This window comes from Streptomyces sp. A01, assembly GCF_059026195.1.
Genome location: NZ_JBWLKN010000003.1, coordinates 1 through 112,866, shown reverse-complemented (window position 1 = coordinate 112,866; position 112,866 = coordinate 1). Strand labels below are relative to the sequence as shown.

Sequence of the window (112,866 nt, the reverse complement as noted above, 5' to 3'; positions counted from 1 at the left end):
GACGGACCGACGTTTCATGGCAACCAACGCCATTGACCAGACCCGGCGGATGCTGTCCCTGGTGACGTATCTGCGCGAACGCCCCGGGGCGCGCGTCAGCGATGTCGCCCGCGCGTTCGGCATCACCGAGGACGAACTGATCGCCGACCTCGACGTGCTGCCGATGTGCGGCACCAGTTTCCGGGGCGGTGACCTGCTCGACATAGACACCGACGGCGACCGCATCTGGTGGCACAACCCGGACAGCGCCGGGACGGAGCCGCTGCGGCTGGCCGCGGACGAGGCGACCGCGCTGCTGGTCGCCGCCCGCGCCGTGGCGACCCTGCCGGGGCTGCGCGAGGGCGACCGGCAGGCGCTGGTGCGGGCGACCGCCAAGCTGGAGGCGGCGGCCGGGGAAGCGGCGGGCGCCAGCTCCCGGCTGTCGGTGACCTTCGAATCAGAGGGCGGGGTCTTCGCCGATGTGGACCGCGCCATCGCCGAGCGGCGGCGGCTGTGGCTGCGCTACTACTCACCCGCGCGGGACGAGCTGACCGAGCGGGAGGTCGACCCGATCCGGCTGTTCGTGCTCGGCCACACGTACGTGGAGGCGTGGTGCCGGCTGTCCGAGGCGCGCCGCACCTTCCGGCTCGACAGGGTCGCGGAGATCAAGCTCCTCGACGAGGCGGCCGACCCGCCGCCGGTCGAGCTGCGCGATCTGTCGGAGGGGCTGGTGCAGCCCGCGGCGGAGGACCCCGAGGTGGTGATCGACGTCGCCCCGGGCGGCCGCTGGGTCGCCGAGTACTACCCGCACGACAGCGCCGAGGAGCTGCCGGACGGCGGGCTGCGGATCACCCTGCGGACGCCTGAGCCCGGCTCGTTGCGCCGCCTGGCGCTGCGGCTCGGCAGGGATGGCCGGATTGTCGCGCCGCAGGAGCTGGCGGACAGTGCCAGGGACGCGGCTCAGCGGGCGCTGGCCGCGTACGGCGAGTGAGTACGCGGGTGCGGTGAACGTACGGCGAGTGGGAGGGCACAGATGACGGCACCGGCGACGCGGCGGGCCACCCCGGTGATCTTCAAGGCTGCCTGCCCCCAGTGCCGGGGCAGCTTCGAGCTGACGGCGGAGGCCCTGCGGCTGGTGGTCGGGGGGACGAGTCGCACCACGTTCTACTCCTTCACCTGCCCGGACTGCGGCAGCGCGGTCCGCAAGCCCGCGGGGGAGCGAATAGTGGAACTGCTGACCACCGGCGGGGTCAGCACGCTGCGGCTGCACTCCACGCTCTGAGCCAACACGGCTGACGCGTCCGCGCCGCGGCGCAGGCAGCCGTGCCGGGCCTCCGGCGGGCGGTTGCCGGGCCGCGGGCCCCGCCCGATAGGTTGCTCCCCATGCTGTGGCCGATGCTTGCTCTCGCTCTCGCCTTCTGCGGGATCGCCGTTCTCGCTGTTCTCGCCGTGCGCGTCTACCGCGAGGTGCGGCGGCTGGCTCGGCAGGTGGGAGAGAGCTCACAGCGGATCACGCGGGCCGCCGAGGATCTGGAGCGGGCCACCGGGCCGCTGGCCGCGCATGTGGACGGGCTGCGGCGGGAGTGACGGCGCCGTAGGGCGGGACACGGGTGCGGATCAGGCCGCCTTGTCAAGGCACTCTGCTCAGAGGAACACGTGAGCGGTACGCTGAGGGCGCGGCCCTGGTAGCGAGGCCTGGGACCGCAACCGGGAGGACGCCCGGGGATTGCCACCCGTTTACTCCCGCGCGTTACGATCGCTGCCAGCACGGCTGCCGGACTCCCCCGTCCGTACGGTCGGACAGCCACCCCAGCCGCCTCGGTGAGAAGGTAATACTTATGTTCGGTGGAAAGATCGGCACGGGCGAGATCATCCTCATCCTCGTCGTCATCATCCTGCTGTTTGGCGCGAAGAAGCTTCCGGACATGGCGCGTTCCCTCGGCAAGTCCGCTCGCATCCTCAAGAGCGAGGCCAAGGCGATGAAGTCGGACACCAAGCAGAGCGCCCCCGCCGACCCGCCGCACGAGGACACCGCCGACCAGGCCGGCCAGCGTACGATCCAGGCCGCTCCCGGCGACGTGAGCAGCTCCCGTCCGGTGAACGAGCCGAGCGACCGTACGACGAAGCGCTGACCCAGGGCCGACTGAGGCGGTGGCCGGTGGCCGCCGTCTGACGCACGAGATGAGGACGTGGGTTGCTCAAGCCTGCCCGCAAGAAGGAGAAGGACCCCGAGGGTCGCATGCCCCTCGCGGAGCACCTGCGTGAGCTGCGCAACAGGCTGCTGAAAGCGGTCCTCGCGATCTGCCTCATCACGGCTGTCGCGTTGTTCTACTACAAGGACATCGTCGACTTCCTCATGAAGCCGGTACTGGACTCGGTCGGATGCGGCGGCGTCTCGGTGTCCGAGCTGGAGGGCAACAAGGCCGGTGAGAAGTGCGCCTACTTCACCGTCAACGGTCTGCTCTCGCCGTTCACGATCATGCTCAAGGTCTCCTTCATGACGGGCCTGGTGCTGTCCACGCCGATCTGGCTGTACCAGCTGTGGGCGTTCCTCGCGCCCGGTCTGCACCGGGACGAGAAGAAGTACTCGGTCGCCTTCGTCGCCGCGGGTGTGCCGCTCTTCGTGGGTGGCGGCTTCTTCGCGTACGCGATCCTGCCGACGACCGCCAAGGTGCTCCTCGACTTCACTCCGGACGGCGCGAACAACCTGCTGCCGCTGGATGACTTCATCGACCTGCTGACCCGCATGGTCGTCGTGTTCGGCCTCGCCTTCGAGCTGCCGCTGGTGCTGGTCCTGCTGAACTTCGGCGGTGTGGTCTCCGGTCGCCGGATGCTCGGCTGGTGGCGCGGAATGATCATGGGCATCACCGTCTTCGGCGCGCTGGCCACCCCGTCGACCGACCCGGTGGGCATGTTCGCCCTGGCGGGTCCCGTCACCCTGCTCTACTTCTGCGCGGTCGGCGTCTCGATGCTCAATGACCGGCGCCGGGCGAAGGTGCGTGCCGCCGACCCCGACTTCGGCCTCGATGACGACGAGGCGTCCAGCCTGGAGCACACGCCGGAAGAGGTGGGGGACATCGAGCCGGTCTCGGCGAGCGGTGCCCCGGCCGAACTCGGGGCGGACGAGCGCGGGGCTCCCGGGCCGACCCGGCGAAGCGGCTACGACGACATCACCTGACCAGGTAGATTCCGTGCGTGACCAGCGACATCACTCTCTTCGTCAATCCCACGGCGGGCCGGGGCCGGGGTGCGCACGCCGCTCAGCCCGCCGCCCGGGTGCTGCGGGCGGCTGGATTCACCGTACGGACGGTCCTCGGCGCTGACGCGGGGGACGCGCTGGACCGGGCGCGGGACGCGGTGGCCGGTGGCACGGGGGCGCTGATCGCCGTCGGCGGGGACGGCATGACGTCGCTGGCGCTCCAGGCGGTCGCGGGGACGGGCACCCCGCTGGGGGTGGTGTCCGTCGGCACCGGCAATGACTTCGCGCAGGCCACGGGCCTGCCGGTGCGGAACCCCGCGGGCGCAGCCCGCCTGATCGCCGAGTCGTTGAAGTCGGACGGCGGCCGCCCCATCGACCTCGGCAGGGCCGGGGGCACCTGGTTCGGGACCGTGCTGGCCTCCGGGTTCGACTCCCGGGTCAATGACCGGGGCAACCGGATGCGCTGGCCGTCGGGGCGCTTCCGCTACGACATGGCGATGCTCGCCGAGCTGGCGGGCCTGCGGCCCCTCTCCTACCGGATGCGGCTCGACGACGGGCCCGAGCAGGAGATCGAGGCGACGCTGATAGCCGTCGGCAACGGCTCCTCGTACGGCGGGGGGATGCGCATCTGCGCCGACGCGCGGATGGACGACGGCCTCTTCGACGTCACGGTCGTCGGCCGGTGCAGCCGCGGCACGCTGCTTCGGGTCTTTCCGCGGGTCTACCGGGGAACGCATCTGAGCCATCCAGCGGTCACCGTGCACCGGGTGGCGAGGATAGCGCTGGCCGCTGAGGGACTGACCGGCTACGCGGACGGGGAGCCGCTGGGGCCGCTGCCGCTGACGGCGGTCACCGTGCCCGGCGCGGTCCGGCTGCTGGGCGGCTGCGCCGCGCGGCGGCCCCGGTTCCGCTTTCCTGGCGGCGGCCGCCGGGCCGGGTCCGAATGTGGCGCCCGGTGAGTGATAAAGATCGGGTCGTTGTCGGAGGTGGCCGGTAGGCTCGTAGACACGATGACCGAAGAGCTATCTCCCGCCGAGCGATATTCCGCGGCCCGCCTGCGGGCGGCCGACCAGGCAACGGCTCTCGCCCCGTTCCGCGAGATGTACGAGTTCGATCTGGACCCGTTCCAGACCGACGCATGCAAGGCACTCGAAGCAGGCAAGGGCGTGCTGGTCGCCGCCCCCACCGGCTCCGGGAAGACCATCGTGGGCGAGTTCGCCGTCCATCTGGCCCTGACCCAGGGCCGCAAATGCTTCTACACCACGCCCATCAAGGCCCTGTCGAACCAGAAGTACTCCGACCTCGTCAAGCGCTACGGCGCGGACAAGGTCGGCCTGCTGACCGGCGACAACAGCGTCAACTCCGAGGCGCCCGTGGTCGTGATGACCACCGAGGTGCTGCGCAACATGCTCTACGCGGGCTCCCGGTCGCTGACCGGCCTTGGCTACGTGGTGATGGACGAGGTGCACTACCTCTCCGACCGGTTCCGTGGCGCCGTGTGGGAGGAGGTCATCATCCACCTCCCGGAGTCGGTGACGCTGGTGTCGCTCTCGGCGACCGTCTCCAACGCCGAGGAATTCGGCGACTGGCTCGACACCGTGCGCGGCGACACCGAGGTGATCGTCTCCGAGCACCGCCCCGTGCCGCTGTGGCAGCACGTGCTGGCCGGGCGCCGGATGTACGACCTCTTCGAGGAGCGGAGCACCCCCGAGGGCACGCCGGGCGGCGGCCGCCGTGAGGTCAACCCGGACCTGGAGCGGCTGGCCCGGATGGAGAACAGCCGCCCGAACTCCGGTCGCGACAAGCGCGGGCGGGCCACCATGCGGGAGGCCGACCGGGAGCGCGAGCGCCGCCAGCGCAGCCGCATCTGGACTCCGACCAGGCCCGAGGTCATCGACCGGCTCGACTCGGAGGGCCTGCTTCCGGCGATCACGTTCATCTTCAGCCGCGCGGGTTGCGAGGCGGCCGTGCAGCAGTGCCTGTTCGCCGGGCTGCGGCTGAACGACGACGCGGCGCGGGCCAGGGTGCGCACCATCGTGGAGGAGCGCACGGCGTCCATTCCCGACGAGGACCTGCATGTGCTGGGGTACTTCGAGTGGCTTGAGGGCCTGGAGCGGGGCATCGCCGCGCACCACGCGGGCATGCTGCCGACCTTCAAGGAGGTCGTCGAGGAGCTGTTCGTCAAGGGCCTGGTCAAGGCGGTCTTCGCCACCGAGACGCTGGCACTCGGCATCAACATGCCCGCACGTTCGGTGGTCCTGGAGAAGCTGGTCAAGTGGAACGGTGAGCAGCACGCCGACATCACCCCCGGCGAGTACACGCAGCTGACCGGCCGCGCCGGGCGGCGCGGCATCGACATCGAGGGCCACGCGGTCGTGCTGTGGCAGCGGGCCATGGACCCGACGGCGCTGGCGGGTCTCGCCGGCACCCGGACGTATCCGCTGCGCTCCTCGTTCAAGCCCTCGTACAACATGGCGGTCAACCTCGTCTCCCAGTTCGGGCGGCATCGCTCCCGCGAGCTGCTGGAGACCTCCTTCGCGCAGTTCCAGGCCGACAAGGCGGTCGTCGGGATCTCCCGGCAGGTGCAGCGCAACGAGGAGGGCATGGCGGGCTACCGCGCCTCGATGACCTGCCACCTGGGCGACTTCGAGGAGTACGCGCGGCTGCGCCGTCACCTCAGCGACCGGGAGACGGAGCTGGCCAAGCAGGGCGCGCTCCAGCGGCGCGCCGCCGCGGCGGCCTCCCTGGAGAAGCTCAAGCCCGGCGACGTCATCCACGTCCCCGCGGGCAAGTACGCGGGACTGGCACTGGTGCTCGACCCGGGGCTGCCCGCGGGGCGGACCAACGGCCACCGCGGCTTCGAGTACCACGACGGGCCGCGGCCCCTGGTGCTCACCGCCGAGCGGCAGGTCAAGCGGCTCGCCTCCATCGACTTCCCGGTGGCCGTGGAGCCGCTGGAGCGGATGCGCGTCCCCAAGTCGTTCAACGCGCGCAGCCCGCAGTCGCGGCGCGACCTGGCCTCCGCGCTGCGCACGAAGGCGGGGCACCACGCGCCGGGGCGGCGCCGCAAGGAGCGGTCGGCCGCCGTCGACGACAGCCAGATCACCCGGCTGCGCGCCGAAATCCGTGCGCATCCCTGCCACGGCTGCGCGGAGCGTGAGGACCACGCCCGCTGGGCCGAGCGCTACTACCGGCTGCGGCGGGACAACAGCCAGCTGGAGCGGCGCATTGAGGGCCGTACGAACACGATCGCGCGCACCTTCGACCGGATCTGCGCGCTCCTGACCGGCATGGGGTATCTGCGGGGCGACGAGGTCACTGACGACGGGCGGCGGCTGGCCCGGCTGTACGGCGAGCTGGACCTGCTGGCGAGCGAGTGCCTGCGCGAGGGCGTGTGGGAAGGGCTGAAGCCCGCCGAGCTGGCGGCGTGCGCGTCGGCGCTCGTCTACGAGTCGCGGTCGGCGGACGACCCGACGGCGCCGAAGGTACCGACGGGCCCCTCGAAGGAGGCGCTGGCCGAGATGGTCCGCATCTGGGGACGGCTCGACGCTCTGGAGGAGGATCACAAGATCAGCCAGACGGAGGGCGTCGGGCAGCGCGAGCCGGATCTGGGCTTCGCCTGGGCGGCGTACCGCTGGGCGTCCGGGCACGGTCTGGACGATGTGCTGCGGGAGGTCGAGATGCCCGCCGGTGACTTCGTGCGCTGGTGCAAGCAGCTGATCGACGTGCTCGGGCAGATCGCCGTGGCCGCCCCGCCGGGCGGCACCGTCGCGCGCAGCGCGCGCAAGGCGGTCGACGAGCTGCTGCGCGGGGTCGTAGCGTACTCGTCGGTGGGCTGAGCGGCGACGGGCGCCCGCCGCGGACGCCCGCTGAACGACGACGGTGCCCCGCCGGGTGAGCCCGGCGGGGCACCGTGTCGTCCGGGTGTCAGGCGCTGACCGGCGCGGACTGGCCGCCGCGCTCCTGCTCCGCCTCGACCTGCTCGTTCCACTCGCGCTTCGACGCCTGCCAGCCGTCCTCGTTGTGGCCGCGCCGCCAGTAGCCGGAGATCGACAGCCGCTCGCGGGGGACCTGACGCTCCACGCGCAGCAGACGCCGCAGTTCCTTCACGAACCCGGCCTCGCCGTGTACGAAGGCGTCGACGTCACCGGCGGGGAAGTCCAGCGCCCGGACGGCCGCCGTCAGCTTCTCGCCGACCGGGGCGCCGTCGCGGTGCAGCCAGTGGACGACCGCGCCGGGCACGTCGGTCAGCGGCTGCCGTTCGTTCTCGTCGGCGACCTCGATGAAGGCGTGCACCGGCACGTCCGGCTTGGCTTCGGCGGCGAGCCGGTCGAGGGCGGCGGCGATGGCGGGCAGCGCGCTCTCGTCACCGGCCAGCAGGCGCCATCCGGCGTCCGGGGAGGGGGCCCAGGCGCCGCCGGGGCCCAGGAACTTGATCTCCTCGCCCGGCTTGACGCCGGCGGCCCACGGTCCGGCCAGGCCCTCGTCGCCGTGTACGACGAAGTCGACCGCGAGTTCCCGGGTGGCCGGGTCCCAGCTCCGCACCGTGTAGGTGCGGGTGACCGGCCACTGGTCGCGGGGGAAGTCGGCGCGGATCTGCTGCATGTCGAACGGCTCGGGATACGCCACGCCGTCGATGGGGAACAGCAGCTTGATGTAGTGGTCGGTCCATTCGCCCGCTACGAAGTCAGCCAGCCCTTCGCCGCCGAGCACCACGCGCACCATGTGCGGCGTGAGCTGCTCGGTACGCGTCACCCGCCCCTGGTGGAGCTGCGGCTTCTTACGGGCCGGACGCTCTGTCACGGTGCCTCCCTGACGAGGTGGAAGTTAGGATTACCTAACTTAACAGCTATCGCGGCAGTGTGGAGAGCAAGCGGTGCAGTGAGCCGCCCAGGCCCCAGCGTTCGGCCAGTGCCTCCAGGGTCTCGGGGTGGCGCGGCTCGCCCGGCAGCGCCGGGTCGAAGTCGGGCAGCGCGACATCGGTGGCGACGCGCACCACGCGCGGGGCGACCGCCAGGTAGTCGCGCGCCTCGATGATCCGCTTGCGCTGCGCGGGGGTCAGCTTCGCTGCCGGGTCGTGCGCGGCGGCCACGATCCCGGCCAGGTCGCCGTACGCGGCCAGGAGTTTGGCCGCCGTCTTCTCGCCGATGCCGGGCACCCCCGGCAGTCCGTCGCTCGGGTCGCCGCGCAGCGTCGCGAGGTCGGCGTATCCGGAGCCGTCGACGCCGTACTTCTCCCGCAGCAGCTCCTCGTCCACGGTCTGCAACGTGCCGACGCCCTTGAGCGGGTAGAGGACGCGCGCCGCGCGCGCGTCGCTGACCAGCTGGTACAGGTCGCGGTCGCCGGTGACGATGTCGACGGGCCCGCTCGCCCGGGTCGCCAGGGTGCCGATGACGTCGTCCGCCTCGTATCCGGGCGCGCCGACCCGGGCGATGCCGATGGCGTCCAGCACGGCTTCGATGACCGGGACCTGGGGGGAGAGGGTGTCGGGGATCTCCTCCTCGTAGTCGCCGGAGTGCGGGACGTGCTCCTCGGCGGGCCCGGCGGCCGGTGTCTCCCCGGCTACCCGGTGCGCCTTGTACGAGGGGATCAGCTCGACCCGCCACTGGGGCCGCCAGTCGGCGTCCATGCAGGCGACCAGGTCGTCGGGGTGGTGGTCCTGGACGAGGCGGGCGATGAAGTCGAGCAGCCCGCGCACGGCGTTGACGGGCGTGCCGTCGGGGGCCCTGACCGAGTCCGGCACCCCGAAGTAGGCGCGGAAGTAGAGGGAGGCGGTATCGAGGAGCATCAGGCGTCGCGTCACGCCCCGATCATGCCGCACCGCGCAAACACCGGGGGACTGTGAGGTAAGGCACTTATGTGTTTGGTCCTGGCGAACCGGGGCAGGCGCGAGCCCGGAGCGGACCATGTCGCACGTTCAACTATTGCAATGGACACATAGGCAGGCGGGCAGAATCCGCCCGCTCCACGACCTCTTTCCGCCCCCGGCGGAACAGCCCCTCGCGGGCGCGGGTCGTATCTGAGTTCGACCCGAGAGGTGTATGTGTCCAGGCTTCAGGCTGAGCACTTGTACAAGGTCTTCGGCCGCCGGCCCGATGCGGCGGTCGCGGCCCTCGAAGGCGGCGCCAGCCGCGACGACCTGCGCGCCAAGGGGACCACGGCGGCCGTCGTCGACGCGTCGTTCTCCGTCGAGGCGGGCGAGATATTCGTCGTCATGGGGCTCTCCGGTTCGGGGAAGTCCACGCTGCTGCGCATGCTCAACGGGCTGCTGGAGCCGACCGCGGGCAAGGTGCTCTTCGACGGTCAGGACCTGACCGCCCTGAGCCCCCGCGAGATGCGCCAGGTGCGCTCGCGCAAGATCAGCATGGTCTTCCAGCACTTCGCGCTCTTCCCGCACCGCAGCGTGCTGGAGAACGCCGCCTACGGCCTTGAGGTGCAGGGGCTGCCGCGCGTCGAGCGCGAGGAGCGGGCCACCGAGGCCCTGGAACTCGCCGGGCTCGCGGGCTGGGAGAACTCCTGGCCCGACGAGCTGTCCGGCGGCATGCAGCAGCGCGTGGGCCTGGCCCGCGCGCTCGCCACCGACGCCGACCTGCTGCTGATGGACGAGTCGTTCAGCGCGCTCGACCCGCTGATCCGCCGCGACATGCAGGACCAGCTCCTCGAACTCCAGAAGCGGCTGAAGAAGACCATCGTCTTCATCACCCACGACCTGAACGAGGCCATGCGGCTCGGCGACCAGATCGCCGTCATGCGTGACGGCCGCATCGTCCAGATCGGCAACGCCCAGGACATCCTGGTCACCCCGGCCAACGACTACGTCGCCTCCTTCACCCAGGACGTGGACCGCTCCCGGGTGCTCACGGCCGGAGCCATCATGGCCGACCCCGCGACCGCCCTTGAGGCCCCGGCCGGGGGCAAGCCCCGTACCGCCGAGGACGTGCTCGCCCAGGCGCCCGCCACCGTCACGGCGGACACCCCCATCTTCGAGCTGTTCACGCCCTGCGCGGGCAGCGCGGCCCCGGTCGCCGTCGTCGACGGGGACGGCGCCCTCATCGGCGTCGTGCCCGCCTCGCGGCTGCTGGCGGTGCTCGGCGAACCGACCCGTACGACGGAGGCCCCGGGCGCCTCCGCCACGGCCGACGGCGACGGCATGGAAGCGTCCGCTCCGGCGGACGGCACGGCTCAGGGCAAGGTGACCGCGGGTGCCTAGGATCAACATCGGCCAGTGGATCGACTCGGGCGTCACCTACCTGAGAGAGCACTTCGACTGGCTGTTCGAGTTCATCTCCACCGTCGTGGACGGCATGTACGAGGGCGTGCACGACGTGCTCTCCGCGCCCGACCCGCTGCTGTTCGCGGGCATTCTGGCGGTCATCGCCTGGTGGCTGCGCGGACTCGCGCCCGCCGTGGTGGCGTTCGTCGGCTTCGCGCTCATCGACTCCATCGAGCAATGGGGCGAGGCGATGGAGACGCTGTCCCTGGTGCTCGTCGCGGGCGTCATCATCATCGCGATGGCGGTGCCCCTGGGCATCCTGGCGGCGCGCAACCGCACCGTGAGCGCCCTGCTGCGGCCGGTGCTGGACTTCATGCAGACGATGCCCGCCTTCGTCTACCTGATCCCCGGCATCTTCTTCTTCGGCGTCGGCGTGGTCCCCGGGGCCATCGCCACGATCGTCTTCTCGATGCCGCCGTGCGTGCGCATGACCGAGCTGGGCATCCGGCAGGTCGACGCGGAACTGGTCGAGGCGTCGGAGGCGTTCGGCACCAGTCCGCGCCGCACCCTGACCGGCGTCCAGTTGCCCCTCGCCCTGCCCACCATCATGGCGGGCATCAACCAGGCGATCATGCTGGCGCTGTCGATGGTCGTCATCTCCGGCATGGTCGGCGGCGGCGGTCTGGGCTCCTCCGTCTTCGAGGCGATCAGCTCGGTGGACGTGGCGCTCGGGTTCGAGGGCGGCCTCGCCGTGGTCATCCTGGCCATGTACCTGGACCGCATGACGAGCGCGCTCAACCAGCGCGTCTCTCCGCTCGGCCGCCGCGCGCTCGCCAAGCGCCAGGCCAGTGCCACCAGCGGGCTGAAGGTGCTGGAATGGCGGCCCGCGACCTCGGTCGCGATGGTCGGCGTCGTCGTCCTCGCGCTGGTCGCCGGCGGTCTGAACGTCTTCGGCCCCGACGACGAGCAGCGCGAGGTCACCTACGACGTCGGCCACGGCCGCTCGGTCGACATCGGCTACATCAACTGGGACGAGGGCGTCGCCTCCACCTACCTGTGGAAGGAAGTCCTCGAACAGCGCGGGTTCAAGCCGAAGACCCAGTCGTACGAGGTCGGCGCGCTGTACACCGGCATGGCCGCGGGCGATATCGACGTCCAGACCAACTCCTGGCTGCCCACCACCCACGCCTCGTACTGGAAGCAGTACAACAAGCAGCTGGAAGACCTCGGCTCCTGGTACGACAAGACCTCCCTGGAGATCGCCGTCCCCTCGTACGTCAAGGGCGTGAAGACCCTCGACGACCTCAAGGGCAAGGCGGGCACCTTCAAGGGCAAGATCATCGGCATTGAGCCCGGCGCGGGCGAGATGAGGCTGCTGCGGGACAAGGTGCTGCCCGCGTACGGGCTCGACAAGGACTACAAGCTCGTCCAGGGCTCCACCGCCGGGATGCTCTCCCAGCTGGAGCGCTCGTACGCCAAGAAGGAACCCGTCGCGGTTGTGCTGTGGTCCCCGCACTGGGCGTACAACGAGTACGACCTCACCAAGCTCAAGGACACCAAGGGCGAGTTCGGCTCCGGTGACGGCATCCACACCCTCGCGCGCAAGGGCTTCTCGAAGAAGGAGCCGCAGGTCGCGCAGTGGATGAAGGACTTCAAGCTGGACGAGAAGCAGCTCACCAGCCTGGAGGCGGAGATCCAGCGGGCGGGCAAGGGCCACCAGCAGGAGGGCGTGCGCGCCTGGCTGAAGAAGAACCCCGGCCTCGTGGACAGGATCGCCCCGGTCGCCGGTGCCGAACGCGAGGGCAAGCAGGCGGGCGCGGCGCCCCGCATCGGGTACTTCCCGTGGGACGAGGACATCGCCACCACGTACCTGTGGAAGGCCGTCCTCCAGCGGCGCGGCTACAAGCCGAAGATCAAGCAGTACGACATCGGCTCGATGTTCACCGGCATGGCCGCCGGGCAGATCGACGTCGAGTTCGACGCCTGGCTGCCGGTCGCGCAGAAGCAGTACTGGGACAAGTACAAGAAGGACCTGGTCGACATCGGGGCCTGGTACGACAAGACCTCCCTGGAGATCGCCGTCCCGTCCTACGTGAAGGACGTGAAGTCCCTCGCCGACCTCAAGGGCAAGTCCAGCACGTTCAAGGGCAAGATCATCGGAATCGAGCCGGGCACCGGTGAGATGAAGCTGCTCAAGAGCAAGGTGCTCCCCGCGTACGGGCTCGACAAGGAGTACGAGGTCACCAGCTCCGGGTCCCCCGCGATGCTCGCCGAGCTGGAGCGGGCGTACGCGAAGAAGGAGCCGATCGCCGTCGTGCTCTGGACCCCGCACTGGGCGTACAGCAAGTACGACCTCACCAAGCTCGCCGACCCGCACAAGGCGTTCGGCGACAACAACGAGATCCGCTCGCTCGGCCACAAGTCCTTCCCGAAGAAGTACCCCGAGTTCAACGGGTGGCTGAAGAACTGGCACATGACCGAGAAGGAGCTCGCGAGCCTTGAGGCGTCCATCCAGGACGCGGGCAAGGGCAACGTCGAGGAGGGCGTCGAGAAGTGGATGGACGCCCATCCGGGGATCGTGGACAAGATGGCGCCCGTGGCGCCGTGACCCGTTGGCCCCGCCGGGGCCGTGCGGCCGGCCCGGCGGGATCATGCCGGGAGGGGGAGTCCCTGTCCGTGCGTCGCGGACCGCGGGTGCGTCGTGGCTGGTCGCGCAGTTCCCCGCGCCCCTGAGGGCAAGCCCCTTCGCTGTGCTGTGGCTGCTTCTGCGGGCCTGGCGGCCTGAGGAGGGTCCATGCGCGGCCCGATGCCGGGCACCCGTGAACCGCCGGACACCCGCTGAACGGCCGCCGTGGCCCGGATCTCCCCGATCCGGGCCACGGCGGCCTTCGCGGTTCCGGGCACGCCTACGGTTGAGGGCATGAGTCCCTCAGCCGTACGGCGTGTCGTGTCCCTGGTGCCCTCGCTGACCGAGGCGGTGGCCGAGACCGCCCCCGGGCTGCTCGTCGGTGCCACCGACTGGTGCAGCCACCCGGCGGACCTGGCGGCCGAGCGCATCGGCGGCACCAAGAACCCCGATACCGAGCGGATCATCGCCCTCAAGCCCAGCCTGGTGATCGCCAACGAGGAGGAGAACCGGGAGCCCGACCTGGTGGCGCTGCGGGCCGCCGGGCTTGAGGTGCTGGTCACCGAGGTGCGGAACCTGGAGCAGGCGTTCAGCGAGCTGCGCCGGGCGCTGGTCGACGGCTGCGGCCTCCCCGAGCCGGGCTGGCTGCCGGAGGCCGAGGCGGCCTGGCGGAAGGCGGCGCGCACGCGCGGGGCCAGGGCGCGGCGGGCCGTGGTGCCGGTGTGGCGGCGGCCGTGGATGGTCCTGGGGAGGGCCACCTTCGCGGGAGACCTGCTGGCCAGGCTCGGCGTCAGCCAGGTCTACGCGGACCACGCCGAGCGCTATCCGCGCGTGGACATCGCCGCGCTGAACGCCAGCGGCGCCGATCTGGTGGTGCTGCCCGACGAGCCGTACCGCTTCACCGCCGACGACGGCCCCGAGGCGTTCCCCGGGCTGCCCGCCGCGCTTGTCAGCGGCCGGCACCTCACCTGGTACGGCCCGTCGCTCGCGGAAGCCCCCGCCGTCCTCGGTGAGGCGCTGGCACAGGCGGGCTGACCCGCGCGGGCCGGGCAGCCCGGGCGGCGGGTCCGGCTACGTGGCCGGGTCCGGGTCCGGGTCCGGGGCGACCGCGCGCGGCGGCGTGAGCAGCGTGCCGCGCGTCAGCCCGAGGGCGGTCCGTACCCCCGCCACCGCCCATGCCGCCACCAGCAGCACGTACAGCCCCGCTGCCAGCCAGTGCAGCGCGTCGAGACCGGTGTGCCGGGCCAGCCCCGCGGCGCCCGTGACGCAGGTCCCGACCGGGAAGGTGAACGCCCACCAGGTCAGCGCGAAGGGCATGCCCCGCCGGACGGCGCGCACCACCAGCGCCCCGGCCAGCGCCAGCCACAGCAGCGCGAACCCGAGGACTGGCACGCCGTACAGCACGGCGAACCAGCCGAGCGCGTGCGCGTACGGGGCGGGCACCGCGCCCGGCGCGACGTCGGCCAGCTGCCCCACCGCCGTCGTGGACTGGCCCAGCGGCCCCAGGACGAGGAAGAGCGTGGGCGTCAGGACGAGCGGTGGCGGCCCGTACTGGAGCAGAGCGCCGAAGACGAGGGGCAGCAGCAGCATCGTCGCCAGCAGGCTGAGCCCGAACAGCCCGTAGCAGCTGAGCAGCATCGCCTCCCGCCACTGCCCGGCGGGCAGCCGGGGGATCAGCGGGGGACCGAGCGCGGCGGACACCATGGGAGCGACCACCGGCAGCAGCCAGCCGGGCGTCGCGCCGCCCGGCTCGATCCGGTGCCGGGTGATCATGAGATACGGGATTCCCGCGGCGGCCGCGAGAGCGGCCAGCGTGCCCGTCACCCACAGCGTGGCGTCCACGGCGACGGCGGCCCGTACGCCGATGACGTCGGCGCCCACCGTGAGCGTGCCGCCGCCGACCGCGAGCAGCGCCATCGCCAGGCAGCCGTAGAACGGGGCGACCGCCGGGTCCAGCAGGTGCGCGCGGGCCTGGTCGCCATGGCGGAGCCAGTGCAGGCCGCGCGCGGCGAGCAGCACCCCGAGCAGGACGGCCGACAGCGCCCAGAAGCCCATGAGGACGGCGCGCGCGCCGGGGACGTCCAGCGGCAGTGCGGCTCCGGCGCTCGCCACGATCGCGGTGCCCATCACGGTGGAGTACCAGTTCGGCCCGAGATACCGCACGGACGCGCGGACGCGGCGCTCCGCCGGGGGCTCCGCCTCGGTGGCGTGACGGGGCGCGGCGCGAGCGGGAACGTACGAGGTGAGGACCATGAGCCCACGGTGCGCGGCTTCGGCGGCACGGACCAGGAGTGATGTCCCTATGGGGGCATAAACTCAGCTTATGAGCGGTGAGGTGGATGAGGGACGCGCGGAGGGCAGGGCCACCGGGAGCGGAGCCGCCGGGCACGGCGGGGCGGCGGACGCGGACGGGGCGCGGGGCGGGCGACCGGACCAGGGCGCGCCGATAGCGCACCGGGTGCCCGACCTCGGCGCGCTGGAACTGCTGCTCGCCGTCGCGCGGCTGGGCAGCCTGGGCCGCGCCGCCCGCGAACTCGGCATCAGCCAGCCCGCCGCGAGCAGCCGTGTCCGCTCCATGGAACGGCAGCTGGGTGTCGCCCTGGTGGACCGCTCACCGCGCGGCTCCCGGCTCACCGACGCCGGGACGCTGGTCACGGACTGGGCGCGGCGGATCGTGGAGGCGGCTGAGGCGTTCGACGTGGGAGTCCGCGCCCTGCGCGGCCGCCGTGACTCGCGGCTGCGCGTCGCGGCCAGCATGACCATCGCCGAGTACCTGCTGCCCGGCTGGCTGATCGCGCTGCGCGCGAGCCGCCCGGACACGGCGGTGTCCCTGTTCGCGGGGAACTCGGCCGTGGTCGCCCGGCAGCTCCATGACGGGACGGCGGACCTGGGCTTCGTGGAGGGCACGGACGCGCCACCGGGTCTCGACGGCACGGTCATCGGCCACGACCGGCTCCTCGTCGTGACCGCCCCCGTCCACCCGTGGGCCCGGCGGCGCGGTGCGGTGAGCGCCGGTGAACTCGCCGCCACCCCGCTCATCCTGCGCGAGCGCGGCTCGGGCACCCGTCAGGTCCTTGACGCCGCCCTGCGCGCGCACGGCGGCCTGGCCGAGCCGCTGCTCGAACTCGCCTCGACCACGGCGGTGAAGTCCGCCGCCGTGAGCGGCGCCGGGCCCGCCGTGCTCAGCGAACTCGCCGTCGGCGAGGAGCTGGCGGCACGCCGCCTGGTCGCCGTGCCGGTCGAGGGCGTACGGCTGCGCCGTGACCTGCGCGCGGTCTGGCCGACGGGGCACCGCCCCACGGGCCCGGCGCGCGACCTGCTGGGGCTGACGCGGGGAACGTAGCCGCGGCCCCTCAGCCGGTGGCCGCCGCCACCAGTGCGCGGAGCAGGCGGGGGTCCTCGCCCGCCTCCGGGTGCCACTGGACGGCCAGGGCGAAGGCGCGCGGCCCGGTGAACTCCAGCGCCTCCACCGTGCCGTCGTCCGCGTGGGCGCAGGCCACCAGGCCGTCACCCAGCCGGTCCACCGCCTGGTGGTGGTACGTGGGGACCTCGACCGTCTCCGGCAGCACACTGGCCAGCAGCGAGCCCGCCACCGGCTTCACCGTGTGCTGGGCGAACCGGCCCGGCGGGCCGCTGTGCCCGGTGTGGCCGACCGTCTCCGGGAGGTGCTGGACCAGCGTGCCGCCCTGGACGACGTTGAGCAGTTGCAGGCCGCGGCAGATGGCCAGCAGCGGCAGCCCGCGCCGCACCGCCGCCTCGATCAGGGCCAGTTCCCACGCGTCGCGGGCGCGGGCGGGCGGCCCGGTCCGCGGATGCGGCTCGGCCCCGTACCGTACGGGCTCCACATCGGGCCCGCCCGCGATGACCAGGCCGTCGAGCCGGGCGACGGCCATCTCGGCGGCGCCCGCCGTGTCGTCCGGCGGGAGCAGTGCGGCAAGCCCACCGGCCCGCTGGACCAGCTGGTGGTATCCGGCGGGTAGGACGGCGGCGGGCAGCTGCCACACCCCCCAGCTGACCGACGCCTCCAGATACGTGCTGACGCCGATGAGCGGCTTGGACATGGACTCCTCCGGTCGGAACGGCAGGCCAGTGGGCCGGGCGGGAAGCGGGAGCGGGGTCAGTCGCGGGCGAGCTCGGCCTCGGCGGCGGCCAGTGCGGCGAACTCCTCCTCGGGCGCCGCGGCGACGAGCCGATGGCGGCTGTAGAGGGCGAAGTAGGCCAGGGCCACACCGTAGACGCCGAGGGCGATGAACGCCGCGTCCTTGTCCACCAGGAACGTCGCCACCAGCGCGGAGCACGCCAGCACGAACGCCACCGAGGAGGTGAGGATGCCGCCGGGGGTGCGGTAGGGCCGGTGCAGCCCTGGCTCGCGGCGGCGCAGCACGATGTGGGAGAGCGCCATCAGCGCGTAGGAGATGGTGGCGCCGAAGACCGCGACGTTGAGCATCCGCGCCCCGTCACCGGACGCGGCCGCCAGCGCGAAACCCAGCGCGCCCGGGACGAGCAGCCCCAGGTAGGGGGACTTGCGGCGGTTGGTCAGCGACAGGTAGCGCGGCAGGTAACCGGCCCGGGAGAGCGCGAACAGCTGGCGCGACCCGGCGTAGATCAGGGAGAAGAAGGAGGCGACGAGCCCGGCGAGACCGGCGTAGTTGACGACGCGGCTGACGGTGGTCGGCTCGCCGTCCGGTTGCAGCGCCTGCACCAGCGGGTCGCCGACTCCGGCGATCGCCGCCGAGCCGCGCGCCCCGGTCGCCAGGACGAAGGTGACCAGCGCGAGCAGCAGCAGAATGCCCATCGACCAGGCCATCGCCTTCGGCAGCGTACGGGCCGGGTCGCGGGTCTCCTCGGCGGCGAGCGGCACGCCTTCCACGCCCAGGAAGAACCACATGCCGAACGGGAAGGCCGCCCAGATGCCGAGCAGCCCGAACGGCAGCCAGGAACTGGCTCCGAAGGCGTCCTTGTCGGCGGGTATGTCGTTGAGGGAGCCGGTGCTGAACTCGGTGGCGGCGGCCAGCGCGAAGATGACCAGCGCGGCGACGGCGATGGCGGTCACCACCAGGCTGAAGCGCAGCGCCTCGCCCACCCCCCACAGGTGGATGCCGATGAACAGGACGAAGCAGGCGAGGTAGACCGGCCAGCCCGACTCAAGACCGAACAGGCCGAGGGACTCCACGTACTCGCCGATGAACAGGGAGATCGCGGCGGGCGCCAGGACGTACTCGATGAGGATGGCCGTGCCGGTGAGGAACCCGCCCCAGGTGCCCAGGGCGCGGCGCGCGAAGCCGTAGCCGCCGCCCGCCGTCGGCAGGATCGCGGCGAGCTCGGCCAGCGCGAAGACCAGACAGGTGTACATCAGGCCCATCAGCACGGCGGCGATGGCGAGTCCGCCGAAGCCGCCCTCGGCCAGGCCCGCGTTCCAGCCGGAGAAGTCGCCGGAGACGACGTAGGCGACCCCGAGGCCGGTGAGCAGCAGGGGACCCGCGCTGCCCCGGCGCAGGGTGCGTCGCTCCAGGTAGTCCCCGGTGGTCGGGTCGTGGCCGGGGGTGGGGGCGGGCGCGTCGCCGTGCGGGCGGCCGGGGGCGGGATCGTCGCCGGGTGGGGAGGTGGTCAGCTCAGGTCCGTCGGCCATGGGGGAGCTCCTGCTCGCCGGGGCAATGGTGTGGAGGCATACCTTTGCCCTCCGCTGGGCCCGTACGCAAGACCCTTGCGTAAAAGGCGGGTAACGAACGGGCGGCGGACGCGGCGGCGCGGCGGGCGCGCGGCGATTCCTGCGGTCCACCCTGCCGGCCGTGCCCGGCCACGCCCGCGCCCGCGCGTGCCCCTCAGGCCAGGAACCCGCGCAGCAGCGCCGCCGTGCCCCCGCAGTGTTCGCGCATCACCTCGCGCGCCCCGTCGGCGTCGCCGTCGAGCACCGCCTCCACCAGCGCCGTGTGCTGGTGCTGGGAGTGCTCCAGGTTGCGGACGAGCAGCGGGATGCAGTCCAGCAGGTCGTTCACGCGCGCGCGTACGGCCGCGTACTGGGCGGCGAGCGAGGGGGAGCCGGAGAGCTCGGCGAGGGTGAGGTGGAACATCGTGTCCAGGCGGCGGTAGTCGTCCAGGGCCGCGTCCCGGGTGCCGTCCAGGGCGGCCCGCAGCCGGTCCGCCTGCGCCGCGGTGAGCTTGTGCGCGGCGCACAGGCCCGCCGAGCCCACTTCGAGCACCTCGCGGAAGCGCAGCGTGTCCTCCACGTCCACGCCCGCGACCCGGCGCCGCAGTTCGCCCTGCGCGTCCTCGGCCGGGGCGGTGGCCCTGGCGCGGACGAACGTGCCGCCGTACCGGCCGCGCCTGCTCTCCACCAGGCCCTGGTCCTGGAGGACCTTCAGGACCTCGCGCAGCGTGACCCGGCTGATCCGCAGCCGGTCGGCCAGCTCACGCTCGGCCGGGAGGCGTTCGCCGTCGGGCACCAGGCCCAGCCGCAGCACCTGGAGTATCTGCTCCAGCGCCTCCTCGAAGCCGTTCCCCGCCCGGACCGGGCGCAGCACCGGGGCGAGCCGGTCCACCGGCGTTCCGCTGTCCTCGACGTTCATGAATCCCACTCTCCGGGCTGAACCACTTCCCAATCAATGGTCTGCGTGCCTACCTTATGACCTCCGGCCGCACGACAGGAGGCACGACCGTGGCAGACCGCACGCCCCCGCTCTCGGTTGACGAGCTGAGAAGGCTCGTCGGCGCAGGGGAGATCGACACCGTCGTCCTCGCCTTCACCGATATGCAAGGAAGACTCCAGGGAAAGCGGTTCGCCGCCGGTTTCTTCCTCGACGACGTGCTGGACCACGGCACCGAGGGCTGCAACTACCTGCTCGCCGTGGACGCCGACATGAACACCGTCGACGGCTACGCCATGTCCTCCTGGGACCACGGCTACGGCGACTTCGCCATGCGCGGCGACCCCGGCACCCTGCGCCGCCTCCCGTGGAACCCCGGCACCGCCATGCTCACCGCCGACCTCAGCTGGCACGACGGCAGCCCGGTGGTCGCCTCGCCCCGCCAGGTGCTGCGCCGCCAGCTCGACCGGCTCGCCGAACGCGGCTGGACCGCCTACGCGGGCACCGAGCTGGAGTTCATCGTCTTCAAGGACACCTACGAGCAGGCGTGGGACGCGGGCTACCGCGGGCTGACCCCGGCCAACCAGTACAACACCGACTACTCCGTCCTCGGCACCGGCCGGGTCGAGCCGCTGCTGCGCCGCATCCGCAACGAGATGGGCGCGGCCGGGATGACCGTCGAGTCGGCGAAGGGCGAGTGCAACCTCGGCCAGCACGAGATCGCCTTCCGCTACGACGAGGCCCTGACCACCTGCGACCAGCACTCGGTGTACAAGACCGGAGCCAAGGAGATCGCCGCCCAGGAGGGCATGGCGCTCACCTTCATGGCCAAGTACAACGAGCGCGAAGGCAACTCCTGCCACATCCACCTCTCCCTGCGCGACGAGCAGGGGCGCCCCGTGTTCGCCGATGACGACGGCCCGTACGGCATGTCGCGCACCATGCGGCACTTCCTCGCCGGGCAGCTCGCCGCGCTCCGCGAACTGACCCTGCTGTACGCGCCGAACATCAACTCCTACAAGCGGTTCAGGCCCGGCTCGTTCGCGCCCACCGCCGTCGCCTGGGGCCCCGACAACCGCTCCTGCGCGCTGCGCGTCATCGGCCGCGGCCTCGCCCACCGGATGGAGAACCGCCTCCCCGGCGGAGACGTCAACCCCTACCTCGCGGTCGCCGGAATGATCGCGGCCGGGCTGCACGGCGTCGAGAACGCACTCGAACTCCCCGAAGCGTGTACCGGCAACGCCTACGCCGGCGACGCCGAACACGTGCCCGCCACCCTCCGCGACGCCGCCGACCTGTGGCAGGCCAGCCCCATAGCGCGGGCCGCCTTCGGCGACGAGGTGGTCGAGCACTATCTGCGCATGGCCCGCGTCGAACAAGAGGCGTACGACGCCGCCGTCACGGACTGGGAGCGTTTCCGCTCCTTCGAGCGCATGTGAGGACACACGACATGCACGAGCACCACATTCTCAACCCGGCGACGGAGGAAGTCGTCGCCACCGTCCCCGCCACCACGCGCGAAGCCGCCGACGCCGCCGTCGGGCGGGCCGCCGTCGCCCAGCGGGTCTGGGCGGCGCTGGCACCGGGCGACCGGGCGCGGCTGCTGCGCCGGTTCGCCACCGCCGTCGACGACCATCTCGAAGAGCTCGCCCAGCTGGAGGTCCGCGAGGCGGGGCACCCGGTCGGCAACGCCCGCTGGGAGGCGGGCAACGCGCGCGACCTGCTGGAGTACGCGGCCGGGGGAGTGGAGCGGCTGACTGGCAGCCAGATCCCCGTGTCCGGCGGGCTGAACATCACCTTCGCCGAGCCCCTCGGCGTCGTGGCCGTCATCGCGCCGTGGAACTTCCCGATGCCGATCGCGGCCTGGGGCCTGGCCCCCGCGCTCGCCGCGGGCAACGCCGTCCTCCTCAAGCCGGCCGAGACCACCCCGCTCACCGCCCTGCGGCTCGCGGAACTCGCCCTGGAAGCGGGCCTTCCGGCGGACCTGTTCCAGGTGCTGCCGGGCGCGGGCCCCGTGGTCGGCGACGCGCTGGTCGAGCACCCGGGCGTGGCCAAGGTCGTGTTCACCGGCTCCACCCGGGTCGGCAAGCAGATCATGGCCAAGTGCGCGCCGGGCGTGAAGCGGCTCACCCTCGAACTCGGCGGCAAGAACCCCAACATCGTCTTCGCCGACGCCGACATCGAGCGGGCCGCCGCCGCTGCCCCAGGCTCCTTCCTCGACAACACCGGCCAGGACTGCTGCGCCCGCAGCCGCGTCCTGGTGCAGGCGTCCGTCTACGACCGGTTCCTGGAACTCCTCGAACCCGCCGTCGCCGCCTTCACCGTCGGCGACCCGGCCGACCCGGCCACCCAGATGGGCCCGCTGATCTCCGCGGCCCAGCGCGACCGCGTACGGTCCTACGTCGCCGAGGACGCCCCCGCCGCGATCCGCGGGAAGGCGCCCACGGGGAAGGGCTTCTGGTACCCGGCGACCGTCCTTGAGGCGCGGCCGGACGACCGGACCGCCATGGAGGAGATCTTCGGCCCCGTCGCCGCCGTCATCCCCTTCACCGACGAGGACGAGGCGGTCCGGCTCGCCAACGCCACCGACTACGGCCTGTCGGGCTCCGTGTGGACCCGCGACCTCGGCCGGGCCGTCCGCGTCTCGCGGGGCGTGGCCGCGGGCAACCTGTCCGTCAACTCGCACAGCAGCGTCCGCTACTGGACCCCCTTCGGCGGCTTCAAGCAGTCCGGCCTCGGCCGCGAACTGGGCCCGGACGCGCTCGCCGCCTTCACCGAGACCAAGAACGTCTTCATCAGCACTGAGGAGAACTGACCGTGACCGACACCGAGACCGAGACCCCAGTGTGCCGACGCCTCGTGGGCCGCACCGCTGTGATCACCGGAGCGGGCAGCGGCATCGGCCTGGCCACCGCACGCCGCTTCGCCTCCGAGGGCGCGCGGGTGGTGTGCGCCGACGTGGACGAGCGGGCGGGCAAGGCCGCGGCCGACGAGGTCGGCGGGCTGTTCGTCCAGGTCGACGTCACCGACCCCGAGCAGGTCGAGGCGCTGTTCAAGACCGCGTACGACACGTACGGATCGGTGGACATCGCGTTCAACAACGCGGGCATCTCGCCGCCCGACGACGACTCGATCCTCACCACGGGCCTCGACGCCTGGAAGCGCGTCCAGGAGGTCAACCTCACCTCCGTCTATCTGTGCTGCAAGGCGGCACTGCCCTACATGCGGCGCCAGGGCAGGGGCTCCATCATCAACACGGCGTCCTTCGTGGCCGTCATGGGCGCGGCGACCTCGCAGATCAGCTACACCGCGTCCAAGGGCGGGGTGCTCGCCATGTCACGGGAGCTGGGCGTGCAGTTCGCCCGCGAGGGCATCCGGGTCAACGCCCTGTGCCCGGGGCCGGTCAACACCCCTCTGCTGAAGGAACTGTTCGCCAAGGACCCGGAGCGCGCGGCCCGCCGCCTGGTGCACGTGCCGGTCGGCCGGTTCGCCGAACCGGAGGAGATCGCGGCGGCCGTGGCCTTCCTCGCCAGCGACGACTCCTCGTTCGTCAACGCCGCCGAGTTCCTGGTCGACGGCGGGATCGCGGGCGCGTACGTCACGCCCGTGTGACGGTGCCGGGACGGGCTGTGTACGGGGCGTAGTCCTGCCCATAGGGTGACGGCGTGAGTATGACGACACCAGCCGGCTGGTACCCCGATCCCGACCACGCCGGCCCCGGCGTCGCCCCGGAACGGTGGTGGGACGGGTCCGCCTGGACCGGCCACCGCCGTCCCGCGCCCACGGTGCACGACGCGCAGACGATGCTGGCCGCCCCGGCGGCGTTCAGCCCGCCGCCCGGCCCCGCCGGTCCGTACTACGGCCCGTCCGCCGGTCAGCCCGGCGGACCGCCCGCCGGTGCGCCCTTCGGGCCGCCCCTGCCCGGATACCCCGGGTACCCGGGCGGCCCCGACGCGGGCGGGCCGCGCGGGCGGGGGCAGCGGACCACGTTCATCGCCGTCGTCGCGACCGTGCTCGTCGCCGCCGTCGTCGGTGGTGTCGTGCTGCTCGGGGACGACGGGGGCGACGGTGACGACAGCGGCGATCGCGCGGCCAAGCCGAAGCCGTCGGTCTCGGCGCCGCACTTCGGAGACGAGACCGCGCCCGGTGGCGGCGATCCGGATGACGGCGGGCCCTCGGCGCCCAGCGACGCCGGAGACGTCGCCATCGACTCCGCCAACAGCATCAGCGTGCCGGTCCTCAACGGCTGGGTGGCGGGCCGCCCGGACACGCGGGGCCTGGGCCTCACCGCCTCCCCCTACCCCTGCCCGAACGACCCCGGCACCCGGTGCGTGCGCGGCGGCGTCTTCACCTCCGGAGCCGACGGCGGCGGCTACACGGCCAAGACGGCCGAGGGCATCGCCAAGCAGGACATCAAGCTGAACGCCGAGGAGTCCTACGGCACCGACAAGGACGGCAAGCGGGCGGCGTACGGCGGCATCACCTCGCACAAGGAGCTGAAGTCCGAGCCGGTCACCGTCGCGGGCCAGCCCGGCTATCTCGTCCGCTGGCAGGTGGACACCAAGAAGGGCGACGACGGATACGTCCAGTCCGTCGTGTTCCCCGAGCCCGGACAGCCGTCCGACGCGCCGCAGCCGATGGTCCTCGTACGCTTCGGCTTCGACGTCAGCGACAAGGCGCCCTCGCTCTCCGACCTCGACACCATCGTCAAGGGCATCGAGCCCGCGGGCGACGGCGAGGAGACATAACGGGCGGCCGCGGGGCGGGGACCCGCGCGGCTGGCGGGGCTCACGGGGCGTGCGGGGTTCACGGGTCTCACAGATCCACAGACCTCCGGGAGAAAACCAGCGAGGGACCCGAGGGACCCGAGGGAGCTAGAGGAACGTGTGGCCCTCGCCGCGGTAGGTCGGCACCGTGTCCACCACCCGCTCGCCGTCCACGAGGCACACCGTGTCGAACCGCTCGCACAGCTCGCCCGCCTTGGCGTGCCGGAACCAGACCTTGTCGCCGACGAGCAGATCATCGGCGGGCGGACCGAGCAGCGGAGTCTGCACCTCACCGGCGCCCTCGCGCGGATCGAACCGCAGCCCCCGGGGGAGATACGGCACCGGCAGCCGGTCGGCGCCCGCCGCCCCCGACGCGGGATAGCCCCCGCCGAGCACCGTCACCGTCCCCACCCCCGGCCTGCGCACCACCGGCAGGGCGAACAGCGCCGCGGGGCGGCCGGTGAAGGACGTGTAGTTGTCGAAGAGCCGGGGCGTGTACAGCCCCGAACCCGCGGCGATCTCCGTCACCGCGTCCTCCGCCGCCGTGTGCTGCACGCTGCCCGTGCCGCCCCCGTTGACGAACTCCAGGTCGGCGACCTCCCGCACGGCGCGGACAGCCTCGGCGCGGCGCGCCGCAAGCTCCCGGCGCGCGGCCGCCTGCATCAGCCGGATCGCCCGGGACCGCACCGGCTGCCCCCGCACGGCGTCGCCCACCCCGGCGACGTGGCCCTCGTACGCCATGAGCCCCACAAGCCTGAAGCCGGGGCGGTCCGCCACGGCCCGCGCGAAAGCGGCCAGTTGGACGGGTTCACGCAGCGGGGAGCGCAGCGCCCCTATCCGCACCCGGCCGCCCAGCATCCGCAGTGAGGTGTCCAGCTCCAGGCAGACTCTGACCTCTTCCGTGCCCCCGCGCACCGCGTCGATCAGGTCGAGTTGCACCGGGTCGTCGACCATCACCGTGACGGCGGCGGCCAGCTTGGGATCGCTCGTCAGCGCGGCGAACCCGGCGCGGTCGACGGACGGGTACGCGAGCAGCACATCGTCGAAGCCCGCGCGCGCCAGCCACAGGGACTCGGCGAGCGTGAAGCTCATGACACCGACGAAGCCGTCGTGCCGGAGCGCACGCTCCAGCAGCCTGCGGCAGCGCACCGACTTGCTCGCCACCCGGATCGGCTTGCCCGCCGCGCGGCGCACCAGATCCCGGGCATTGGCGTCGAACGCCTGAAGATCGACAATCGCGACCGGTGCGTCGAGGTGGGCGGTCGCACGGTCGAAACGGGCTCGGTCGGCACTCGGGGAGGGCATGGAGGCAGCTTGCCAGAGGTCGTTACCGCTGGGTAGTAGGACAGCCAGTGCGCAGGGCACCTGGTGCCCCGTAGAGTGTCGCGCACGCTGTGACCGGCAGGTCAGCGGCGTGTTGCCCAGTGATGAACCGGCCTGTCCCGAAAGGCGATCGGACGGCGCGGTCGCGGGCGGTCCATGGTGTCGAAGGGTGCGAGGGGGTGCAGGTGAGCACCGACGCGGAGTACGCACGCGCACCCCGCCCCACGCCGCCACCGCCCGACCACCCCCCGGCCCCTCACCACCGCCCGACACCCAGCGCACCCCCCGTGCCCCACCAGCCACCCCGCCCCACGGCGTCCCCCGAGCCCCGCACCGGCTCCCCGGCCCGCGCTGTCACGCCCGCCCCGGCCGCGACGCCCGCTCCGGCCATGCCCGAGAGCCCCCGGACGCCTCCCGCTCCCGAACCATCGAGTGGGGGCCGGCCGGAGCCCGTACGAACCGAGGCCGCGACACCTGGTCCTGGTCCTGGTCCTGGTCCTGAAACGCCTGGTGCCGGGACGTCCGGCCCTGCCGCGCCTGGCCCGGCGACGTCTGATGCGGTAACGGCTGGAGCCGATGGCGCGACGCCTGGTCCCGCACCGGCTGGGGCCAAGGCGCCTGATCCGGTTCCGGCTGGCGGTGCGGCGCCGACCGTTCCCGCCAGGCCGTCCGGCCCGCCGCCCCCGCCGCCTCCGACAGCCATGCCTCCGGCCGCGCCCGCTGCGGCGTCCGGCCCCGCGACAGCTGGTCCTGTACCGGCTGGTGCCGCGACGCCCGATCCCGTACCGGATCGTGCCGCGACGCCGCCCGTTTCCGGCCCGCCCGGGCCCCCGCCCGCAACGCCCCCGCCCGCGGCGCCTCCGGCCACGGCACCGGCCGCGCCTCCGGCAGGGGCGGTCTTCCCGCCCCGGCCCAGCCAGGCGCCCGGGCCGGACGCGGGAGCGGACCGTGGTCCGGCACCGGACGGGAGCGCTGTCCGTACGTCCGGCGCCGCCCGGGAGGAGAGCGCGCCGGGCGAGCCGACGCGTCCGGACGCCCATGACGGGACGCGGCCCTGGTACCGCGCCGGTCACCCGTCCGGCCCCCCCCAGCCACACCCCGGCGCCCGGCGAGGGGACGACGCGAGCCGCGACAGCAACGGGACCGGCACCGGCACCGGCGACAGTGGCGACGGCGATGGCCCCAGCGCCGCTCACGGCACCCCCCGTTCCCGCGTCCTCCTCCGTACCGTGGGCGCCCTCGTGTGCGGTGTGCTCGGGATCGGCCTGCTGGGAGGAGCCGTCACGGGGAACTGGCTCAGCGACGGGGCGGACGGCCGCGGCTCCGCCGACGCCTTCCAGCGCGCCCGCACCGTGTGGCACAGCGCGCCTGTGGACGACCTGTTCCCGCGTACGCTGCGCGGTCCCGGCGCGGGCCCCGGCGGCGCCGACCGCAGCTGGACGCGGGTCGCCGTGGCCCCGGACAGCCGGTGTGACGGAGCGTTCGATCCGCTGCTGGCCAAGACGCTCTCGCCGGTCGGCTGCCACCGCCTGCTGCGTGCCACGTACACCGACGCCACGAGTACGAGCGTCACGACGGTGGGCCTGGTGGTGACGCGTTCCGATGCCGGGGGGATGCGCGCGCTGCGCGACCGGTTCGCCGACGAGCGGCTGGACGAACGCGGCGACCTGCTGCCGAGGCCCTACGCGGCCGAGGGAACAGCCGCCGAGGACTTCGGCGACGGGCAACGCGCCAGCTGGCGGCTGCGGGTCACCACCGACCTCCCGGTCATCGTCTACGCGGTGACCGGCTTCGCCGACGGCCGGACCGTCGCCGCGCCCGAGCCCGCGGGCCGGGCGACGAAGCGCGACGCGTCCTCCGACCCGGCCAAGGCGGGCCTCGGGCACGACGCGACAGGCATCACGAACGGTGTGGAACGGGCCTTCCGTGAAGCCGTGACATCCGCTACGGAGACGGACTGATGACCCCGCGACCGGCGACACCCGGCCCTCCGGACCCCCAGCCCCGGCACCCCGTGGCCCGCCCAGCGGAGGCAGTCCGCCGCGGCGGCGCCGAGCGGCCGGGGAGGCGCCGGGCGCGTCGGCCCGGAGTGCGGGCGCTCGCCACGGCGCTGGCCACGGCGTCGCTCGCGCTGCTCCCCGTCGCCCCCGCGCGGGCCGACGGTATCCAGTCACGGGAATGGGCCCTGGACGCGCTCCATGTCCGGGACGCCTGGAAGACGACCAAGGGCGAGGGCGTCACGGTGGCGGTCCTGGACACCGGAGTCGACGCCGACCACCCCGACCTCAAGGGGCAGGTCCTGCCGGGCAAGGATCTGATCGGCTTCGGGGCGCGGCGCGGCGACCGCACCTGGGCGCGCCACGGGACGGCGATGGCCGGGATCATCGCGGGCCGGGGCCACGGCCCCTCGCGTGACAACGGTGTGCTCGGTGTGGCGCCGGGGGCGAAGATCCTCCCGGTACGGGTGATCCTCGAAGAGGGTGACCCGGCCAGGAAGAAGGCGCGCAGCGCCCGTGGGGCCGCGCTCGCCGACGGCATCCGCTGGGCGGCCGACCACGGCGCCGACGTGATCAACCTGTCGCTCGGCGACGACAGCGCGTCGGCCCACCCCGAACGCCGTGAGGACGCCGCCGTCCAGTACGCGCTGAGCAAGGGGGCCGTCGTCGTGGCGTCGGCGGGCAACGGCGGCGAGGACGGGGACCGGGTCTCGTATCCGGCCGCGTACCCGGGTGTGATCGCCGCGACCGCCGTCGACCATTACGGCACCCGGGCGCCCTTCTCCACGCGCCGCTGGTACGCGACGGTCTGCGCACCCGGCGTCGACATCATGATGGCCGACCCGAACCGCCGCTACTACGAGGGCTGGGGGACCAGCGCGGCCTCCGCGTTCGTCTCCGGTGCCGCCGCGCTCGTCAGGTCGGCGGCTCCGCGACTCAGCCCCGCGCAGGTCAAGCAGCTGCTCGCGGACACCGCGCAGGACCCGCCCGAGGGTGGCCGCAGCGACGCGCTCGGCGCGGGCATGGTGGACCCGGCCGCCGCCATCAGGGCGGGCGGCAAGCTGGAGCCCAGGGCCCAGGGGCCCGAGCGGCGGGCGTTCTCCGGCCGCTACTTCGGCGCGGGCCCCGGCAGGGCGCGTGCGGAGAGCGATGACGGCGGCCCGAACCGGCTGGCCCTGACAGCCGGATTCGCCGGTACCGTCCTGCTGCTCACGGCGGTCGCCCTCGGGCGCGACGGGTTCGCCCGCCGGGCCCGCCGCCGCGCCACGGGCGGCGTGAGCCCGTAACGGCCCCGCCCCGGCCCCCGGCCGGACGGCGGCCGGGGCCCGGGCACCCGCTCCCGGCGCGCGGTGCCAGGAAGGCCCCCGGATACCCTCGACGCGTGGCTCTCAAGAACATCCCTGACTCCGGATTCTCCAGCGACGACGGCTCCGCCGACCCTCGCCTCGCCGAGGCGCTCGCCGCCTGGGCCGCCGACCCGTCGGCCGAGCCGCGCGTGCTGAGCGCCCTCTCGCGGGCGCGGCTGCTGGTGCCCGTCGTGGCCGTCCTCGACGAGGTCGAGGAGGTGCCGACCGCGGCGGGGAGAGTGCTGCGCCGGGAGAAGTCCAGCGACATGGCGGTGCCCACGCTGGAGGCACCGGGCGGGCGACGGGCGCTGCCCGCCTTCACCTCGACGGAGACGCTGGCCCGCTGGCGGCCGGATGCACGGCCGGTCGCCGTGCCGTTGCACCAGGCGCTGCAGGCAGCCGCCCATGAGAAGGCCGACACCCTCGTCCTGGACCTCGCCGGTCCGGTGACCTATCCGCTGACCGGAGCGGCACTGCTGGCTCTGGCCGAGGGCAGGACAGACGCCGACCCGCTGGGCGATCCGGCCGTGGCGCAGGCGCTGCGTAGCGTGCTCGCCGCCGAGCCGGGCGTCCTGCGCGCCCACCTGGCCCCGTCCGCCGACGCCGACGGCACACTCGCGCTGACCCTCGTGGCCGACGCGCCCGCCCGGGAGGTGGCGCGGCGGGTCGCCGAGGCGCTCGCCGCTGACGAGGTCCTGCGGGCCCGGCTCGTCCGCGGCCTGCAACTGGCCCTGCTGCCGCCGGACGCGAAGGTGCCGGGCGAACCGCTGTACACCGCCTGAGGGCCCGCGCCGGTCCCTCCCCCCAGAAGCCCGAAGCCCGTCGCTCCGCAGAAGCCGCTCAGCGGCCGCCTCGTCCGGATGGCCCGACACGCGGGCCACGCGCGACGCCCCGCCGCGCCCGGCCCGGCACCTCCGCCGGCCCGGCGGGCAGCTCCTGATCTCTCCAGAGGCTCTGCCGTGAACGCCAGGCCCTGAAGCGGGCTGCCCTGGGCGCTCCGCCCCGACGGGCGAAATGTCCTGGTTCATTCCACAATGCAAGGACAGTTCAAGATCCACGCAAGGAGAGCGTCATGGAGACGAGGACTGCTCTGTCGGACCTGGACACGAGAACGGTCGTCGCGGAGTTCGCCGGCACCCTGCTGCTGGTGTTCTTCGCGGTCGGTTCCGCCGTGCTCGCCGCCGAGTACATCGGCACCGTCGGCATCGCCCTGGCCTTCGGCTTCACCCTGCTCGCGCTCGCCTACGCGCTCGGCCCTGTCTCCGGCTGCCACATCAACCCGGCGGTCACCCTGGGGATGCTGCTGGCCCACCGCATCACGGTGCGGACCGCGATCGAATACTGGATCGCCCAGCTGCTCGGCGGTATCGCCGGTGCGGCCGTGCTGTTCCTGCTGGCCAAGCAGGTGCCGGGGCTCAAGACCAGCGGGCAGTTCGGCAGCAACGGCTTCGGCCACCGCTCAGCCGTGAACATCAACACCGGTGGTGCGTTCCTCGCCGAGGTGATGCTGACGTTCCTGCTGGTGTTCATCGTGCTCGCCGTGACCCACAAGGTGGCCATGGTCGGCTTCGACGGGCTGCCGATCGGCCTGTCGCTCGCCGTGGTCCACCTGGTCGGCATCCCGCTCACCGGCACGTCGGTGAACCCGGCGCGCAGCTTCGGTCCTGCCATCTTCGCGGGCACGGACGCGCTGGCGCAGGTGTGGCTGTTCTTCCTCGCGCCCCTGGTGGGCGGCGCGCTCGCCGCCGTCGTCCACCAGTTCACGCACCCGCGCGCGGGTGACCTGCTGGACCGGGAGCGGGCCGCGACCTGATCCCGGCGTCGGCGCCAGGCGCCGACCGGCGCTTCCGGCGGGCGGCGAGGCCGCCCGCCGGAAGCGCTCGGCTGCTGGCGGCCCGCTCACCCGGACCGCCCGGCGCGCGGGGCGGTCAGCCGCCGAAGACCGGTCCTGTGAACTTCTCGCCAGGCCCCTGACCGGGCTCGTCCGGCACCGACGACGCCTCGCGGAAGGCCAGCTGGAGCGACTTCAGGCCGTCGCGCAGCGGACCCGCGTGGTAGGAGCCCACCTCGGTGGCGCTCGCGGTGACCAGCCCTGCGAGCGCGGTGATCAGCTTGCGGGCCTCGTCCAGGTCCTTGTGCTGGGGGCCTTCCTCGGCCAGGCCCAGGTTGACGGCGGCCGCGCTCATCAGGTGCACGGCGACCGTCGTGATCACCTCCACCGCGGGTACGTCCGCGATGTCGCGGGTCATCGCGTCGAAGTCAGGGGTCCCGCCCTCGGTCGGTTCCGGCTGCTGGGCGTCGGCGTCGCTCATGGCTCTCTCGTCTGTCGGTGTCCGTACGAGGACTCGTGTCCGTACGAGGACTCAGGGACTGCCGGTATCCGTCGCCCGCGCGGGCGGGACGTGTCCGTATCCGCGTGAACGTGGCTGTCCGTATCCGTACGGACGGGACTCCGGTGTTCCGTCCGTGCGAGGGTGCCGTCAGCGCCCGCTGGGCGGGACTGCCGGCGCCCGTAGCAGGGGCTGTCCGTGCCCGTACGAGTCGATGGTCCGTACGAATCGTACGAGAGGGGGCCCGGCACCTGGACCGGGCGGCTGCCGGGCGCGGTGCGGCGGCGGCCACGGCCCGCGTGGTGTAGCCTGGTGATTGACCGGCTGGATACTCATGTGCCCAGCCCACAAGTGGAGGCTCCGATCTCCCACCTTGTCGGCCCTTGAGGCTGGCGGGTCCCCGGTCAGGCAGAGCCCGTCGTTCCGTACGGACGACGCGGAACTGCCTAGATGCGCCCCGCGGTGTGACCGCAGCGGTGCTCCCGGAGTGTGAGGAGCCCCCCTGTGTCCCGTCTGGGGCGTTTTGTGCGTCTCGGCACGGTGGTCACACCGAAAACGACGTTACGCGGCTGTCCGCCAGGCGGCCGTGTGGTGCAACTGAGGAGGCCCCATCAGCGCCGAGCCCCGCATCAACGACCGGATTCGCGTCCCCGAGGTGCGACTCGTTGGTCCCAGCGGCGAGCAGGTAGGCATCGTCCCGCTTGCTAAAGCCCTGGAGCTTGCGCAGGAGTACGACCTCGACCTGGTCGAGGTGGCGGCAACCGCCCGCCCGCCGGTCTGCAAGCTCATGGACTACGGAAAGTTCAAGTACGAGTCGGCCATGAAGGCCCGTGAGGCGCGCAAGAACCAGGCGCACACGGTCATCAAGGAGATGAAGCTCCGGCCGAAGATCGACCCGCACGACTATGACACCAAGAAGGGTCACGTCGTCCGGTTCCTCAAGCAGGGCGACAAGGTCAAGATCACGATCATGTTCCGTGGTCGTGAGCAGTCCAGGCCGGAGCTCGGCTACCGACTGCTCCAGCGGCTCGCGGACGACGTCCAGGACCTCGGCTTCATCGAGTCGAATCCGAAGCAGGACGGCCGAAACATGATCATGGTTCTCGGCCCGCACAAGAAGAAGACCGAGGCGATGGCCGAGGCCCGTGAGGCGCAGGCCGCCCGCAAGGCCGAGCGTCAAGGGGTCGCCCCCGAGCAGGAGTCCGCCGAGCAGGAGTCTGCCGGGCAGTCCTCCGCCGAGGAGCCCGCCGAGGCGTGACCGTGGCGGCCTGTGCCCGAGGCCGCCGCACACCCGGGGTTCCGCCCCGGACCACAACCTGAACCAGCTGACGCTTCCGCATGCCGGCAAGACCGGCGGAAGCGCCACCGACGAGGAGAGAACGGCGACATGCCGAAGAACAAGACGCACAGTGGTGCCAGCAAGCGCTTCAAGCTCACCGGCTCCGGCAAGGTGATGCGCCAGCGCGCCGGTCGCCGCCACCTTCTCGAGCACAAGTCGTCCACGCTGACGCGCCGCCTGGCCGGCCAGACCGAGGTGGCCCCGGCCGACGCCAAGAAGATCAAGAAGCTTCTCGGCAAGTGACGCCCCCACCCCGCTTCGGCGGGGTGTGCGGCACCACCCGTAACCGGGACCCATTCGATCCCGGGCTGAGTGAGTCGTCCCGTCGACCCCAGCCCCGTACAAGGAGTTAACAAGTGGCACGCGTCAAGCGGGCAGTCAACGCCCACAAGAAGCGCCGGGCGATCCTCGAACAGGCCAAGGGCTACCGCGGCCAGCGCTCCCGCCTGTACCGCAAGGCGAAGGAGCAGGTCACCCACTCCCTCGTTTACAACTACAACGACCGCAAGAAGCGCAAGGGCGACTTCCGGCAGCTGTGGATTCAGCGCATCAACGCCGCTGCCCGCGCCAACGGGATGACGTACAACCGCTTCATCCAGGGTCTGAAGGCCGCCAACGTCGAGGTGGACCGCAAGATCCTGGCGGAGCTCGCGGTCAACGACGCGAACGCGTTCGCGACGCTCGTCGAGGTGGCCCAGAAGGCGCTGCCGAGCGACGTCAACGCCCCGAAGGCCGCCTGAACCAGGCCCCCAGAGCGTTGAGCGGACCCGCAGGCCCAGCCTGCGGGTCCGCTGCTGTCCTACGGCCGAGACCGCGCCACCGGCCAGTCGGTAGCCGGCAGGCGGTTACGGGCCGTCCGGCCGTTCCGGCCACCGGGTCGCCCAGGCGCCCGCCACCCGTCGCGTGCCGCCTCCGCCGCCAACCGTCGTGAGGGCCGCCGCCGCGCGCCGCGCGGCCCCGCGAGAAGTGAGAAACCTCCCCATGGGCTCCGCCGAGCTGATCTCCCCGCGCTCCGCGCGCGTCACCGCCGCCCGCCGTCTGGCCCGCCGCGCCTTCCGGCTCAAGGAACGCCGGTTCCTCGCCGAGGGACCGCAGGCCGTGCGCGAGGCGGTCGCCCGGCACCGCGACGCCCCCGGTGGCGCGGCCGCCCCCGGCATCCTCGTCGAGGTGTTCACCACGGTCGAAGCGGCCGAGCGGCACGCCGACATCGTGGCGGCGGCCCGCGCGGCCGGTGTGCCCGTGCACACCGCCACCGACGAGGTGATCGGCGAGATCTCGCAGACGGTCACCCCGCAGGGCCTCGTGGGCGTCTGCCGCTTCCTCGACTCGCCGTTCGAGGAGATCCTGGCCGCGAGGCCCCGGCTGGTGGCCGTCCTCGCACACGTACGGGACCCGGGCAACGCCGGTACGGTGCTGCGCTGCGCCGACGCCGCCGGAGCCGACGCGGTCATCCTCACCGACGCTTCCGTGGACCTGTACAACCCCAAGTCCGTACGGGCGTCCGTCGGCTCCCTCTTCCACCTTCCCGTCGCCGTCGGCGTGCCCATCGAGCAGGTGGTGCGCGGCCTGGGCGCGGCGGGGGTACGGGTGCTGGCCGCCGACGGGGCCGGGGAGCGCGACCTCGACGGCGAACTCGACACGGGCCGCATGGGCGGCCCCACCGCGTGGGTCTTCGGCAACGAGGCGTGGGGCCTGCCGGAGGAGACCCGCGCACTCGCCGACGAGGTGGTGCGCGTGCCCATCCACGGCAAGGCCGAAAGCCTCAACCTGGCGACGGCCGCCGCCGTGTGCCTGTACGCCTCAGCCCGTGCGCAGCGCGCGCCCGGAGGGTGCCGCTCCGTCACCGCGACCTAGTAGTGTTACGCACCCGGGGGCCAGGGAGGGGGTGCGGGAATGGACGTCAGGGTTTCCGGTGGCGCGGCGGCCGCCTCTCGCTCGTCCGGAGCGTGCCTGCCCGGTGATTTCGGAACGTGGGCGCCCGATCTCGCCGCCCTGGGGCTGCACCCCGACGACCTCCCCGACGGTCTCGTCGTCGCCGACGAGACAGGCCGGGTGACCTGCTTCAACGCCGCCGCCTCCCGCATCACCGACACCCCCGCGGCCGACGCGGTCGGCCGCCAGCTGGAGACAGCGCTGCCGCTGGAGGACCTCGACGGCCGCCGCTGGTGGGCCCTCACCGACCCCTACGGCGGGCTCGCCACCCGCGTCGGCCAGCCCGAGCGGAACCTCCTGCTCCCCGGTGGACGCGAGGTGCTGGTCTCCGCGCGCTACGTCCGCACCCGGCCCACCGGACCGCTGTACCGGCTGGTCGTCTCGCTGCGCGGAACCGAGGCCCGCCGCCGTAACGAACGCAGCCACGCCGAGCTGATCGCCACCGTCGCCCACGAGCTGCGCTCCCCGCTCACCTCCGTCAAGGGGTTCACCGCGACACTGCTCGCGAAGTGGGAGCGCTTCACCGACGACCAGAAGCGGCTGATGCTGGAGACCGTCGACGCCGACGCCAACCGCGTCACCCGGCTGATCGCCGAGCTCCTCGACATCTCCCGCATCGACTCGGGCCGCCTGGAGATACGCCGCCAGCCTGTCGACATCGCCGCCGCCGTGCGGCGGCATGTCCAGGCGCACACCACGGCCGGACAGCGCCCTGACCTGTTCCTGATCAAGGTCGTGGAGCCGCTGCCCGATCTGTGGGCCGACCCCGACAAGATCGACCAGGTGCTGGGCAACCTGCTGGAAAACGCGGTGCGCCACGGTGAGGGAACCGTCACCATCGAGGTGACACCCGCGACCGTCACAGGCCAGCCGGAAGGGCACACCGTGGAGAGCGCCGCCGTGCCGAGCACCGCTGTCACCGTCAGCGACGAGGGCTCCGGCATCCCGGAGGAGTCGATCGGCCGTGTCTTCACCCGCTTCTGGCGCGGCAGCAAGCGCGGTGGCACCGGCCTCGGGCTCTATATCGTCAAGGGCATCGTCGAGGCGCACGGCGGTTCCATCACGGTCGGCCGCTCCCGCGCGGGCGGCGCCGAATTCCGATTCAGCCTGCCCGTAGGGACCCCGGCCCACCTGGCCTGACCCTCGCCCGGCCACCGGCCTCGCGACCCCTACGGGCTCCTTCGACCACAGGGGCCCCGTAGACTCGGCCCTTGGCACCTTTGGCACCAACAACGTCGGCCGAGCCACGTGTGCTCGGCAACCCACGACGGATCGAGGCGCCGAGGCGGGGCGAAGCGCAGCACAGCCAATCGGAAGCACGGGAAGAGATGTCGGCACCCAACAAGTCCTACGACCCAGTCGAGGTCGAGGCACTGAAACCGGAAGAGATCGCCCGGATGCGGGACGAGGCGCTGGCCGCTTTCGCCGCGGCCGGGGACCTCACGGCCCTGCACGAGGCGAAGGTCGCGCACACCGGCGACCGCTCGCCGCTGGCGCTGGCCAACCGCGAGATCGGCGCGCTGCCGCCGCACGCCAAGGCGGACGCGGGCAAGCGCGTCGGCGGTGCGCGCGGTGAGGTCAACCGTGCGCTGAAGGTGCGGCAGGAGGAGCTGGAAGCGGAGCGCGACGAGCGCGTGCTGGTCGAGGAGGCAGTGGACGTCACCCTGCCGTACGACCGGGTACCGGGCGGCGCCAGGCACCCGCTGACCACCCTGTCCGAGCGGATCGAGGACATCTTCGTCGCCATGGGCTACGAGGTAGCCGAGGGGCCCGAGGCCGAGGCCGAGTGGTTCAACTTCGACGCGCTGAACTTCACGCCCGACCACCCCGCGCGCGCCATGCAGGACACCTTCTTCGTGCGGTCCGAGGGTGCGCGTGCCGAGAAGGGCGCCGAGTCGGGCGTCGTGCTGCGTACGCACACCTCGCCGGCCCAGGTGCGCTCCATGCTGGACCGCGAGCCGCCCATCTACGTGGTCTGCCCGGGCCGGGTGTACCGCACGGACGAGCTGGACGCCACGCACACCCCCGTCTTCCACCAGGTCGAGCTGCTCGCCATCGACGAGGGCCTGACCATGGCCGACCTCAAGGGCACCATCGACCACATGGTGCGCGCCCTGTTCGGCGAGGGACTGGTCACCCGGCTGCGGCCGAGCTACTTCCCGTTCACCGAGCCGTCCGCCGAGATGGACATGCGGTGCTACGTCTGCCGTGGCGCCTCGGTCGGCGACCCTGACCGCCCCTGCCGGACCTGCTCCTCCGAGGGCTGGATCGAGCTGGGCGGCTGCGGAATGGTCAACCCGCGGGTGCTGACCGCCTGCGGTGTGGACCCGGAGAAGTACAGCGGATTCGCCTTCGGGTTCGGCATCGAACGGATGCTGATGTTCCGCCACAACGTCGAGGACATGCGAGACATGGTCGAGGGTGACGTGCGCTTCACCCGGCCGTTCGGGATGGAGATCTGATGCGAATCCCGCTTTCCTGGCTGCGGGAGTACGTCGACCTGCCGGTCGGCGAGACGGGCCGCGACGTGCAGGCCAAGCTTGTCGCCGCCGGGCTTGAGGTGGAGACCGTCGAGCAGCTCGGCGCCGGGCTCAAGGGCCCGCTGGTCGTCGGCAAGGTGCTCGCCATCGAGGTGCTTGAGGGCTTCAAGAAGCCCATCCGCTACTGCCAGGTCGACGTCGGCGACGCCAACGGGACCGGTGAGCCGCAGAACATCATCTGCGGCGCCTCCAACTTCGCCGTCGGCGACAAGGTCGTCGTCGTGCTGCCCGGCGCCGAGCTGCCCGGTGGTTTCGCCATCTCCGCGCGCAAGACGTACGGCCACACGTCCGAAGGCATGATCTGCTCCGCCAGCGAGCTGGGCATGTCCGACGACCACGACGGCATCATCGTCCTCCCGCCCGAGCACGAGGTGGGCACCGACGCCATCAAGCTACTTGAGCTGGTCGACGAGGTCCTCGACATCGCCGTCACTCCCGACCGGGGCTACTGCCTGTCGCTGCGCGGCGTCGCCCGCGAGGCCGCCACCGCGTACGGACTGCCCCTGCGGGACCCGGCGCTCCTCGACGTACCGGGACCCAACAGCTACGGCTACCCCGTCCAGGTCGACGACGTCACCGGCTGCGACCGCTTCACCGCACGCACCGTCGTCGGGCTCGCCCCCGAGGCGCGCTCCCCGCTGTGGCTGCAACGGCGGCTCCAGAAGGCGGGCATGCGGCCGATCTCGCTGACCGTCGACGTCACCAACTACGTGATGCTCGAACTCGGCCAGCCGCTGCACGCCTATGACCGGTCCCGGGTCGACGGGACGATCGGTGTGCGCCGCGCCACAGCGGGCGAGAAGCTCACCACCCTCGACGGCACCAAGCGCGTCCTGGACGCCGAGGACCTGGTCATCACCGACAACAGCGGGCCCATCGGCCTCGCCGGGGTGATGGGCGGCGCCGACACCGAGATCGCCGACGTCACCGAGGACCCCGCCTCCGGCGAGGCCGCCGGCACCACCGACGTCGTCATCGAGGCGGCGCACTTCGACGCCGTCTCCGTCGCCCGCACCGCCCGCCGCCACAAGCTGTCCTCCGAGGCGTCCCGGCGCTACGAGCGGGGCGTGGACCCGGATGCGGCGTCAGCGGCGGCCCAGCGCGCCGTCGACCTGCTCGTGCTCCTCGCGGGCGGCACCGCGGAGGCCGGGGTCACCGAGGTCGTGGCGCCGAGCGGGCCGCGCACCATCCGCGTCAGCGCGGACCACCCGGACCGGGTCGCCGGGGTCGAGTACGGCAGGGAGACCGTCGTCCGCCGCCTCCAGCAGATCGGCTGCGACGTCTACGGCCAGGACGAGCTCATGGTCACCACCCCCAGCTGGCGGCCCGACCTCAACGACCCCAACGACCTCGCCGAAGAGGTCATCCGTCTTGAGGGCTACGCCAACCTGCCCTCCACGCTGCCGCAGCCGCCCGCGGGCCGCGGCCTGACCGAGCGCCAGCGGCTGCACCGCAGGGTCGGCAGGGCGCTCGCCGGCGCCGGGTACACCGAGGCACTGAACTACCCGTTCACCGGGGAGGACGTGTTCGACCAGCTCGGTCTGGACGCCGACGACCCCCGGCGGGCCGTGGTGCGGCTGGTCAACCCGCTCTCCGACACCGAGCCCGTGCTGCGCACCACGCTGCTGCCCGGTCTGCTCGGCGCGCTGCGGCGCAACCACGGGCGGGGCGAGCACGACCTCGCGCTGTTCGAGACGGGTCTGGTCTTCCGTGCCGTCGCGACGCCCGAGGAGGCGGCGGCGGCCACCGTACGGCTGCCCGTCGACCGGCGTCCCACCGACGAGGAGATCGCCGCGCTCAACGCCGCGCTGCCCCAGCAGCCGCGCCGCGCCGCTGTCGTCCTCACCGGCGCGCGCGAGCGCGCCGGCTGGTGGGGCGAGGGGCGCGCGGCGAGCTGGAGCGACGCCATCGAAGCGGGCCGCACGGTGGCCCGCGAGGCGGGTGTCGAGCTGATCGTCCGACCGGACCGGCACGCTCCCTGGCACCCGGGCCGCTGCGCCGCGCTGCTCGCCGTCGTGGACGGCGAGGAGGTGCTCGTCGGCAACGCGGGCGAGCTGCACCCCCGGGTCATCAAGGCGCTGGGGCTGCCCGAGCGCACCAGTGCGATGGAGATCGAGCTGGACCGCCTTGAGCGAGCGGCTCCGGGCCCGGTGAGCGCCCCGCGCGTGTCCGCCTTCCCGGTGGCCACCCGTGACGTCGCCCTGGTCGTCGACGCCTCGGTCCCCGCGGCGGTCGTAGAGGACGCGCTGCGTTCGGGCGCCGGTGACCTCCTTGAGTCGCTGCGCCTGTTCGACGTCTTCACCGGCGAGCAGCTTGAGGCGGGCAAGAAGTCCCTGGCGTACGCCCTGCGCCTGCGCGCCGCCGACCGCACGCTGACGGCCGACGAGGCGTCCGCCGCCCGGGACGCCGCCGTGGCCACGGCGATCGAGCGCACCGGGGCGGTGCTCCGCGGCGCCTGACGCGGCACGGGCCGCCGCCTGACCGCGGCGGCCATGGCCTGAGCCGGATGGGGAGTGCCCAGCGCGACGCGCGGGGCACTCCCCATTGCCGTGCCCAGCCGGTCCGCAGGGCCGTACGGCTGTGAAAGGTGTGGCCGGACGAGCCGTGTGGGCCTTGTCGGGACCGCGAGTCGCGCGGTTGTGCGGGGGCTCGACCGCCTTCGGGCGTATGTCCAGGTGCGCGGCGAGGAGGTCGGAGCGGGCTCACTCAATGGAGTGAGATCCGCACAGCAGATAGTCATTCGAGCGGGCTTCGTCGCGACAATCGACCCGGTCGCGCAACCCCCACGTGCGAGAAACCGGGGCAGCCCGACCGCCGTCACGGGGCGTAGGGGGGCCGACGGAATGATCGGAACCAGGGCAGTGGGCGTCGCGCGGATGACGGCGTCGCGCGGCGGGCGGGCGTTGTCGCTCGCGCTGCCGGGTCTGTGGGCGCTCGGCGTGCTGCTCTGGGAACTGGCCAGCCCGTCCGGCGCGCACGTCGTGCCGCTGCTCGCCGCTGTCCCCGCGCTCGCCTGCGTGACCGGTGGCCGTCGCCGCGGAGTGGTGCTCGGCGGGGCCTGCGCGCTGGTCGCCCTGGTGCCGGTCGGCGCGGCGGGAGCGGAGCAGAGCGTGGGCGCGCGGCTCGGCACCTGCGGTGCGATCGTCGTCGTGATCGCCGTCTGCTACCTGGGCGCGCGCCGCAGACAGCGGCTGCTGCGCGAACTGGAACGGACCCGGGCCGTGGCCGTGGCGGCGCAGGCGGCGCTGCTGCGCCCGCTGCCGCCCAGCCTCGACGGGCTCGCCGTCGCCGGGGGCCAGCTGTCCGCGACCCGGGGCGCCGTGGTCGGCGGCGATTTGTACGAGGCGCTGTCCACTCCCCATGGCGTACGGATCATCGTCGGCGACGTGCGCGGCCACGGGCTCGCCGCGCTCGGCACCGTCGCCGCCGTCCTCGGCAGCTTTCGCGAGGCGGCTCATGACGAGGCCGAACTCGCGGGCGTGCTGCGCCGGTTGGAGCGCGCCCTGCGGCGCCGTCTGCGGGAGCTGGCGCTGGCCGAGCACTCGGCCCCCGGTGGGGTCGGCCCCGACCATCCGATCGCCGAGGAGTTCGTGACGGTCCTGCTCCTTGAGGTGCGGCCGGGCGGCGAGGTGATGGCCCTCAACTGCGGTCATCCGTGGCCGTTCCGGCTGCTGGGACAGACAGCGCCGCACCTGCCCGGCGCGGGGCGCCCGGCGGGGCGCGGCGGGCGGCGCCTGGTCACCCGCCGGGCGGGCCGGGCGCGGGTCCAGCAGCTGGCGCCCGGCGACAGCATGCCGCCGCTCGGTCTCTTCCCACTGCCCGACGAGCCGCGGGTCACGCGCTGCACCCGGCTGCTGCCGGGGGAGGCGCTCGCGCTGTACACGGACGGCGCCGAGGACGTCAGGGACGCGCGGGGCAACTTCTTCCCGCTGGCGCGGGCGTTGTCGGAAGCGGCGCGCGGCGGGCCCGTCAGCCCGGCGGCCGTCGTCGAGCGCGTACAGGCCGCGCTCTTGCGGCACACCGGCGGGCGGCTCGGTGACGACGCCGCGTTGCTGGTGGTGCGCAACGACCGTACGCGGGTGCCTGCTCAGACCCCCGTTCCCGTGCCGGTGAGCGACGCCCGGCTCTGGTAGCGCGGAGGCGGCCGGCAGCCGTTCACACCCCGTGTGCGGACCGCTCCGTTACGCTGAACTCACCGGACAGCCATCGGGAGGGCGGCATGGAGCCCAACACACTGCTCGACGCCGTGCTGGACGAGGTCGGCATCTCCCACGCGGCGCTCGCGGCGCACGTCAATGAGGCGGGCCGGCTGCGCGGAATGGAGCTGCGGTACGAACATACCGCTGTGGCCCGCTGGCTGAAGGGGCAGCGCCCCCGGGGGCAAGTGCCCGACCTGATCTGTGAGGTCCTCGGCGAGCGCCTGCACCGTGCGATGACCCTCGACGCCATCGGTCTGGGGACTCCGGGCAGCCAGCGCGCGGTCACCACGCCGCTGTCCGGCTTCGTCGAGCGTGCCACCGCGCTGTGGCGATCGGACGAGCAGCAGCGCCCGCACGTGGTGAAGGCGGCGGCCGTCACCGGCACCCCGGCGGTGATCCCGGTGTGGGAGTGGGAGAACCCGCCCGAGGACTCGGACGTCTCGCGCGACGGGCTCACCCGGGTCAGCATGTCCGACATCCAGATGCTGCGTGCGGCCCGCGCGCACTACGAGCAGATGTACCGCAAGGCGGGCGGTGTCGCGACCCGGGCCCGCGTGGTCGGCTTCCTGATATCCGAGACGGCCCCCCTGCTGCGGGGCAGCTACCCCGACCCCACCGGGCGGCAACTCCACCGCGCGACAGGCGGATTGGTCGCCGTCGCCGGAATCTGCGCGTACGACTCCGACGCGCACGGCCTGGCGCAGCGCTACTTCCACCAGGCGCTGCGGCTCGCGAAAGCCAGCGGAGACCGCGGACTTGGCGCGTACGTCATAGCACTGCTGGTCAACCAGTCCTTGTACATGCGGGAGCACCGGCAGGCGGTGGCCTTCGCCGAATCCGCGTTGCGCGCCGCGGGTCCCCACCTCACCCCGGCCCTCGCCGCCGATCTGTACGCCATGCAGGCCAAGGCGTACGCGCGGCTCGGCGACGGCGCGGGGGCGCTGTCCTGTATCCGGCGGGCGGAGAACGCCGCCGAGCGCATCCGCCCCGGGCAGGAGCCCGACGAGACCGGCTATGTACAGCCGGGCTTGGTGAACGTGCAGGTCGCCGAGGCGTTACTGAACCTCGGCGACCTGGACGCAGCTCGTGAACACGCCGCAGCCGCGGTCGACACGCCCGCGCACGACCGGGGCCGGGTACACCGGCTGGCGATGCTCACGCACATCGAGCTGCGCCAGGGTGACGCGGACCGGGCGGGGGCGACCGCGGTGGAAATGGCGAAGCGGGCAAGCGGAATGGAATCGCAGCGCTTACGGGACCGGCTCCGAGCTGTGCGTGAGCACCTCGTCGAGAGCGGATGCGCCGCGACCTCCGAGGCCGCCGAACTGATCGACGGGGCACTGCGCGTTCCGCTGTGAGGAGTAAGGCCGCTCCCGTCGAGTCGCTGCCTACCCGGCGGAAGGTGGCTGACCGTGCGATGGAAGAACCTCAGGGAGCAGACCGTGTACGAGAACCGGTGGTTCCAGGTGAATCTGGCCGATGTACAACTCCCCGATGGGCGCCACCTCGACCACTACCTGATCCGGCTGCGGCCCGTCGCCGTGGCCACGGTGGTCAACGAGGCGAACGAGGTGTTGCTGCTGTGGCGGCACCGCTTCATCACGGACAAGTGGGGCTGGGAACTGGCGGCGGGAGTCGTCGAGGACGGCGAGGACATCGCCGTCGCCGCCGCCCGTGAGATGGAGGAGGAGACCGGCTGGCGGCCCGGGCCGCTCCGGCACCTGATGTCCGTGGAGCCGTCCAACGGCCTGACGGACGCCAGGCACCACATCTACTGGGCCGAGGAAGCCGACTACGTCGGGCCCCCCGAGGACGACTTCGAGTCGGACCGGAGGGAGTGGGTGCCGCTGAAGCTGGTGCCCGACCTGCTGGCTCGCGGTGAGGTGCCCGCCGCCAACATGGCGGCCGCCCTGCTGCTCCTGCATCACATACGGCTGGGCTGACCCGGCCGGCAGTATCGGAGCGGGCGCGGGGGACGGGGGTGGGCGGCGCGGCCGCTGCCGCCGTCGTCCATGAGGCCTCTGGCGCCTGGTGGCCGGACTGGCCACGGGTGGCCACCGGCTGGCATCTTCGTTCGCGCGTGCGCCGTGACGCTCGTACGCGCTTGTTCCGCTCTCGTCGCGGCGGCGCGCCGCGGGCCACACTCAGTGGCCCGCGGCTTGCCATATGGCCACCGCCAGTGCGCACACTCCCGTCAGTGCGGCGAGGGAGGGCAGCGGCCATCGACCGTGCTCAAGCACCCGTACCCGCTCGGTCACATCGGTCAGGTCTCGGTCGTTCTGCTCGCTGCGCTGAGCGAGGAGGGCGAGTTGCCCGTCAATGCGGGCTACCCCGACGTCGAGATTTCGGCGGATTTCCGCGAGCTCCGCGGCTACCACGGCTTGCTCGGGCTCGGTGGACACGGTCTGTTCCCCTTCCACATATGCGTCCGTGCGGTTGTCAACGAACCGAGCGAACCACGGTAGCCAGCTGTATGGGAGCGTGTGCGCGCGGTATATGCGGGTTGCCCGCGCGCACCCCGTGTGAATGACCCTCCGTCATCACCGGGTTGACCAAGGCAGATTGACCTACGAGGTAAAGCCGGGGGCGCGTGGTCGGCGGCACTGTCGCGCTCACCACACACGGTGACCGTCGCCTCGTACCGCCCCGCTCTCTCCGCGCCCCCTTCCACCCGCCCCCGCCCGGCCCGTGGCGCGGCGCCGCCGGGCCCCGCCGCCGGTTCCGGATCAGCGGTCGCGGGCATGGTGACGGGCTGCGGTGTCACCGGCGCAGCCGCCCCCGCGCACGGGCCACCACGCCACACCACCCCCAAATCCGCTCCCGGCGCCGAGGAAACGCCCCGGAACGCCCCTGTGGCCGACCGGCCTCAGTACTGCTTAAGCTGGTGCGCCGACCATCGGAGCCCACTCGCTTGGCAGCGCCGTACGCTGCCCGCCGAGCTGGGCCCGACACGGAAGGGGGCGCGGTGCCCGAACCGCCAGGTGCCCGCTGCCGACGCCGCACCGGTCGGCGAAGAACCCGCCGTTGACGCGCCGGGGCCCGCTCCCGGCCGTTGCCGCACGGGCGGTGTCTCCCGCGGGGAACGATTCACGGCCGGCGGTCATCCTTACGGACATATCCGTACGCTGTGGCGACCTGCCTGTCTGCCATCCCACCCTTGGAGGAGTGCTATGACGGCCGCCGAGAGCTTCAGACCAGGTCCATCGCTCGGTGCTCCGATCGAAGTGGTCGGCGAACACACCGGCTGGGACCAGGTGCGCGCCGAACTGCTCGGCTCCGGGACGGTCTTACTGCACGCTCGACTGGCCGACTGGCATCCGGAGGTCTCCACCGCCGCTGAGCTGCGCGGTCTGCTGGGCAGCGACTGGACGTGCTATCTCGCGCTGGCCCACCCCGATCTGCGGGTCGAGTACGCCGCGTCCCGGATGCTGCTGAACCACGCGGCGCGGGTCGTCGTGCACGACGGGCAGGGTACGAACGAACTCGGTTACGGGCCGACGGGGCGGCCCTACCTCCGCGGCTGCGACAAGATCGACATCAGTCTCGGCCACGCCGAGGGGCTGATGGTGGTCGGGCTGACGACGCGGGGGCTGATCGGCGTGGATGTCGAGCGGGCCGACCGCAAGCTCTACGGCAACGGCCTCGGGCGGCACCTGTGCACCCCGTACGAGCTGGTCACCCTGGCCAACCTGCCGGAGCACGAGCGCAACGCCAGCCTGATCCGGCTGTGGACGCTCAAGGAGGCGTACAGCAAGGCGATCGGGCAGGCGATGAAGTTCCGGTTCGCCGAGTTCGGCTTCGCGCCCGACGGCGGCCCCGTACGGGTGCAGCGGCCGGACGGCAGCCCGGGCAGCTGCGACGAGTGGGCCTTCACCTCCGTCGTCCTGGACAGCGGATACCGGGTGAGCGCCGCCGTCTTCGACGCCGCGGCGGCAGCGGAGGAGGAGGCGGACGCGCTGCCGCACGGCCCACCGGGGTGGCCGGTCACGGCCGACGCGGGAGCCAACGCCTGAGGGCACGGCTGTGCGGCGCCGTGCCCCGCAGGGGCCGGGGCAGCGGTCCGCCCTCCCGCGCGGCACGCCCGGCCGGATGACCGGCTGTCCGCTCCGTCAGATGTCGTGCCGGTGCGCGAGCAGCTTGGACAGCGCCGCGTTGGCCCCGGCCTGGAAGCGGCTGGTGGCCTCCAGCTCTTCCATGATCTCGGCGATGTGCCTGCGGCAGGTCCGCACCGACATCCCCAGTCGGCGGGCGACCATCTCGTCCTTGTACCCCTCCGCCATCAGCCGCACGATCGATCGCTTGAGGTCGTCTGTCACCGGGTCAGACTCCACGCTTCCCAGGTGGAACGGGGTCGCGCCGCGCCACAGATGCTCGAAGACCGAACACAGGAAGGCCACCAGGGTGGGTTCGCGCACGATCGCGGCGCCCGGCTCGCGACCGACCGGATTGTGCTCGGGGAGGAAGACGACTTCCCGGTCGTAAATGATCATCCGGTCGATGACCTCTTCACTGGTGCGCAACTCGCCGCCGTGCTCGGTCAGCTCGCGTACGAAGGCGCGGGTGGCGAGGTCGGAGCGCGCCGAGTGCTGGTAGACGGTGCGCATCCGCACACCGCGGTCGAGTATGCCGAGGGAGACCTTGCGTGCCGCTGTCAGGACGTGCGCGGGCCGGGCGCCGCCCGGCTGAACGGTCAGCACCTCGCTGCGGCAGCGTTCGCTCAGCTCGTCCAGCAGCGACTGCACGGTCGCGACGTCGGAGACGACGTCGAACGCCTCCATCCGGTTCCGCTCGCGGCGCCCGTCGTAGTACGCGGGCGTCAGCGACAGCATCTGCGCCCGCACCTCGGTGACCGCGTGCTGGAGGTCCCGGATCTGGTTCTCCGCCGACCCGACCAGTTCGACGGCCGCCGCGTCGGGGCTCACCGGCACCAGCACGTCGGGGTCGCCTGGCGCCGGGTGCAGCAGGCACATCAGGCAGAGGACGCGCTCGATGCGGGCGGCCTCGTCGGCTGTGAGGCAGAGCTTTGCCGCGATCTCATGGCGGTGGAAGCGGCCCAGCTGGACCGCGTGCCGGTAAGCTGCCGCGCTCGCGTCGTCCAACTCCGCGAATGGCGGGTCGCCACTGATGGCTGCGGACATCCCCCCGCTTCCCCCTTCTTCCGCGCACTTGCTGCTCTGCAACTTTAAGTCATCGTCATTTTCTTGGTAATGCCTCGAAGCGTTGGGCAGAGTGTTGCCGTCGGCTGGCAAGTGTGTACTGCCCATCACCGTACGCGCCGGGTACGCATGAGCGACGTCAAAGGTTCCTCCATGGGGGGAAAGTGGAACTGTCCCGCGCTAATCTTGTTATCGTCAAGGTCTGTTGGTGGCTGATGCCTTGTGTCCGGTGGTGGATGGCCGGACTTGGCCCCTGCCCCGGTCGTGAACGGAGGAATGAGCGTGAGTGGCACCACTTCGGCGATCCCGATGATTCCGATGATCTACCCGGCGGCTCGCCGGGACCCCATCTGGGCCGGCTGACCCCGCGTTTGAGCACGTCAGGGCCGGTCTCTTGGCGTGAGGGTTGTTTGCTGAGCTCCGCGGTGGCAGGCTCTCGCCCCTCTTGGGGGGAGCCTGCCACCGCGTTGTTGTGTTACCGGCCAGTCGCCTGCCAAGGCTTCACGCAAGGTGACCCGTACTGCGGAGCCGTGACCATTACGGGGTGTAACTGTGCGGGTCTGCCGGGACTTGCGGGAAGAATTGATATAGCCAGGAAAAGCGGAAGTTCAATCCCGGAAATGCATCTGGGGATAGGGCTCGCATACTTTTCGGCAATCCGACTCTTTATCCACCGCGCAAAATCCGGGACGTGGGTGACCGTAGCGCGCATGAGGCGTTCGTCATCGCCCGGTCCGCATCAGGGTGCACGCGCAGGATGAAGGCCGTCCGTGCTTCGGCGTCGCGGACGGGGGCGCACCGCGCAGAAAATTCCCCTCCAGTGCGGCAATCACCATGTAATTCAACATGTGCGGATTTGGTACTCCCTTGGGGCGCGTTTGGTGACTCCTTGGTGTGGAGGTTTGCTGGATGCTGCCACTGCCTGCGGGTCGGTCGGTGGCGAGAACAGGACGGTGCGGCGGGTGGCTGTCCAGTGCCGACCGGCGGGCGGCAGGCGGGGCGGCCGTGCGTCGAAGACGCGCGGCGCGCGAAGTGGGTGTCCGCGCTCGACGCCGCCAGGACGCCGCCTGGGGCGCTCGGTGCGCACGGGAGGCGCTGGACCGCCGGTGGCGGCGCCATCCCCGAGAAGCGCGGCAAATGCTCCCTCGTGCGCGTTTGCGGCGTCGGCCGGGGAGGGGAGTGAAGCATGTCGCTGCCGGGGCTCGCGGTGTCGGATTGGGCGCTTTCCTGCGGGAGTGCGAGGTGGGCGCGGCGGGGTCCTGGCGGTCCGGTCGGGCGGCTCGGCGCGGGGCGGTGGGGGAGTCCGCGGCGGGGAGCGTGGCTGTGACAAGTGGCGAGGCGTGTCCGGAAGTTGCCATCCGCAAATGCGGCTCTGCGGCCCTGTTTCGCTGGCCATGAACCGGCCACCCGTGTGGTCCGCCCGCATCGAGGCGCGGTGCGGCAGGGAATCTTCTGCGGGCCGTGACCGGCCCGCGCTGGTCGATTCCTGAAGCCCCTTCTCTTGATCTCGGCGTTTTCAGGTCGTAATTTAATCGAGACCTGATCGAAATATGAAGGTCGGGCTATCCGGATTCCCGGATTTCCCTTCTCGCGCCGCCGAGTCATGGGGCAGCTTGTGCCAAAGACTAATCGCTGGGGTCGCGCTGGAGTGATGGCCACGAGTCCGGCGTATACGCCCGGTACGCACTCATCAACGGTCCGTGGAATATGCCCGCCGGACGCGGAGCGTCGTGGCGACGCTGAGCGACCGGTGGCGGGCTGCGGCGGAGGTCGGCATGGCGGCGTGTGCGGGGGTGGGGAAGTCCTGGCCGGAGTCGCCTCCGGCGGTCGGCGCCGAAGTGGCGGCCCCGCCCGGCGCGGGGCGTGCGAGGAGATCACCGACCGCCGGCGAGAAGCCGCGCCCGGGCCTGGTGCCTCCCACTGCGCAGGCGTCGCGGAGCAGAGAGATGCCAGGAAGGGGCGGGCAGGCGCGAACGCGTGGACAACGGCGTGCGGGCGCGCGAGGGGGCAGGACGGGGCGGACGGGCGCGGGTTGGTTGGCGGCGGCTAGACGGGGGGAGCTTGAGGCGCGCGATCGGAGCGCGGTCACGGCCGCGCGCCGGTGCGTGGTCGGACGCACTGCCGCGCTCACTGGTCCGCATGTGACCGTTGTTGCTTCTACGAGCCGCCGCGTGCCAGCGCTTGGCGGCGGCGTAGGGGGCGCGCGGCAACGCGACTGGGGTTCACCGCACTTGGCCGGTGATGCCGCGCGTGCCAAAGTGTGGATGATCGTATGGATCGCTGCGAGGCGTCGGCCGGGGGGGCCGGAACGAGACGGGTGCCGGGCGTCCAGGTCGAGGTCGAGGTCTCAGTGGGGTGAAGGGGGGCGCCATGCCGAACGGGACGGAAGGTGTACGGCCCCTGCGGCGCGTGCGGTCCGCACGGCGCGCCGAGGGGCGAAGGAGGCCGCTTCCGAGCGGTGCCCGCCCTCCGGGCCATGGCCGGATCGCGGTCAACACGGCTTCCGTAGCCCGCCGTTGGTGGCGCGCCTGCCCTGCGACGCCGTCCACGGGGCTCGACTGGCCGGCGCCGCCCGGCCCGGCGAAGGCCGTCGGCCCGGTGCGCGCGCTCGCGCCCGCCGGTGACGCCCCCCGGACAGGGGCGCGGCTTCGCCCCGCCCGCCGGTGGCGGCGCTCAGCGGCGCGGCGCGGCAGCCGCGCCACCGGCCGTGCTGCCATAGTCCCCGCTCACCCGATGAGCGGCGCCCGCTTCCAGGCGACCCGTCAGCCCGGCGCACTGTCCCGGGCCCAGCTCCTCGGATGAGCCCTTCGGCCCCGTACACCTGAAAGCGGTGTGCGGTGCGACACACCCGCTCACCGGTATCTGACGTGCGCGCGTAGTTGTTGCCTTGCAGCTTATGGACACCGGAGGGCGCCCCTTCGCTCCGTAGACTGATGCCGTTCGCGGGAAGCTTTCCTATGCGGCGTGAGGGCGCGCCTCCCGGCAACCCTGGTAGCAGGCGCGTCAAAAAGCTATGAATTCACGGGGACTTGGGGTAACCATGGCTTTGATCGATCGGAGTTTGGAACTCGAAACGCTCGATTTCGCGATCGCTGGATGCCTCTCAGGAAATTCCAGAATCGTGTTTGTCGAAGGTCCGGCAGGGTGCGGTAAGACCGAGTTCATTGAAAGTGTCACCCAACGAGCCGAGGAGTCCGGAGCCACCGTCCTGCGTGCCGTTGGCTCGTCCAGGGAGCGCGCGGTCCCCCTCGGCGCCCTCCGCCAGCTGGTCAACAGCGCGCCGCCCGGCAGCCTGCCGCAGGCGACACCCGCCGAAACCGCCGGGCTGGTACGGGTGGAGGCGATGCAGGAGTTCTGCGCGGCCCTGCACCGGCTCAGCGCGACCGCCCCGGTCGTCATCTGTGTGGACGACCTTCAGCACGTGGACGACCCGACCCTCCAGTATCTCCTCTCCACCGCGCGCCGCACTCGCTCGGCGCGCGTTCTGCTGGTCCTCACCGAGTCCCTGCACGAGCGCACCAGCGACCCCGTGTTCAGTACCGAACTCCTGCGGCTGCCCCACTTCGAGCGCGTCCGGCTGGAGCGCCTGGACCGGGCCGGTGTCGCCGAGCTTGCCGGTACGTATGCCGGACTGCCGGGCGACAGCGGCTTCGTGGAGCGCCTGGGCGCCATCAGCGGCGGCAATCCGCTGCTGCTGCGCGCACTGGTCGAGGAGCACCGGGCGACACCGGCCGCGCGGCGCCCCTCAGTGCCCTGTCCCGAGCCCGGCGGCCCCTTCACCCAGGCGGTGCTGACCTGTCTGCACCGTGGCGGGCGGGCCACCGTCAGGCTCGCTGAAGCACTCGCCGTGCTGCGGGAGGCCAGCTCCGTGGAGCGAGCGGGCCGCCTGCTCGGCATCAGCGCGGCCGTCGCCTCCCAGGGGGTGCACGCGCTCAACGCGGCGGGCATCGCCGACGGTTGCGGCTTCCGCCACCCGGCCGTGGACGCCGCCGTCCTGGGCGCGATCGACCCGGCGGACCGGCTCGCCCTGCACCGCCACGCCGCCCGGCTGCTGCACAGCGGCGGCGCGGCGAGCTCCGTCGTCGCGGGCCACCTGCTGGCCGCCGGGCACGCCGACGAGCGCTGGGGAGTCGCCGCCCTGCGCGACGCGGCCGAGCAGGCACTGGCCGAGGACGACGTCCCGCACGCGGTCGCCTGCCTGACCCTCGCGTACGACGCGTGCGCCGACGGCGAGGGCAAGGTCGCCATCAAGTCCCGGCTTGCCGCCGTCACCTGGCGGATCGACCCCTACGCCGCCGAAGAGCACCTGGCCGAGCCGCTGGCGGCGCTGCGCGCCGGCCGGATGGCCGAGGGCAGGATGGCCCCGCTGGCCCGGCTGCTGCTCACCCAGGGCCGGATCGACGAGGCCGCGGAAGTGCTCGACCGGCTGGGCGAAACGCAAGGTGACCTGGGAGTGCGTACGCCGGACGCCATCCGCGGGAACCTGCTCGGCGCGCAGTTCGGCTTCGAGGCAGCGGGGTCGCGTGCCGTGGTGTCGGTCTCGAAGGACGCCGACGGCGCCTCGACGGTGACGCTCACCGAAGGGCCCGTGGCCCGCCCCACGGCGGGGATGTGGGCCGTCCTGGGGCAAGTGGACGACGACTCGGCGGCGGCCGCCGCCGAGCGGTTCCTCCAGACAGCCGTCCTCACGGACACCACCATCGAGCCCATCGGGCAGGCGCTGCGCACGCTCGTGCACGGCGACCGGCCCGAGCGCGCGGCGCCCTGGTGCCGGTCCTTCCTTGAGGAGGCGGGCCGCCGCGGCGCCCCTGGCTGGAAGGCCGCCTTCGCCCAGGCCCTGGCGGTCATCATGATCCGCCAGGGCAATCTGCGCGCCGCCGAGGAATACGCCACGCTGACGCTCGACTGCCTGCCGGAGAAGAACGGCAGCGTCTTCGCGTGCGCCCCCCGGGCGGTGCTGATCTACACGGCCACCGCGCAAGGCAGGCACGGCGCGGCCGCCCGCCAGCTGAACCACCCGGTGCCCGACGGCCTGTTCCGCACGGTGTACGCGCTGGGATATCTGCGGGCCCGGGGCTTCTACCACCTGGCCACCAACTGTTTCCACGCCGCGCTCAGCGACTTCCTTGAGGTCGGCGGGCTCGCCCGGCGGTGGGGGATCGACCGTGCGGTCGTGGTGCCCTGGCGTTCGGACGCGGCCGAGGCGCTGCTCCAGCTCGGCGACCGGCAGCAGGCCGAACAGCTGGTGGCGGAACAGCTCGCGATGAGCGATGCCCGAAACGCCCGGGTGCGGGGCGTCTCCCTGCGGGTGCGCGCGGCGACAGCCGAGGCGAGCCAGCGGCCGAGGCTCCTGGCGGAGGCCGTGGACGAACTGCGCAAGTACGGGGACCGCTTCGAGCTGTCGCGGACCCTGACCGACCTGGGGCAGGCGTTCCAGGACGTGGGGGAGCCGGCGCGGGCCAGCATGGTGACCCGCCGCGCGTGGCATCTGGCCAAGGAATGCGGCATCGAGTCGCTGCGGGAGCGAACCCTTCCCGGCCACCATCCGCGTACGGCCCCGCCGCAGGAGGACCCGCTGTGGTCGGCGGAATCCGAGGCCGACGCCAAACTCAGCGATTCCGAGAAGCGGGTGGCCGTGCTCGCCGCCTACGGATATACGAACCGGGAGATCGCGCTGAAGCTCTACGTCACGGTCAGCACAGTCGAACAACACCTCACCCGGGTGTACCGGAAGCTCAATATCACCCGCCGCCAGGAACTTCCGATGAACCTTCAGCTGAGCATGGCCGAAATCGCCTGAGAAAGCTGACGAACACGCCAGGGAAATCCCCGGCCAGGCACCCGGAAAAGGCGCGGTGCCTGGCCAACGCGCAGGCGGGTCAAAGGCATGATGTTTTTGCCCGCTGACAACCATCGGAATGACCGGCGTCGCTGACTGTTCCGGATGTATCCGCTCGTGGGTGGTCGTGATCAGCAGGCGTCCCAGCGCCACGCGTCGCCCTCATGCACCCACGGCTGCTGCTTCCGCTCGAACTTCGGCAGGCCAACGCCGTACGAGACGCGGGCCATGTGGCCCGACAGCTGGTCCACCTTGATGTTCTTGATGGTGAGGTCGCCGTACTCGGCGTTCGCCTGCTTGGCCAGCGACTCGAACTGATCCTTCGGCAGCTCGGCGGCGCAGCGTTTTGACAGGTACTTGTGGCCTTCGGCGTCCCCGCCGAACAGGGCCCGTGTGTACGCGCGGACGTCCTTTTCCAGCGCGGTCCTCCCGTCGTCAGCGGGCGCGCTCCCGGGGGCCTTGTCCTTGTGGGCGGGCTTGTCGCCGGAGTCGCCGCTTTCACCGCCGCACGCGGTGAGGGACAGGGCGATCAGGACAGCGGTGGTGGCGGCGGTGCGGATACGCATAGGGGTCCCCGGCCGTGGTGGTGTGACGGTGTGGTGTGGGGGACACGGGCAGCGTACCGGCCATCGGGGGTGCGCCGAAGGCCCTTGACCGTACGGTGCGGGGTTCGAGTCCTTGACCGGGGGACGACCAAGGGCCGCTACCCAGTGACTGGGTAGCGGCCCTCAAGGTCGTTGCCGGCGTCGGTTTGACGCTGCCGACGCGGAGCGTTCACGCTGTCAGGAGTACGGGTAGAACCCCGACCCTGTCTTGCGGCCGAGGCGGCCCGCGTCGACCATGCGCTGGAGCAGCGGGGGAGCGGCGTACAGCGGCTCCTTGTACTCGGCGTACATCGAGTCGGCGACCGAGGCGACCGTGTCCAGGCCGATCAGGTCGGTGAGCTTGAGCGGGCCCATCGGGTGGGCGCAGCCCATCTCCATGCCGTCGTCGATGTCCTCGCGGCTGGCGATGCCGGACTCGAACATCCGGATCGCCGACAGGAGATACGGAATGAGTAGCGCGTTGACGACGAAGCCGGAGCGGTCCTGGGCGCGGATGGCGTGCTTGCCCAGCATGCCCTGCACCAGCGCCTCGGCACGCTTGATCGTCTCCTCGCCGGTGGTCAGCGCGGGGATGAGCTCCACCAGCCGCTGGACCGGCGCGGGGTTGAAGAAGTGGATGCCGATGACCTGGTCGGGGCGGGAGGTGGCGACGGCCAGCCTGACCAGCGGAATGGAGGATGTGTTGGAGGCGAGGATCGCGTCAGGCCGGGTCACGACCTGGTCGAGGACCCGGAAGATCTCCGTCTTGACCTGCTCGTTCTCGACAACGGCCTCAATGACCAGGTCGCGGTCGGCGAACTCACCGAGGTCGGTGGTGAAGCTCAGCCGGGCCAGCGCCGCATCGCGCTCCTCGGGGGTGATCTTGCCGCGTTCCGCGGCCTTGCCCAGGGAGTTGGTCAGCCGCGTACGGCCCAGTTCCAGGGCTTCGCCGGTGGTCTCCGCGACCATGATGTCCAGTCCGGAACGAGCACACACCTCCGCGATGCCCGCGCCCATCTGGCCGCAGCCCACCACTCCGACGCGTTCGATGTCGGTCACATCGTGCCTTTCGCTGATCTTCTTCGGCCGGCGGTGGCACGCCGCCCCTGGCATGTGGCACGGGGGGCTTCGGCGACCGCCTCGGCCCTGACGTTACTCCGCGCCCCGCTGTGCGCGGGGGGCCGGGGCGGGCATGCTGACCCCATACGGTGTGACGCACGCAACAGGGAAGGGGCTCCCCATGGGGCGTACCGGGAGATTAGGCCGACGCGGCTTCGCGATCGGGACGGCCGGAGCGGTCTCGGCTCTCCTGACCGGCGGTGACGCGCTCGCCGCCAGTGGCGCGGCGCCCGCGCCGGGGGCGGCCGGGCGGGGAGCGGACGCCGGGCGGCGCCGCGAGATGCGCGGCATGTGGCTCGCCACGGTCGCCAACCGGGACTGGCCGTCCAAGAAGGGGCTGCCCGCCGAGCAGCAGCGGGCCGAGCTGACCCGCTACCTCGACACGGCCGTCGAGCGGCGGCTGAACGCCGTCATCTTCCAGGTGCGGCCGACCGCCGACGCTCTGTGGCCCTCGCGGTACGAGCCGTGGAGCGAGTACCTGACCGGCGTCCAGGGCCGGGACCCGGGCTGGGACCCGCTGGGCTTCGCCGTCAGGGAGGCACACCGGCGCGGCCTTGAGCTGCATGCCTGGTTCAACCCGTACCGGATCGCGAACCACACCGACCCGGGACGGCTGATCGCCACCCATCCCGCCCGGGTTCATCCGGACTGGGTCGTTCCGTACGGGGGGAAGCTCTACTACAACCCGGGCCTGCCCGAGGTCCGGCGGTTCGTGCAGGACGCGATGTTCGACGCGGTCACGCGCTACGACATCGACGCCGTGCACTGGGACGACTACTTCTACCCGTATCCGGTGACCGGTCAGGTCTTCGACGACGACGAGGCGTACGCGGCGTACGGCAGTGGTTTCCCCGACCGGGCGGCGTGGCGGCGGAACAACATCGACCTGCTGGTGTGTGAGACGGCGGTGCGCGTCAGGAAGCTGCGACGGCGGGTGCGGTTCGGGATCAGCCCCTTCGCCATATGGCGCAACCGGGCGACCGACCCGCTCGGCTCCGACACCCGGGCCGGTGTGCAGACCTACGACGACCTGTACGCCGACACCCGGAAATGGGTCAAGCAGGGATGGGTCGACTACATCGTCCCGCAGGTCTACTGGAACATCGGCTTCGCCGTCGCCGACTACGCCAAGCTCGTCCCGTGGTGGTCGGAGACGGTGCGGGGGACCGGTGTGCGGCTCTTCATCGGGGAGGCGCTGTACAAGGCGGGCGATCTGGCCCAGCCGGCCCCCTGGCAGGACCCTGCCGAGCTGTCCCGGCATCTCAGCTTCGACGAGGCATTCCCGGAAGTGCGCGGCAATGTGTTCTTCTCGGCGAAGGAGGTCGTCACCGACCCCTCCGGAGCGATGGCCCGGGTGGTCGCCGACCACTACAAGTCCCGGGTGCGGCCGCCACGCTGAGCACGGACGCGAGTGAGCCCCCGGCCGCCGCGCGCGGCGGCCGGGGTGCTGACTGCGGGCGGCCACGCCGGGACGGGGTGGCCGCCGCGGCGGCGGTGGTCGGGTGGGGCTGCTACCCGCCGGATTCCGTGGTGTGCCGTACGACGGTGTCGGGGCCTGGTGACATCACGGTCTCGTGGCCGTCTTCGAAGCGCACGCGGTACGGGGGCGTGCCGTCCGTGCCGAGGACTTCCACGACTTCCGCGACGCGGTCGCGCTGGCCCACGATTCTGCCGTGCACCAGCAGCCGGTCGCCTACGTTCGCTTGCATCAGCGGTGGCCTCCTATCCGGTTCTCCGGAGGGGATTGCGGTCCGTGTTCGTCAGTGTACGGCTGGTCGCCTCTGAGGGAGCCTCGCCTGTCGCTGGCTCCCCGACCGGACGGCGCGGGAACCGCGTGCGACGCCCGGCAGGGCACCGGGCCAGGACCAGCCGCGCCCGGCGGCTCAACCATCAGCGGCGGGCGTCCCGGCGTCCGGGCCCGCTTCCACATTGTCGCTCCAACATGCCCCCGGCGCTCTCCCCGAACTCGTCATGTGCGCGCCCGCTGGGTCACGCCGATGCAGACCAGGACCGCGAGCGCGGTCAGTGGGGCGGCGAGGGTGAGGTGTTCGCCCAACAGGAGTACGGACCACACGAGGGTGAGCAGCGGCTGCGCGAGCTGGAGCTGGCTGGCCCTGGCCACTCCGATCGCGGCCATGCCCCGGTACCAGAACAGCATTCCCAGGAGCTGCGAGCCCGCGGCCAGCCACAGCAGTCCGGTGACGGCCTGCGCGGTCAGGTGCACCGGCTCGATGGCCAGCGCGATGGCGGCCCCCGGCACGGCGACGGGCAGGCAGCCGATCAGCGCCCAGCCCACCACCTGCCAGCCCGGCATCTCACGGGCGAGCCTGCCGCCTTCCGTGTAGCCCACGGCGCATATCAGCAGGGCGGCGAAGAGATACAGGTCGGCGCCGGTGAGCGCGCCGCCGCTCTGCTGCACCGCGAAGGTGATCACTACGGCGGCCCCGGCCAGCGCGGCCGCCCAGAACGCGGGCGAGGGCCTGGCCCCGGTGCGTACGGCGGCGAAGGCGGCGGTGGTGAGGGGCAGCAGGCCGACGACGACCGCGGCGTGCGCGGTCGAGGACGTCTGGAGCGCGAGGGTGGTCAGCAGCGGGAAGCCGACGACGGTGCCCACGGCGACGGCCGCGAGCCCCGGCCAGTGGCGGCGCGCGGGGAGCGGGACACGCAGCGCGAGCAGGAAGCCGCCCACGATCAGCCCGGCGAGCACGGTCCTGGTCGTTGTCACCGACCAGGGGCCGAGGCCCTTCAACGCCCAGGCCGTGGCGGGGAAGGTGAGCGAGAAGGCGGCCACTCCGAGGGCGGCGAGCAGCGTTCCGCTACGGGCCGCACGGCTGCCCCGCGGACTGTCACCCGTCAGCCTGGCGCCACTGCGCGGCGCGCCGTCAGGGCGCGTCGGCAGCACGTCACCCGGCGCGGTGCCCGTGGGCGCCTGACCACGGCTGACGGTGGGCGAAAGACCGGGCGCCGCTGCGGCGCCGCCGGTTCCCGGGCCGTCGGCGAGGGCGGGGGCCGGCAGGTCCGTATCGGTGCCCACCGCTATCGCAGACGAGGGAGTAGCGCTATCTTGTGCTGTCATGTACGAGCGTAGCAGCGTCGCTGATCTGGCCAACATCCTCCGCCTGGAGCTCAACCGCTACTCTCCAGGTGAGAAGCTGCCGTCCAGTCGCTCCCTTGTTGAGCAGCATCGGGTCAGCCCTGTCACCGTCTCGCGCGCACTCGCCGTCCTCGCCGCCGAAGGGCTCGTCGTCACCCGCCCCGGGGCGGGTGCCTTTCGCGCCCAGCCGCCCGGTGGCGGCGGCTCGGGCGCACTGCCGCGCACCGGGGACACCTCATGGCAGGAGGTCGCCCTCAGTGCCGAAGCCGCCGTCGACGCGGTGCCGCGCTCGGTGGACGCCTCCGGCATCCTCGCCACGCTCGCCGTCCCGCCGCCCGACGTCATCGAGCTCAGCGGGGGCTACCTGCACCCCTCCCTCCAGCCCGAACGCGCTCTGGCCGCGGCCCTCGGCCGCGCCGGGCGGCGGCCGGGAGCCTGGGGACGGCCGCCGATCGACGGGCTGCCGGAGCTGCGGGCCTGGTTCGCCCGCGAGATCAGCGGGCAGCGCGGCGGCATCGGCCCCGCCGACGTGCTGATCACCTCCGGCGGCCAGAGCGCTCTGACCACGGCGCTGCGCGCGCTCGCCGCGCCCGGCACGCCCGTGCTGGTCGAATCCCCGACGTATCCCGGCATGCTGGCAGTCGCCCGTGCTTCCGGCCTGCGACCGGTCCCGGTGCCGATGGACGCCGACGGCGTACGGACCGATCTGCTCGCCGACGCGTTCCGGGCGAGCGGTGCCCGCGTCTTCGTCTGCCAGCCGCTGCTGCAGAACCCGACGGGCGCGGTGCTGAGCGAGGAGCGGCGCGCCGAGGTGCTGCGGGTGGCGCGGGCGGCCGGCGCTTTCGTCATCGAGGACGACTTCGCCCGCCGCCTCGTCCACGAGGACGCCCCCGCGCCGCCGCCCACGCTCGCCGCCGATGACGTCGACGGCACCGTGGTCCACGTCTGCTCGCTCACCAAGGCCACCTCGCCCAGCCTGCGGGTCGGCGCGCTCGCCGCCCGTGGGCCGGTGTTCGACCGGCTCCGCGCGGTCCAGGTCGTCGACAGCTTCTTCGTGCCGTGGCCGTTCCAGGAGGCGACGCTCGAACTCGTCGGCTCACCCGCCTGGCCCCGGCATCTGCGCACCATCGCCGCCGAGTTGCGGCAGCGCCGCGAAGCCCTCACCACGGCCTTGCGGCACGAACTGCCCGCCGTCGGCGAGCCGCGGATGCCGCCCGGCGGCTTCCATCTGTGGCTGCGGCTGCCGGACGGAATCGACGACTCCGCCGTCGCCCGAGCCGCGCTGCACGCGGGCGTCGCCGTCGCCTCCGGCAGGCCCTACTTCGCCGCTGAGCCCCCCGCCCCGCACCTGCGGCTTTCCTTCGCCGGGGTGGCGGGCCACAGCGAACTCGCGGAAGGCGTACGGCGGCTGCGCACCGCGTACGCGACGACACCGGGCGCGGGGCCGGGGTGATGCCATCGGGCGCGACGGCGCCGGGTTGACGGGGCATCGGGCGCGACGGCGCCGGGCAGCGAGGCCGCGACCGAGGACGGGGTTCACCGGAGCCCGGGGCCCGGGGCCCGGCCGGGGTCAGGCAGCCGCCCAGGACGGGTCGCGGCCGCTGAGACCGATGAGCTGGTCGAGCTCCGGCGCGTCGGCGGGGACCTTCACGGGCGGGCCGAACAGCCCACTGGTGTCCGCCTCGGCATCCGCGTCCTCCCCGGCGCCCGCCTCAGCGTCCGGCGGAGGGGCCTGCGCCAGGAACTCCAGGCACGTCCGTACCGAAGCCGGGCCCGGGTCGAACGGCTGCCCGCTGGCTCGGGCGATGTCCCAGCCGTGGACGGTCAGTTCGTTGAGAGCGACCAGCCCGGCCACCTCACCGGGCAGATCGACACCACCGGCCTGCGTCATTCCCTCCCAGGCGGTGGACTCCCGCCACGCCTCGGCGAGCGCGATGAGCTGCTGGGAGATCCGGCCGCGCCACCCCTCGCCCAGCTCCGTCGCGTCACCGGAAGGGCCTTCCGTGCCCGTTGACGCCAGATCCTTGACCGCCGCCGCGGTAAAGGCCAGGCACAGTCCGCCGACGTGGTCGATGAGGTCCCCGAGCGCGTACGCGGGACACGGCGTGCGGACGCTGAGCTGATCATCGGTCACCCCGCCGAGCAGGGCGGCCATCTGGCGGGCAGCCGGCCCGAGGTCGGGCCTGGTGGTGGTCATGGTGGGCTCCTTGAGTACCTGTTACGGGCGCTGGGACGAAAGGGCACGGCGCGGGTGCCCCGCGCGTCACCGACCGCTGAGCCACCGCTCCTCACATTCTGGAGGCGACCACTGACAATCGCCGTTCCACCGCCCCGCGTACGGCAGCCGGCCGCGCTGCTCCTTCCGGCGCACGGCTCTGCCCAGCGGCGGACGGCTACCGTGTGTCCATGCCACACGCCTCCGCGCTCCTCATCATCGACATGCAGAACTCCCTGATGGGCATCGCGTACCGAGCCGCCGAGACCGTCGCCGCGATCGCCGGACTCCGCGAACGCGCCAAAGCCGCAGGCGTTCCGGTCGTGACGGTCCAGCACCAGGGCGACGGGCTGGAGCCCGGTACCGAGGGCTGGCGGATCGTGCCCGAACTCGCGCCCGCCGCCGACGAGGCGGTCGTCCACAAGACAAGCGCGGACAGCTTTCTGGACACCGACCTCGACAAGACCCTGAAGGCGCTGGGAGTCACCGAGGTGGTCGTCACCGGGTTCGCGACCGAGATCTGCGTGGAGACCACGGCACGGCAGGCGCTGAGCCACCGGTACGACCTGGTGCTGGTCGCCGACGGGCACACCACGTCCGACCGCGACGGCACCGGCGCGTATGCCTCGCCGGAGCAATCGGTCGCGCACCACAACGAGATCTACCGGCACATCGACTTCCCCGGGCGGAGCATCCGCGTCCTGCCCGCGTCCGCGGTGGACTTCGCCGCTGCTTAGACCGTCTCTGGGGGCACGCGAAAACTCATGTGCCCACGCCACCCACATCGCTTATGGTCCGGGGATTCGTGGCGGGAGCCCCGGCGCGGCCGGGGGACGGGACCACGACGTGGAGGGTACTTGTGCGCTACCGCGAGCTGGGACGCAGCGGACTGTCGGTGTCGGAGATCGGTTACGGCGCGTGGGGCATCGGTGAGTCCGGCTGGGTGGGCGCCACGGAGGACGAATCCGTACGCGCGCTGCACCGTGCCATCGACCTGGGCGTGAACTTCGTCGACACCGCCCGCGGTTACGGCGAGAGTGAGCGCATCGTCGGCCGGGTCGTCCGCGAGCGGGTCGGCGACGAGGTGCGTGTCGCGCAGGTCCCCGCGCCCCTGACGGGGCACTCCTCCGCGCTGGGTCAGGGCTCCGCCGGACGCCCCCTAGTAGCCGACGGTGAACCGGCGCTGGATGTGCCGGGGGATCTCGGCCTCGTCGATCAGCGCGACGGCGACGTCCTCGGCGGAGATGTCGCCGGCGTGCGGCGACGGAGGGAGCATCTGGTCGCCGCCGAGGCGGTACCGACCGGTTCGCTCACCCGAGCTGATACGGCCGGCTGAGGGGCTGAGATAGCTCCAGTGCCGGTCCGACAACCGGCACAGCTCAAGCACCTCGACCTGGGCGAGCACGACCTTCCGGTATTGCTCGGGGACGCCCAGCACCTGCGTCAGAATCCTGGCGAACTCCTCCTCGTTGTCGATGAGCCGCACGCCCGGCGCCACCTCCAGGCTGCCGCCACCGCCGACCACGAGCAGCCGGGTGGCGGGGCGCCGCTCCAGTGCCTTGAGCAGCGCTCGGGCCGTGGCGGGCAGCACGTGCGCGTTCGCGATCTGCTCCTGGATGGTGCCCCCGGCGTTGATGGCGTTGACGACCACGTCAAGGCCGTCGATGGCCTCGGCGACGCTCTCCACGCTGACCGGGTCGGCGACCTTCCAGGTCACTTGCGCGGCGTCGGCCGGGATGCGCGAACGGTCGCGGGTGAACGCCGTGACGCGGTGCCCCCTGCCCACGGCCTCCGCCACTACCGCCCGCCCGATGGCGCCCGTCGCGCCCAGCACTCCGATGTCCACGAGTCCCCCTGGTTGATTGGCGTGCAGTTACTGCACGCCGTGTAGTTGCTGCACGGGAGATATTAACCAAGTGCCGTAGAGTGTCAAGGGTGGGAATGCCGACGCCGAGCCGCAGAGAACGCCTCCGGGCGGAGACGGCCCAGGAGATCAAGACCATCGCGCTGCGGCTCATGGCCGAGGGCGGGCCCGGTGCCATCTCGCTGCGCGCGATCGCCCGCGAGATGGGCATGACGGCGGGCGCCGTCTACGGCTACTACGCCACTCGCGACGACCTGATCACCACGCTGGTCGACGACGTGTACGCCGCCCTCGTCGACACACTGGAGGCGGCGCGCGACACCCGCCCCGCCGACGACTCCGCCGGCCGCGTGCTGGCCTGGGCCGACGCGCTACGGACCTGGGCGCTCGCCAACCCCGAGGGGTTCCGGCTGATCTACGGTGACGCGATCCCCGGCTACCAGCCGCCGGAGGCGGGCGCGGCGGCCGTGGCGGAGGCCCGCGCCTGTACGGCGCTGGTCGGTCTTGTCGCCGCCGCCTGGCCGCAAGCGGAGCGGCTGGGCGTCAGCGCCGACGACGCCTACGAGTGGACCGACTTCGACGAGGGCCTGGTCGCCCACGTCCGCGAGCGGTTCCCCGGTCTGCCGCCCGCCGGCATCGCCCTGGCGGTACGCGTGTGGGGGCGGATGCATGGCTTGCTGGCCCTGGAGGTGTACGGTCACCTCTCGTCGCTGGTCGCCGATCCGGGCAGGCTCTACCGCGCCGAGATGCGCGACCTGGTCCGGTGGCTGGGGCTCACCCCGCCTGCCGGGTGACCGAAGGCCGCACCCGGCGCAAGACCTGCTGAGAGCCGGGAGCCGGAGCTACGAGACCGGCAACCCGACCGTACGGGGCGCACACGTCCGCTTCCGGGCATGGCATGGCCGCGGCACCCCGCGCGGGGACCGCGGCCGAGGCCGTGCGGACCTGGGGACCCGCCGCGACCCTCTCTGACCGAAGAGGGCAGCGGAAAGCCTCAGAGCTTGGTCATCTTGGAGAACGGGCTGGTGACCCGTACCTGGACCGTTCCGAAGTCGACGAGCACCGCGATGTCATCCTCGATGCCGATGACCCGGCCAAGGCCGTACTCATCGTGTGTGACCCGGTTTCCGATGGCGAACCGCTTGAGGGGCGGCGCAACCGGGTTTCTGAAGGGACTGGAGGGCAGGTGGCGCCGGGTGGCGGCTGGCTTTGTCATTGACTCCAGTATGCGCCTGTCCGTGTGGACTGTGGCCCGGTGTGGAGCCCCAGTTTCCGGAAGCCGTCCGAAACAGGGGTTTTTGTCCCCGGTGCCGAACAGGCATCGGCACGGCCTCGGCAGGGGAGCCGCGGCCGCACCGGTGCCGTGCCCGGTCGTCCGCTCAACGACCCGTACCGGCGAAATCGCAGGTGATGTCGGTGGCGGGCAGTGACCCGCCGCGCAGATAGTCGTTGACGGCCCGGTCTGCGCACGGAACGGGCCGCATGCCCTCGATACCGCGCCCGTAGACGCCGTGCGAGCGGATGTCAGCCGTCACCAGACGCGAGCCGGTAAGCCTGCGGTGCAGCGCCAGGGCGCCCTCGTAGGGAACGTTGTTGTCCCGCCGGGCCTGGAGCATGAGGACGGGCACGTCATTGCCGATCGCGGTGCCAGGCTCGCGAGGCGTGGCCCCCCAGAAAGCGCACGGCGCGATCATGCCGTTGACGTAGGGCCCGAAGACGGGCTGAGTGGAACGGCTGCGCTGGATGTTGCGCCAGTACGTCTCCGGGTCGTTCGGCCAGCCACCGGCCGGCCACCCGCCGTCACCGCACATGAACAGCGCACCGCCCAGCATGCTGTCCTCGATGCCGGGCGACCTCAGCATCTCCAGCAGCGAAGCCAGCGCCGGGCCCGGCTCGACCGGCTTCCCCGCGGCGGCGTCCACGAGGTCCCGTACGGAACTGGCCAGCGCCCGGTCGTTCTCCTCGTGCTGGATGAACTGCTTCATCAGCATGCGCAGCAGCGTCGCGTTGAGCCGCGTCCCGTCGACGGCGACCGGTCGCCGCTCCGCGTGGGCGAGCAGCCGCTCAACGGTCGCACGCACCTGGGCGCGGCTGCGGCCCAGCCGGTACTCGCCGTGGTGCCGCGCGGCCCACCCGCCCCACGCGTCCAGGGCTTCTTCCAGGGGCTTGCCCGACTGCTGGAACAGCTCGTACTGGGTGGCCGCCGGATCGGTGCTGGAGTCGATGACCACGCGGTCGGCCCGGCGGGGGAAGAGCTGCGTGTAGACGGCGCCCAGGTCGGCGCCGTAGGAGATGCCGTAGTAGGACAGGCGGCGCTCGCCCAGGGCGGCGCGGATCGCGTCCATGTCGCGTGCGACGTTGCGGGATGAGGGGTGCGGCAGAAGCTCGGCGTTGTCCCCGTGCTCGACGCAGCGGCGGGCCGTGGAGCGCGCGGACCGTACGGAGTCCTCGAAGTCCGCGCGGGGCGAGGTCGTGGGTCCGGGCTGGGTCGGCGGCGGGGCCGGGGCGCAGCCGATGGGGGAGCTCTCACCGAGGAACCGGGGGTCGAAGCCGATCAGGTCGTAGCGGTCCGCTACGTCCTTCAGCGTGGGGCGCAGGGCCAGGGTGTTGGCCAGCCCGGTCCCGCCGGGGCCGCCCGGGTTGGACAGCAGGATGCCGCGCCGGTCCCGCGGGTGCTTGGCCTTGACGCGGGAGATCGCGATCCGGATCGTACGGCCGCCGGGCGCCGCGTAGTCGAGGGGCACCGTCACCTTCGCGCACTCGGCTCCCGCCTCGTTCAGCTCCTTCTGGTCGGCGCCGCACGGGCCCCAGTCGAGCCGCTGCTGCTGATACGCCGGAGCGGCGGCGGGCGGCGGGGCGGCGGAGACCGCCGGGGGGACGGCCCCCGTGAGTAAACCGGTCAGGCCGAGACCGGCGGTGACCGTGGTGACGACGCGCATCGTGCTCCTTGAGCAGGGGGATCAGAGGGATCGGACGGACCGAGTGGGTCAGCCACAAGGCCGGAGCCGACGCTAGGAGAACGATCAGCGCGAAACCATCGGGCCACCTGGTGAGGGCGCACTGGTGCCAGCCCCCGCTCAGGCCGTCTCGGACCCGTCTCCGCCCGCGCGAGCAGGAACAGCAACAGCACAACAGCGACAGCCCGACCCCAAGGCGAGGTCACCGGCCGCCGTCGCGGTGCCTGCCTTGGGGTCGGGCCCGGGTGCTGGTTACGCCGCCGCGGCCGTGACCGATTCAGCAGCCTCGGGAGCCTCAGCGGCGGGCACGGCTGTGCCGAACGGGTTGTCGATGATGTAGCGCCACAAGCCGTCCGCGCCGCGCCGGGCGACGTCCGTCGCCGTGCCCGTGATCCGTACCTGCTCGCCCGTCGGCCCCGGTCCCTCGATGACCCAGTCGACGATCAGCAGCGCGATGTCGTCGGCGACATAGGTGTGCCTGGGGCTGACGGTGATCGGCATCCCCAGGCCCAGGAAGTCGGCTGTCGCCTCGGTCAGCGCGTCGCCCTCGACGGGTCGGCCGGGCTGGGGAACGAAGACCGCGCCGGGCGCGTACACGCGCGCCACCGCGTCCGCGCTGCCGCTGTTGAAGCATGCGGCGAACACGGCCGGGTGTTGCTCCGGGTCGGTGGTCAGAGAAACAGTGGGGCCATGCTGAGGCCCGATGTGCGATGCGATGCTCATGACGTGAGCCAACCCGGCGGTTCCATAGCTCACCAAACGGAAACCCACGACCGTGCGACGCCTGCCGTGGCCCCACCCGACGACCGCCGGGCCGCGAGCCGGGACACGGGCGGGGACGCGAGCCGGGACACGAACCGGGACACGGCCGGGCATGCCGAGCAGCGCACGGACCCGGACGGCGCGGGCCGGAACTGGGACGACGAGCTGGTCCCTGACGAGCGCGGGCGCACTCCGCGCCCCGAGCCCGACTGTCCGGTCGAAATCGCTCTCGGCGCCGTCGCAGGTCGCTGGACCACCCTCGTCCTGCGCGAGCTGATGCACGGACCGCATTCCTTCAGCAGCCTCCGCGACCGGCTCCCGGAAATCAGCCCCAAGGTGCTCGCCGAACGCCTGCGCGTCCTTGAGCAGCGGGGTCTCGTCGCGCATGACCGGCTGCGCGGCTTCCCCGTCCGTACGCGCTACGCCCTCACCCCCGCCGGGTCGGCCCTGCGTCCTTTGCTCGTCGAGCTGTACCGCACAGGCGTCGCGATAGAGGCCGCGCGCGACCAGCCCGCACCGGTACCGGCCGCCGGGCCGGGACGCAGGGGAACCGGCAGGGGAACCAGCAGCGGGACGGGCAGCGGGGCCGGCTGAACGGTCGTGCCTGTCGTGCTAGTCGTACCGGCATCTCCGTCGTCCCGCCGACCCCAGCGCTCCACCCGACCCCGGGTCACATCGGATACCCAACTTCCCGTCCACGGGGCTACGGGGCGTCCCCGGCCGCTTATCCACAGCCTCTGCCAACCCGCTGCGCGGCGGCTACGGTGAACGCGTGACCGAGACCTGGCAACCAGCTGACCCCGGCGTCCTCCGGCTTCCCTCCGGGCGCCTGATCCGAGGCCGAGCGCTGCGCCGCCCCCTCACGGCCGGGACCACGCCTTCCTATGGCGTCTATCTCCTGGGCAAGCAACCCCCGGAAGTGCCCTGGGACGCCACATGGTTGCGCTGGCCGGACTTCCGGCTGCCCAGCGACCGCACGGCGGCCCGCACCGCCTTCGCTGAGGCGTGGAAGCGTGCCGAAGCCGAGCGCGTCGAAGTCGCCTGCGGCGGCGGCCGGGGGGGGACCGGCACAGCGCTGGCCTGCCTCGCCGTTCTCGACGGCGTTCCGGCCGATGAGGCGGTGGCGTACGTCCGTCGCCATTACGACCGGCACGCCGTCGAAACCCCGTGGCAGCGGAGCTACGTGCGCCGCTTCACCGACTAGGACACGACCGCTCGGGGCGGGCGACCACCGGGGACGGCGCCCGCCGGGAAGAGCGTCCGTTCCGAAGAGCGCCCGTTCGCCACCGCGTAGCAGCCGGGGTGCACCCGCTCCGGGAAGGTCAGGAAGCCGGGGTGAACACGAGCGAGGCGTTGTGGCCGCCGAAGCCGAAGGAGTTGGTCAGGGCCGCCGCCAGCTCACCGTGCCGCGGCTGCCCCGCGACGACGTCGAGCTTCACCTCCGGGTCGAGCGTGTCGAGGTTCCGCGTCGCCGGAATGACCCCGTCCCGTACGGCGAGGATCGCGGCGAGAGCCCCGATGGCGCCCGCTGCCCCGAAGAGATGGCCGGTCATCGACTTGGTCGCGGTGACAGCCGGGTGGCTGCCGACGGCCTCGGTGATCGACTGGGCTTCGACAAGGTCACCCTTGGGCGTGGAGGTCGCGTGAGCGTGGACGTGCCCGATCGCGAGTGGTGAGAGTTCGGCGTCGGCCAGCGCCCTACGCATCGCGCGGACCTGGCCTTCCGGATGTGCGGCCGTGATGTGGTGCGCGTCCGAGGTGACACCGGCTCCGGCGAGTGTCGCGTGGGCGCGGACCGCCCGGGCGGCGGCGAGGTCGGCGCGCTCCAGGACGACCACGACGGCTCCCTCGCCGATGACGAACCCGTCGCGGTCGGCATCGAAGGGCCGTGATGCCTGCTGGGGTGCGTCGTTACGGGTCGAGTGCGCCTTCGCCTGAGCGAACCCGGCCATCGGCAGTGGGTGGACGCACGCTTCGGTGCCACCGGCGACGACCACGTCGGCCCGGCCGAGCCGGATCAGGTCCAGGCCCATCGCTATCGCCTCGGCCCCGGACGCGCAGGCGCTGACCGGGGTGTGCGCGCCACCCTTGGCCCCTAGGTCGATGCTGACCCAGGCGGCAGGTCCGTTCGGCATGAGCATCGGGACCGTGTGGGGCGATACCCGCCGTACGCCCGAGGCTTCGAGCACGTCGTCCTGGCCGAGCATGGTCAGCGCGCCTCCGGTGCCCGTGCCGATCACCACGGCGAGCCGTTCCGGATCGACATCGGGCGTGCCCGCGTCGGCCCACGCCTCGTGGGCGGCGACCAGGGCGATCTGCTCACACCGGTCCATGCGGCGGGCCCGCACCCGGTCCAGGACCTCGGTCGGTTCGGTCTTGAGCCTGCCCGCGATCCGTACGGGCAGCTCGGCCGCCCACGGCTCGTCGATCGCGCTGATGCCTGACTGCCCGGCCAGCATCGCGGACCAGGTCGAGGCGACGTCCCCGCCGAGCGGTGTCGTGGCCCCGAGACCGGTGACCACCACAGCGTTGGTGTCGGCACTCACTGGGTGAACCTCCATTTGTCGTGGCGATACAACTCCTCGGGCGTAGATGCGCGAGAGGAGATCGCTTCACCAGCCACCCTGCCAAGGGAAACAGAGCCACTTGGATGCTGTGATCAACGGATTCCGCTGCCCGTGTTTTGTAGGGACTGATCAAATCGTCCGCTGTCATGTGTCAGCCGTCGCCGATCCGAGCGGATGCTCGTGACTGCGGGGTGGTCGGCGCGGCGCGGTCCGGGGAAGCCGGGCACGGGCACTGCCCGGACGCACACCCCACGTCGGCGCACGCACTCACGCGGGAGGGACACGGGAGGGACGGGAAGGACGGGAGGGACGTGTCGGCCGACGCCCTCAGCCGGACACGTGACGGACGGTGCGGGAGGTGTTTGCCCGGCGTCCAGGTGGTAAGCCATGGTCGGATCGTCAGGGGTAACAGATCCACGGCCAGCCGCGCGGTCGTAGGGACGCGTGGCTTTGAACGGAATGGAATGACATGCCTCTTGAGGGTGAATACGAGCCGAGCCCGGAAGCGTGGGTACGCGAGCAGGTCAAGCTGTATGAGGAGTCCGGAGGTACCGAGGGGACGACGCTGCGGGACATGCCCGTCGTCATCCTCACCACGCGTGGCGCGAAGAGCGGCAAGATCCGCAAGTCCCCGCTGATGCGCGTGGAGCACGACGGGAAGTACGCCGTCGTCGCGTCCTTGGGCGGTGCCCCCAAGCACCCGGTCTGGTACCACAACGTCAAGGCCGACCCCCGCGTCGAGCTCCAGGACGGCCCACTACGCCAGGACATGACGGCCCGTGAGGTCACCGGGGACGAGCGAGAGCTGTGGTGGGCGCGCGCGGTCGAGGCGTATCCGGACTACGCCGACTACCAGACGAAGACCGACCGGGTGATCCCCGTCTTCATCCTGGAACCGGCACCCGCCGGGCACTGACCCAGCCGTTTCACCCGGGTTCCGACGTGGCCCTCACGTGCCGGCACCGCACCGCGCCGCGCCGGTGGAGCCCGGCCCCGTGGCCCCGCCCTCCGGCGGGGCCACCGCCATGTGTCGAGGCTGCGGCCGGAGCGCGGGCGCGCTGCCGCGATCGAGCTTCGAGCGTGCGGTGGACGCCCGGCGGACGTCGGCGCGGTCCCTGACGGTGACGGTGCGCTGCGGCTGGCGAGTGCCGTGAACCGCATCGCACCGCATCGCACCCGCACCGTTCAGTGGGGCCGGGCACCCTGTCCGGACGCGGAGACTCCCGGTGTCCCGGCGGGCGTACCCGGGCAGACTCGGCTGGACCGGGCCGGGTGCTCAGCCCGCGAGCTCTCCCAGAAGCGCCCAGGTTCGGCGCCGGTCGGAGTCACCGGCGATCTCCGTCCCCGCGAACACCACCTCGGTCGCCCCCGCGTCCCGGTACCGCCGCACCTCAGCCGCGACGGTCCGCTCATCGCCGATCACGGCCACGTCGGCACCCCGTTTGCCGCCGGAGAGTTCAATGGCGCGCGCGTAGGACGGGATCTGCTCGTAGAAGGCGAGCTGTTCGGTGACCTTCTCGCGCACGGAGGCGACGTCGTCGGTCACCACGCCGTGCACGATCGCCACGATCCGGGGCGCGGGGCGGCCCGCTGCGTCCGCCGCCGCGGTGACGGCCGGGACGATGAACTCGGACAGCGCGCGCGGCCCGGCGAGATAGGGCAGAATCCCGTCCGCCAGCTCGCCGCTGGCGCGCAGCGCCTGGGGACCCATCGCGGCGACGAGCAGCGGCACACCGTTCTCAGCGCCCGGCACGCGCGCGGGCATCGGCGTGGTCGCGGTGAGTAGCTCGCCGTGGAAGTCGGCGGCACCGGTCTCGGTCAACTGCCGCAGAGCGATGAGGAATTCCCGCAGCCTGGCAATGGGCCTCTCATGCGGGATGCCGAAGCCTGCCTCGGTCACGAACTTGGCGCCGAGGGCCAGCCCGAGGTGGTAACGACCGTGCGTGGCCGCCTGGGCGGTCTGCGCCTGGCTGGAGATGAGCAGCGGGTGGCGGCCGAAGATGGGGATCGCGGACGTGCCCACGTGCAGCGCGGGTACTTCGCGTCCGACAATCGCCGCGAGCTGAGGCGAATCGGCGCCGAAGGTCTGCCCGAACCAGGCGGACCGCAGCCCCGCTGCCGCGGCCTCCTCGGCGAGCCGCACGGTGGCGTCGACCTGATTGCCGGCGTCCGCGGCGTTGAGCGCTATTCCTACAGTCATGACAGCACCCAACAAGCGGAGGGTGGCTCCGCATTCCGGTTCCTGCGTGACGCCGGCCGCGCCCCTGTGACAAGGCGCTCCGGCACACGGGCACACGGGCACACGGGCACACGGGCACACGGGCACACGGGCGAAAGCGCAGGAACCCCTTCCTGTCGCCGGGGCCGATCGCCCAGGACCGATCCGACCGGACCGATCCGCCGGGAACGCTGCCCGGAGCTCGCGGACGCGCGGCGCCGGGGCTACGAGCGGCGGCGAGGTTTGCCGCTCTTGCCGCCCTTGCGGCCGCCGGAACCGCCGGAACCGCTCCGGGGGCTCCGGCTGGTCGGCTTCCCGGCTGCGGGCTTGCGCCGCGCGCCGCCCTTGTCGGGGCGCTTGCGCTCCGGCTGTGCCGGGGCCGGGGCCGGGGAGCGCCCCCGTGAGCTGTTGACGGTGCGCCCGCGGACGATCCCGATGAAAGCCTCGACCAGGTCGGTGGTCTCGTCCTGCGGCCACGAGAGCGCGACGCGCGACTCAGGGGCGTCCGTCACCGGCCGGTAGGTGAGGTCCTTGCGGTGGTACAGGCGGGCGAGCGACTGCGGGACGACGAGCAGTCCCACTCCCGCCGCCACCAGTTCCACGGCGTCCACCGTCGTGGCGGGGCGCTCCTTCGCGGGCAGCCCCGGCCGCTGCTCCCAGTCGAGGGTGTCGTCGAGAGGATGCAGCACGATGTCGTCGGCCAGATCCTCGGCGGACACCTCGTCGACCGCCGCCACGACATGGTCTTTGGGGACCACGACCACCGTCGTCTCGGTGTAGAGGGGGATCGCGCTGAGGTCCGTCCCGTCGACCGGTAACCGGACGAAACCCGCGTCGACGCCCTCGCCCCGCAACGCGTCGGGCGCTTCGGCGGCGGACACCGCGACGAGGGTCAGTGGGACGTCGGGCAGCCGCTCGTTCCAGATACGCACCCATTTGGTGGGTGTCACGCCGGGGACATACGCGAGCCGGAACGAAGGGGATACTTCCGAGCCAGTCACTCCGCCAGGTTACCGGTCGTGGTCGGCGGTAGCGCACACGATCGATACTCTTGACACCATGACGTCGCACCAGACCACCCAGACGATGAAGCCCGCCACCGCGGCGAAGAAGCTGGGTGTGTACCTCGAAGCCACCCCCACCGAGTTCCAGGAGGGTGTCGTCTCACGCACCGAGCTGAGTGCGCTGCAAGCCGACCCGCCCGAGTGGCTCGTCGAACTGCGCCGCAACGGCCCGCACCCCCGGCCGGTGGTCGCCTCGAAGCTGGGGATCTCCATCTCGGGTCTCGCCCGTGGCGGAGTCACCGACGCCCTCACCACGGAGCAGATCGAGGCACTGAAGGCGGACAACCCCGAGTGGCTGCAGCAGGAGCGCGCCACCCAGGCAGACGTCCGCAAAGAAGCGGTGCGTATCAAGGAGAAGAAGGCGGAGCGAGCCGACCAGCCCCGCCCACCGCGTTCCTGACCAGCTCCGCCGAGGAGCGGGGTGTCCACCGCCGGTTTCCAGGGTTCGGGCGAGGATACCGTCCGCTGGGTCAACGACACCGTTGGCGGTTTCACCACCGCTCTGTGCGCGATAGAGGCCCTGCTTGAGCATGGCATCGAACTCAACGCCGTCTCCGACCACCACCCAGCCTGACCAGCCTCCTGGTCCTGGGGCACACAGTCTGTCGACGCGTCTGTACGTTTCCTCATGATGGCCGAGGCACGCGGAAGGCCCCCCGGCCCCGGATATTCCACGCGGGCTGAACGGGTCGCTTCACCCGCTCAGCCCGTCCGCGTTGTCGTCCTGCTGCTCCCTGCTGCCCCTACCGCGTCTCTGTCTCCTTGAGCTGGTACAGCTCGGGCACGGAGACCTTGATCGGCTCTTGCGTGGTCCGTGCGATCACGACGACCGCGGGCTCGTTCGGGTCGGGATTCTCCTCCCGATGGGGGACGAACGGGGGGACGAGGAAGAAGTCACCAGGACCGGCGGCGATCCGCACCTCCTGTACGCCGTCGTGGTAGACGAACACGGGGTGACCGCTGACCACGTAGATCCCCGCCTCCGACTCGCCGTGGTGGTGGTTGTCCGTCGCGCTCAACGGCGGATTCTCCACCAGGCCCATCCAGAGCTTCTTCGAGCCGACTGTGCTGCCGCTGATGGCGGCGTAGCCATCGAGCTCGCTGGATCGAACGTGGTGGACGCGGTTGCCCAGCGGCGCGTTGTCGTCGGTGTTCGGTGCGGACCCGACGCCTTCGTGAGTGGTCATCGTGTGGCCTCCTGATCGTCTTCGAGGGCCTTTGGCCGAGCACCAGACTGCGACCACTGGGCTTGAGGCGACAACTGTTGTTGCCGTAATGGCAACGCACACGTACACCCGCACACCCACACACCCACACGCGTACACGCGTCGAGACAACGGCGCCCGTCGCCGCATCAGCGCGATGGCGCCCCGTAGCGGCCTGTCGCCGCTCGCCGAGCCTTCGCCGTCGACCGACCGCTGCCACGAGTTGGCTCCGTCGCGGGGAAGGAGGGAGGGACTCGTTGTGATGTGACGACGGGAGTCATCGATGTGACGGTGGAAGTCACCCTCTGGCCGAGTTCGCGACGCCGGGTTGTTCTGACGGCAGCCAGAAGCCCGCGGTGGGAGCGTGGAGTACGCGTCTGCCGCGGGGAGGATCGATGGGAATGCCGAAGACGGTCAGGCCGTGTTCGGCGGTGGGCACCGGCAGCGATGTGTGCGCCCGCCTGTCACGGCCTGTGTCCGTGAGGGGAACGAAGGCCGTCACGTAAGAGCGGAGTGATCGTCGTGACCGTGAACAGAGCAGAGGTGTTGGCACGCCTGGACGTCTTCGTCGGTGAGTGGGCCGTGGAAGTCCGGTTTCCTGGGGGTCAGTCGGCACCGTCCGAGGCGGCCGAGGGCCGTCCAGTGGTGCACAGCCGGTACGAATGGGCCTTGGACCGGCAGTTCCTGCTGCAGCGCACCGAAGTTCCGATCCCCGAGGCCCCCGACAGTCTGACGATCGTCAGCGCCGACCTGAAGACCGGCGCGTACACGCAGCACTACTACGACTCCCGCGGCGTGGCGCGCCTGTACGCGATGAGCCTCGCCGACCGGGAATGGACGCTCACACGGGAGTCGCCCGACTTCACCCCGCTGGACTTCAGGCAGCGTTTCATCGGCACGTTCAGCGAGGACGCGAACACCGTCATCGGCGCCTGGGAGACGGGCCGCGACGGCGGCGAGTGGGAGCACGACTTCGCCCTCGTCTACCGCAGGGTGGGCTGACATGAGCGCTGGTGGCTCCGCCGCGCAGGCCGTACGGGAGATCATCGAGGCCAATCGCTATCTCGTCCTTTCCACCGCCGACGCGGCAGGACGACCGTGGGGTTCGCCCGTCTACTTCGCGCACATCGACTTCGCCGAGTTCTTCTGGGTCTCCTCGCCCGACGTCACGCATTCCCGCAATATCGCGGTGCGCCCCGAGGCGGGCATCGTGGTCTTCGACTCGCACGTGACGATATGCACCGGGCAAGGCGCGTACATGTCCGCCGTCGCGACGCTGCTGGACAGCGGTGAGACCGCCCGGGGGATCGAGGCGTTCTCTCGCCGTTCGGTGGCCCACGGTGGTCGGGAATGGACGAGCGAGGACGTCCGGCCCGGCGCGGGGCTGCGGCTCTACCGGGCCACCGCCGACTCGCACTGGGTCCTCGCCAAGGACGGCCGGCCCGACCACCGCATCCCCGTGCCGCTCGTCTGTCGATGAGCCGGAGGACAACGTGTCGGAGCATGGCTCCCACGAGGCCGGGCTTCGGCCGGGCGGCGGGGTGTCCGTCGGATCGGGTGCGGTACGGGCCAGGGGCGCCCCGGGGGCGCGGGTACCGGCGGTGGCCTGGTGGGGGCCGGGTGGCACCCGGTCGTGCGGGTGGGTGGCGGGGGTCAGCCGCCCGTCCAGGGACGGCTGAGGCAGAAGGGCTGTCCGGAGGGGTCCAGCAGGACGGTCCACTGCTCGCCGCCGGGCTGATGGCCGGGCTTGGTCGCACCCAGTTCCAGCAGGCGCTTTTCGGCGGCCTCGGGGTCCTCGAAGGCCAGGTCGAGGTGGAAGGGGAGTTCGTCGGCCGGCCAGTTGGGGGCGGTGAAGTTCTTCGCGGTGTAGAAGACGTAGGTGGTCGTTCCGTCGGTGACGAGGAACGCGGTCGGTGTGCCGTTCTCGTCGGGGAAGGACTGGGTGACCTTCCAGCCGAGGGCTGCGGCGTAGAAGTCGGCGAGTGCCTCGCCGTCGTGGCCCCAGAAGGCGTACGAGGAGACGGTGCCGGTCGGGGCGGGGGCGCTGGTCATGGTGGTCACCACTCCTTCTTCTGCGTGACGCCGATGACATAGCCGTCGGGGTCGACGAAGTAGAAGAGCTGCTGTCCGGCGACGGCGGCCTCCTTGGTCACCGTCACCAGCGGCCGGATGCGGGCGACGTACGCGTCGAAGTCGTCGACGGCCAGGTAGAACATGCCGAACGCGCCGACCGGGGTGTCGGCAAGGACGGGCAGCCAGGTCCGCAGGTGCTCATCGCGGCAGACCATGAAGGTGAACTCGCCCTCGAACAGGACCATGCGGATGTCGTCGTCGGGGTTGTTGGCCGAGGGGAGGGCGGTGAAGCCGAGCTTCTCGTAGAAGTCAACGGATGCCTGGGTGTCCTTCACGCCCACGCAGGGGGCGATGGCGGGAGCCTTCATGGTGATCACTCCTTGGGGGAAGAGCGGGGCCGGGCCCGCACGGGGCGGGCGGCGAGACCGGCGCACTGTCGGCGTCCGGTGGGGGCGGGTGTGTGGCGGGTGCCGCGCCCCCGCATTCGTAGTAGTACATGAGTACTGTACTGTAACTCAAGAAAAGGGAGCAATACGGACAAAAGAAACGGTAGGTGAGTGTAGCGGTGTCCGCGCCCGGGCGTGGGCCGGTCGCGCGGCTCTGTCGCCGCAGTCGCACGTCCAAGCGCAAGTAGCAGCGGCTCTGCGGGGCGATGCCGACCGCTGGGCCCATCCAGGCCGCCCTCCCGCCGGTCTCACCGACTGGAAGAGGGTTACAGTACGTACGTACACTACTGTTCTTCGCCCTGTCTGGAGTGCTCCGTGGTCCCCGAGAAACCTGTCCGACGCCGACGCGATCCTGAGCGGCGGATCGCGGACATCGTGGCCGCGACCGAGCGGGTCATCGCCGCCCGGGGCGTCGAGGGCCTCACCCACCGCGCGGTCGCTGAGGAAGCCGGGGTTCCGCTGGGGGCGACCACCTACCACTTCGCGACGAAGGAGGATCTGCTCGCGGCGGCGCTGACCCGTGCCGTCGAGCGCTTCGCCGCCTACCTCCACGAGTGGGTCGCCAGGCGCCCCGACCTCACGCACGAGCAGTTCGCGGTACTGCTCACCGACGCGCTGCTGCACAGCTTCGGTCCTGAACACGACCAGCAGGTGCTGGAGTTCGAGCTCTATCTGGCCGCTCTGCGCCGCCCGGCCCTGCGGCTGATCGCCGACCGCTACACCGAACTGAACCTCTGGGCGCTGAACCAATACACTGACCCGGATACCGCCACCGCGGCCGCCGCCGCCCTCAATGGCATCAGCCTGCGCGCCCTGGCCAACTCCGCCCCGCCCACCCGTGTCGAGGTCGAAACCATCCTGCGCCGCATCCTCACCCCCAATCCCGCCTGCACTCCTGTCCGCACGGACGCCGGGCCGGCCGAGCAGGAGGCGGACCGGTGAGCCTGCGCCGCAAGGTCACCGACAGCGAACGGCGGGCCCGCCTGGGCCGCCGTCACCTCCTGACGGCCACCGGCAAGGCGGCCCGGATCGAGGATGTCGCCGACGCCCTGGTCGGGCTGCACGCCACCGACCCGGCCACCGTGTTCCTGTCCGCCGCGGCCCGGCTCGCCCAGCCGAGCGTGGCCGAGGTCGACCGGGGCCTGTACGACGACCTCACGGTGACGCGGATGCTGTGCATGCGCCGCACCATGTTCGTCGTCCCCACCCCGCTCGCCCCGGCCGTGCACGCCTCCACCGCCCGTGCGGTCGCCGCCAAGGAACGCACCCACCTGCGCACCCTGCTCACCGACGCGGGCTGGGGCGCGGCCAAGCTCGCCCGCTCCGAAGAGGAGTTGCTGGCCGCCCTGGCGGAGCGGGGCGAGGCCACCGCCGTCGAGCTGAGCAAGGACGTGCCGGCTCTGGCCGAGCAGCTGGTGCTTTCTCCCGGCAAGAGCTACCAGGCACGACAGGGCGTCGGTTCACGCATCATCCGGGTGCTGGCCGCCGAGGGCCGCATCCGCCGGGCGCGGCCGCGCGGCCTGTGGACCTCCAGCCAGTTCCGCTGGACCCTCCAGCCCGCCTCGGCGCAGGACACCCCGGAAATCGACGCCGCCGAAGCCAAGGCGGAGGTGGCCCGCCGCTACCTGGACGCCTTTGGCCCCGTCACCGCCGACGACCTCAAGTGGTGGACCGGCTGGACCGTCACCGACACCCGCAAGGCGCTCGCCGCACTCGGCGCCGAGGACGTCGACCTCGACGACGGCAACACCGGGTATCTCCCAGCCGACTGGGACAAGCGGGCCAGCGACGCCGCCGAGCCGTGGGTCGCCCTGCTGCCCGGTCTGGACCCCACCGCCATGGGCTGGCGCCACCGCGCCTTCCATCTCGACCCCGGCCACGTCCCCGCGCTGTACGACCGCAACGGCAACATAGGTCCCACCGTCTGGGTCAACGGGCACATCGTCGGCGCCTGGGCCCAGCGCGCCGATGGCCGCGTCAACCACGAGCTGCTGGCCGACCCCGGCTCCGAGGCCCGCACAGCGATCACGGCCGCCGCGCATGCCCTGGCCGACTGGCTCGGCCCCGTGCGCGTCACCCCCGCCTACCGCACCCCCCTCGAACGCCGGCTCGCCACCGCGTAAAGGCCCAAGGGCGTCAGCCCGCCCTTGCGTGATCCACGGTGCCACCACGGGCGGTGCGGCGACGCGGCCGCCTCCGCTGAGGTCCGCCCGCCACGCGAGAACAGGCGCAGGTGACAACAAAGAACGACCTTCCGGTGCCAAGTAGTGCGAACAGGCTCAACCAGGGCCCAGCTCAGCAGCACCGCGGTGTCATCGAGGTGTCGGACTGGGGCGTGAGCCGGAAGGCCGGCAGCCCGTGTGTGTAGGGATCGAGTGCGAGGGTCAGTGTCGCGGTGACCGCGTCACCGAACGCGGCCCCGCGCGGCTTCACCGGCATCGGGGACGAGTCCAGAACCTGGCCCTGCCGGTGGACCCCCATCCGGCCGGAGACGTCGGCCCAGCGCGATCTGCGAGAACCCTCTCGCCGCCCTCACATCCCCCAGGCCGGCGAGCTGTCGCGCAGCGGACTGCCCAGATCAATGGCGAGCTGACGTTGCCAGAGCGGCCGGACGATGTGCGCCTGGCCGACGGAAGGCACGCTGGTCGCGTCCGCCAGCTCGGAGAACGTCATCACCTGCCCCTCCCGGCCGCCGATAGTCGTGAGTAACTGGAAAGTCTCAGTCACGGGTCGCGGTTCAGTGCGAGTCGTCAGATGACCTCCACCTCCTCCGCCTGCATGCCCTTCTGCCCGCGGGTAGCAATGAACGAGACCTGCTGGCCCTCCTTCAGGGACTTGAATCCGTCCGACCGAATGGCCTTGAAGTGCACGAAGAGGTCATCGCCACTCTGTGGCGTGATGAAGCCGAAGCCCTTCTCATCGTTGAACCACTTCACTGTCCCGGTCTGCCGATCGCTCATGTCCACCCCAGGGAAATCCTGACGGCCTCGTGCCGTCGGACTGATCTTGGCTCGCATGTGCGGAGCGCAAACACAATTGCCGCCAAGAGCGAACATCGGCAGATCCCCGCAGGATGATCGCATATAGGTGCGAAGCGATCGGGCTGAGCACAGGACAGGCTGAGTGAACTGCTCACAGGCCAACTGGCGCGCTCGGTCGCACGCGCTGTGACCGAGAATTTTAGTTGACACATCTCGCTCTGAGCCGTGCAGGTCAGGGCGACTTGGAGAACCCTTGTTGGCACCTCTTGAGCGGGATAGTTGGCACCTCAGGGGCGCGGATGCTCACTGCGCGTGAGGGTGGTGGGCGGCGTCGAAGCCTTGATGGACGTCGAACGTGGCCTGTTCACTGAGGTTCTTCAGCGGTGCCGCTCCAGGGTGAGTACGGCTTTGGCAATCGACGTCATGTGGTTGCAGCGGGCGGGACGGAAGATCCTCAGGACTTGAGGTGGGCAAGGCCGTGCTCCGAGGCCCAGCGAGCGGGAGTTGACCCTCCCCTTACGTCAGGCTTGAGGCTGTGTACCGATGAAAGGGCAGGTGGATGAGCTACTCCGTGGGGCAGGTCTCGGCCTTCGCCGGGGTGACGGTGCGGACACTGCATCACTACGACAAGGCGGGGCTGCTCTCGCCCAGTGACCGCAGCCACGCCGGATACCGGCTCTACAGTGAGGCTGACCTGGTCCGTCTCCAGCAGATCCTCTTCTACCGTGAGCTCGGCTTCCCTCTCGACGAGATCGCCGCGATTTTCAAGGATCCGCAGGTGAACCCCTTGGAGCGGCTCCGGGCCCGGCAGCGGCAGCTGAGTGAGGAGATCGCCAGGCTGCAGCGGCTGGCCGAGGTGGCGGAACGGGCGATTGAGGTCCAGAAGACCGGGGTGCCCCTGACTCCTCAGGAACGCTTCGAAATCTTCGGTGAGATCACCTTCGACCTGAGCTATGCCACCGAGGCAGAACTGAAGTGGGCGCACTCGGAGGGACAGCGCGAGGCGATGGCCCGCGCGGCTGCTCACACCAAAGAGGATTGGTGTCAGCTCATGGGCGAGGCCGCCGCCTGGCGCGCGGAGCTGCTCGCGGCCTTCGACGAGGGGGAGCTGAGCAACGGCGAGCGGGCCATCGACCTCGCCGAGGAGCACCGCTTGCACATCTCACGATGGTTCACCGCCTGCCCGCCCGACATGCACCGGCGCATCGCGGACGACTTCGTCACCGACCCGCGCGCATTCGCTCTGGTCATACCGCCGTCGCAGCAACGCCCGGGCCTGGCCGCCTATACGCGCAAGGCGGTTCACGCCAACGCGGACCGCCACGCAGGTGGCCGTACCGATTCCGAGGAGGACCAATGAGGATACTGATCGCCGCAGCCGGATCGCGCGGCGACGTCGCGCCCTACACGGGTCTGGGCACCGAACTATGCCGGGCCGGATACGACGTTACCCTCGCCACCACAGACACCTTCGCACCCCTCGTACGCGACGCAGGGCTGGAATTTCGCAGCCTCCCCGCCGACACACGGGTGCGCGGCAGCGTCACAGGCAAACGTGAACTCATGCGCACTGCTGCCGCGTTCATTACCGAACTGGGTCAGGGCTTCGCCGACGTGATGGACGGTGGCACGGACCTGCTCCTGCTGTCGACCACCACGGCTCCGCTCGGCTGGCACCTCACCGAGGCCACGGGCACACCGAGCCTCGGCGTGTACCTCCAACCCACCGAACCGACCGGCGACTTCCCGCCCGTCGTCACAGGCTCCCGCTCACTGGGCCGTCTCGCCAACCGAGCCACCGGACGCTTCGCACTGCGCATGGCCGACCGCGTCTACGAACAGGCTGTCGCAAAGCTGCGCCGCCGCCTCCAGCTGCCCCCGGCCTCACCTTCCGAGATGCGCCGACGACAGGAACAGGCGAATTGGCCCGTCTTGCATGGCTTCAGCACGGTCCTGATGCCTCGTCCCTCCGACTGGCGATCTGGCCTGGAGGTCGTGGGCAACTGGTGGCCCCATCATCAGGCGGCCGAACGGCTGCCTACTGATCTGGAGGACTTCCTGCGTGCCGGACCCCGACCCGTCCTCATCGGCTTCGGCAGCATGGCGGCCGGTGACGGGGAGCGGCTGAGCGAGATCGCTGTGCAAGCCCTGCGCCGCGCCGGGCTGCGCGGCATCCTCCAAGCTGGCAGTGCCGGGCTTGCCGCCGACGGGAACGACGTGCTCACGATCGGGGACGTACCGCACGCCTTGCTGTTTCCACGGCTGGCTGCGGCGGTCCACCATGGCGGGGCCGGCACCTCGGCCGCCGCGTTGCGTGCTGGAGTGCCTGCGGTCACCGTGCCGGTGACTGCGGACCAGCCGTTCTGGGCGGGGCGACTCGCCGCGATCGGCGCCGCCACCGACCCGATCCCCTTCCGAGCCCTCACCGCCGAACGGCTTGCCGACTCACTTCATCAAGTAGTGAAGCAGCAGGCACACAGTCGAGCCGCCGCAAGAGCGGCGCAACATCTGATGACCGAGAACGGAGCAGGTCAGACGCTCAAGACCATCCAGCAGCTGACCGATGGATGACGCCAATCCGTTCCTCGTCCTCCTTACTGCCCTTCTTCAGTCTGGGCACCGATCGGGTGACGGCTGAGGGCGCGTAACAGGCCAGGCCCCCGGATTGTTGATGGAGATGCCTGACGTCTCAACCAAGCAGCCCTGGAGACCTCGTTGGTCATCTACCCTGCCGCGCTCGACGTGCCGCATGCGCTCGTGAAGTGGGTCACCATGCTCATCGTCACCCGCGAGGGGGACCGGCGCTGCAAGCTGCGCCCGTCTCAACGCGCGATGGTGGCGCTCGTGTACTTACGTGAGCACATCACGTTGGCGCAGATCGCCGCAGGTTTCGGGATCAGCGAGTCCACCGCCCACGCCTACACCACCGCGGTCACCGACCTGCTCGCCGAGCGCGCTCCGGGTCTGCTCAAGACACTGCGTGAAGCCGATCCGGACTTCGTCCTGCTGGACGGCACTCTCGCCGAGTGCGACCGCGTCGGTGACGGGCGGGCGGACTACTCGGCCAAACACCGCCGCCATGGCGTGAACGTGCAGGTAGTCACCGATCCTGGCGGCCGGCTGCTGTGGCTTTCCCCCGCGCTGCCGGGTCGCGCCCATGACCTGACCGCCGCCCGAACCCACCGGATCATCCGTATCTGCGAACGCCAGGGCATCCCCATCCTGGCCGACCTCGCTTACCAGGGAGTGGTCAAGTGCCCAACCCTGCAGGGCTTCTCGGCGCCGTCGATAATCGACGGGAAATGACGTCGAGTAGATCTCGCCGGCGATGCCGTCGAGCGCCTTGTGGAACTCAAAAGGGTCGACCCGGCTGACGGCTACTCCTGTATGAAATTTTGCTCCATGGCTAGGGATTCCCAAGTACGCCGCAGAATCTCCCATGGAACCGCCGAGGACCCATTGCACTAGACGAACTGCTGCTGTCCTTCGTAAGAGCTTGGGTGATGTCTCGGGGGCATTGGGAAGATAGCGTTTGAACCACTCCTTCTCCAAGAATGCAGGAATCTGCTCAGGGCGGTAGTCATTGCGTGTGGCTGAGCGGATGTTGGCGGCACCTCTGGTCATCCGGAATGATCGTGTCAGCGGTTCAATGGCGGTTCGGAATTCACGAGAGCAAGCTTCTTCGTGTCTCGATACGAGTCCGTTCCAAGATGCCCGTCCAGCCTTGTCCTTGAACCCCTCACGAATGAGAGGGGCCAGGGCTTCGCGAAGATCTTCGGCATCGATGAGTGAACGCGCCGCTGACAAGAGTGCCGCGCTTGTGGCAGCATCTCGGAGGAGCGCATCAATAACCTGATATCTGCGGGTCCCGCCTCCACCTGTTCGCCGGTAATCGATCTGGCCTGAAACGTAGAGGTCAACGCGATCTCTGTATTCAGGATCAATAAGATCCCTGCTTCCTGGCCATGACGCACTGAGGGCAGCGACGACGAGCCGTAGGTGGGTGAAGAAGGATGCGGCATCCTCATGCGAGGTTGTGAGGGTGAGAGTCTCGATGATCTCCCGTTGCAGGGCAAGCAGAGAATCCGCCGGATCCAGCCTGTGCCCCCCAGTGGCGATTTCGTCGAGCGGGCAGCCGCATGCCCTGCTCATACGCTTCCGGACCCCCGAAGCCTCAACGGTCCATCGGCACTGCCCGGGACGCAACGTATGGTCGTTCGACCGCCGCATCAGTGTGGCGCTGTCTTGTGCCGGCTGGCCGCAATGAGGGCACTGATCCCGCAAAAATGCACCGTGTTCCGTGCAGGCGAAAACAACGGGGAGGTGCCACTCCTTTTTCCATGAGCCTCCATAGAGGATACGGTCCTTTTCGGTATCACCAGTGAGGCATCGCGGACGGAAGCGTGGAGTAATGAGGAGCCAACTGTCCGGCCGAAGAGGCTGTTTCGGCCCAGGAAGGGAACGAAGTATTGGGGGATACCGGTATTTCCAGGCGGACAAGGTGAGTGAAGTGACCTCTTCTCGGGTAAGTCGTGTCGCCTGGCCGAAGATCTTGGTGGTGTCACTGTCAAGCTCCATCAACGCATGGCGCCCCATGCGATTGCGCTGACGGTCAGTGCTGTGCAGGCCCGTGAGGCTTGCCAGATGCACTGGAGAGATTCCAAGACGATATGAGAGCCTCCGCAGGTAACCCCCCATTGATTCATTTTGGATCGGGTTCAAGCTTCGGGGTAATGGGTGCATAGTTGTTTCAACTCCCCGTTGCGCCAGCAGGGCCGTGGTCGTCGAAGACGGCGTTCCGGGGCCTTTTCGCCCGCTGGGCTTTCTTGCCGTAGGCCGACAAATCAGTCGGAATTACGGGCTCGTCAGGCGGCTGCTCGGGCTCGTCCCGGCGGAGCACGATCTCATCCAGTAGATTCTCGTCGATCAGTTCCTTCTCGGATTCCATGGCCTCATAGGCACCGTCCTCCAGCAGGCGTCCCAGCAGACCGACGACGCCACCGGTGCGACGCATCAAATACTCCGGCATAGCGCCACCGGTATGCATTCCCCCCTTCGAGTTCAGCAGCCGCAGGTGGCGCTCGATCCCCTCCAAATGGTCGACGAACGCCTGAATCTGCTTCGGGGTGGAGTAACGGAAGCGGTCGATTTCGATGAGCTCGAAGCGGTGCTCGGTCTGGGTGATCTCCAGGCCGTGGATGCGGGTCGACTCCAGCGGCGGCATCTCCCACTGCCGGGTCTTCCTGTTCCACTTGGCCTCGCGCAGCAGCCCGATGCCGGAGATATTGACGCCCGTCAGGATCAGGGTGACGTCCAGGCTCATGAAGGCCCGCATCAGATCAAGGACGTCCTGGTCGTCGGCTCTGTGCATTCGAAGCCGACTGATGTCGTCCAGAATCAGCGCTTTGACGCCATGGTCGTGGAGCGAGTCGGCGACCTGCCGTACCAATTCCGGCAGGGTGGCCGCCTTGCGGATCGGGGCACGGAAGAAGCCCAGGATTGATACACAAAGGCTCTTCGGGGTCGCTGTCACCGGGGTCGAGACGTAGACGACCGGCGCGTGAAGATCACGCGTGCTTGGCAGGGACCCGGGGATGAGGCAAGTGTGCAGCTTCAGCCACTGGTCTTCGAAGACGGCCCCGGCTGAGCAGACAGAGGCCGTCTTGCCGTAGTTGCCCCAGCCGCCGATCATGACGCCGGCGCGCGTTGGGTCGTCCTTCTTCCTCGTGTTGCCGCTCAACCGGCGCCGGATCAGCTTGTTGACCTTGTCGTGCATGGGGGTGTCCTGCAACGGGAGGTTCGCGTTCGTCAGTTCTCGGCAGAGGTCGTAGTCGTACTGGCGGCTTTCGGGGAGCGTCGCCCACTTCCGCAGCGGGATCACCGGGGCGGGAACGAGCAGGCCGCAGTGGGTGCGGTAGTGCTGCCAGCCGACGTAGGTGTCACGGGGCGGGCGGTTGCCCAGGATCAACTCGGCGATCTTGGATCGTGAGGGCAGGCCTTCCAGCGGATCACCGCGTGAGAGGCACCGGGTCACTCGTCGTCCTCCCGGAGAGTTGTTTCGCCTTCCGAGGCATCGGAGGGCGGAAGCCGGAACATGGGCCGCCGCCTCAGGGCCTCGTGCAGCGTCGGCGGGGCGATCGGCCTGGTTCCGGCGAGTGCTTCCTCGCGTCGTCGGCGCCTGTCGGCGTCGACGACGCGGTCGATCGTGCGGGCGTGCTCGGCCCAGGACACAGGCATTTCGGCTGGGACAGGCTCGTCTGCGGGTGTCGGCGCGGCGGGGCGGTCGGCCGCAGCGGCCTGTGCTCGGGTGATCTCGCGGGCCTGGGCGACCCGCTGCTTCTTCCCGGTCGTCTTCTTGGCCTGGCTGGGCCACTGGTCGACGGGGGTGACCGAGCCCAGGATTCCCAGCAGATGCTCCAGGAGCTCGCTCTCGGAGTGGATCCTGATGTTGTTCGCCCTCACGTGTGTCAGAAGGGCGTCGGCGGTCTTGTCCGAGAAGGCGGGGATCTCACCGTCGGGCGGCAGCCCTCGCCAGCGCAGGATGTGCCAGGTCTCATGATCGGCGTCGTCCTGGAAGAACACCTGACGGCGGTCCCTTCGGTCGCTGCGGACCACCCACTGGCGCGCGTGCTTGCCGCCCCGGGCGGAGGGCTGCTGGAAACGCGGCTCGTCGAGGACCGGGTCGTAATACCAAAGCCCGAGGATCTTCACTCCCCTGCGCGGATGGACCTTCACGTGGTGCTTGCGCAGGACCTTGTAGTAGAAGCTCGGCTCGGGAAAGTCCAGGTCGAATCCGCCCTGTTCCATCGCCGCGGCGAACAGCGTGTTGGGGCTGTGGTCCTCACCCGGCGCCCAACGCGGGGCATATTCGCCTAATTTGCGGTTCTGCCAGATCTGGACGATCCAGGTCGCGATGATGTGCTCGGCCTGTGCGAGCGTGAGGCTCGCGTCGCGTTCCGGGTCCGTCCCGCGGTCGGCGACGTCACCGCCGGTGAAGCCCAGCAGGTGCTCGAAGAGCATGGTCTGGACGGTGAGGAACTGGCGCTCGACTGCGAACTTGTCGGTCTGGCGCAGGACGCGGGCAGGAAGGATGCGGCAGCCGATCTCCCGCTCGGCCTCCACCAGGTCGTGGTTCTTGTAGGGGCCGCCGTGGTCGGTGGTGACCGTCTCCAGGGCGAAGAACGGCAGAGCGGCGACCTTGTGCCCGGTGAACTCGGCGATCACGTCGGCCGGAACCCCGGCGTAGGGCCATTCCATGTCCTCGCCCCAGCCGTCCCGCATCGGCAGCGGCAGCATCACGTCCCGCAGCAGCATCGCGATGTCGACCGAGGTGTCGGACTGCAGCGTGAGCCGGAAGGCCGGCAGACCGTGCGTGTAGAGATCGAGCGCGAGGGTCAGCGTCGCGGAGACCGCGCCACCGAACACGGTCTCGCGCAGCTTCACCGGCATCGGGGTCGAGTCCAGCACCAGCACCTGGCCCGGCCGGTGGACCACCATCCGGCCGGAGACGCCAGCCTCTGCGGCGGCCTCGGCCGTCCGCCCGTAGCGAGGCCGGGCTCCGCCGGGCCCGAACCACTCCTCCCAGACGGTCGAGAACGTCCAGCGGGAAGGGATCTTCTCGGTGGGAAACGTCGGGAACCGCTCGCTCATGTATTGGTGCATCAACCGGTGTCTGGCGGCCCAGCTCAGGCCAGCGCGTTCGCGGCACTCGGCCTTCACCGCAAAGATCGCTTCCCGGACCTCTTCGGTGATGCTGCGGTGCCCGCCGCGTCGCCGTGTCCAGCGCCCGTCCGCGCAAGCCAGCAGGAGGCTGTCGCCCGCCAGCCCCGAAAGACGCATCAGAGTCCGGTAGCTGAGGTGCTGCAGGCCGAGCCGGACCGCCTCCGGACGGGGCAACGCCTCCAGCTCCGCTGCCTTCGAGCGGCGGCGCTCGGTCAGCGTCGTGCGGCCCGGGTCGTAGGCAGGCCGGGGCTCACCCGGCAGGGCCCGAGTCGGGTGCCCCTCCCGGAACCCCGTCTCAGCTTCCAGCACGTGCGCAGCCCGCAGCTGGGCCCGGTCCAGCTGGTCCTTGGTCAGGTCCGCCAGGGTCCTCGGCTGCTGGGCGACTGGCGACGGAGGCCCCGACGCTTCGGCCCTCGGCAGGAGCCGCAGGTCGGGATGGTTGATGAGCCAGCGGAACGAGCGGATCTCCATGCGGCCGTCGTCATCCGCGAGGACGAGCCGACCGTACTGACCATGGACAGCTTCGACCGTCCACTCGACGCCGTTCAGCGCGACCCGCCTGCCCGGCGCGATCTGCAAGAACCCCTTCGCCGCCATCACACCGCCCAGATCAGCGAGCTGTCACGCAAGGGACTGCCCAGGTCAACACCGAGCTCGCGCTGCCAGACCAATCGGACGATGTTCGCCCGGCCCACGGACGGCACGCTGGTCGAGTCCGCCAGCTCACAGAACGTCATTACCCGCCCCTGCTGACCGCCGATAGCGGTGAGCAACTGGTCCCGCATGCCGAGCAGGTCCCTCGCCGGCCGCCGACGGGAGGACAGGTGATCAAGGACGCTCCAGACATGCGGCCGCCAGCCAGCGACCACCGAGTACCGCCACCCGCAGGCGGCTGCCACTTCCCTGGCCGCCGCGAACTTCAGCGCGTCCTCTTCCTTGATCAGCTCCATCGGCCGGACGTCCATCAGCCACATCTCGCTGCCGATCACGACCAGGAAGTCCGGAATGTGCCAGGCTTCCCCGCCCGCATGCTCGAAGTCCAGCCGGAACGGCTGCGACAGCACCTCCGATGCCCTCAAGAAGTCCAGCGCGACCAGCAGACGCATCTCCTCCAACGACTCGAAGCCGTGTGCCCGGCCCGTGGAGGCCATCACCTCAAGCCCGGGGCGATGCCGCTGCTTCGCCCGCCACGTGAACCCCCGCATCGGACGGGACGACAGCACCGGTACGCGCGCCATATCCCGGATCGGCCAGCAGGCCTTGCCCTCGCCCACCTGCCATGTCGAGCTCCACCGGCGTACCCAGTCATCCCCGAGCCTCAGCCGATCCCGCAGCCCCGCGTCGCCGTCGTACGCGATGACAAGCTGGTCCAGATGACTTGAATCCGACGGGATCTTCGCACTCGTCGCCTCGCTCACTAACCCAGAGCAGCACCACTCGACCGGCGATACGGGCGCTTCTTCAGTACTGACCGCAACACAGCGTTACGAGACCAAGATGTGCCAACTAGCGCTCTCCATGTGCCAACTAAAATTCTCGGTCACACGCGCCCGCCGCGACCGCACCGAGCCCCATTGCATAAAACTGCCATGCTCCGTATAGTCATGCCATCACGGAGGAGGGTTCTATGGTCGTACGAGCAGCGGTGGCCGGGGCGAGTGGGTATGCGGGCGGCGAGGTGCTGCGCCTGCTGCTCGGGCACCCCGGCGTCGAGGTCGGCGCGCTGACCGGGAACTCCAACGCGGGGCAGCGGCTCGGCGCGCTGCAGCCGCATCTGGGGCCGCTCGCCGAGCGGGTGCTGGCGCCGACCACCGCCGACGCGCTCGCCGGGCATGACGTCGTCTTCCTCGCCCTGCCCCACGGGCAGTCCGCCGAGGTCGCGCGGCAGCTCGGGCCCGATGTGCTGGTGATCGACTGCGGGGCCGACTTCCGGCTGCGGGACGCGGCGGACTGGGAGGCGTACTACGGCTCGCCGCACGAGGGGACCTGGCCCTACGGGCTGCCCGAGCTGCCCGGCGCGCGGGACGCGCTGCGCGGGGCCAAGCGGATCGCCGTGCCCGGCTGCTACCCGACCGCCGTCTCGCTCGCGCTGTTCCCCGCGTACGCGGCGGGCCTCGTCGAGCCGGAGGCGGTGATCGTCGCGGCGTCCGGGACCTCCGGGGCTGGCAAGGCCGCCAAGCCGCATCTGCTCGGCAGCGAGGTGATGGGCTCCATGAGCCCGTACGGCGTCGGCGGAACGCACCGGCACACGCCCGAGATGATCCAGAACCTGTCGGCCGTCGCCGGGGAGCGCGTCAGCGTCTCGTTCACGCCGACCCTGGCCCCGATGCCCCGGGGCATCCTCGCGACCTGCACCGCCAAGGCACGGCCCGGGGTGACGGGCGACGACGCGCGCGCCGCCTACGAGAAGGCGCTCCGCGACGAACCGTTCGTGCGCCTCCTGCCCGAGGGGCAGTGGCCCGCCACCGCCGCCGTGTACGGGGCCAACGCGGCTCTGCTGCAAGTCGCCTACGACCAGGGCGCGGGCCGTCTGATCGCCATCAGCGCCATCGACAACCTCACCAAGGGCACCGCGGGCGGGGCGGTACAGAGCATGAACGTTGCTCTCGGTCTCCCCGAGGAGCTGGGGCTGTCCACCGTGGGCGTCGCGCCGTGACCCGCCTCGCCGGTCGCGCCGTACGCCATCCGCCCGCCGCGCGCGTGCCGCGACCGGGCGCGAGCCCCGCACCACCGCCCCCATCCCACAGCGCAGACAGCGCAGACAGCGTGGTCACGGAAGTGAACGGAGAAGCACAGTGAGTGTCACGGCAGCACAGGGATTCACGGCGGCGGGCATCGCCGCCGGGATCAAGGAGAACGGCAACCCGGACCTGGCCCTCGTGGTCAACAACGGGCCGCGCCTGGCCGCCGCCGGTGTCTTCACCTCCAACCGCGTCAAGGCCGCCCCCGTGCTGTGGTCCGAGCGCGTCCTCGCGGGCGGGCAGGTCTCCGCCGTCGTCCTCAACTCCGGTGGAGCCAACGCCTGTACGGGGCCGCTCGGCTTCCAGGACACCCACGCGACCGCGGAGAAGGCCGCCGAGGTGCTGGGGCACAGCGCCGGGGAGGTCGCGGTGGCCTCCACCGGGCTGATCGGCCTGCGGCTGCCCATGGACAAGCTGCTGCCCGGCGTGGAGACGGCGGCGGCCGCCCTGAGCGAGCACGGCGGGGAGAAGGCCGCCATCGCCATCAAGACCACCGACTCCGTGCACAAGACCGCCGTCGTCACGAGCCCCGACGGCTGGACCGTCGGCGGCATGGCCAAGGGCGCGGGCATGCTCGCCCCCGGTCTCGCCACCATGCTCGTCGTCCTCACCACCGACGCCGACGTCGACGCCCCGGCCCTGGACAAGGCGCTGCGCTCCGCCACCCGCACCACCTTCGACCGTGTGGACTCCGACGGCTGCATGTCCACCAACGACACCGTGCTGCTGCTCGCCTCCGGCGCCGCCGCGGTGACGCCGGAGCACGACGCGTTCGCCGAGGCCGTCCGCGGTGTCTGCGACGACCTGGCGCGGCAGCTGATCGGCGACGCCGAGGGCGCCTCGAAGGACATCCGTATCGAGGTGGTCGGCGCCGCCAGCGAGGACGACGCGGTCGAGGTCGGCCGCTCCATCGCCCGTAACAACCTCCTCAAGTGCGCCATCCACGGCGAGGACCCGAACTGGGGCCGGGTGCTGTCAGCGATCGGCACCACCTCGGCCGTCTTCGAACCCGACGAGCTGAACGTCGCCATCAACGACGTGTGGGTGTGCAAGAACGGCTCGGTCGGCGAGGACCGCGACCTGGTCGACATGCGCTACCGCGAGGTCCGCATCACCGCCGACCTCGCCGCCGGTCAGGAGTCCGCCGTCATCTGGGCCAACGACCTCACCGCCGACTACGTCCACGAGAACAGCGCGTACTCCTCATGACCCAGACCGCTTCCTCCTCCACGCCGACGGCTCCTGCCAAGCCCGCGCCCACTTCTCCCGTCCAGCCCATCCCGGCGGCGCCCCGTAAGCACACCGCCCTTCCCAAGGCCCGCACGCTCATCGAGGCGCTGCCCTGGCTGACGCGGCACCACGGCAAGACCGTCGTCATCAAGTTCGGCGGCAACGCGATGGTCGACGACGACCTGAAGGCCGCCTTCGCGCAGGATGTCGTCTTCCTGCGGCACGCCGGTCTGCGCCCCGTCGTCGTGCACGGCGGCGGCCCGCAGATCAGCGCGCAGCTGGACCGCCTCGGCCTCACGTCCGAGTTCAGGGCGGGCCTGCGGGTCACCACCCCGGAGGCCATGGACGTCGTCCGGATGGTCCTCGCCGGGCAGGTGCAGCGCGAACTGGTCGGGCTGCTCAACCAGCACGGCCCGCTCGCCGTCGGCATGACCGGCGAGGACGCCCACACCATGACCGCCACCAAGCGCTACGCCACCATCGACGGCGAGTCCGTCGACCTCGGCCGGGTCGGCGACATCACCCACGTCGACGCGGGCGCCATACAGGCCCTGCTGGACGACGGCCGCATCCCGGTGGTCTCGTCCATCGCGCGCAGCGGTGACGCCCTCGACGCGGGCGGGGACGTCTTCAACGTCAACGCCGACACCGCGGCCGCCGCGCTCGCCGCCGCGCTGGGCGCCGAGACGCTGATGGTCCTCACCGACGTCGAGGGCCTGTACGCGGACTGGCCGGACAGCGACGAGGTGATCAGCCAGCTCACCGCGACCGAGCTGGAGACCCTGCTGCCCGAGCTGGCCAGCGGCATGGTGCCCAAGATGGAGGGCTGCCTGCACGCCGTACGCAACGGCGTCACCACCGCGCGCGTCATCGACGGCCGCGTACCGCACTCCATCCTGCTGGAGATCTTCACCGACGAGGGCATCGGCACCATGGTCGTACCCGACACGCCCGACACGCCCGACACGCCCGGTCAGCCCGCGAAGGGGGCGGCATGAGCAGCGCTCACGACCACGAGGGGGACGGCATGACGAATACCGCGCTCACCCAGCGCTGGCAGGACGCGCTGATGGACAACTACGGCACCCCGCGCCTCCCGCTCGTGCACGGCGCGGGCACCCAGGTGTGGGATGCCGACGGCACGGTGTACCTGGACTTCGTCGGCGGCATCGCGGTCAACTCGCTCGGCCACGCCCACCCGGCCGTCGTCCGTGCCGTCTCCGACCAGATCGCCACCCTCGGCCATGTCTCCAACCTCTTCGTGGCCGAGCCCCCGGTGGCGCTCGCTGAGCGGCTGCTCCAGCTGTTCGGCCGGCCCGGGCGGGTGTACTTCGGCAACTCGGGCGCCGAAGCGGTCGAGGCGGCGTTCAAGATCGGTCGGCGGACCGGCCGGCCGCACATGGTGGCCACCACCGGCGGATTCCACGGCCGCACCATGGGCGCCCTCGCCCTCACCGGCCAGCCCGCGAAGCAGGAGCCCTTCCTGCCGCTGCCCGGCGACGTCACCCACGTCCCGTACGGGGACGCCGAGGCGCTGCGCGCCGCCGTCACCACCGACACCGCGCTGGTGATCATCGAGCCGGTGCAGGGGGAGAGCGGGGTCATCGTGCCGCCCGCCGGATACCTGGCCGCCGCACGCGAGATCACCCAGGCCACCGGAACCCTCCTCGTCCTCGACGAGATCCAGACCGGCATCGGCCGCACCGGCCACTGGTTCGAATGCCAGGCCCAGGGCGTCGAGCCGGATGTCGTCACCCTCGCCAAGGGCCTCGGCGCCGGGCTGCCGATCGGCGCGACCGTCGCCTTCGGCGCGGCCGCCGACCTGCTGACGCCCGGTCAGCACGGTTCGACCTTCGGCGGCAACCCGGTCGCGTGCGCCGCCGCGCTCGCCGTTTTGGACACCATCCAGTCCGAGGGAATCCTCGACCGCGTCAAGCGCGGCGGGGAGCGGCTGCGGGCCGGAGTCGAGTCGCTGCGGCACCCGCTGGTCGCCCAGGTCCGTGGCGCGGGGCTCTTGCTGGGTATCGTGCTGCACGAGCCGCTCGCGCCGCGGGTTCAGCGGGCGGCTCAGGACGCGGGTTTCCTGGTGAACGCGGTCGCGCCGGATGTCATCCGGCTCGCTCCGCCGCTCGTCGTCACCGACGCCGAGATCGACACGTTCCTCCAGGCGCTGCCCGCCGTCCTCGACCGCGTACCCGCGCCACACGGGGCGACGCCGCCCGACGGGGAACAACGATCCGGAGACTGACACCACCATGACCGAGGCGCAGGAGAACGAAGCACTCGCCGCGGAGCAGCACGCGGGGCCGGCCGTGCCGCAGACCCGCACTGCCCGCCACCGCCGGATCGTGGACATCCTCAACCGGCAGCCGGTCCGCTCCCAGAGCCAGCTCGCCAAGCTGCTCGCCGACGACGGCCTGTCCGTCACCCAGGCGACGCTGTCGCGCGACCTGGACGAGCTGGGCGCGGTGAAGATCCGCAACACCGGCGGTGAGCTGATCTACGCCGTGCCGAGCGAGGGCGGCGACCGCAAGCCCCGCGCTCCGCTCGGCGAGTCGGCGAGCGAGGGAAGGATGGGCCGCCTGGCGGGTGAGCTGCTGATCTCGGCGGAGGCGTCCGCCAACCTCGTGGTCCTGCGGACCCCGCCGGGTGCCGCCCAGTTCCTCGCCTCCGCCATCGACACGGCCGAGGTGCACGACATCATCGGCACCATCGCCGGAGACGACACGCTGCTGCTGATCAGCCGCGAACCGAACGGCGGCCAGGCCCTCGCCGACCATCTGATGCGGCTGGCCCAGCGGGCCCGCTGAGCGGCACACCGAAGCGCCGCCCGCCCCCGGTCACCGGGCCTAACGGGCGGGTGGCGCGGACCAGTTGGTCACTCTCGACACCTCCAGGACGCCACGGTAGCGTGGGCCGCGCCCCAACTGGATAAGCGTTTCAGCCGGCGATTTCGCGCGCGCTTCGAACCGCTTCTCTTCGCACCGATTCCTCGCACCCACATTTCCCAGTCACCGAACCCGTATGTGTGCCCGGCACCCGTGCGGGGCCTTTGGGGGAGATATGCCGGAAGACGCGGCGTCCGCGGAACAGTCCAGGGTCGACCGAATTCGTCACCTGCACACGCTCGGACCACCGGGCACCAATCTGGAGGCAGCGGCGTGGCTGTGGCTGCGCCGCCGTGGACGTGCGGATACCGGAATTGTCGAACTGCACGCGTCGCTGGAATCCGCGATGGACCTCGCCCCGCGCGACGGCGAACACGCGCTCGTCGCCTGCGCCGTCTATCCGCATCTGCATACGCTGGTGTTCGGCAATCTCCAGACCTGCCGCATGGTCGACAGCTTTCTGGCGCCCACCTATGACATGGTGCTCGCCACGACGGCCGACGCCCCCGAGAAACCGCGTACCGTGGCCACCCACCCCGCCCCGGCCAGCCTCGTCCCGCCGTACTGCGAACAGCGCCCCGCCCTGAGCAACGCCCAGGCGGCCATCGACTGCGCGAACGGCGAGACCGACGCGTGCGTCACCACCGTCGTGGCGGCGGCGGCGCACGGTCTGCGCGTCGTGCGCAACTTCGGGTCCGTGCCCATGGTCTTCACCGTGCACCACGTGCTGGAGGCCGTGTGATGAGCGGGCCGGGCGCGGACCCCGACGGCATGCTCGCGGCGGCGGACATCCTGACGCGTACGCTGCTGAAGCGGGTCAACGCCTTCCGGTCGCGGCAGCGCGGTGACGGCACCGTCGCCGACCCCGGCGACCAGGACAGCGCGGATCTGCGCGCCCTGATCACGGAGGCGACGGGCTGGTACCTGCGCCATGGGCGGGCCCACCAGGCCGACGCCCTGGTGGCGGACGCCGAGGGCTGGCTGTCCGCCGGGCTCGACGCCCCGCCGGACTTCGCGTACTCCAGGGACGCGCTCATCGCGCCCGCCGACGGCGAATGGGCGGCGTTCCTGGCGCCGGTCCGGACGACGAACAGCGCCCCGCCGGTGGGCAAGCGCATGGAGTTCTTCCTCGTACGGCGCAAGGAGCCGCGCGCGCTCGGCGAGGTGGCGGCGCGGTATCCGCACCCCAAGAACAACTGCCAGGCGACCGTGCTGCTGGCGGGCAGCGAGGGGTTCGCCCGGGGCAACTGCATCGTCTTCTTCCCGGAGAACGTGGCCACCCACGACAAGGTCACCTCGCAGGCGTACGCCATCTTCACCTTCAGCAAGTTCCGCAAGATCCATGAGACGTTCGCGCTGCCGTCCGCCGAGGCCGTGCTCACCCCCGGCTCCGTCCCGCGTGCCTCCAGCGGGCTGAGCCCCGGCACCTGTTACCAGGCCCGCGCGCTCTGGGGATATCTGCACGACTACTTCCACCACCAAGGGGCCTGGCCCCTGGACCGGCACATCAAGCTCAAGATGAACTGGTTCGTGGGTCTCCTGGAGGAAATCAAGGTGGACGCGCAGACGGCACTCGCCTGTGCCGGGGGCGGCATTCCCTACGCCGACGAACAGATCGACATGATCGTCCTGGAACGGATGTTCCGCTATCCGCTGGCCGACGACGCCGTCCGCAACTTCGACGCCGGAACCGGTGTCTTTCTCTACTCCTGGCTCCGTGAATGCGGTGCCCTGACCACGGACGGCGAACGCCTGTCTCTGAGCCGCCCGCTCCTTCTGACCGCGTTACGGGAACTGGTCGCCGCCATCGAGGAGATGGAAAGCCAGGTGACGACTCCCGCGGAATACCGGTCCGCCGCCACCGCGTTCGTCAGGCGTTTCCTGCCGGTGGGTGAGGAAGGCGACCGCTACCGTTTCACCGACGACCAGCGCGTGCTGCTCCGGGCGCGAGAACACCTCGCGTCCCTGCCCGCGCTCGACTTCGCACCGGGAGAGATGTGAACTCATCCGAACGGCAACAGGGCGGCATGACGAGGGACCGCCTGGAGGCGGCGGTGCGCCTGTACTTCCAGGCGTGCAACAAGGTGGACCGCGCGTTGTTCGCGCAAGTCCTCGCCGAGGACGTCGTGCACTACCTCGCCAACGGAATGCACGGGCCGATCCACGGCATCGACCCGGTCGTGGAGCGCTGGGGAGCCGACGTGCGGGCCAACTCCTCCTACTGGGTGGTCGACGCCGTCTACGCCGACGAGCAGACCCGCACGGCCGTCTGCGAGTGGACCGGCGTCAAGCCGGGACTCGGCACCGTGCTGCGCGGTGCGGAGGTCTACCGCTTCAACGACGCAGGACTCATCGACGAGGTCCGCATCTACTACGCCGCCCGCCGCGACGAGACCACCGCGGCCAACGAGCTGGAGGGCTACCCGTACGCCGAGCGGGGGTTCGCGACGTGACCGACGGCTCCCCGGACCGGCCCTTCGACGACCGTGCGGGCGTCATCTGGCTCGACGGCGAGTTCGTCCCCTGGCGCGAGGCGCGGCTGCACGTCCTCAGCCACGGCCTGCACTACGCCAGCAGCGTCTTCGAGGGCGAACGGGCCTACGGCGGAGCCGTCTTCAAGCTCCACGAGCACAGCGAGCGGCTGATCACCTCGGCCCGCGCGGTCGGCTTCACCCTGCCCTGGAGCGCCGACGAGCTGGACGCCGCCACCCGCGACGCCGTCAGGGCCATGGACATCCTCGACGGCTACGTACGCCCCGTGGCCTGGTGCGGCACCGAGACGATGAGCGTCTCACCCCGTGGCGCCCGCGCCCATGTCGCCATCGCGGCCTGGCCCTGGCCGCATGTCTTCGCCCCCGAGGCGCGCGGGCGGGGCATCAGCCTCGCCACCTCCCGGTGGCGCCGCCCCGCCCCCGACACCGCGCCGGTGCACGCCAAGGGCGCCGCGCTCTACGGCATCGGCGCCCTCGCCCGGCAGGCCGCCGAGTCGGCGGGCTACGACGACGCGCTGCTGCTCGACTACCGCGGCCGCCTCGCCGAAGCCACCGGGGCCAACCTCTTCCTCGTGATCGGCGACGCACTCCACACGCCGGTGCCCGACTGCTTCCTCGACGGCATCACCCGCCGCACGGTCATCGCCGCCGCCCGCCGTCTCGGCATCCGCGTCGTGGAACGGCACCTCGCACCGGCCGCCCTCATGGACGCCGGCGAGGTCTTCCTCACCGGCACGGCGTACGAGGTGCAGCCGGTCAGGGCCGTCGACGACAGGGAGTTCGCCGTCGGCGAGATCACCACGGCGCTCATGAAGGACTACCGGCGGGCGGTCACGGCGCACACGCCGGACGCGCGGGGTGCGGACGCGTGAGCGGCGCCGAACCCGCTCCGCACTCCCAGACCCCCGAGGAGGGACGGCGCGCCGCGTACACCGCAGGAGCGAAGGCGGCGCTGCCGTTCACCGTGGCGATCTTCGCTTTCGGCATCTCCTTCGGGGTGCTCGCCAAGGGAGCCGAGTTCTCCGCCCTCGCCGCGGGCACGATGTCAGGGCTCGTCTTCGTCGGCTCGTCCCAGTTCGCCGCCGTCTCCGTCCTCGTCAACGGCGGCGGCTGGGCGGCGGCCGCCGTCGCCGGGACCCTGCTCAATCTGCGCTACCTCGTCATGGGATTCGCCATCCTCCCCGCCCTGCGCGGTGGACGCGCCCGCCGCGCGGTCGAGTCGCAGCTCGTCATCGAGGAGTCGTGGGCCATCGCCAGCGACGCCGACGGCCGCTTCGACCGCACCCGCCTGCTGTCCTCCGGTGTCGTCCTCTGGCTCGGCTGGGTCGCCGGCACCCTCGTCGGCGCAGTAGGCCCCATCAAAGCGGTCGACATCCTCCGCTACGGCCTCGACGCCGTCTCCCCGGTGCTCTTCTTCCTGCTCCTCGCCCCGCACCTCGGCACCCCCCGCCGCCGGACAGCGGCCCTCGCCGCCGCCGCGAGCGCCCTGCTGCTCACCGGCCTCGGCGCACCCGACAGCGCCATCGCCGTCGCCTGCCTCGTCGCCGTCCTGTGGACCTGGAGAGCCCGATGAACCACACGACCTGGCTCGTCGTCGGCGCCCTCGTGGCCACCACCTTCCTCCTCAAGGGGGCCGGATCGCTGGTCATGGGCGACCGGGAGCTCCCCGGCTGGTTCCCGCGCTTCGTGGAGTACCTGACTCCGGCGCTCCTCGCCGTCCTGGTCATCACCCAGCTGGTGGGGTCGGCCGACGCCGACGGCATGACGTTCGACGCCCGTCTCGCCGGGTTCGCGGCAGCGCTCGTCGCCTGGCGGCTCAAGGCCCCGGTGCCGCTGGTCGTCCTCGTCGCCGCGGTCGCCACGGCCGCCGCCCGCGCCCTGGTCTGACCTCACCGCCCCCGCTGTCCACCGGGGTGGCTCAGCTGGACTCCGCGCGCACCCCGCCGGGCAGGGGGAGGTCCATCGCCTCGTAGAGTTCGGCGGCCTCGCGCCAGTACCGCAGCGCCGTACGGGTGTTCTTCGCCTGGTGTATCCCCCCGGCGGTCTCCAGGGCGCGGGCAAGGCCGAGCCGGTAGCCGGTCTCGCGGTGGATGACCAGGGAGTGTTCCACGGCCTCCTTCGCCTTGTCGTGATGGCCGAGCGCCAGCCGTACGCGGGCCAGTTCGGCCATGGCCTCGCCTTCGGCGACGCGGAAACCCGCCTCCCGCGCCAGGGTCAGGGCGGTCCGCGCGTGCGACAGTGCCTCCCGGTAGGCGCCCCTGAGCCGGTAACCGGCGGCCAGCCCGGTGCGCGCGGCGACGCTCGCTCTGCGGCAGTCGGCCTCGGTGGCCAGGCGCAGCGCGCGGTGGTGCCGGTCCAGCGCCCCGGCGACGTCGTCCACGCTGAGCAGGGTCGTGGCCAGGGCGTTGAGGGCGTCGGGCTCGACGAGGCGGCGGTGGGTGCGGTGCGTGCTGCTCAGGGCGTCCGACGCGTGCTTGATGGCCATGCGGGGATCGCCGGTGTCCCGGCACACCAGGGCCAGGCAGCACAGCACGCCTTCCCCCGCGTACGTGGCCGACAGTCGGGCGTCGTCCGTGAGACCGCTCTGGAGATGCTGCCCGGCCTCGTCGAACCGGCCCAGCCCGTGCAGGGTGGCGCCCAGCCCCCACAGCGGCAGGATCGCGGCGTGCGGGTCCGTGGACCGCTGCCCGAGGTCGTACGCCTCCGTGAAGTGCGTGTGCGCCTCGTCGAACCGCCCCTGGTCCAGGCAGCCGAAGCCGAGCAGGGCCAGCGCCCAGATCTCACCGGCCGGTTCGCCCACGGCGCGGTAGACCTCCAGCGCCCGCAGCGCGTACTCCCGGGCGGCGGCGAGCTGCCCCTTCTCCCGGTGGGCCGCGGCCAGGCCGAGCAGCGCGCCGCCCTTCTCGGCGGGCAGCCCCGCCTGCTCGTACAAGGTCTCGGCCTCCGCGCTGTGCCGGATCGCCGCGTCGTGCTGGGCCAGCTCCCAGTACACGTAGCCCAGGCTCCAGTGCATGGACGCCCGCCCGTAGCCGTCCTCGTCGGCGTCGGCGGCGCGCAGCCCGGCGCGTGCGGCGCCCAGCCAGTCCGCGCGCCGGCCGTGGGCCATCAGATGGCCGTGCAGGACGAGGGAGAGCTGCCAGGCGATGACGTACGGGCCGTGCTCGGCGGTGTGCTCGACGCACGCCAGCAGGTTGACCCGCTCGGTGTCCAGCCAGGCCAGGGCGTCGCTCTCGCCCGCGAAGGCCAGCGGCGCGGCCAGCGGGTCGTCGGGGTCGGGGGAGGGCTCGGCGAACCACGAGTAGAACGTCCCGTACAGGCGCTGCGCCGCGCGGTCGGCGGTGGCCAGGTACCAGGTGAACAGGCGCCTCGCCGCGGCCGCGTTGTCCTCGGGGCCGCCGTCCTGCCGGGCCCGCTCCCCGGCGTACAGCCGCAGCAGCTCGTGGAGGTGGAAGCGGCCTGGCCGGTAGGTCTCCAGCAGGCTCCTGGACGCCAGGCGGTCCAGCGCCTTCGCGGCTTCGGCGGTGGGCACGCCGGCGAGCACGGCCGCGGCGCGGGTGGAGAACTCGGCGCCGGGCATCAGCCCGAGAAGGCGGAAGAACCGCTGTTCGGCTTCGGGGAGCGCCAGGTAGGACAGGCTGAACGGGGCGCGCACCGCCGTCTCCCACGGTTCCTCGGTGGACAGCTCGGCCAGCCGGTCGCCGTCGCGCAGGTCACCGGCCACGTCGGCGACCCCGCGCCCCCGGCTGCCCAGCAGGTTCGCCGCGACGATGCGTACCGCCAACGGGAGATGACCGCACAGCCGGGTCACCTCGGCGGCGGCTTCCGGCTCCTCGCGCACCCGCTCCTCACCGATGACGCGGGCGAGCAGCGCCAGGGACTCCTCTTCCTGGAAGGCGCCCAGGTCGATGTGGTGGGCGTCGTGGAAGGCGGTGAGGCCGCGCAGGTCGTTGCGGCTGGTGACCACGACGAAGCAGGCGGGGGAGCCGGGCAGCAGCGGCCGGACCTGTTCGAGCGCGGCGGCGTTGTCCAGCAGCACCAGCATGCGCTTGTCGGCGAGCAGCGACCGGTACAGCGTGGCCTTCTCGTCCGCCTTCTCCGGCAGATGGCTCAACGGCACCCCCAGGGCGCGCAGCAGCTGGCCCAGCGCCTCGTCGGCGGTCATGGGGGAATCGGGGGAGTAGCCGCGCAGGCTCACGTACAGCTGCCCGTCGGGAAACCGGTCCGCCACCCGGTGCATCCAGTGCACGGCCAGTGACGTCTTGCCGACCCCGGCCATCCCGGAGAGCGAGGAGATCACCAGAGTCCGGTCGGCGGCCTGCGCCCGCCCGGCCAACTGGGCGTCCAGCTCCCGCAGATAGGCGGCGCGCCCGGTGAAGCTGCCCACGTCGGGCGGGAGCTGGCGGGGGACGGGCTGGGGCACGGCGGACGACGGTTCGGGCGCGGGGCCGGGCTCGCCGCCGGAGCCGGGAGCAGAGCCGGGAACAGATCCCGCAGCAGGCTCGGGTTCGGTGCCGGTGCCGGTGCCGGTACCGGTGCTGGTCCCTGTGCTGGGGCCGGGGCGCGGCTCGGGCTCCAGTGCGGGGTCCGCGGTGAGGACCGCCTGGTGGAGCTGCTGGAGAGCCCGTCCAGGCTGGATGCCCAACTCCTCGTCGAGGACCCGGCGGATGTCCCGGTAGGCGGCCAGCGCCTCCGCCTGCCGCCCCGTCCGGTACAGGGCGAGGATGAGCTGCGAGCGCAGCCGCTCGCGCAGCGGGTGCTCCTCGACCAGCTGGCCGAGTTCGCCGATCACCTCCTCGTCGCGGCCCAGCCGCAGCAGCGCGTCGACCCGGTCCTCCCTGGCGACCAGCCGCATCTCCGTCAGCCGCTCCGCCTCGGCGAGCGCGAACCCGCGGTCGCTCACGCCGTCGAGAGCCGGTCCCGACCACAGTGCGAGGGCCGCCTCCCAGCGTGCGACAGCGGTACGCGGGTCGCCTTCGCCGAGGGCGCTGCGTGCCTCCCGCGTGAGCCGGAGGAACGACATGGCGTCGACCTGCCGCTCGTCCAGCAGCAGCGCGTAGTTCGTGTTGCTGCGGCCGCCCGAGCTGACCAGGACCTCGAAGCCGTCCCGGGCCCGGCGGCCCGGCTCCAGGATGCGGCGCAGGTGGAGGATGTGCGTCCGCAGGGTGGTGACGGCGCCCTGTGGGGCACCGCCCTCCCACATCGCGTCGACGAGCCGGGAAGTGCTGACCGCGCGCCCGCCCGCGAGGGCGAGCAGCGTCAGCAGCGCACACTGCTGAGGCCCGAGGCTGACCGCGCGGCCGTCGACCTCGACGCCCACCGGGCCGAGTAGCCGCAGCCGTACGTTCTTGCCCCCCGCCGCGTCCACTGCTCCCCCCGGAGGGTGGCTCACCCGGCTCCTCTCGTCATGCCGTGGCCAAGTCCGCCGTCGCGGACGGCGCCAGGGACGCCCCCGGGGACGCCGCTGACGCCGTCGCCGGGAACGCCGGTCAGGCCGTTACCCGGGTGACCGGTGCGGGCCGCCCGGCCGGTCAGCCCGGCCCTGCTTCGTACCGGCTGATTTTCCCGTCGGTGAGGGTGAACGTCCATGCTGTGGAGAGATCGCCCCAGATGTCGTTGTGGTAGCGGGCGGTCAACGAGAGTCCGTCCTCGGACTCCCAGTCGACGTCCATGCTGGCGTGCGAGGTGAAGATCTCCCGCTCGGTCCACGCGGCGAGGTCCCGCTCCGTACCGTCGTCGGCCATGGTCGCGTCGGGCGTCAGCGTGGCCCACAGGGCCTCGCGGTCACGGGCGTTGACCGCCGCGACGAAGGCGCGCACCGCCGGACGGGACAGTTTGTCGTTGAGGCTCATCGGGCTGGCCTTCCTGGTGATCCTTGCTGCTGGTCGTAGCGATCCACGAGGGGAGGGCGGCCGCGCCCGTCAGCGTGAGGCGGCGGCCGCTTCACCGGACGGCTGGGCGGGCCCGGCGAGGGCCTTGGCCAGGGCATGGGTGTCCTCGAAGAGGCGGTAGCCCGCGATGAGTCCGTCGGCGACGGTGACATGAGCGGCGAAATGCGTGGTCAGCGTCGCGCCGGTCGCCTTCACAGTGTCCCTGAGGTGACCGATGATCACCCCGTTGTCGCCCTCGACCACGATGTGGGTGACGGTGAACTCCTCCGTCGTGAGGTGTTCGTGGAGCAGGCTGAAGAACTCGGCGACCTCGGCGCGCGACGACCGGCGGCCGGACCAGGGAGCGGCACCCGAGGCGGGCGCGTCCCAGTCGACGTCCTCGGCGAACATCGCCACGGCGCCTTCCAGATCACGGGCTCGGGTCTTGGCCAGATAGGCGTCGATGATGGCGCGGGTGCTTTCAGTGGACATCTCGTCGGCTCCTTATGCGCGCGCGTGTCAGCGTCCCCAAGGCTGGCACTCTTCCCCCCGTACCGCGACACCATCCGGCAACTTCAGCCAACCGGGTCCGCGACATGGCGGCCCACCCGCCGGGCGGCCCCAGCAGCGGACGCGCGCGTAGCACGCGATCACCAGTCCGGGCACAGGAGAGCGGATGCGGACTCGTCCCCCAGAGTGCTCGCCGCCGCAGAAAAGCGCTGTCCGAACGGGCCCGTCCTTCCTACGCTGCTGGGATGCTGAGCTCTGATCATCACCAGGCGCTGTCCGGCGCGGACCTCGCCCCGCTCGCCGGTCACCCGTGGAGCGGGGGAACCCACCGCGAGGCGACGGCGCACCTGGTCCAACTGGGCTGGGTCCCTTGCGGCGTCGGCGACTGGGCGGTGGGTCTGCGCGCCCCCCAGGGCCTGTTCGCGGCCCGGGTCTGCCCGTTCGACCCGGCGTACGCGGCGTTCCTCGACCTGTGCCGCCGCTGCGAGGGCAATCCGTATCTGCCGCGCGTGGAACTCGCCGAGGCGCTGGACGGCGGCGGCACGCTGACGGTCATGGAGTTCCTGGCCCCCGTGGAACAGGCCGAAGCCGCGGACCTCAAGCGCCGGTGGGAGGAGTGGTCGCCGCGGGACGGTGCCGACGCCGACCTCGCCGAGGTGCGCGAGGCCGCGCGCCGCGTCGACCTGGAGTACCGCGCGAACATGCCCTGGTGGGACGGCATCGACCTGAACGCGGGCAACGTCCGGCGTGCGATCGACGGCCGGATCACGCTGGTGGACGTCTTCTGCATGGACGGCGCCGCGCTGTACGGCCAGGTCCTCGCCGACGCCTCCGTCGTACGGGACCGCATGGGCGAGAACCGGACGCGGCATCTGCTGGACATCCCGTTCATCGCCCGCGAGAGCAGCCCGGAGGAGATCAGCGCGCTGCGCCGGGCGTGGGGCGGCTGACGGCTCCCGCGGGTGGCCGCACCCCCGAGCACGGCCCGGGGGTGCGCGCCTACGCCGGGAACGCGGCTCCGGGCTGCTGGGCGCGGGTCAGAAGGCGGTAGTGGTCGCTGGTGTCCAGGAGTTCGCCGTGGGTGCCGGTGGCGACGACCACGCCGCCGTCGAGCACGATGATCAGGTCGGCGGTGCGGATGGTCGACAGCCGGTGGGCGATGACCAGGAGCGCGCACTGGGCCGAGATCTGCCGCGTCGTATGGCGCAGCGCCGCCTCGTTGACCGCGTCCAGGTGGGCCGTCGGCTCGTCGAGCAGCAGCAGGCTGGGACGGGTGAGCAGCGACCGGGCGATCGCGACGCGCTGGCGCGCGCCGCCGGACAGGGCCATGCCGTGCTCCCCGGTCTCCGTGTCCAGTCCGCGCGGCAGCCCGGCGACCAACTCCGACAGATGAGCCAGCCCGATGACCCGCTCGACCTCGTCCCCGTCGGCGTCCGGGGCGGCGTACAGCAGGTTCTCCCGCAGCGTGCCGTGCAGCACCGGGGCGTGCTGCTCCACGAGGCCGATCTTCGCCCGGTGTTCGCCGCGGTCGAGGTCGCGCAGGTCATCGCCCGCAAAGCGGACGGTGCCGCTGTCCGGGTCGTAGAAGCGTTCGGCGAGGGCGAAGACGGTCGACTTCCCGACGCCTGAGCTGCCGATCAGCGCCACCTGGCCGCGTCGCGGCACCTGGAAGGAGACGCCCCGCAGGACCGGCCGTCGCGGGTCGTAGCCGAACCAGACGTGCTGGAATTCCAGCACGGGAGCCGTGTCGCACTCCGGCCCGCGTGCCCTGGTGACGGGGCGCGCCACATCCGGCTCGCGGGGCAGGTCGAGAATCTCGTTGATGCGCCGCAGCGCGCCCATGCCCTGCTGCATGGTGCCCACCGCCTGGAACACCGCGCCGACCGGCCCCACCAGGTACAGCATGGAGAGAAGGAACGCCGCCAGGTCGGCGACGGAGCCACCGGCGGCGACCCGTACGCCACCGACCAGCAGGACCACCAGGAACGAGCCGTGCGGGGTCAGTTCGATCGCCGGGGAGATCACCGCGTCCAGCTTTCCCATCCGTACGCTCGCGGTGTACGCGGACCTGGCCTGCCGCGCGATGCGGTCGGACTCCCGCCGCTCGGCGCGGCTGGCGCGTACGGTGCGGATCGCGCCGAGCGCCCGCTCCAGGTCCGCCGTCATGGCGCCGGTGGCCTGCTGGGCGTGCAGTGACGCCCGGGCGATCCGGCCCAGCACCGAGGCGACGGTCAGCGCGCCCACCACGAGCAGGGCCAGCACGATGAGGAACAGCACCCAGTCGAGCCACACCATCAGGGCGATGACACCGACCAGGCCGATGACACCGACCAGGCCGATGCTTCCGCTGACCGCGTCGGTGAAGCCCTGGGCGATCAGCAGGCGCAGCGCGGTGCTGTCCGCGCTCGTACGGGAGATCAGATCGCCGATCCGGTGCCGGTCGTACGTCCTCATCGGCAGCCGCAGCAGATGGTCGATGAGGCCGAGGCGGATGCCGAGCACCACGCCTTCGCCGGTCCGGACCAGCACGTATCCGGCCACCGCGGTCACCACGGCCTGGGCGACGAAGAGGGCGATCAGCACACCGACGGCGCCGCCGAACCCCCGGTCGGCGCCAGCGGATTCGATCACCTTCCGCACCAGGAGCGGCTGTGCCAGCCCCAGGGCGGAGCCGGACAGCGTCAGCGCCACGGCGGCCCAGATCCAGCGCCAGTGCCCGCGCAGTACGCGCAGCACCTCGCGGGGCGCCGACCGCTGCCCGCCAGGAGTCCCGCGCGGGGTCACGGTCTTCATGGCACGGTGAAGAACGGCTGGAAGTAGTCGGGTGGGTGCTCCTCGCCGACCGCACGGCCCTCCGCCTCCACCCAGGCGTGCGCGCCGAACGGCGGCAGTCGCCGCACCCCGACGCACCAGGTCGGCCACTGGCCCCGTACCCGGCACAGCATCGCCGTCGCCAGCGATCTGGGCAGACAGCCCTCGGGGCCGGTACAGGCGAGGCCGACCGTGGTGACGGCGTCCCGTGCGGCCCTGGTCTCGGCGTGACCGGCCGGACGGGCGCCCTGGCTGAGCCGGCTGAGCACCGCGCGGATACGGCGTGGGGGCTGACCGGCGAGCACGCGCGCGAAGGCGATGACGAGGTGGGTGAGGGCACGCCTCGCCAGAGGCACGGAGCGTGGGTCGTAGGAGATGACTTCACTCACGCTGCGCTCCTTTCGGGAGGCGGTGCCGGACGGCCCGCCGCGCGCGGAGCGCTACGGCTCGACCAGGCCCGACTCCTCAAGCGCCAGCACCAGCGCTCTGACGTCCTGCCGGGCGATCTCCACGTCCACGTCGAAGCCCCCGGTCAGCTCCTCAGCGGCCTGCTCAAGTGTGCCGCCCGCGAGCAGCGTGCGCAGCACGTGCGCCCCAGTGGGGTTGAGGTTCCAGTACATGCCGTTGTCCTCGTCGAGCAGCGCGACTCCGGAGTCGGTGTCGGCGCAGGACACGCCGCGGCGCAGGGTGAGAGTCATGGTGTCGTTCCCGTCGTCGGGGTGGCCGCCCGGTGCGGTGACCGCAGCCACACCTCGCAGGCCACGGTCTGGTAGAGCGCGCCGTGCAGGTCGCCGGAGGCCGTCTGGAGCGGCCGGGTGCACAGTTCGCGCAGCGCGGCGGCGTCGATCAGGCCGAGCCGCGCGAGCCGCGACTCGTCCCCCATGGTGAGGAGGTCCGCCCGGTTGGCGCGGAGCGCGACGTCGAGGTCGCACAGGCCCCCGGACTTGGTCTGCCGGGTCAGCAGCCCGTCCGGGACGACACCGCGCATCGCGGCCAGGAGCAGCGGCTTGTACTGCCACGCGGTGTACTTCTCCTCGGGCCGTACGGCCAGACACGCCTCCAGCACCCGGTCGTCGCAGTAGGGCGCGGCGAGCGAGACCCCGGCGCGGGCGGCGAGCCAGTCGATCTGGCGCACCGGGCTCGCCGCGTCCTGGATTCCCACCAGGTCGCCGTGCGGCCCCTGGCGCGCGGCCAGCGGCTCGGCGCCGGGCGCCTCGGCGCGGATCAGCTCCCGTACGGCGTCGGCCGCGTCAGGCGTGACCCACGGCGGCAGCCGCGGCGGCGGCCCCCAGCCAATCAGGGGCCCGTCCTGCTCGGGCGGGGGCCGGGTCAGCTCATCGGACACCCTGAGCAGCCAGCGGCGGTACGAACGGCCGTCCCTGAGCCGCTGGAGCAACTGCCCGTAGGACCACCGGTACTTGGCGGCGAGCCCGCGCAGCTGGCGCAGGGCGGCCGCGGGATGGGTGGCCAGCAGGGCCCGCAGATGGGAGGGCGCCCCGCACAGCAGCTCGTCCCCGCCGAACCCGGTCAGATGAAGGCGTGTGGAAGCGCGTCCGGAAGAACCACGAACCATGAGGGAATGAGCCTGAGGTCGTGCGGCGCCAATGCTGCCCACCGCCCTTCCCGCGCGCCCTGGTGGCGGGTGACCATGCGCCCACCACCAGGTTCTTCGGAATGCTCCCTGGCACTCGGCGATCAGCCAATCAGACGGTGACGCCTGAGAATATCCGGCGTGCCGGTCCGCTTGAGCAGCCCGGTCACCATCTTGAAGGAGCCGACCGCGGTCAGGGTCGGGCGTTCATAGGTGCGTATTGCGGTTTCACCTCCATTCCTTGGAGTCGAGCGCCGTCACGGCTCTCCAACGGAATGCGGTGTCGCTCGATCCGCTGGATGAACGGTCACCTGACCCGCGTGATGCTATGGATTGTCAGCGTCGGCACGGCGATATTCGACCGCTCAACTACCGGCTGTCGTCGGCCATTCCGTGAGCCATGACCGGTTTCCAGCATAGCCCGCTGGTGTTCTTCCGTCACAGGGCGGAAGAACACCCCGCGGGTACCGCCCGCGGTGTTCAGGAAGGCGTCGGAGGAAGCGGCAGCGGAAGACCGGGCAAGCCGTCGAGGCTCGTGCCGACGTGTTCCTTCTTCTCGAAGTACGCGCCGAGCGAGGCGTCGTCCTCGCGGCGGAAGCGGTCGGCGTGCAAGGAGCGGTCTTCCTTGTAGTCCATGAACGGGACCGCGTAGCCGCAGGTGTCCCGGATCAGTTCGGCGCTGACGACGATGATGGCCCGCAGGCCGTGCGGCGTCGGGTCCACGCCGGGGAAGTGCCGCAGCAGATCGTTCCAGCGCGGATCGTCGCGGAAGACGGGCTCAGCCCGCCCATGCACCCGCACGATGGTGGGCGGCCCCTCGAAGGCGCACCACATCAGCGTGATCCGGCCGTTCTCCCGCAGATGGGCGACGGTCTCCGCGTTGCTTCCCGCGAAGTCCAGATAGGCGACGGTGAGGTCGTCCAGTACCGCGAAGGACCCGGCCACGCCCTTGGGGGAGAGGTTGACCGTGCCGTCTCCGGCGAGCGGCGCGGTCGCGGTGAAGAAGATCTTCTGACTCTCGATGAAGGTGCGCAGCCGTCCCTCTATGCGCTCGTAGGTCTTTCCCATGCCCCGCATTATGGGGCGTAGGCCCTGGTAGACGACTGGAGGCGAGCATGGTGAAGCGACCCGGGGTACGCGTGCGGCGGGTGTACGACGCGCCGGAGCCGGACGACGGCGCGCGGGTGCTCGTGGACCGCCTGTGGCCACGCGGCCTGGCGAAGGCCGACGCCGCACTGGACGACTGGTGCAAGGCCGCCGCCCCGTCGACGGAGCTGCGCACGTGGTACGGACACGACCCGGCCCGCTTCGCCGACTTCGCGGACCGCTACCGCGCGGAACTGGCCGAGGGGACCGGCCGGCGCGCGGTGAACGAACTCCGTGAACGGGCCGAAGCGGGCCCGCTCACCCTCCTGACGGCGACGAAGGACCTCACGCACGCGCACGCGGGGGTACTGGCGGAGGCGGTGCGCGGGAACGGGTGAACGCGCTGGGTGGGCGGCCGCCGGGTCGCCTCTCACAGCGGTATGGCCGGTAGCGGTATGGCTGACGTGGACATCCCGCGGGCGGGTGGCCGCTCCATCCGGCTGTGACACACCCCTGACCTGCGAAGACACGCCCCGCACGCATCGCGTTGACGAAACATACGGAGGGCTGCATACTTATACCCATCAGCGTATGCATCGTAAGGAGAAACCCGTGACCGAGCGCGTCGTACTCGCCTACTCCGGCGGCCTGGACACCTCCGTCTGCATCGGCTGGATCGCCGAGGAGACGGGCGCCGAGGTCATCGCCGTCGCCGTGGATGTCGGCCAGGGTGGCGAGGACCTGGACGTCATCCGTAAGCGCGCGCTCGCCTGCGGTGCGGTGGAGGCGGAGGTGGCCGACGCGAAGGACGAGTTCGCGAACGAGTACTGCCTGCCGGCCATCCAGGCCAACGCGCTCTACATGGACCGGTACCCGCTGGTCTCGGCGCTGTCCCGGCCGACGATCGTCAAGCACCTGGTGGCCGCCGCCAGGAAGCACGGCGCGACCACGGTGGCCCACGGCTGCACCGGCAAGGGCAACGACCAGGTGCGGTTCGAAGCGGGCATCTCCTCCCTCGCCCCCGACCTGACGTGCATCGCCCCGGTCCGGGACTACGCCATGACCCGGGACAAGGCCATCGCGTTCTGCGAGGAGAAGAACCTCCCGATCGCGACCACCAAGAAGTCCCCGTACTCCATCGACCAGAACGTCTTCGGGCGGGCCGTGGAGACCGGGTTCCTTGAGGACATCTGGAACGCGCCGGTCGAGGACGTCTACGACTACACCTCGAACCCGGCCACCCCGCGTGAGGCCGACGAGGTCCTGATCACCTTCCGCGAGGGCGTGCCGGTGGCCATCGACGGCCGCCCGGTCACGGTGCTCCAGGCGATCCAGCAGCTCAACGAGCGGGCCGGGGCGCAGGGCATCGGCCGGATCGACATGGTCGAGGACCGCCTCGTGGGCATCAAGTCGCGGGAGATCTACGAGGCGCCCGGCGCCATCGCGCTGATCACCGCGCACCAGGAGCTGGAGAACGTCACCGTCGAGCGTGAGCTGGCCCGCTACAAGCGGCAGGTCGAGCAGCGGTGGAGCGAGCTGGTCTACGACGGCCTGTGGTTCTCGCCGCTGAAGCGGGCCCTCGACGGGTTCATCGCCGAGGCCAACCAGCACGTGACCGGCGAGATCCGGATGACCCTGCACGGCGGCCGGGCGGTCGTCACCGGCCGGCGGTCCGAGAAGTCGCTGTACGACTTCAACCTGGCGACGTACGACAGTGGCGACACCTTCGACCAGTCGCTGTCGAAGGGCTTCATCGAGCTCTTCGGTATGTCGTCGAAGATCGCCGCGAAGCGCGACCTGGGCTGAGACCGCGCGGTCGGCTGCCCGCTGACCCGCGCGTCCACTGGTCCACTGGTTCGTGTCATACGCTCGCGTTCCAGCCGCCGCCTCCTCACCCTCCCAGGTGGGGAGGCGGCCGCACATCACCACCCCGAGCACCTCCGAGGAGCATCAGTTGAGCAGCAACAGCGGTGACGTCCGGCTGTGGGGCGGCCGGTTCGCCGACGGCCCGGCCGAGGCCCTGGCGGCCCTCTCGGCGTCCGTCCACTTCGACTGGCGGCTGGCCCCGTACGACATCGCGGGCTCGCGCGCGCACGCACGCGTACTGCACAAGGCCGGGCTCCTCACCGAGGACGAGCTGACCCGGATGCTCGCCGGGCTCGACCAGCTCGAAGGCGACGTGGCCTCCGGCGCCTTCGTGGGAACCGTCGCCGACGAGGACGTGCACACCGCCCTGGAGCGCGGACTGCTGGAGCGGCTCGGCCCCGACCTCGGCGGCAAGCTGCGCGCCGGACGCTCCCGTAACGACCAGGTGGCCACCCTCTTCCGGATGTACCTGCGCGACCACGCCAGGATCATCGGCGGACTGGTCACCGACCTCCAGGAGGCGCTGGTCGGACTGGCCGAAGCGCATCCGGACGTCGCCATGCCGGGCCGTACGCACCTTCAGCACGCGCAGCCGGTCCTCTTCGCATACCACGTCCTCGCGCACGTGCAGGCACTTGGCCGGGACGCGGAGCGGCTGCGGCAGTGGGACGAGCGCACGGCCGTGTCGCCGTACGGCTCGGGCGCGCTGGCCGGGTCCTCGCTCGGACTCGATCCGGAGGCGGTCGCCGCCGACCTCGGTTTCGAAGGTGGTTCGTCGGGCAACTCCATCGACGGCACGGCGTCCCGCGACTTCGTCGCCGAGTTCGCCTTCATCACCGCGATGATCGGCGTCGACCTGTCCCGGATCGCCGAAGAGGTGATCATCTGGAACACGAAGGAGTTCTCCTTCGTCACCCTGCACGACGCGTTCTCCACCGGCTCCTCGATCATGCCGCAGAAGAAGAACCCGGACATCGCCGAGCTGGCGCGCGGCAAGTCGGGGCGGCTGATCGGCAACCTGACGGGCCTGCTGGCGACGCTGAAGGCGCTGCCGCTGGCGTACAACCGGGACCTCCAGGAGGACAAGGAGCCGGTCTTCGACTCCTGCGACCAGCTGGAGATCCTCCTGCCCGCCTTCACCGGGATGATGGCCACGCTGACCATCCACCGCGAGCGGATGGAGGAGCTGGCCCCGGCCGGGTTCTCGCTGGCCACCGACATCGCCGAGTGGCTGGTGCGGCAGGGTGTGCCGTTCCGCGTCGCGCACGAGGTCGCGGGGGAGTGCGTGAAGGTGTGCGAGGGCCAGGGCATCGAGCTCGACCAGCTCACGGACGAGCAGTTCGCCGCGATCTCGCCGCATCTGACGCCGGATGTCCGTGCCGTGCTGAACGTGCCGGGCGCGCTCGCCTCGCGCAGCGGGCGGGGTGGCACCGCGCCGTCGGCTGTCGCCGTGCAGCTTGCGGAGGTCAAGGCGGATTTGCTGGTGCAGCGGGGGTGGGCCGGGCGCTGACGCCGGGTCGGGCGTGGGCGGCCTGTGGCCGCTCTTGTCTTGAAGCTTTGTCCTCAACGCCGGACGGGCTTGGTTTTGCGGGCTCGGCTTCGCCCTCAAGCGTCGGGTGGGCTGGTTGTGTCCTCAAGCGCCGGACGGGCTTGATTTGGGCTCGGGGTCCTCAAGTGCTGGAAGGCTTCGGGGTTGATCGCCGGGCGGGCCTTGTTGGTCCGCCCGGCGGTTTTTGTGGTGGGGGCACTTGAGTGCCGTGAGACGTTGGTGTCTCAAATGACGTAGCCTCGTCTCATGACTGTGGACAGAGGCCAGGTGCTGCGGGCGGCGGCATCACTGCTCACGCGCCAGGCGACCGCCTCCATGGACGAGATCGCCAAGGCCGCTGGCATCAGTCGTGCGACGCTGCACCGCCACTTCGCGGGGCGGGACGCGCTCATCAGGGCGCTGGAAGAGCTCGGCATCGCGCGGTTCGAGGTGGCGATGGAGGCCGCCGCGATCGACGACGGCAGCGCGTCGGACGCGTTGCGCAGGCTGATCACCCACATCAAGCCGGAAGCGGCCCTGCTCGCCTTCCTCACCACCGAGAACCAGCTCTTCGAGGGAGAGGTGAACGCGGGCTGGGCCCGCCTCGACGAGCGTGTCGCCGGGCTCTTCCGGCGGGGACAGGAGCGGGGCGAGTTCCGGATCGACCTGACCGCCGGGTGGCTGACCGAGGCGCTGTACGGGCTGGTCGGCGCGGCCGCGTGGGCTGTGCAGGACGGGCGGATCGCCGCCAAGGACATGGAGCACATGATCGCCGAGCTGCTGCTCGGCGGCATACGACGGAGCATGGAGAAATGAGCAGTCAGATCACGAGGCCGGGCGCGAGTGCGAAGACCGCGGTCGGCCAGACCGGGCTCGGCCGCTGGCTGGCCCTCGCCGTTCTCGTACTCGCCGTGCTGCTGGTCGCCGTGGACGCCACCGTGCTCGGCCTCGCGACCCCGTTCCTGAGCGAGGACCTGCGCCCCTCGGGCACGCAGCTGCTGTGGATCGGCGACATCTACTCGTTCGTCATCGCGGGCCTGCTGGTGTCCATGGGCAGCCTGGGTGACCGGATCGGCCGTAAGAAGCTGCTCCTGACGGGCTCGGTCGCGTTCGGCGCCGTCTCGGTGCTCAACGCGTACGCGACCAGCCCGGAGATGATGATCGTGGCGCGGGCGCTGCTCGGCGTCGCGGGCGCGACGCTGATGCCCGCCACCCTCGCGCTGATCCGCAACATCTTCCACGACCCCAAGGAGCGCAGCCTCGCCGTCGGCATCTGGGGCGCGGCGGCGTCAGCGGGCGCGGCGGTCGGACCCGTCGTCGGTGGGTTTCTGCTGGAGCACTTCTGGTGGGGGTCGGTGTTCCTGATCAACCTGCCCGTGATGGCCGTGCTCGTCATCGTCGGCATCCGGCTGCTTCCCGAGTCGCGCGACCCCTCGCCGGGACCCTGGGACATGCCCAGCGTCGGACTCTCGCTCGTCGGCATGGTCGGCGCCGTCTACGCCGTCAAGGAAGCGGCGGTGCACGGCATGCGCTGGGACATCGCCGCCGCCGGGATATTCGGCTTGCTGGCGCTGGCCTGGTTCGTACGGCGCCAGCTCACCCTTCCCGCGCCGCTGCTCGACATGCGCCTCTTTCACAACCGGGGCTTCTCCGGTGCGGTCCTCGCCGACCTGCTGACCATCCTCGGGCTGTCCGGCCTGGTCTTCTTCCTGTCGCAGTATCTGCAACTGGTCCAGGGCAGGGGGCCGCTCGAAGCCGGGCTCGCCGAGTTGCCGGCGGCCGTCGGAGCGGTCACGGCCGGGTTGCTCGCGGGGGTGGCGGCCCGCCGGTTCTCGGTCCGGCTCGTCGTCGCGGGCGGCCTGGGCGCGATCGGCCTGGCGACGGCGGCCCTGGGCTGGATCGAAACGGATACCGGCTACCCGCTGCTGGGTGCGGTGCTGCTGATCGTCGGCATCGGCGCGGGCTTCTCCTTCACCGTCACCGCCGACGTGATCCTCTCCAGCGTGCCCCAGCATCAGGCCGGGGCCGCCTCGGCGGTTTCGGAGACCGCCTACGAACTGGGCGCCGCCCTGGGTATCGCGCTGCTCGGCTCCATCGTCACCGGCGTCTACCGGGGCTTCGACACTCCGGCCGGGACCCCGGAGGGGGCGGCCGCCGAAGCGCATGAGTCGCTGGGCGGCGCGGTCGAAGCCGCGGACGGGCTGCGGGCCGGGCAGGGCAAGGAACTGCTGACCTCGGCGCAGGACGCGTTCGTGGAAGGGCTGCGGATCGCGGCCGCGATGGGCGCGGCGGTCCTGCTGGCGACGGCGGTCACCGCGTGGTTCCTGCTGCGCGGCCAGCGCCTGGAGGAGAGCCCGGCCGACGTCCCGGAGGAACAGGCCGCCGTGGAGGCCGATCCGGGCCCCAACTCCCCGACCGCCTCGGACAGCTCCCGGAAGAAGTGACACCGAGCCGCGCCTCCCGGCCTGTCCCGTACGGCGCGTCAAGGCGCCGGGTCAAGGGGGGCCTCGGTGCCCGGTCCCTGACCGCTGACGCGACGGACTGGCCACGACACTGGTACGAGCGCCGCGGTTTCTTCGTCATCGGCCACTCGCACCGCTTCGAACGGAACTGGGCGCGAACGGAGCTGATCGCGAACGGAGCTGATCGCGAGACAACCCGGTGCCGGTGACAGGACTGCCCTGGATGATCCTCAACAGACCATCGTCTGTTGAGGATCACGGGACTGTGGTGCCCTCCCTCGGCGGCTGATCTCTCGCAGTGACGTCGCTCACACCAGTTCGGGTTGCGGTTCGGGTTGCGGTTCTGGTTGCCGCGCTGGTGCGGCCTTCGATTCCCACAGATTGGTGATCCGCACGTAACTGTGGATCATCGAGGCCATCGCCAGAATAAGAACCGGTCCGAACACCCACGGATGTTCGGCCATCTCCATCGGCAGATAGCGATACGACACCAAGAGCGCGGCGAAGACCGTTGCGCCGTAGGTGACCAGCAGGATTCCTTGCCGGTCCCAGCCG

102 protein-coding genes and 4 pseudogenes are annotated in these 112,866 nt (G+C 71.5%); 65 read left to right on the top strand and 41 right to left on the bottom strand.

What is annotated here, in order from left to right:
* Positions 1-16 precede the first annotated feature (16 nt).
* From AC5P1B_RS04930 to AC5P1B_RS04900, 7 genes are all read left to right on the top strand, one after another.
* The gene (locus AC5P1B_RS04930; RefSeq protein ID WP_493884985.1) at positions 17-970 is read left to right on the top strand and encodes a helix-turn-helix transcriptional regulator; all 954 of its coding nucleotides are present in this window, start codon (positions 17-19) and stop codon (positions 968-970) included.
* Positions 971-1,012: 42 nt separating this feature from the next.
* Positions 1,013-1,261, top strand: a complete 249-nt coding sequence (locus AC5P1B_RS04925) for a hypothetical protein (RefSeq protein WP_493884983.1) — start codon at positions 1,013-1,015, stop codon at positions 1,259-1,261.
* A gap of 101 nt (positions 1,262-1,362) precedes the next feature.
* A complete protein-coding gene (locus AC5P1B_RS04920; protein ID WP_493884981.1) occupies positions 1,363-1,566 on the top strand; it encodes a hypothetical protein in 204 nt (67 codons plus the stop codon).
* Between the two features lie 251 nt (positions 1,567-1,817).
* Positions 1,818-2,111 (top strand): Sec-independent protein translocase subunit TatA, encoded by a 294-nt coding sequence (gene tatA / locus AC5P1B_RS04915; protein ID WP_493884979.1) that lies wholly within the window; start codon positions 1,818-1,820, stop codon positions 2,109-2,111.
* 62 nt (positions 2,112-2,173) lie between these two features.
* Positions 2,174-3,157 (top strand): twin-arginine translocase subunit TatC, encoded by a 984-nt coding sequence (tatC, locus tag AC5P1B_RS04910; protein WP_493884977.1) that lies wholly within the window; start codon positions 2,174-2,176, stop codon positions 3,155-3,157.
* Positions 3,158-3,174: 17 nt separating this feature from the next.
* Positions 3,175-4,137 (top strand): diacylglycerol kinase, encoded by a 963-nt coding sequence (locus AC5P1B_RS04905; protein WP_493884975.1) that lies wholly within the window; start codon positions 3,175-3,177, stop codon positions 4,135-4,137.
* A gap of 51 nt (positions 4,138-4,188) precedes the next feature.
* Positions 4,189-7,017, top strand: coding sequence for a DEAD/DEAH box helicase (locus AC5P1B_RS04900; RefSeq protein WP_493884973.1), 2,829 nt, complete (start codon positions 4,189-4,191; stop codon positions 7,015-7,017).
* Positions 7,018-7,105: 88 nt separating this feature from the next.
* Here AC5P1B_RS04900 and AC5P1B_RS04895 read toward each other — a convergent pair whose 3' ends face one another.
* Together AC5P1B_RS04895 and AC5P1B_RS04890 are read right to left on the bottom strand one after the other, a co-directional pair.
* The gene (locus AC5P1B_RS04895) at positions 7,106-7,981 is read right to left on the bottom strand and encodes a siderophore-interacting protein (RefSeq protein WP_493884971.1); all 876 of its coding nucleotides are present in this window, start codon (positions 7,979-7,981) and stop codon (positions 7,106-7,108) included.
* 46 nt (positions 7,982-8,027) lie between these two features.
* The gene (locus tag AC5P1B_RS04890) at positions 8,028-8,966 is read right to left on the bottom strand and encodes a 5'-3' exonuclease (RefSeq protein ID WP_493885414.1); all 939 of its coding nucleotides are present in this window, start codon (positions 8,964-8,966) and stop codon (positions 8,028-8,030) included.
* A gap of 249 nt (positions 8,967-9,215) precedes the next feature.
* On the opposite strand from AC5P1B_RS04890, the gene AC5P1B_RS04885 reads away from it, so the two are divergent.
* From AC5P1B_RS04885 to AC5P1B_RS04875, 3 genes are all read left to right on the top strand, one after another.
* Positions 9,216-10,388 (top strand): quaternary amine ABC transporter ATP-binding protein, encoded by a 1,173-nt coding sequence (locus tag AC5P1B_RS04885; protein WP_493884970.1) that lies wholly within the window; start codon positions 9,216-9,218, stop codon positions 10,386-10,388.
* Positions 10,381-12,999 carry an ABC transporter permease/substrate binding protein gene (locus AC5P1B_RS04880; protein ID WP_493884968.1) on the top strand — a complete coding sequence of 873 codons (2,619 nt, stop codon included), beginning with the start codon at positions 10,381-10,383 and terminating at the stop codon, positions 12,997-12,999. Before AC5P1B_RS04885 ends, AC5P1B_RS04880 begins: the two co-directional genes overlap by 8 nt.
* A 312-nt stretch (positions 13,000-13,311) precedes the next feature.
* Positions 13,312-14,052: a helical backbone metal receptor gene (locus AC5P1B_RS04875; protein ID WP_493884966.1), complete on the top strand. Its 741-nt coding sequence runs from the start codon at positions 13,312-13,314 to the stop codon at positions 14,050-14,052.
* A gap of 36 nt (positions 14,053-14,088) precedes the next feature.
* Here AC5P1B_RS04875 and AC5P1B_RS04870 read toward each other — a convergent pair whose 3' ends face one another.
* Positions 14,089-15,270: a TDT family transporter gene (locus AC5P1B_RS04870; RefSeq protein WP_493884964.1), complete on the bottom strand. Its 1,182-nt coding sequence runs from the start codon at positions 15,268-15,270 to the stop codon at positions 14,089-14,091.
* Between the two features lie 70 nt (positions 15,271-15,340).
* Between AC5P1B_RS04870 and AC5P1B_RS04865 the strand changes: the two genes are divergently transcribed.
* Entirely contained in the window at positions 15,341-16,360 is a 1,020-nt protein-coding gene (locus tag AC5P1B_RS04865; protein WP_493884963.1) for a LysR family transcriptional regulator, read from the top strand.
* A gap of 10 nt (positions 16,361-16,370) precedes the next feature.
* Here AC5P1B_RS04865 and AC5P1B_RS04860 read toward each other — a convergent pair whose 3' ends face one another.
* The 3 genes from AC5P1B_RS04860 to AC5P1B_RS04850 form a co-directional block, all read right to left on the bottom strand.
* Complete coding sequence (locus tag AC5P1B_RS04860; protein ID WP_493884962.1) at positions 16,371-17,078, bottom strand: gamma-glutamyl-gamma-aminobutyrate hydrolase family protein; 708 nt, start codon at positions 17,076-17,078, stop codon at positions 16,371-16,373.
* A gap of 56 nt (positions 17,079-17,134) precedes the next feature.
* Positions 17,135-18,646 carry an ethanolamine permease gene (eat, locus tag AC5P1B_RS04855; RefSeq protein ID WP_493884961.1) on the bottom strand — a complete coding sequence of 504 codons (1,512 nt, stop codon included), beginning with the start codon at positions 18,644-18,646 and terminating at the stop codon, positions 17,135-17,137.
* A 193-nt stretch (positions 18,647-18,839) separates the two neighbouring features.
* Positions 18,840-19,583 carry a FadR/GntR family transcriptional regulator gene (locus AC5P1B_RS04850; RefSeq protein WP_493884960.1) on the bottom strand — a complete coding sequence of 248 codons (744 nt, stop codon included), beginning with the start codon at positions 19,581-19,583 and terminating at the stop codon, positions 18,840-18,842.
* Between the two features lie 89 nt (positions 19,584-19,672).
* On the opposite strand from AC5P1B_RS04850, the gene AC5P1B_RS04845 reads away from it, so the two are divergent.
* Genes AC5P1B_RS04845 through AC5P1B_RS04830 form a run of 4 tightly spaced genes read left to right on the top strand, consistent with a single transcriptional unit; the run spans position 19,673 to position 24,349 of the window.
* A complete protein-coding gene (locus AC5P1B_RS04845) occupies positions 19,673-21,040 on the top strand; it encodes a glutamine synthetase family protein (RefSeq protein WP_493884959.1) in 1,368 nt (455 codons plus the stop codon).
* 11 nt (positions 21,041-21,051) lie between these two features.
* Positions 21,052-22,416 (top strand): aldehyde dehydrogenase family protein, encoded by a 1,365-nt coding sequence (locus AC5P1B_RS04840; protein ID WP_493884958.1) that lies wholly within the window; start codon positions 21,052-21,054, stop codon positions 22,414-22,416.
* A 2-nt stretch (positions 22,417-22,418) separates the two neighbouring features.
* Positions 22,419-23,213 carry a 3-oxoacyl-ACP reductase gene (locus AC5P1B_RS04835; protein WP_493884957.1) on the top strand — a complete coding sequence of 265 codons (795 nt, stop codon included), beginning with the start codon at positions 22,419-22,421 and terminating at the stop codon, positions 23,211-23,213.
* A gap of 59 nt (positions 23,214-23,272) precedes the next feature.
* A complete protein-coding gene (locus AC5P1B_RS04830; protein ID WP_493884956.1) occupies positions 23,273-24,349 on the top strand; it encodes a DUF2510 domain-containing protein in 1,077 nt (358 codons plus the stop codon).
* A 126-nt stretch (positions 24,350-24,475) separates the two neighbouring features.
* Here AC5P1B_RS04830 and AC5P1B_RS04825 read toward each other — a convergent pair whose 3' ends face one another.
* The gene (locus AC5P1B_RS04825; RefSeq protein WP_493884955.1) at positions 24,476-25,672 is read right to left on the bottom strand and encodes an amino acid deaminase/aldolase; all 1,197 of its coding nucleotides are present in this window, start codon (positions 25,670-25,672) and stop codon (positions 24,476-24,478) included.
* Positions 25,673-26,919: 1,247 nt separating this feature from the next.
* Here AC5P1B_RS04825 and AC5P1B_RS04820 point away from each other — a divergent pair.
* The 4 genes from AC5P1B_RS04820 (at position 26,920) to AC5P1B_RS04805 (ending at position 30,846) form a co-directional block, all read left to right on the top strand.
* Entirely contained in the window at positions 26,920-27,651 is a 732-nt protein-coding gene (locus AC5P1B_RS04820) for a hypothetical protein (RefSeq protein ID WP_493884954.1), read from the top strand.
* Positions 27,651-28,973, top strand: a complete 1,323-nt coding sequence (gene mycP / locus AC5P1B_RS04815; RefSeq protein WP_493884953.1) for a type VII secretion-associated serine protease mycosin — start codon at positions 27,651-27,653, stop codon at positions 28,971-28,973. The genes AC5P1B_RS04820 and mycP overlap by 1 nt, the downstream gene beginning before the upstream one ends.
* A 95-nt stretch (positions 28,974-29,068) precedes the next feature.
* The gene (locus tag AC5P1B_RS04810; RefSeq protein WP_493884952.1) at positions 29,069-29,815 is read left to right on the top strand and encodes an SseB family protein; all 747 of its coding nucleotides are present in this window, start codon (positions 29,069-29,071) and stop codon (positions 29,813-29,815) included.
* Positions 29,816-30,105: 290 nt separating this feature from the next.
* Positions 30,106-30,846, top strand: coding sequence for an MIP family channel protein (locus tag AC5P1B_RS04805; RefSeq protein ID WP_493884950.1), 741 nt, complete (start codon positions 30,106-30,108; stop codon positions 30,844-30,846).
* A gap of 115 nt (positions 30,847-30,961) precedes the next feature.
* On the opposite strand, the gene AC5P1B_RS04800 is transcribed toward AC5P1B_RS04805, so the two are convergent.
* On the bottom strand, positions 30,962-31,345 hold the full coding sequence (locus tag AC5P1B_RS04800) for a DUF1844 domain-containing protein (protein WP_493884948.1): 384 nt from the start codon (positions 31,343-31,345) through the stop codon (positions 30,962-30,964).
* 628 nt (positions 31,346-31,973) lie between these two features.
* Here AC5P1B_RS04800 and infC point away from each other — a divergent pair.
* From infC to AC5P1B_RS04750, 10 genes are all read left to right on the top strand, one after another.
* Complete coding sequence (gene infC / locus AC5P1B_RS04795) at positions 31,974-32,621, top strand: translation initiation factor IF-3 (RefSeq protein WP_493885412.1); 648 nt, start codon at positions 31,974-31,976, stop codon at positions 32,619-32,621.
* A 129-nt stretch (positions 32,622-32,750) separates the two neighbouring features.
* A complete protein-coding gene (gene rpmI, locus AC5P1B_RS04790) occupies positions 32,751-32,945 on the top strand; it encodes a 50S ribosomal protein L35 (protein ID WP_493884946.1) in 195 nt (64 codons plus the stop codon).
* Positions 32,946-33,058: 113 nt separating this feature from the next.
* A complete protein-coding gene (gene rplT / locus AC5P1B_RS04785) occupies positions 33,059-33,442 on the top strand; it encodes a 50S ribosomal protein L20 (RefSeq protein WP_493884944.1) in 384 nt (127 codons plus the stop codon).
* Positions 33,443-33,683: 241 nt separating this feature from the next.
* Positions 33,684-34,556 carry a TrmH family RNA methyltransferase gene (locus AC5P1B_RS04780; RefSeq protein ID WP_493884942.1) on the top strand — a complete coding sequence of 291 codons (873 nt, stop codon included), beginning with the start codon at positions 33,684-33,686 and terminating at the stop codon, positions 34,554-34,556.
* Between the two features lie 39 nt (positions 34,557-34,595).
* A complete protein-coding gene (locus AC5P1B_RS04775; protein ID WP_493884940.1) occupies positions 34,596-35,774 on the top strand; it encodes a sensor histidine kinase in 1,179 nt (392 codons plus the stop codon).
* Between the two features lie 188 nt (positions 35,775-35,962).
* Positions 35,963-37,096: a phenylalanine--tRNA ligase subunit alpha gene (pheS, locus tag AC5P1B_RS04770; protein WP_493884938.1), complete on the top strand. Its 1,134-nt coding sequence runs from the start codon at positions 35,963-35,965 to the stop codon at positions 37,094-37,096.
* The gene (gene pheT, locus AC5P1B_RS04765; RefSeq protein ID WP_493884936.1) at positions 37,096-39,633 is read left to right on the top strand and encodes a phenylalanine--tRNA ligase subunit beta; all 2,538 of its coding nucleotides are present in this window, start codon (positions 37,096-37,098) and stop codon (positions 39,631-39,633) included. Before pheS ends, pheT begins: the two co-directional genes overlap by 1 nt.
* A gap of 384 nt (positions 39,634-40,017) precedes the next feature.
* Positions 40,018-41,307: a PP2C family protein-serine/threonine phosphatase gene (locus tag AC5P1B_RS04760; protein ID WP_493884934.1), complete on the top strand. Its 1,290-nt coding sequence runs from the start codon at positions 40,018-40,020 to the stop codon at positions 41,305-41,307.
* Positions 41,308-41,393: 86 nt separating this feature from the next.
* A complete protein-coding gene (locus AC5P1B_RS04755; RefSeq protein WP_493884932.1) occupies positions 41,394-42,731 on the top strand; it encodes an NsdA family TPR-like regulatory protein in 1,338 nt (445 codons plus the stop codon).
* A 54-nt stretch (positions 42,732-42,785) separates the two neighbouring features.
* Positions 42,786-43,316: an NUDIX hydrolase gene (locus tag AC5P1B_RS04750; protein WP_493884930.1), complete on the top strand. Its 531-nt coding sequence runs from the start codon at positions 42,786-42,788 to the stop codon at positions 43,314-43,316.
* A 201-nt stretch (positions 43,317-43,517) separates the two neighbouring features.
* Here the strand turns inward: AC5P1B_RS04750 and AC5P1B_RS04745 are convergent, their stop codons facing one another.
* The gene (locus AC5P1B_RS04745; RefSeq protein WP_493884928.1) at positions 43,518-43,775 is read right to left on the bottom strand and encodes a hypothetical protein; all 258 of its coding nucleotides are present in this window, start codon (positions 43,773-43,775) and stop codon (positions 43,518-43,520) included.
* Positions 43,776-44,543: 768 nt separating this feature from the next.
* Here AC5P1B_RS04745 and AC5P1B_RS04740 point away from each other — a divergent pair.
* Entirely contained in the window at positions 44,544-45,386 is an 843-nt protein-coding gene (locus AC5P1B_RS04740) for a 4'-phosphopantetheinyl transferase family protein (protein WP_493884926.1), read from the top strand.
* A gap of 96 nt (positions 45,387-45,482) precedes the next feature.
* On the opposite strand, the gene AC5P1B_RS04735 is transcribed toward AC5P1B_RS04740, so the two are convergent.
* Positions 45,483-46,511, bottom strand: coding sequence for a LuxR C-terminal-related transcriptional regulator (locus AC5P1B_RS04735; RefSeq protein ID WP_493884924.1), 1,029 nt, complete (start codon positions 46,509-46,511; stop codon positions 45,483-45,485).
* A 3,031-nt stretch (positions 46,512-49,542) separates the two neighbouring features.
* Between AC5P1B_RS04735 and AC5P1B_RS04730 the strand changes: the two genes are divergently transcribed.
* Positions 49,543-52,329, top strand: a complete 2,787-nt coding sequence (locus AC5P1B_RS04730) for a helix-turn-helix transcriptional regulator (protein WP_493884922.1) — start codon at positions 49,543-49,545, stop codon at positions 52,327-52,329.
* Between the two features lie 170 nt (positions 52,330-52,499).
* Here the strand turns inward: AC5P1B_RS04730 and AC5P1B_RS04725 are convergent, their stop codons facing one another.
* A complete protein-coding gene (locus AC5P1B_RS04725; protein WP_493884920.1) occupies positions 52,500-52,934 on the bottom strand; it encodes a hypothetical protein in 435 nt (144 codons plus the stop codon).
* A gap of 216 nt (positions 52,935-53,150) precedes the next feature.
* Positions 53,151-54,011, bottom strand: coding sequence for a 3-hydroxybutyryl-CoA dehydrogenase (locus AC5P1B_RS04720; RefSeq protein WP_493884918.1), 861 nt, complete (start codon positions 54,009-54,011; stop codon positions 53,151-53,153).
* A 181-nt stretch (positions 54,012-54,192) separates the two neighbouring features.
* Here AC5P1B_RS04720 and AC5P1B_RS04715 point away from each other — a divergent pair, with 181 nt between their 5' ends.
* The gene (locus tag AC5P1B_RS04715; RefSeq protein WP_493884916.1) at positions 54,193-55,470 is read left to right on the top strand and encodes a glycoside hydrolase family 10-like protein; all 1,278 of its coding nucleotides are present in this window, start codon (positions 54,193-54,195) and stop codon (positions 55,468-55,470) included.
* Between the two features lie 112 nt (positions 55,471-55,582).
* On the opposite strand, the gene AC5P1B_RS04710 is transcribed toward AC5P1B_RS04715, so the two are convergent.
* Together AC5P1B_RS04710 and AC5P1B_RS04705 are read right to left on the bottom strand one after the other, a co-directional pair.
* Entirely contained in the window at positions 55,583-55,780 is a 198-nt protein-coding gene (locus tag AC5P1B_RS04710; protein WP_493884914.1) for a DUF1918 domain-containing protein, read from the bottom strand.
* Between the two features lie 260 nt (positions 55,781-56,040).
* A complete protein-coding gene (locus AC5P1B_RS04705; protein ID WP_493884912.1) occupies positions 56,041-57,147 on the bottom strand; it encodes a DMT family transporter in 1,107 nt (368 codons plus the stop codon).
* Here AC5P1B_RS04705 and AC5P1B_RS04700 point away from each other — a divergent pair.
* Positions 57,146-58,618 carry an aminotransferase-like domain-containing protein gene (locus tag AC5P1B_RS04700; RefSeq protein WP_493884910.1) on the top strand — a complete coding sequence of 491 codons (1,473 nt, stop codon included), beginning with the start codon at positions 57,146-57,148 and terminating at the stop codon, positions 58,616-58,618. The two genes, AC5P1B_RS04705 and AC5P1B_RS04700, sit on opposite strands and share 2 nt — an antisense overlap.
* Before the next feature lie 117 nt (positions 58,619-58,735).
* On the opposite strand, the gene AC5P1B_RS04695 is transcribed toward AC5P1B_RS04700, so the two are convergent.
* Positions 58,736-59,362 carry a TIGR03086 family metal-binding protein gene (locus tag AC5P1B_RS04695; RefSeq protein ID WP_493884909.1) on the bottom strand — a complete coding sequence of 209 codons (627 nt, stop codon included), beginning with the start codon at positions 59,360-59,362 and terminating at the stop codon, positions 58,736-58,738.
* A 209-nt stretch (positions 59,363-59,571) separates the two neighbouring features.
* Between AC5P1B_RS04695 and AC5P1B_RS04690 the strand changes: the two genes are divergently transcribed.
* Positions 59,572-60,117 carry a cysteine hydrolase family protein gene (locus tag AC5P1B_RS04690; RefSeq protein ID WP_493884908.1) on the top strand — a complete coding sequence of 182 codons (546 nt, stop codon included), beginning with the start codon at positions 59,572-59,574 and terminating at the stop codon, positions 60,115-60,117.
* A gap of 122 nt (positions 60,118-60,239) precedes the next feature.
* A pseudogene (locus tag AC5P1B_RS04685) lies at positions 60,240-60,477 on the top strand (aldo/keto reductase); the annotation flags it as partial.
* Between the two features lie 62 nt (positions 60,478-60,539).
* Here the strand turns inward: AC5P1B_RS04685 and AC5P1B_RS04680 are convergent.
* Complete coding sequence (locus AC5P1B_RS04680) at positions 60,540-61,226, bottom strand: NAD(P)-dependent oxidoreductase (protein WP_493884907.1); 687 nt, start codon at positions 61,224-61,226, stop codon at positions 60,540-60,542.
* Between the two features lie 95 nt (positions 61,227-61,321).
* Between AC5P1B_RS04680 and AC5P1B_RS04675 the strand changes: the two genes are divergently transcribed.
* Positions 61,322-62,038, top strand: a complete 717-nt coding sequence (locus AC5P1B_RS04675) for a TetR/AcrR family transcriptional regulator (protein WP_493885411.1) — start codon at positions 61,322-61,324, stop codon at positions 62,036-62,038.
* A 200-nt stretch (positions 62,039-62,238) separates the two neighbouring features.
* Here the strand turns inward: AC5P1B_RS04675 and AC5P1B_RS04670 are convergent, their stop codons facing one another.
* The 3 genes from AC5P1B_RS04670 to AC5P1B_RS04660 form a co-directional block, all read right to left on the bottom strand.
* Positions 62,239-62,460 carry a hypothetical protein gene (locus tag AC5P1B_RS04670; RefSeq protein ID WP_493884906.1) on the bottom strand — a complete coding sequence of 74 codons (222 nt, stop codon included), beginning with the start codon at positions 62,458-62,460 and terminating at the stop codon, positions 62,239-62,241.
* A gap of 163 nt (positions 62,461-62,623) precedes the next feature.
* On the bottom strand, positions 62,624-64,183 hold the full coding sequence (locus tag AC5P1B_RS04665; protein ID WP_493884905.1) for an alpha/beta hydrolase: 1,560 nt from the start codon (positions 64,181-64,183) through the stop codon (positions 62,624-62,626).
* 270 nt (positions 64,184-64,453) lie between these two features.
* Complete coding sequence (locus AC5P1B_RS04660; protein WP_493884904.1) at positions 64,454-64,924, bottom strand: YybH family protein; 471 nt, start codon at positions 64,922-64,924, stop codon at positions 64,454-64,456.
* A gap of 66 nt (positions 64,925-64,990) precedes the next feature.
* On the opposite strand from AC5P1B_RS04660, the gene AC5P1B_RS04655 reads away from it, so the two are divergent.
* Together AC5P1B_RS04655 and AC5P1B_RS04650 are read left to right on the top strand one after the other, a co-directional pair.
* The gene (locus tag AC5P1B_RS04655; RefSeq protein ID WP_493884903.1) at positions 64,991-65,557 is read left to right on the top strand and encodes a winged helix-turn-helix transcriptional regulator; all 567 of its coding nucleotides are present in this window, start codon (positions 64,991-64,993) and stop codon (positions 65,555-65,557) included.
* A gap of 178 nt (positions 65,558-65,735) precedes the next feature.
* Positions 65,736-66,167: a protein-tyrosine phosphatase family protein gene (locus AC5P1B_RS04650; RefSeq protein WP_493884902.1), complete on the top strand. Its 432-nt coding sequence runs from the start codon at positions 65,736-65,738 to the stop codon at positions 66,165-66,167.
* Positions 66,168-66,285: 118 nt separating this feature from the next.
* Here AC5P1B_RS04650 and AC5P1B_RS04645 read toward each other — a convergent pair whose 3' ends face one another.
* Positions 66,286-67,509 carry a beta-ketoacyl-[acyl-carrier-protein] synthase family protein gene (locus AC5P1B_RS04645; protein WP_493884901.1) on the bottom strand — a complete coding sequence of 408 codons (1,224 nt, stop codon included), beginning with the start codon at positions 67,507-67,509 and terminating at the stop codon, positions 66,286-66,288.
* Between the two features lie 490 nt (positions 67,510-67,999).
* On the opposite strand from AC5P1B_RS04645, the gene AC5P1B_RS04640 reads away from it, so the two are divergent.
* Positions 68,000-68,446, top strand: coding sequence for a nitroreductase family deazaflavin-dependent oxidoreductase (locus AC5P1B_RS04640; protein WP_493884900.1), 447 nt, complete (start codon positions 68,000-68,002; stop codon positions 68,444-68,446).
* Positions 68,447-68,806: 360 nt separating this feature from the next.
* Here AC5P1B_RS04640 and AC5P1B_RS04635 read toward each other — a convergent pair whose 3' ends face one another.
* Positions 68,807-69,730, bottom strand: a complete 924-nt coding sequence (locus tag AC5P1B_RS04635; RefSeq protein ID WP_493884899.1) for a TIGR03564 family F420-dependent LLM class oxidoreductase — start codon at positions 69,728-69,730, stop codon at positions 68,807-68,809.
* Positions 69,731-69,972: 242 nt separating this feature from the next.
* Complete coding sequence (locus AC5P1B_RS04630) at positions 69,973-70,749, bottom strand: LysR substrate-binding domain-containing protein (protein WP_493884898.1); 777 nt, start codon at positions 70,747-70,749, stop codon at positions 69,973-69,975.
* A gap of 58 nt (positions 70,750-70,807) precedes the next feature.
* Between AC5P1B_RS04630 and AC5P1B_RS04625 the strand changes: the two genes are divergently transcribed.
* Both AC5P1B_RS04625 and AC5P1B_RS04620 read left to right on the top strand, forming a co-directional pair.
* A complete protein-coding gene (locus AC5P1B_RS04625) occupies positions 70,808-71,212 on the top strand; it encodes a DUF5997 family protein (RefSeq protein ID WP_493884897.1) in 405 nt (134 codons plus the stop codon).
* Between the two features lie 21 nt (positions 71,213-71,233).
* Complete coding sequence (locus AC5P1B_RS04620; protein WP_493884896.1) at positions 71,234-71,386, top strand: hypothetical protein; 153 nt, start codon at positions 71,234-71,236, stop codon at positions 71,384-71,386.
* Positions 71,387-71,555: 169 nt separating this feature from the next.
* Here the strand turns inward: AC5P1B_RS04620 and AC5P1B_RS04615 are convergent, their stop codons facing one another.
* On the bottom strand, positions 71,556-71,999 hold the full coding sequence (locus AC5P1B_RS04615; RefSeq protein WP_493884895.1) for a cupin domain-containing protein: 444 nt from the start codon (positions 71,997-71,999) through the stop codon (positions 71,556-71,558).
* A gap of 546 nt (positions 72,000-72,545) precedes the next feature.
* Between AC5P1B_RS04615 and AC5P1B_RS04610 the strand changes: the two genes are divergently transcribed.
* Positions 72,546-73,019: a hypothetical protein gene (locus tag AC5P1B_RS04610; RefSeq protein ID WP_493884894.1), complete on the top strand. Its 474-nt coding sequence runs from the start codon at positions 72,546-72,548 to the stop codon at positions 73,017-73,019.
* Position 73,020: 1 nt separating this feature from the next.
* Positions 73,021-73,497 carry a pyridoxamine 5'-phosphate oxidase family protein gene (locus AC5P1B_RS04605; RefSeq protein WP_493884893.1) on the top strand — a complete coding sequence of 159 codons (477 nt, stop codon included), beginning with the start codon at positions 73,021-73,023 and terminating at the stop codon, positions 73,495-73,497.
* Between the two features lie 173 nt (positions 73,498-73,670).
* Here the strand turns inward: AC5P1B_RS04605 and AC5P1B_RS04600 are convergent, their stop codons facing one another.
* Together AC5P1B_RS04600 and AC5P1B_RS04595 are read right to left on the bottom strand one after the other, a co-directional pair.
* Positions 73,671-74,069: a VOC family protein gene (locus AC5P1B_RS04600; protein WP_493884892.1), complete on the bottom strand. Its 399-nt coding sequence runs from the start codon at positions 74,067-74,069 to the stop codon at positions 73,671-73,673.
* Between the two features lie 5 nt (positions 74,070-74,074).
* Positions 74,075-74,458, bottom strand: coding sequence for a VOC family protein (locus AC5P1B_RS04595; protein WP_493884891.1), 384 nt, complete (start codon positions 74,456-74,458; stop codon positions 74,075-74,077).
* 393 nt (positions 74,459-74,851) lie between these two features.
* Between AC5P1B_RS04595 and AC5P1B_RS04590 the strand changes: the two genes are divergently transcribed.
* Both AC5P1B_RS04590 and AC5P1B_RS04585 read left to right on the top strand, forming a co-directional pair.
* Positions 74,852-75,478 carry a TetR/AcrR family transcriptional regulator gene (locus AC5P1B_RS04590; RefSeq protein ID WP_493884890.1) on the top strand — a complete coding sequence of 209 codons (627 nt, stop codon included), beginning with the start codon at positions 74,852-74,854 and terminating at the stop codon, positions 75,476-75,478.
* Entirely contained in the window at positions 75,475-76,659 is a 1,185-nt protein-coding gene (locus tag AC5P1B_RS04585) for a winged helix DNA-binding domain-containing protein (RefSeq protein WP_493884889.1), read from the top strand. Before AC5P1B_RS04590 ends, AC5P1B_RS04585 begins: the two co-directional genes overlap by 4 nt.
* Positions 76,660-77,068: 409 nt before the next feature.
* Here AC5P1B_RS04585 and AC5P1B_RS04580 read toward each other — a convergent pair whose 3' ends face one another.
* Together AC5P1B_RS04580 and AC5P1B_RS04575 are read right to left on the bottom strand one after the other, a co-directional pair.
* Positions 77,069-77,209 (bottom strand): hypothetical protein, encoded by a 141-nt coding sequence (locus AC5P1B_RS04580; RefSeq protein ID WP_493884888.1) that lies wholly within the window; start codon positions 77,207-77,209, stop codon positions 77,069-77,071.
* A gap of 77 nt (positions 77,210-77,286) precedes the next feature.
* Entirely contained in the window at positions 77,287-77,496 is a 210-nt protein-coding gene (locus AC5P1B_RS04575) for a cold-shock protein (protein ID WP_493885409.1), read from the bottom strand.
* 580 nt (positions 77,497-78,076) lie between these two features.
* Between AC5P1B_RS04575 and AC5P1B_RS04570 the strand changes: the two genes are divergently transcribed.
* The 3 genes and pseudogenes from AC5P1B_RS04570 to AC5P1B_RS04560 form a co-directional block, all read left to right on the top strand.
* Positions 78,077-78,877 (top strand): MerR family transcriptional regulator, encoded by an 801-nt coding sequence (locus AC5P1B_RS04570; protein ID WP_493884887.1) that lies wholly within the window; start codon positions 78,077-78,079, stop codon positions 78,875-78,877.
* Positions 78,874-80,088: a glycosyltransferase gene (locus AC5P1B_RS04565; protein ID WP_493884886.1), complete on the top strand. Its 1,215-nt coding sequence runs from the start codon at positions 78,874-78,876 to the stop codon at positions 80,086-80,088. Before AC5P1B_RS04570 ends, AC5P1B_RS04565 begins: the two co-directional genes overlap by 4 nt.
* Before the next feature lie 144 nt (positions 80,089-80,232).
* Positions 80,233-80,763: pseudogene (locus AC5P1B_RS04560) on the top strand (transposase); the annotation flags it as partial.
* 1,047 nt (positions 80,764-81,810) lie between these two features.
* Here the strand turns inward: AC5P1B_RS04560 and AC5P1B_RS04555 are convergent.
* The 4 genes and pseudogenes from AC5P1B_RS04555 to AC5P1B_RS04540 form a co-directional block, all read right to left on the bottom strand.
* Positions 81,811-82,260: pseudogene (locus tag AC5P1B_RS04555) on the bottom strand (TniQ family protein); the annotation flags it as partial.
* A gap of 7 nt (positions 82,261-82,267) precedes the next feature.
* On the bottom strand, positions 82,268-83,485 hold the full coding sequence (locus tag AC5P1B_RS04550; RefSeq protein ID WP_493884885.1) for a TniB family NTP-binding protein: 1,218 nt from the start codon (positions 83,483-83,485) through the stop codon (positions 82,268-82,270).
* Between the two features lie 62 nt (positions 83,486-83,547).
* Positions 83,548-85,836 (bottom strand): transposase, encoded by a 2,289-nt coding sequence (locus tag AC5P1B_RS04545; protein ID WP_493884884.1) that lies wholly within the window; start codon positions 85,834-85,836, stop codon positions 83,548-83,550.
* Positions 85,836-86,657 (bottom strand): TnsA-like heteromeric transposase endonuclease subunit, encoded by an 822-nt coding sequence (locus AC5P1B_RS04540; protein ID WP_493884883.1) that lies wholly within the window; start codon positions 86,655-86,657, stop codon positions 85,836-85,838. Before AC5P1B_RS04540 ends, AC5P1B_RS04545 begins: the two co-directional genes overlap by 1 nt.
* A gap of 209 nt (positions 86,658-86,866) precedes the next feature.
* Between AC5P1B_RS04540 and argC the strand changes: the two genes are divergently transcribed.
* The 11 genes from argC to AC5P1B_RS04485 all read left to right on the top strand — a co-directional run bounded on the left by argC (position 86,867) and on the right by AC5P1B_RS04485 (position 96,477).
* The gene (gene argC / locus AC5P1B_RS04535) at positions 86,867-87,895 is read left to right on the top strand and encodes an N-acetyl-gamma-glutamyl-phosphate reductase (protein WP_493884882.1); all 1,029 of its coding nucleotides are present in this window, start codon (positions 86,867-86,869) and stop codon (positions 87,893-87,895) included.
* Positions 87,896-88,034: 139 nt separating this feature from the next.
* Entirely contained in the window at positions 88,035-89,189 is a 1,155-nt protein-coding gene (gene argJ / locus AC5P1B_RS04530; RefSeq protein ID WP_493884881.1) for a bifunctional glutamate N-acetyltransferase/amino-acid acetyltransferase ArgJ, read from the top strand.
* Complete coding sequence (argB, locus tag AC5P1B_RS04525; RefSeq protein WP_493884880.1) at positions 89,186-90,208, top strand: acetylglutamate kinase; 1,023 nt, start codon at positions 89,186-89,188, stop codon at positions 90,206-90,208. The genes argJ and argB overlap by 4 nt, the downstream gene beginning before the upstream one ends.
* 29 nt (positions 90,209-90,237) lie before the next feature.
* Positions 90,238-91,458 (top strand): acetylornithine transaminase, encoded by a 1,221-nt coding sequence (locus tag AC5P1B_RS04520; protein ID WP_493885407.1) that lies wholly within the window; start codon positions 90,238-90,240, stop codon positions 91,456-91,458.
* Positions 91,459-91,465: 7 nt separating this feature from the next.
* Entirely contained in the window at positions 91,466-92,020 is a 555-nt protein-coding gene (locus AC5P1B_RS04515) for an arginine repressor (protein WP_493884879.1), read from the top strand.
* A gap of 253 nt (positions 92,021-92,273) precedes the next feature.
* Positions 92,274-92,840, top strand: a complete 567-nt coding sequence (locus AC5P1B_RS04510) for a type 2 periplasmic-binding domain-containing protein (protein ID WP_493884878.1) — start codon at positions 92,274-92,276, stop codon at positions 92,838-92,840.
* Entirely contained in the window at positions 92,840-94,099 is a 1,260-nt protein-coding gene (locus AC5P1B_RS04505; RefSeq protein ID WP_493884877.1) for a DUF6421 family protein, read from the top strand. The genes AC5P1B_RS04510 and AC5P1B_RS04505 overlap by 1 nt, the downstream gene beginning before the upstream one ends.
* Positions 94,096-94,551 (top strand): nuclear transport factor 2 family protein, encoded by a 456-nt coding sequence (locus tag AC5P1B_RS04500; RefSeq protein WP_493884876.1) that lies wholly within the window; start codon positions 94,096-94,098, stop codon positions 94,549-94,551. Before AC5P1B_RS04505 ends, AC5P1B_RS04500 begins: the two co-directional genes overlap by 4 nt.
* A complete protein-coding gene (locus AC5P1B_RS04495; RefSeq protein WP_493884875.1) occupies positions 94,548-95,462 on the top strand; it encodes a branched-chain amino acid aminotransferase in 915 nt (304 codons plus the stop codon). Before AC5P1B_RS04500 ends, AC5P1B_RS04495 begins: the two co-directional genes overlap by 4 nt.
* Positions 95,459-96,163 (top strand): AzlC family ABC transporter permease, encoded by a 705-nt coding sequence (locus AC5P1B_RS04490; protein ID WP_493884874.1) that lies wholly within the window; start codon positions 95,459-95,461, stop codon positions 96,161-96,163. Before AC5P1B_RS04495 ends, AC5P1B_RS04490 begins: the two co-directional genes overlap by 4 nt.
* Positions 96,160-96,477 (top strand): AzlD domain-containing protein, encoded by a 318-nt coding sequence (locus AC5P1B_RS04485; protein ID WP_493884873.1) that lies wholly within the window; start codon positions 96,160-96,162, stop codon positions 96,475-96,477. The genes AC5P1B_RS04490 and AC5P1B_RS04485 overlap by 4 nt, the downstream gene beginning before the upstream one ends.
* A 31-nt stretch (positions 96,478-96,508) precedes the next feature.
* Here the strand turns inward: AC5P1B_RS04485 and AC5P1B_RS04480 are convergent, their stop codons facing one another.
* The 3 genes from AC5P1B_RS04480 to AC5P1B_RS04470 all read right to left on the bottom strand — a co-directional run bounded on the left by AC5P1B_RS04480 (position 96,509) and on the right by AC5P1B_RS04470 (position 100,949).
* A complete protein-coding gene (locus AC5P1B_RS04480) occupies positions 96,509-99,979 on the bottom strand; it encodes an AfsR/SARP family transcriptional regulator (RefSeq protein WP_493884872.1) in 3,471 nt (1,156 codons plus the stop codon).
* A 139-nt stretch (positions 99,980-100,118) separates the two neighbouring features.
* Positions 100,119-100,439: a nuclear transport factor 2-like protein gene (locus AC5P1B_RS04475; RefSeq protein WP_493884871.1), complete on the bottom strand. Its 321-nt coding sequence runs from the start codon at positions 100,437-100,439 to the stop codon at positions 100,119-100,121.
* 69 nt (positions 100,440-100,508) lie between these two features.
* On the bottom strand, positions 100,509-100,949 hold the full coding sequence (locus AC5P1B_RS04470; RefSeq protein ID WP_493884870.1) for a nuclear transport factor 2 family protein: 441 nt from the start codon (positions 100,947-100,949) through the stop codon (positions 100,509-100,511).
* Between the two features lie 263 nt (positions 100,950-101,212).
* On the opposite strand from AC5P1B_RS04470, the gene AC5P1B_RS04465 reads away from it, so the two are divergent.
* Positions 101,213-101,917, top strand: coding sequence for a hypothetical protein (locus AC5P1B_RS04465; protein ID WP_493884869.1), 705 nt, complete (start codon positions 101,213-101,215; stop codon positions 101,915-101,917).
* Positions 101,918-101,966: 49 nt separating this feature from the next.
* Here AC5P1B_RS04465 and AC5P1B_RS04460 read toward each other — a convergent pair whose 3' ends face one another.
* The 6 genes from AC5P1B_RS04460 to AC5P1B_RS04435 form a co-directional block, all read right to left on the bottom strand.
* Positions 101,967-103,760: an ABC transporter ATP-binding protein gene (locus AC5P1B_RS04460; protein WP_493884868.1), complete on the bottom strand. Its 1,794-nt coding sequence runs from the start codon at positions 103,758-103,760 to the stop codon at positions 101,967-101,969.
* A complete protein-coding gene (locus tag AC5P1B_RS04455) occupies positions 103,757-104,167 on the bottom strand; it encodes a lasso peptide biosynthesis B2 protein (protein ID WP_493884867.1) in 411 nt (136 codons plus the stop codon). The genes AC5P1B_RS04460 and AC5P1B_RS04455 overlap by 4 nt, the downstream gene beginning before the upstream one ends.
* A 51-nt stretch (positions 104,168-104,218) precedes the next feature.
* A complete protein-coding gene (locus tag AC5P1B_RS04450) occupies positions 104,219-104,476 on the bottom strand; it encodes a lasso peptide biosynthesis PqqD family chaperone (RefSeq protein ID WP_493884866.1) in 258 nt (85 codons plus the stop codon).
* The gene (locus tag AC5P1B_RS04445; protein ID WP_493884865.1) at positions 104,473-105,351 is read right to left on the bottom strand and encodes an asparagine synthase-related protein; all 879 of its coding nucleotides are present in this window, start codon (positions 105,349-105,351) and stop codon (positions 104,473-104,475) included. The genes AC5P1B_RS04450 and AC5P1B_RS04445 overlap by 4 nt, the downstream gene beginning before the upstream one ends.
* Positions 105,352-105,473: 122 nt before the next feature.
* Positions 105,474-105,590 carry a keywimysin-related RiPP gene (locus tag AC5P1B_RS04440; RefSeq protein WP_493885405.1) on the bottom strand — a complete coding sequence of 39 codons (117 nt, stop codon included), beginning with the start codon at positions 105,588-105,590 and terminating at the stop codon, positions 105,474-105,476.
* A 259-nt stretch (positions 105,591-105,849) separates the two neighbouring features.
* Positions 105,850-106,437: a pyridoxamine 5'-phosphate oxidase family protein gene (locus tag AC5P1B_RS04435; protein WP_493884864.1), complete on the bottom strand. Its 588-nt coding sequence runs from the start codon at positions 106,435-106,437 to the stop codon at positions 105,850-105,852.
* 47 nt (positions 106,438-106,484) lie between these two features.
* Here AC5P1B_RS04435 and AC5P1B_RS04430 point away from each other — a divergent pair, with 47 nt between their 5' ends.
* The 5 genes from AC5P1B_RS04430 (at position 106,485) to AC5P1B_RS04410 (ending at position 112,293) form a co-directional block, all read left to right on the top strand.
* Positions 106,485-106,853 carry a DUF488 domain-containing protein gene (locus tag AC5P1B_RS04430; RefSeq protein ID WP_493884863.1) on the top strand — a complete coding sequence of 123 codons (369 nt, stop codon included), beginning with the start codon at positions 106,485-106,487 and terminating at the stop codon, positions 106,851-106,853.
* A gap of 214 nt (positions 106,854-107,067) precedes the next feature.
* Positions 107,068-108,261, top strand: a complete 1,194-nt coding sequence (locus AC5P1B_RS04425) for an argininosuccinate synthase (protein WP_493884862.1) — start codon at positions 107,068-107,070, stop codon at positions 108,259-108,261.
* Positions 108,262-108,409: 148 nt separating this feature from the next.
* Positions 108,410-109,831, top strand: coding sequence for an argininosuccinate lyase (gene argH / locus AC5P1B_RS04420; protein ID WP_493884861.1), 1,422 nt, complete (start codon positions 108,410-108,412; stop codon positions 109,829-109,831).
* A gap of 285 nt (positions 109,832-110,116) precedes the next feature.
* The gene (locus AC5P1B_RS04415; RefSeq protein ID WP_493884860.1) at positions 110,117-110,665 is read left to right on the top strand and encodes a TetR/AcrR family transcriptional regulator; all 549 of its coding nucleotides are present in this window, start codon (positions 110,117-110,119) and stop codon (positions 110,663-110,665) included.
* On the top strand, positions 110,662-112,293 hold the full coding sequence (locus AC5P1B_RS04410) for an MFS transporter (RefSeq protein WP_493884859.1): 1,632 nt from the start codon (positions 110,662-110,664) through the stop codon (positions 112,291-112,293). The genes AC5P1B_RS04415 and AC5P1B_RS04410 overlap by 4 nt, the downstream gene beginning before the upstream one ends.
* Positions 112,294-112,619: 326 nt before the next feature.
* Here AC5P1B_RS04410 and AC5P1B_RS04405 read toward each other — a convergent pair.
* Positions 112,620-112,866, bottom strand: a pseudogene (locus AC5P1B_RS04405) (inositol phosphorylceramide synthase); the annotation flags it as partial.

Excerpts from the sequence above, each read along its gene's own strand:
- AC5P1B_RS04930 (WP_493884985.1), top strand. The coding sequence starts at position 17 with ATGGCAACCAACGCCATTGACCAGACCCGGCGGATGCTGTCCCTGGTG.
- AC5P1B_RS04925 (WP_493884983.1), top strand. The coding sequence starts at position 1,013 with ATGACGGCACCGGCGACGCGGCGGGCCACCCCGGTGATCTTCAAGGCT.
- AC5P1B_RS04920 (WP_493884981.1), top strand. The coding sequence starts at position 1,363 with ATGCTGTGGCCGATGCTTGCTCTCGCTCTCGCCTTCTGCGGGATCGCC.
- tatA (WP_493884979.1), top strand. The coding sequence starts at position 1,818 with ATGTTCGGTGGAAAGATCGGCACGGGCGAGATCATCCTCATCCTCGTC.
- AC5P1B_RS04900 (WP_493884973.1), top strand. The coding sequence starts at position 4,189 with ATGACCGAAGAGCTATCTCCCGCCGAGCGATATTCCGCGGCCCGCCTG.
- AC5P1B_RS04890 (WP_493885414.1), bottom strand. The coding sequence starts at position 8,966 with ATGCTCCTCGATACCGCCTCCCTCTACTTCCGCGCCTACTTCGGGGTG.
- AC5P1B_RS04875 (WP_493884966.1), top strand. The coding sequence starts at position 13,312 with ATGAGTCCCTCAGCCGTACGGCGTGTCGTGTCCCTGGTGCCCTCGCTG.
- AC5P1B_RS04870 (WP_493884964.1), bottom strand. The coding sequence starts at position 15,270 with ATGGTCCTCACCTCGTACGTTCCCGCTCGCGCCGCGCCCCGTCACGCC.
- AC5P1B_RS04865 (WP_493884963.1), top strand. The coding sequence starts at position 15,341 with ATGAGCGGTGAGGTGGATGAGGGACGCGCGGAGGGCAGGGCCACCGGG.
- AC5P1B_RS04860 (WP_493884962.1), bottom strand. The coding sequence starts at position 17,078 with ATGTCCAAGCCGCTCATCGGCGTCAGCACGTATCTGGAGGCGTCGGTC.
- eat (WP_493884961.1), bottom strand. The coding sequence starts at position 18,646 with ATGGCCGACGGACCTGAGCTGACCACCTCCCCACCCGGCGACGATCCC.
- AC5P1B_RS04850 (WP_493884960.1), bottom strand. The coding sequence starts at position 19,583 with ATGAACGTCGAGGACAGCGGAACGCCGGTGGACCGGCTCGCCCCGGTG.
- AC5P1B_RS04840 (WP_493884958.1), top strand. The coding sequence starts at position 21,052 with ATGCACGAGCACCACATTCTCAACCCGGCGACGGAGGAAGTCGTCGCC.
- AC5P1B_RS04830 (WP_493884956.1), top strand. The coding sequence starts at position 23,273 with ATGACGACACCAGCCGGCTGGTACCCCGATCCCGACCACGCCGGCCCC.
- AC5P1B_RS04825 (WP_493884955.1), bottom strand. The coding sequence starts at position 25,672 with ATGCCCTCCCCGAGTGCCGACCGAGCCCGTTTCGACCGTGCGACCGCC.
- mycP (WP_493884953.1), top strand. The coding sequence starts at position 27,651 with ATGACCCCGCGACCGGCGACACCCGGCCCTCCGGACCCCCAGCCCCGG.
- AC5P1B_RS04805 (WP_493884950.1), top strand. The coding sequence starts at position 30,106 with ATGGAGACGAGGACTGCTCTGTCGGACCTGGACACGAGAACGGTCGTC.
- AC5P1B_RS04800 (WP_493884948.1), bottom strand. The coding sequence starts at position 31,345 with ATGAGCGACGCCGACGCCCAGCAGCCGGAACCGACCGAGGGCGGGACC.
- rpmI (WP_493884946.1), top strand. The coding sequence starts at position 32,751 with ATGCCGAAGAACAAGACGCACAGTGGTGCCAGCAAGCGCTTCAAGCTC.
- AC5P1B_RS04780 (WP_493884942.1), top strand. The coding sequence starts at position 33,684 with ATGGGCTCCGCCGAGCTGATCTCCCCGCGCTCCGCGCGCGTCACCGCC.
- AC5P1B_RS04775 (WP_493884940.1), top strand. The coding sequence starts at position 34,596 with ATGGACGTCAGGGTTTCCGGTGGCGCGGCGGCCGCCTCTCGCTCGTCC.
- pheS (WP_493884938.1), top strand. The coding sequence starts at position 35,963 with ATGTCGGCACCCAACAAGTCCTACGACCCAGTCGAGGTCGAGGCACTG.
- pheT (WP_493884936.1), top strand. The coding sequence starts at position 37,096 with ATGCGAATCCCGCTTTCCTGGCTGCGGGAGTACGTCGACCTGCCGGTC.
- AC5P1B_RS04760 (WP_493884934.1), top strand. The coding sequence starts at position 40,018 with ATGATCGGAACCAGGGCAGTGGGCGTCGCGCGGATGACGGCGTCGCGC.
- AC5P1B_RS04755 (WP_493884932.1), top strand. The coding sequence starts at position 41,394 with ATGGAGCCCAACACACTGCTCGACGCCGTGCTGGACGAGGTCGGCATC.
- AC5P1B_RS04740 (WP_493884926.1), top strand. The coding sequence starts at position 44,544 with ATGACGGCCGCCGAGAGCTTCAGACCAGGTCCATCGCTCGGTGCTCCG.
- AC5P1B_RS04735 (WP_493884924.1), bottom strand. The coding sequence starts at position 46,511 with ATGTCCGCAGCCATCAGTGGCGACCCGCCATTCGCGGAGTTGGACGAC.
- AC5P1B_RS04730 (WP_493884922.1), top strand. The coding sequence starts at position 49,543 with ATGAATTCACGGGGACTTGGGGTAACCATGGCTTTGATCGATCGGAGT.
- AC5P1B_RS04725 (WP_493884920.1), bottom strand. The coding sequence starts at position 52,934 with ATGCGTATCCGCACCGCCGCCACCACCGCTGTCCTGATCGCCCTGTCC.
- AC5P1B_RS04715 (WP_493884916.1), top strand. The coding sequence starts at position 54,193 with ATGGGGCGTACCGGGAGATTAGGCCGACGCGGCTTCGCGATCGGGACG.
- AC5P1B_RS04710 (WP_493884914.1), bottom strand. The coding sequence starts at position 55,780 with ATGCAAGCGAACGTAGGCGACCGGCTGCTGGTGCACGGCAGAATCGTG.
- AC5P1B_RS04700 (WP_493884910.1), top strand. The coding sequence starts at position 57,146 with ATGTACGAGCGTAGCAGCGTCGCTGATCTGGCCAACATCCTCCGCCTG.
- AC5P1B_RS04705 (WP_493884912.1), bottom strand. The coding sequence starts at position 57,147 with ATGACAGCACAAGATAGCGCTACTCCCTCGTCTGCGATAGCGGTGGGC.
- AC5P1B_RS04695 (WP_493884909.1), bottom strand. The coding sequence starts at position 59,362 with ATGACCACCACCAGGCCCGACCTCGGGCCGGCTGCCCGCCAGATGGCC.
- AC5P1B_RS04690 (WP_493884908.1), top strand. The coding sequence starts at position 59,572 with ATGCCACACGCCTCCGCGCTCCTCATCATCGACATGCAGAACTCCCTG.
- AC5P1B_RS04675 (WP_493885411.1), top strand. The coding sequence starts at position 61,322 with ATGCCGACGCCGAGCCGCAGAGAACGCCTCCGGGCGGAGACGGCCCAG.
- AC5P1B_RS04670 (WP_493884906.1), bottom strand. The coding sequence starts at position 62,460 with ATGACAAAGCCAGCCGCCACCCGGCGCCACCTGCCCTCCAGTCCCTTC.
- AC5P1B_RS04665 (WP_493884905.1), bottom strand. The coding sequence starts at position 64,183 with ATGCGCGTCGTCACCACGGTCACCGCCGGTCTCGGCCTGACCGGTTTA.
- AC5P1B_RS04660 (WP_493884904.1), bottom strand. The coding sequence starts at position 64,924 with ATGAGCATCGCATCGCACATCGGGCCTCAGCATGGCCCCACTGTTTCT.
- AC5P1B_RS04640 (WP_493884900.1), top strand. The coding sequence starts at position 68,000 with ATGCCTCTTGAGGGTGAATACGAGCCGAGCCCGGAAGCGTGGGTACGC.
- AC5P1B_RS04635 (WP_493884899.1), bottom strand. The coding sequence starts at position 69,730 with ATGACTGTAGGAATAGCGCTCAACGCCGCGGACGCCGGCAATCAGGTC.
- AC5P1B_RS04625 (WP_493884897.1), top strand. The coding sequence starts at position 70,808 with ATGACGTCGCACCAGACCACCCAGACGATGAAGCCCGCCACCGCGGCG.
- AC5P1B_RS04615 (WP_493884895.1), bottom strand. The coding sequence starts at position 71,999 with ATGACCACTCACGAAGGCGTCGGGTCCGCACCGAACACCGACGACAAC.
- AC5P1B_RS04605 (WP_493884893.1), top strand. The coding sequence starts at position 73,021 with ATGAGCGCTGGTGGCTCCGCCGCGCAGGCCGTACGGGAGATCATCGAG.
- AC5P1B_RS04600 (WP_493884892.1), bottom strand. The coding sequence starts at position 74,069 with ATGACCAGCGCCCCCGCCCCGACCGGCACCGTCTCCTCGTACGCCTTC.
- AC5P1B_RS04595 (WP_493884891.1), bottom strand. The coding sequence starts at position 74,458 with ATGAAGGCTCCCGCCATCGCCCCCTGCGTGGGCGTGAAGGACACCCAG.
- AC5P1B_RS04580 (WP_493884888.1), bottom strand. The coding sequence starts at position 77,209 with ATGACGTTCTCCGAGCTGGCGGACGCGACCAGCGTGCCTTCCGTCGGC.
- AC5P1B_RS04575 (WP_493885409.1), bottom strand. The coding sequence starts at position 77,496 with ATGAGCGATCGGCAGACCGGGACAGTGAAGTGGTTCAACGATGAGAAG.
- AC5P1B_RS04570 (WP_493884887.1), top strand. The coding sequence starts at position 78,077 with ATGAGCTACTCCGTGGGGCAGGTCTCGGCCTTCGCCGGGGTGACGGTG.
- AC5P1B_RS04565 (WP_493884886.1), top strand. The coding sequence starts at position 78,874 with ATGAGGATACTGATCGCCGCAGCCGGATCGCGCGGCGACGTCGCGCCC.
- AC5P1B_RS04545 (WP_493884884.1), bottom strand. The coding sequence starts at position 85,836 with ATGGCGGCGAAGGGGTTCTTGCAGATCGCGCCGGGCAGGCGGGTCGCG.
- argC (WP_493884882.1), top strand. The coding sequence starts at position 86,867 with ATGGTCGTACGAGCAGCGGTGGCCGGGGCGAGTGGGTATGCGGGCGGC.
- argB (WP_493884880.1), top strand. The coding sequence starts at position 89,186 with ATGACCCAGACCGCTTCCTCCTCCACGCCGACGGCTCCTGCCAAGCCC.
- AC5P1B_RS04520 (WP_493885407.1), top strand. The coding sequence starts at position 90,238 with ATGACGAATACCGCGCTCACCCAGCGCTGGCAGGACGCGCTGATGGAC.
- AC5P1B_RS04515 (WP_493884879.1), top strand. The coding sequence starts at position 91,466 with ATGACCGAGGCGCAGGAGAACGAAGCACTCGCCGCGGAGCAGCACGCG.
- AC5P1B_RS04510 (WP_493884878.1), top strand. The coding sequence starts at position 92,274 with ATGCCGGAAGACGCGGCGTCCGCGGAACAGTCCAGGGTCGACCGAATT.
- AC5P1B_RS04505 (WP_493884877.1), top strand. The coding sequence starts at position 92,840 with ATGAGCGGGCCGGGCGCGGACCCCGACGGCATGCTCGCGGCGGCGGAC.
- AC5P1B_RS04485 (WP_493884873.1), top strand. The coding sequence starts at position 96,160 with ATGAACCACACGACCTGGCTCGTCGTCGGCGCCCTCGTGGCCACCACC.
- AC5P1B_RS04475 (WP_493884871.1), bottom strand. The coding sequence starts at position 100,439 with ATGAGCCTCAACGACAAACTGTCCCGTCCGGCGGTGCGCGCCTTCGTC.
- AC5P1B_RS04470 (WP_493884870.1), bottom strand. The coding sequence starts at position 100,949 with ATGTCCACTGAAAGCACCCGCGCCATCATCGACGCCTATCTGGCCAAG.
- AC5P1B_RS04465 (WP_493884869.1), top strand. The coding sequence starts at position 101,213 with ATGCTGAGCTCTGATCATCACCAGGCGCTGTCCGGCGCGGACCTCGCC.
- AC5P1B_RS04460 (WP_493884868.1), bottom strand. The coding sequence starts at position 103,760 with ATGAAGACCGTGACCCCGCGCGGGACTCCTGGCGGGCAGCGGTCGGCG.
- AC5P1B_RS04450 (WP_493884866.1), bottom strand. The coding sequence starts at position 104,476 with ATGACTCTCACCCTGCGCCGCGGCGTGTCCTGCGCCGACACCGACTCC.
- AC5P1B_RS04445 (WP_493884865.1), bottom strand. The coding sequence starts at position 105,351 with ATGGTTCGTGGTTCTTCCGGACGCGCTTCCACACGCCTTCATCTGACC.
- AC5P1B_RS04435 (WP_493884864.1), bottom strand. The coding sequence starts at position 106,437 with ATGGGAAAGACCTACGAGCGCATAGAGGGACGGCTGCGCACCTTCATC.
- AC5P1B_RS04430 (WP_493884863.1), top strand. The coding sequence starts at position 106,485 with ATGGTGAAGCGACCCGGGGTACGCGTGCGGCGGGTGTACGACGCGCCG.
- AC5P1B_RS04415 (WP_493884860.1), top strand. The coding sequence starts at position 110,117 with ATGACTGTGGACAGAGGCCAGGTGCTGCGGGCGGCGGCATCACTGCTC.
- AC5P1B_RS04410 (WP_493884859.1), top strand. The coding sequence starts at position 110,662 with ATGAGCAGTCAGATCACGAGGCCGGGCGCGAGTGCGAAGACCGCGGTC.